116 protein-coding genes and 1 other annotated feature (2 of these 117 only partly in view) are annotated in these 115,343 nt (G+C 42.5%); of the genes, 7 read left to right on the top strand and 109 right to left on the bottom strand.

Annotation, left to right across the window (positions count from 1 at the left end):
• From fliI to fapR, 37 genes are all read right to left on the bottom strand, one after another.
• On the bottom strand, positions 1-1,297 hold the 5' portion of the coding sequence (gene fliI, locus AU377_RS12790; protein WP_067408152.1) for a flagellar protein export ATPase FliI. 35 nt of this gene lie to the left of the window's left edge; 1,297 of the gene's 1,332 nt are visible here — the first part of the coding sequence; it begins with the start codon at positions 1,295-1,297; the stop codon falls past the left edge of the window.
• Positions 1,294-2,064, bottom strand: coding sequence for a flagellar assembly protein FliH (fliH, locus tag AU377_RS12785; protein WP_067408151.1), 771 nt, complete (start codon positions 2,062-2,064; stop codon positions 1,294-1,296). The genes fliI and fliH overlap by 4 nt, the downstream gene beginning before the upstream one ends.
• Positions 2,057-3,070 carry a flagellar motor switch protein FliG gene (gene fliG, locus AU377_RS12780; RefSeq protein WP_067408150.1) on the bottom strand — a complete coding sequence of 338 codons (1,014 nt, stop codon included), beginning with the start codon at positions 3,068-3,070 and terminating at the stop codon, positions 2,057-2,059. The genes fliH and fliG overlap by 8 nt, the downstream gene beginning before the upstream one ends.
• Positions 3,071-3,085: 15 nt before the next feature.
• Entirely contained in the window at positions 3,086-4,672 is a 1,587-nt protein-coding gene (gene fliF / locus AU377_RS12775) for a flagellar basal-body MS-ring/collar protein FliF (protein WP_067408149.1), read from the bottom strand.
• A gap of 140 nt (positions 4,673-4,812) precedes the next feature.
• A complete protein-coding gene (locus AU377_RS15565; RefSeq protein WP_156450444.1) occupies positions 4,813-4,965 on the bottom strand; it encodes a hypothetical protein in 153 nt (50 codons plus the stop codon).
• A 51-nt stretch (positions 4,966-5,016) separates the two neighbouring features.
• Positions 5,017-5,325, bottom strand: a complete 309-nt coding sequence (gene fliE, locus AU377_RS12770; RefSeq protein ID WP_067408148.1) for a flagellar hook-basal body complex protein FliE — start codon at positions 5,323-5,325, stop codon at positions 5,017-5,019.
• Between the two features lie 19 nt (positions 5,326-5,344).
• On the bottom strand, positions 5,345-5,803 hold the full coding sequence (flgC, locus tag AU377_RS12765) for a flagellar basal body rod protein FlgC (protein WP_067408147.1): 459 nt from the start codon (positions 5,801-5,803) through the stop codon (positions 5,345-5,347).
• Complete coding sequence (flgB, locus tag AU377_RS12760; RefSeq protein ID WP_067408146.1) at positions 5,800-6,195, bottom strand: flagellar basal body rod protein FlgB; 396 nt, start codon at positions 6,193-6,195, stop codon at positions 5,800-5,802. Before flgB ends, flgC begins: the two co-directional genes overlap by 4 nt.
• 294 nt (positions 6,196-6,489) lie before the next feature.
• On the bottom strand, positions 6,490-7,266 hold the full coding sequence (gene codY / locus AU377_RS12755; RefSeq protein ID WP_067408145.1) for a GTP-sensing pleiotropic transcriptional regulator CodY: 777 nt from the start codon (positions 7,264-7,266) through the stop codon (positions 6,490-6,492).
• A gap of 96 nt (positions 7,267-7,362) precedes the next feature.
• A complete protein-coding gene (gene hslU, locus AU377_RS12750) occupies positions 7,363-8,763 on the bottom strand; it encodes an ATP-dependent protease ATPase subunit HslU (protein ID WP_067408144.1) in 1,401 nt (466 codons plus the stop codon).
• Positions 8,760-9,302 carry an ATP-dependent protease subunit HslV gene (hslV, locus tag AU377_RS12745; protein WP_067408143.1) on the bottom strand — a complete coding sequence of 181 codons (543 nt, stop codon included), beginning with the start codon at positions 9,300-9,302 and terminating at the stop codon, positions 8,760-8,762. The genes hslU and hslV overlap by 4 nt, the downstream gene beginning before the upstream one ends.
• A gap of 12 nt (positions 9,303-9,314) precedes the next feature.
• Positions 9,315-10,208 carry a tyrosine recombinase XerC gene (xerC, locus tag AU377_RS12740; protein WP_067408142.1) on the bottom strand — a complete coding sequence of 298 codons (894 nt, stop codon included), beginning with the start codon at positions 10,206-10,208 and terminating at the stop codon, positions 9,315-9,317.
• Positions 10,209-10,532: 324 nt separating this feature from the next.
• Positions 10,533-11,843 (bottom strand): FADH(2)-oxidizing methylenetetrahydrofolate--tRNA-(uracil(54)-C(5))-methyltransferase TrmFO, encoded by a 1,311-nt coding sequence (trmFO, locus tag AU377_RS12735; protein ID WP_067408141.1) that lies wholly within the window; start codon positions 11,841-11,843, stop codon positions 10,533-10,535.
• 317 nt (positions 11,844-12,160) lie between these two features.
• A complete protein-coding gene (gene topA, locus AU377_RS12730; protein WP_067408140.1) occupies positions 12,161-14,236 on the bottom strand; it encodes a type I DNA topoisomerase in 2,076 nt (691 codons plus the stop codon).
• Between the two features lie 193 nt (positions 14,237-14,429).
• Positions 14,430-15,317, bottom strand: a complete 888-nt coding sequence (dprA, locus tag AU377_RS12725) for a DNA-processing protein DprA (protein ID WP_067408139.1) — start codon at positions 15,315-15,317, stop codon at positions 14,430-14,432.
• Between the two features lie 66 nt (positions 15,318-15,383).
• On the bottom strand, positions 15,384-16,286 hold the full coding sequence (gene sucD / locus AU377_RS12720; protein ID WP_067408138.1) for a succinate--CoA ligase subunit alpha: 903 nt from the start codon (positions 16,284-16,286) through the stop codon (positions 15,384-15,386).
• Between the two features lie 18 nt (positions 16,287-16,304).
• The gene (sucC, locus tag AU377_RS12715) at positions 16,305-17,465 is read right to left on the bottom strand and encodes an ADP-forming succinate--CoA ligase subunit beta (protein ID WP_067408137.1); all 1,161 of its coding nucleotides are present in this window, start codon (positions 17,463-17,465) and stop codon (positions 16,305-16,307) included.
• 115 nt (positions 17,466-17,580) lie between these two features.
• Positions 17,581-17,886, bottom strand: coding sequence for an EscU/YscU/HrcU family type III secretion system export apparatus switch protein (locus tag AU377_RS12710; RefSeq protein WP_067408136.1), 306 nt, complete (start codon positions 17,884-17,886; stop codon positions 17,581-17,583).
• A complete protein-coding gene (locus tag AU377_RS12705; RefSeq protein ID WP_067408135.1) occupies positions 17,883-19,544 on the bottom strand; it encodes a hypothetical protein in 1,662 nt (553 codons plus the stop codon). Before AU377_RS12705 ends, AU377_RS12710 begins: the two co-directional genes overlap by 4 nt.
• 5 nt (positions 19,545-19,549) lie before the next feature.
• The gene (locus AU377_RS12700; RefSeq protein WP_067408134.1) at positions 19,550-20,320 is read right to left on the bottom strand and encodes a ribonuclease HII; all 771 of its coding nucleotides are present in this window, start codon (positions 20,318-20,320) and stop codon (positions 19,550-19,552) included.
• 78 nt (positions 20,321-20,398) lie between these two features.
• Complete coding sequence (gene ylqF, locus AU377_RS12695) at positions 20,399-21,280, bottom strand: ribosome biogenesis GTPase YlqF (protein ID WP_067408133.1); 882 nt, start codon at positions 21,278-21,280, stop codon at positions 20,399-20,401.
• A gap of 16 nt (positions 21,281-21,296) precedes the next feature.
• A complete protein-coding gene (lepB, locus tag AU377_RS12690) occupies positions 21,297-21,854 on the bottom strand; it encodes a signal peptidase I (RefSeq protein WP_067408132.1) in 558 nt (185 codons plus the stop codon).
• A gap of 111 nt (positions 21,855-21,965) precedes the next feature.
• Entirely contained in the window at positions 21,966-22,310 is a 345-nt protein-coding gene (gene rplS, locus AU377_RS12685; protein ID WP_067408131.1) for a 50S ribosomal protein L19, read from the bottom strand.
• A gap of 127 nt (positions 22,311-22,437) precedes the next feature.
• Positions 22,438-23,178: a tRNA (guanosine(37)-N1)-methyltransferase TrmD gene (gene trmD, locus AU377_RS12680; RefSeq protein WP_067408270.1), complete on the bottom strand. Its 741-nt coding sequence runs from the start codon at positions 23,176-23,178 to the stop codon at positions 22,438-22,440.
• Positions 23,178-23,693 (bottom strand): ribosome maturation factor RimM, encoded by a 516-nt coding sequence (rimM, locus tag AU377_RS12675; protein WP_067408130.1) that lies wholly within the window; start codon positions 23,691-23,693, stop codon positions 23,178-23,180. The genes trmD and rimM overlap by 1 nt, the downstream gene beginning before the upstream one ends.
• A 145-nt stretch (positions 23,694-23,838) precedes the next feature.
• Positions 23,839-24,072, bottom strand: coding sequence for a KH domain-containing protein (locus AU377_RS12670; protein ID WP_067408129.1), 234 nt, complete (start codon positions 24,070-24,072; stop codon positions 23,839-23,841).
• Between the two features lie 15 nt (positions 24,073-24,087).
• Positions 24,088-24,360, bottom strand: a complete 273-nt coding sequence (gene rpsP, locus AU377_RS12665) for a 30S ribosomal protein S16 (protein ID WP_067408128.1) — start codon at positions 24,358-24,360, stop codon at positions 24,088-24,090.
• Between the two features lie 228 nt (positions 24,361-24,588).
• Entirely contained in the window at positions 24,589-25,944 is a 1,356-nt protein-coding gene (gene ffh, locus AU377_RS12660) for a signal recognition particle protein (RefSeq protein WP_067408127.1), read from the bottom strand.
• Between the two features lie 15 nt (positions 25,945-25,959).
• A complete protein-coding gene (locus AU377_RS12655) occupies positions 25,960-26,292 on the bottom strand; it encodes a putative DNA-binding protein (RefSeq protein WP_172794067.1) in 333 nt (110 codons plus the stop codon).
• Between the two features lie 97 nt (positions 26,293-26,389).
• Positions 26,390-27,403, bottom strand: coding sequence for a signal recognition particle-docking protein FtsY (gene ftsY / locus AU377_RS12650; protein WP_067408125.1), 1,014 nt, complete (start codon positions 27,401-27,403; stop codon positions 26,390-26,392).
• A 16-nt stretch (positions 27,404-27,419) separates the two neighbouring features.
• Positions 27,420-30,977: a chromosome segregation protein SMC gene (gene smc, locus AU377_RS12645; RefSeq protein ID WP_067408124.1), complete on the bottom strand. Its 3,558-nt coding sequence runs from the start codon at positions 30,975-30,977 to the stop codon at positions 27,420-27,422.
• A gap of 3 nt (positions 30,978-30,980) precedes the next feature.
• On the bottom strand, positions 30,981-31,748 hold the full coding sequence (gene rnc, locus AU377_RS12640) for a ribonuclease III (protein WP_082732046.1): 768 nt from the start codon (positions 31,746-31,748) through the stop codon (positions 30,981-30,983).
• Between the two features lie 167 nt (positions 31,749-31,915).
• Positions 31,916-32,152 (bottom strand): acyl carrier protein, encoded by a 237-nt coding sequence (locus AU377_RS12635; protein WP_067408123.1) that lies wholly within the window; start codon positions 32,150-32,152, stop codon positions 31,916-31,918.
• Positions 32,153-32,319: 167 nt separating this feature from the next.
• A complete protein-coding gene (fabG, locus tag AU377_RS12630; RefSeq protein ID WP_067408122.1) occupies positions 32,320-33,066 on the bottom strand; it encodes a 3-oxoacyl-[acyl-carrier-protein] reductase in 747 nt (248 codons plus the stop codon).
• Positions 33,067-34,011: an ACP S-malonyltransferase gene (fabD, locus tag AU377_RS12625; protein WP_067408121.1), complete on the bottom strand. Its 945-nt coding sequence runs from the start codon at positions 34,009-34,011 to the stop codon at positions 33,067-33,069.
• Complete coding sequence (gene plsX / locus AU377_RS12620) at positions 34,008-35,000, bottom strand: phosphate acyltransferase PlsX (RefSeq protein WP_067408120.1); 993 nt, start codon at positions 34,998-35,000, stop codon at positions 34,008-34,010. Before plsX ends, fabD begins: the two co-directional genes overlap by 4 nt.
• Positions 34,997-35,581 (bottom strand): transcription factor FapR, encoded by a 585-nt coding sequence (fapR, locus tag AU377_RS12615; RefSeq protein WP_067408119.1) that lies wholly within the window; start codon positions 35,579-35,581, stop codon positions 34,997-34,999. The genes plsX and fapR overlap by 4 nt, the downstream gene beginning before the upstream one ends.
• Positions 35,582-36,716: 1,135 nt before the next feature.
• On the opposite strand from fapR, the gene AU377_RS12610 reads away from it, so the two are divergent.
• Positions 36,717-37,556, top strand: a complete 840-nt coding sequence (locus tag AU377_RS12610) for a carbonic anhydrase (RefSeq protein WP_067408118.1) — start codon at positions 36,717-36,719, stop codon at positions 37,554-37,556.
• Positions 37,557-37,633: 77 nt separating this feature from the next.
• On the opposite strand, the gene recG is transcribed toward AU377_RS12610, so the two are convergent.
• From recG to AU377_RS12585, 5 genes are all read right to left on the bottom strand, one after another.
• Positions 37,634-39,700: an ATP-dependent DNA helicase RecG gene (recG, locus tag AU377_RS12605; protein WP_253724487.1), complete on the bottom strand. Its 2,067-nt coding sequence runs from the start codon at positions 39,698-39,700 to the stop codon at positions 37,634-37,636.
• On the bottom strand, positions 39,663-40,568 hold the full coding sequence (gene sdaAA / locus AU377_RS12600; protein ID WP_067408116.1) for an L-serine ammonia-lyase, iron-sulfur-dependent, subunit alpha: 906 nt from the start codon (positions 40,566-40,568) through the stop codon (positions 39,663-39,665). The genes recG and sdaAA overlap by 38 nt, the downstream gene beginning before the upstream one ends.
• Positions 40,569-40,580: 12 nt before the next feature.
• Positions 40,581-41,243, bottom strand: a complete 663-nt coding sequence (sdaAB, locus tag AU377_RS12595; RefSeq protein ID WP_067408115.1) for an L-serine ammonia-lyase, iron-sulfur-dependent subunit beta — start codon at positions 41,241-41,243, stop codon at positions 40,581-40,583.
• Positions 41,244-41,415: 172 nt separating this feature from the next.
• Positions 41,416-43,077: a DAK2 domain-containing protein gene (locus AU377_RS12590; protein WP_067408114.1), complete on the bottom strand. Its 1,662-nt coding sequence runs from the start codon at positions 43,075-43,077 to the stop codon at positions 41,416-41,418.
• A gap of 19 nt (positions 43,078-43,096) precedes the next feature.
• The gene (locus AU377_RS12585; RefSeq protein ID WP_067408113.1) at positions 43,097-43,459 is read right to left on the bottom strand and encodes an Asp23/Gls24 family envelope stress response protein; all 363 of its coding nucleotides are present in this window, start codon (positions 43,457-43,459) and stop codon (positions 43,097-43,099) included.
• A gap of 218 nt (positions 43,460-43,677) precedes the next feature.
• Here AU377_RS12585 and rpmB point away from each other — a divergent pair, with 218 nt between their 5' ends.
• Positions 43,678-43,866: a 50S ribosomal protein L28 gene (gene rpmB, locus AU377_RS12580; RefSeq protein WP_060209036.1), complete on the top strand. Its 189-nt coding sequence runs from the start codon at positions 43,678-43,680 to the stop codon at positions 43,864-43,866.
• Positions 43,867-43,897: 31 nt separating this feature from the next.
• On the opposite strand, the gene spoVM is transcribed toward rpmB, so the two are convergent.
• From spoVM to gmk, 13 genes are all read right to left on the bottom strand, one after another.
• Positions 43,898-44,089, bottom strand: a complete 192-nt coding sequence (gene spoVM, locus AU377_RS15370) for a stage V sporulation protein SpoVM (protein WP_082732055.1) — start codon at positions 44,087-44,089, stop codon at positions 43,898-43,900.
• Positions 44,059-44,712, bottom strand: coding sequence for a thiamine diphosphokinase (locus AU377_RS12575; RefSeq protein ID WP_067408112.1), 654 nt, complete (start codon positions 44,710-44,712; stop codon positions 44,059-44,061). The genes spoVM and AU377_RS12575 overlap by 31 nt, the downstream gene beginning before the upstream one ends.
• Positions 44,709-45,377 (bottom strand): ribulose-phosphate 3-epimerase, encoded by a 669-nt coding sequence (gene rpe / locus AU377_RS12570; RefSeq protein WP_067408111.1) that lies wholly within the window; start codon positions 45,375-45,377, stop codon positions 44,709-44,711. Before rpe ends, AU377_RS12575 begins: the two co-directional genes overlap by 4 nt.
• Positions 45,370-46,263, bottom strand: a complete 894-nt coding sequence (rsgA, locus tag AU377_RS12565) for a ribosome small subunit-dependent GTPase A (protein ID WP_067408110.1) — start codon at positions 46,261-46,263, stop codon at positions 45,370-45,372. Before rsgA ends, rpe begins: the two co-directional genes overlap by 8 nt.
• 39 nt (positions 46,264-46,302) lie before the next feature.
• Positions 46,303-48,303 carry a Stk1 family PASTA domain-containing Ser/Thr kinase gene (pknB, locus tag AU377_RS12560; RefSeq protein ID WP_067408109.1) on the bottom strand — a complete coding sequence of 667 codons (2,001 nt, stop codon included), beginning with the start codon at positions 48,301-48,303 and terminating at the stop codon, positions 46,303-46,305.
• Positions 48,300-49,058, bottom strand: coding sequence for a Stp1/IreP family PP2C-type Ser/Thr phosphatase (locus AU377_RS12555; RefSeq protein WP_067408108.1), 759 nt, complete (start codon positions 49,056-49,058; stop codon positions 48,300-48,302). Before AU377_RS12555 ends, pknB begins: the two co-directional genes overlap by 4 nt.
• Positions 49,059-49,090: 32 nt before the next feature.
• Positions 49,091-50,449 (bottom strand): 16S rRNA (cytosine(967)-C(5))-methyltransferase RsmB, encoded by a 1,359-nt coding sequence (gene rsmB / locus AU377_RS12550; protein ID WP_067408107.1) that lies wholly within the window; start codon positions 50,447-50,449, stop codon positions 49,091-49,093.
• Entirely contained in the window at positions 50,442-51,386 is a 945-nt protein-coding gene (gene fmt / locus AU377_RS12545; RefSeq protein WP_067408106.1) for a methionyl-tRNA formyltransferase, read from the bottom strand. The genes rsmB and fmt overlap by 8 nt, the downstream gene beginning before the upstream one ends.
• Positions 51,383-51,901 (bottom strand): peptide deformylase, encoded by a 519-nt coding sequence (def, locus tag AU377_RS12540; protein ID WP_067408105.1) that lies wholly within the window; start codon positions 51,899-51,901, stop codon positions 51,383-51,385. Before def ends, fmt begins: the two co-directional genes overlap by 4 nt.
• Positions 51,902-51,929: 28 nt before the next feature.
• A complete protein-coding gene (gene priA, locus AU377_RS12535) occupies positions 51,930-54,341 on the bottom strand; it encodes a primosomal protein N' (RefSeq protein ID WP_067408104.1) in 2,412 nt (803 codons plus the stop codon).
• A complete protein-coding gene (gene coaBC, locus AU377_RS12530; RefSeq protein WP_067408103.1) occupies positions 54,331-55,545 on the bottom strand; it encodes a bifunctional phosphopantothenoylcysteine decarboxylase/phosphopantothenate--cysteine ligase CoaBC in 1,215 nt (404 codons plus the stop codon). Before coaBC ends, priA begins: the two co-directional genes overlap by 11 nt.
• 77 nt (positions 55,546-55,622) lie before the next feature.
• Positions 55,623-55,847 carry a DNA-directed RNA polymerase subunit omega gene (rpoZ, locus tag AU377_RS12525; RefSeq protein ID WP_067408102.1) on the bottom strand — a complete coding sequence of 75 codons (225 nt, stop codon included), beginning with the start codon at positions 55,845-55,847 and terminating at the stop codon, positions 55,623-55,625.
• Positions 55,848-55,851: 4 nt separating this feature from the next.
• Entirely contained in the window at positions 55,852-56,469 is a 618-nt protein-coding gene (gene gmk, locus AU377_RS12520; protein ID WP_067408101.1) for a guanylate kinase, read from the bottom strand.
• Between the two features lie 99 nt (positions 56,470-56,568).
• Here gmk and AU377_RS12515 point away from each other — a divergent pair, with 99 nt between their 5' ends.
• The gene (locus tag AU377_RS12515; protein ID WP_067408100.1) at positions 56,569-58,260 is read left to right on the top strand and encodes an NFACT family protein; all 1,692 of its coding nucleotides are present in this window, start codon (positions 56,569-56,571) and stop codon (positions 58,258-58,260) included.
• Positions 58,261-58,320: 60 nt separating this feature from the next.
• On the opposite strand, the gene AU377_RS12510 is transcribed toward AU377_RS12515, so the two are convergent.
• The 48 genes from AU377_RS12510 to AU377_RS12275 all read right to left on the bottom strand — a co-directional run bounded on the left by AU377_RS12510 (position 58,321) and on the right by AU377_RS12275 (position 107,358).
• Positions 58,321-59,811 (bottom strand): peptide MFS transporter, encoded by a 1,491-nt coding sequence (locus tag AU377_RS12510; protein WP_067408099.1) that lies wholly within the window; start codon positions 59,809-59,811, stop codon positions 58,321-58,323.
• Positions 59,812-60,076: 265 nt separating this feature from the next.
• Entirely contained in the window at positions 60,077-60,292 is a 216-nt protein-coding gene (locus AU377_RS12505) for a hypothetical protein (RefSeq protein WP_067408098.1), read from the bottom strand.
• Positions 60,293-60,433: 141 nt separating this feature from the next.
• Positions 60,434-61,066: an orotate phosphoribosyltransferase gene (pyrE, locus tag AU377_RS12500; RefSeq protein WP_067408097.1), complete on the bottom strand. Its 633-nt coding sequence runs from the start codon at positions 61,064-61,066 to the stop codon at positions 60,434-60,436.
• Complete coding sequence (gene pyrF, locus AU377_RS12495; protein WP_067408096.1) at positions 61,066-61,776, bottom strand: orotidine-5'-phosphate decarboxylase; 711 nt, start codon at positions 61,774-61,776, stop codon at positions 61,066-61,068. Before pyrF ends, pyrE begins: the two co-directional genes overlap by 1 nt.
• Positions 61,773-62,687, bottom strand: coding sequence for a dihydroorotate dehydrogenase (locus AU377_RS12490; RefSeq protein ID WP_067408095.1), 915 nt, complete (start codon positions 62,685-62,687; stop codon positions 61,773-61,775). The genes pyrF and AU377_RS12490 overlap by 4 nt, the downstream gene beginning before the upstream one ends.
• Entirely contained in the window at positions 62,684-63,460 is a 777-nt protein-coding gene (locus AU377_RS12485) for a dihydroorotate dehydrogenase electron transfer subunit (RefSeq protein WP_067408094.1), read from the bottom strand. The genes AU377_RS12490 and AU377_RS12485 overlap by 4 nt, the downstream gene beginning before the upstream one ends.
• On the bottom strand, positions 63,457-66,654 hold the full coding sequence (carB, locus tag AU377_RS12480) for a carbamoyl-phosphate synthase large subunit (protein ID WP_067408093.1): 3,198 nt from the start codon (positions 66,652-66,654) through the stop codon (positions 63,457-63,459). The genes AU377_RS12485 and carB overlap by 4 nt, the downstream gene beginning before the upstream one ends.
• On the bottom strand, positions 66,647-67,747 hold the full coding sequence (locus AU377_RS12475) for a carbamoyl phosphate synthase small subunit (RefSeq protein WP_067408092.1): 1,101 nt from the start codon (positions 67,745-67,747) through the stop codon (positions 66,647-66,649). Before AU377_RS12475 ends, carB begins: the two co-directional genes overlap by 8 nt.
• Entirely contained in the window at positions 67,748-69,022 is a 1,275-nt protein-coding gene (locus AU377_RS12470) for a dihydroorotase (RefSeq protein WP_067408091.1), read from the bottom strand.
• A 2-nt stretch (positions 69,023-69,024) separates the two neighbouring features.
• Positions 69,025-69,903: an aspartate carbamoyltransferase catalytic subunit gene (locus AU377_RS12465; RefSeq protein WP_067408090.1), complete on the bottom strand. Its 879-nt coding sequence runs from the start codon at positions 69,901-69,903 to the stop codon at positions 69,025-69,027.
• A gap of 337 nt (positions 69,904-70,240) precedes the next feature.
• On the bottom strand, positions 70,241-71,527 hold the full coding sequence (locus AU377_RS12460) for a solute carrier family 23 protein (protein WP_067408089.1): 1,287 nt from the start codon (positions 71,525-71,527) through the stop codon (positions 70,241-70,243).
• Positions 71,528-71,560: 33 nt separating this feature from the next.
• Complete coding sequence (gene pyrR / locus AU377_RS12455; RefSeq protein WP_067408088.1) at positions 71,561-72,103, bottom strand: bifunctional pyr operon transcriptional regulator/uracil phosphoribosyltransferase PyrR; 543 nt, start codon at positions 72,101-72,103, stop codon at positions 71,561-71,563.
• Positions 72,104-72,356: 253 nt separating this feature from the next.
• Entirely contained in the window at positions 72,357-73,277 is a 921-nt protein-coding gene (locus AU377_RS12450) for an RluA family pseudouridine synthase (RefSeq protein ID WP_067408087.1), read from the bottom strand.
• Positions 73,277-73,756, bottom strand: coding sequence for a signal peptidase II (lspA, locus tag AU377_RS12445; RefSeq protein ID WP_253724485.1), 480 nt, complete (start codon positions 73,754-73,756; stop codon positions 73,277-73,279). Before lspA ends, AU377_RS12450 begins: the two co-directional genes overlap by 1 nt.
• Before the next feature lie 181 nt (positions 73,757-73,937).
• Entirely contained in the window at positions 73,938-76,700 is a 2,763-nt protein-coding gene (gene ileS, locus AU377_RS12440; RefSeq protein WP_067408085.1) for an isoleucine--tRNA ligase, read from the bottom strand.
• A 90-nt stretch (positions 76,701-76,790) separates the two neighbouring features.
• Positions 76,791-77,007: a binding site (T-box leader), on the bottom strand.
• Between the two features lie 79 nt (positions 77,008-77,086).
• Positions 77,087-77,593 (bottom strand): DivIVA domain-containing protein, encoded by a 507-nt coding sequence (locus AU377_RS12435; protein WP_067408084.1) that lies wholly within the window; start codon positions 77,591-77,593, stop codon positions 77,087-77,089.
• An 87-nt stretch (positions 77,594-77,680) separates the two neighbouring features.
• A complete protein-coding gene (locus tag AU377_RS12430) occupies positions 77,681-78,457 on the bottom strand; it encodes an RNA-binding protein (protein ID WP_067408083.1) in 777 nt (258 codons plus the stop codon).
• 328 nt (positions 78,458-78,785) lie between these two features.
• A complete protein-coding gene (locus AU377_RS12425) occupies positions 78,786-79,076 on the bottom strand; it encodes a YggT family protein (protein WP_067408082.1) in 291 nt (96 codons plus the stop codon).
• 28 nt (positions 79,077-79,104) lie between these two features.
• Positions 79,105-79,545, bottom strand: a complete 441-nt coding sequence (locus AU377_RS12420; protein ID WP_067408081.1) for a cell division protein SepF — start codon at positions 79,543-79,545, stop codon at positions 79,105-79,107.
• A complete protein-coding gene (locus AU377_RS12415; protein ID WP_067408080.1) occupies positions 79,542-80,234 on the bottom strand; it encodes a YggS family pyridoxal phosphate-dependent enzyme in 693 nt (230 codons plus the stop codon). Before AU377_RS12415 ends, AU377_RS12420 begins: the two co-directional genes overlap by 4 nt.
• Positions 80,235-80,310: 76 nt before the next feature.
• Complete coding sequence (locus AU377_RS12410; protein ID WP_067408079.1) at positions 80,311-80,544, bottom strand: PRC-barrel domain-containing protein; 234 nt, start codon at positions 80,542-80,544, stop codon at positions 80,311-80,313.
• 78 nt (positions 80,545-80,622) lie between these two features.
• Positions 80,623-81,405 carry an RNA polymerase sporulation sigma factor SigG gene (gene sigG, locus AU377_RS12405; RefSeq protein ID WP_067408078.1) on the bottom strand — a complete coding sequence of 261 codons (783 nt, stop codon included), beginning with the start codon at positions 81,403-81,405 and terminating at the stop codon, positions 80,623-80,625.
• A 95-nt stretch (positions 81,406-81,500) separates the two neighbouring features.
• Positions 81,501-82,211, bottom strand: a complete 711-nt coding sequence (gene sigE / locus AU377_RS12400; RefSeq protein WP_082732044.1) for an RNA polymerase sporulation sigma factor SigE — start codon at positions 82,209-82,211, stop codon at positions 81,501-81,503.
• Positions 82,212-82,271: 60 nt separating this feature from the next.
• Entirely contained in the window at positions 82,272-83,126 is an 855-nt protein-coding gene (locus AU377_RS12395) for a sigma-E processing peptidase SpoIIGA (protein WP_067408077.1), read from the bottom strand.
• Between the two features lie 212 nt (positions 83,127-83,338).
• A complete protein-coding gene (locus AU377_RS15560; protein WP_156450442.1) occupies positions 83,339-84,073 on the bottom strand; it encodes a hypothetical protein in 735 nt (244 codons plus the stop codon).
• A gap of 113 nt (positions 84,074-84,186) precedes the next feature.
• Entirely contained in the window at positions 84,187-85,368 is a 1,182-nt protein-coding gene (gene ftsZ, locus AU377_RS12385; RefSeq protein ID WP_067408075.1) for a cell division protein FtsZ, read from the bottom strand.
• Between the two features lie 42 nt (positions 85,369-85,410).
• Positions 85,411-86,697, bottom strand: coding sequence for a cell division protein FtsA (gene ftsA, locus AU377_RS12380; RefSeq protein WP_067408074.1), 1,287 nt, complete (start codon positions 86,695-86,697; stop codon positions 85,411-85,413).
• A gap of 94 nt (positions 86,698-86,791) precedes the next feature.
• Positions 86,792-87,163, bottom strand: a complete 372-nt coding sequence (locus tag AU377_RS12375) for a small basic family protein (RefSeq protein WP_067408073.1) — start codon at positions 87,161-87,163, stop codon at positions 86,792-86,794.
• Positions 87,164-87,165: 2 nt separating this feature from the next.
• Complete coding sequence (locus AU377_RS12370) at positions 87,166-87,885, bottom strand: DUF881 domain-containing protein (RefSeq protein WP_067408072.1); 720 nt, start codon at positions 87,883-87,885, stop codon at positions 87,166-87,168.
• A gap of 31 nt (positions 87,886-87,916) precedes the next feature.
• Positions 87,917-88,627, bottom strand: a complete 711-nt coding sequence (locus AU377_RS12365) for a DUF881 domain-containing protein (protein ID WP_156450441.1) — start codon at positions 88,625-88,627, stop codon at positions 87,917-87,919.
• Positions 88,611-89,423 carry a cell division protein FtsQ/DivIB gene (locus AU377_RS12360; RefSeq protein ID WP_067408071.1) on the bottom strand — a complete coding sequence of 271 codons (813 nt, stop codon included), beginning with the start codon at positions 89,421-89,423 and terminating at the stop codon, positions 88,611-88,613. Before AU377_RS12360 ends, AU377_RS12365 begins: the two co-directional genes overlap by 17 nt.
• Before the next feature lie 14 nt (positions 89,424-89,437).
• Complete coding sequence (gene ftsW / locus AU377_RS12355) at positions 89,438-90,529, bottom strand: putative lipid II flippase FtsW (RefSeq protein ID WP_067408070.1); 1,092 nt, start codon at positions 90,527-90,529, stop codon at positions 89,438-89,440.
• 35 nt (positions 90,530-90,564) lie between these two features.
• Positions 90,565-91,914, bottom strand: a complete 1,350-nt coding sequence (gene murD / locus AU377_RS12350; protein WP_067408069.1) for a UDP-N-acetylmuramoyl-L-alanine--D-glutamate ligase — start codon at positions 91,912-91,914, stop codon at positions 90,565-90,567.
• Positions 91,915-92,886, bottom strand: coding sequence for a phospho-N-acetylmuramoyl-pentapeptide-transferase (mraY, locus tag AU377_RS12345; RefSeq protein ID WP_067408068.1), 972 nt, complete (start codon positions 92,884-92,886; stop codon positions 91,915-91,917). It abuts the gene before it with no gap.
• A 150-nt stretch (positions 92,887-93,036) separates the two neighbouring features.
• On the bottom strand, positions 93,037-94,950 hold the full coding sequence (locus tag AU377_RS12340) for a penicillin-binding transpeptidase domain-containing protein (protein WP_067408067.1): 1,914 nt from the start codon (positions 94,948-94,950) through the stop codon (positions 93,037-93,039).
• 60 nt (positions 94,951-95,010) lie between these two features.
• Positions 95,011-97,131: a penicillin-binding protein gene (locus AU377_RS12335; protein WP_253724482.1), complete on the bottom strand. Its 2,121-nt coding sequence runs from the start codon at positions 97,129-97,131 to the stop codon at positions 95,011-95,013.
• An 80-nt stretch (positions 97,132-97,211) separates the two neighbouring features.
• Entirely contained in the window at positions 97,212-97,586 is a 375-nt protein-coding gene (gene ftsL, locus AU377_RS12330) for a cell division protein FtsL (RefSeq protein WP_067408065.1), read from the bottom strand.
• Positions 97,587-97,600: 14 nt separating this feature from the next.
• Entirely contained in the window at positions 97,601-98,533 is a 933-nt protein-coding gene (gene rsmH / locus AU377_RS12325) for a 16S rRNA (cytosine(1402)-N(4))-methyltransferase RsmH (protein ID WP_067408064.1), read from the bottom strand.
• Between the two features lie 104 nt (positions 98,534-98,637).
• Entirely contained in the window at positions 98,638-99,069 is a 432-nt protein-coding gene (gene mraZ / locus AU377_RS12320) for a division/cell wall cluster transcriptional repressor MraZ (protein ID WP_067408063.1), read from the bottom strand.
• Positions 99,070-99,264: 195 nt separating this feature from the next.
• On the bottom strand, positions 99,265-100,884 hold the full coding sequence (gene bshC, locus AU377_RS12315; protein ID WP_067408062.1) for a bacillithiol biosynthesis cysteine-adding enzyme BshC: 1,620 nt from the start codon (positions 100,882-100,884) through the stop codon (positions 99,265-99,267).
• 90 nt (positions 100,885-100,974) lie between these two features.
• On the bottom strand, positions 100,975-101,364 hold the full coding sequence (locus AU377_RS12310; RefSeq protein ID WP_067408061.1) for a DUF3397 family protein: 390 nt from the start codon (positions 101,362-101,364) through the stop codon (positions 100,975-100,977).
• Positions 101,361-102,263: a ketopantoate reductase family protein gene (locus AU377_RS12305; RefSeq protein ID WP_067408060.1), complete on the bottom strand. Its 903-nt coding sequence runs from the start codon at positions 102,261-102,263 to the stop codon at positions 101,361-101,363. The genes AU377_RS12310 and AU377_RS12305 overlap by 4 nt, the downstream gene beginning before the upstream one ends.
• 67 nt (positions 102,264-102,330) lie before the next feature.
• Positions 102,331-103,869 (bottom strand): acyl-CoA carboxylase subunit beta, encoded by a 1,539-nt coding sequence (locus AU377_RS12300; RefSeq protein ID WP_067408266.1) that lies wholly within the window; start codon positions 103,867-103,869, stop codon positions 102,331-102,333.
• Between the two features lie 30 nt (positions 103,870-103,899).
• A complete protein-coding gene (locus AU377_RS12295; protein ID WP_067408059.1) occupies positions 103,900-104,115 on the bottom strand; it encodes a biotin/lipoyl-containing protein in 216 nt (71 codons plus the stop codon).
• On the bottom strand, positions 104,116-105,471 hold the full coding sequence (locus tag AU377_RS12290) for an acetyl/propionyl/methylcrotonyl-CoA carboxylase subunit alpha (protein WP_067408058.1): 1,356 nt from the start codon (positions 105,469-105,471) through the stop codon (positions 104,116-104,118).
• 156 nt (positions 105,472-105,627) lie between these two features.
• Entirely contained in the window at positions 105,628-106,386 is a 759-nt protein-coding gene (locus tag AU377_RS12285; RefSeq protein ID WP_067408057.1) for an enoyl-CoA hydratase/isomerase family protein, read from the bottom strand.
• 241 nt (positions 106,387-106,627) lie between these two features.
• Positions 106,628-106,801 carry a 50S ribosomal protein L32 gene (rpmF, locus tag AU377_RS12280; protein ID WP_067408056.1) on the bottom strand — a complete coding sequence of 58 codons (174 nt, stop codon included), beginning with the start codon at positions 106,799-106,801 and terminating at the stop codon, positions 106,628-106,630.
• 23 nt (positions 106,802-106,824) lie between these two features.
• The gene (locus tag AU377_RS12275) at positions 106,825-107,358 is read right to left on the bottom strand and encodes a DUF177 domain-containing protein (RefSeq protein ID WP_067408055.1); all 534 of its coding nucleotides are present in this window, start codon (positions 107,356-107,358) and stop codon (positions 106,825-106,827) included.
• A 116-nt stretch (positions 107,359-107,474) separates the two neighbouring features.
• On the opposite strand from AU377_RS12275, the gene AU377_RS12270 reads away from it, so the two are divergent.
• Positions 107,475-108,698 carry a nucleotidyltransferase gene (locus AU377_RS12270; protein WP_368664430.1) on the top strand — a complete coding sequence of 408 codons (1,224 nt, stop codon included), beginning with the start codon at positions 107,475-107,477 and terminating at the stop codon, positions 108,696-108,698.
• Here AU377_RS12270 and AU377_RS12265 read toward each other — a convergent pair whose 3' ends face one another.
• Positions 108,699-109,745: a SepM family pheromone-processing serine protease gene (locus AU377_RS12265; RefSeq protein ID WP_067408053.1), complete on the bottom strand. Its 1,047-nt coding sequence runs from the start codon at positions 109,743-109,745 to the stop codon at positions 108,699-108,701.
• A 192-nt stretch (positions 109,746-109,937) separates the two neighbouring features.
• Between AU377_RS12265 and AU377_RS12260 the strand changes: the two genes are divergently transcribed.
• The gene (locus tag AU377_RS12260) at positions 109,938-110,825 is read left to right on the top strand and encodes a hypothetical protein (protein WP_067408052.1); all 888 of its coding nucleotides are present in this window, start codon (positions 109,938-109,940) and stop codon (positions 110,823-110,825) included.
• Positions 110,826-110,874: 49 nt separating this feature from the next.
• Here the strand turns inward: AU377_RS12260 and coaD are convergent, their stop codons facing one another.
• The gene (gene coaD / locus AU377_RS12255; RefSeq protein ID WP_067408051.1) at positions 110,875-111,360 is read right to left on the bottom strand and encodes a pantetheine-phosphate adenylyltransferase; all 486 of its coding nucleotides are present in this window, start codon (positions 111,358-111,360) and stop codon (positions 110,875-110,877) included.
• Between the two features lie 20 nt (positions 111,361-111,380).
• Positions 111,381-111,929 carry a 16S rRNA (guanine(966)-N(2))-methyltransferase RsmD gene (gene rsmD, locus AU377_RS12250; RefSeq protein ID WP_067408050.1) on the bottom strand — a complete coding sequence of 183 codons (549 nt, stop codon included), beginning with the start codon at positions 111,927-111,929 and terminating at the stop codon, positions 111,381-111,383.
• A gap of 147 nt (positions 111,930-112,076) precedes the next feature.
• Between rsmD and AU377_RS12245 the strand changes: the two genes are divergently transcribed.
• Positions 112,077-112,469, top strand: a complete 393-nt coding sequence (locus tag AU377_RS12245) for a methylthioribose kinase (RefSeq protein WP_067408049.1) — start codon at positions 112,077-112,079, stop codon at positions 112,467-112,469.
• 25 nt (positions 112,470-112,494) lie between these two features.
• Here AU377_RS12245 and AU377_RS12240 read toward each other — a convergent pair whose 3' ends face one another.
• From AU377_RS12240 to AU377_RS12230, 3 genes are all read right to left on the bottom strand, one after another.
• The gene (locus AU377_RS12240; RefSeq protein WP_067408048.1) at positions 112,495-112,767 is read right to left on the bottom strand and encodes a YlbG family protein; all 273 of its coding nucleotides are present in this window, start codon (positions 112,765-112,767) and stop codon (positions 112,495-112,497) included.
• 157 nt (positions 112,768-112,924) lie between these two features.
• Positions 112,925-113,368 carry a YlbF family regulator gene (locus AU377_RS12235; protein WP_067408265.1) on the bottom strand — a complete coding sequence of 148 codons (444 nt, stop codon included), beginning with the start codon at positions 113,366-113,368 and terminating at the stop codon, positions 112,925-112,927.
• Between the two features lie 63 nt (positions 113,369-113,431).
• Positions 113,432-114,865 (bottom strand): UDP-N-acetylmuramoyl-L-alanyl-D-glutamate--2,6-diaminopimelate ligase, encoded by a 1,434-nt coding sequence (locus AU377_RS12230; protein WP_067408047.1) that lies wholly within the window; start codon positions 114,863-114,865, stop codon positions 113,432-113,434.
• Positions 114,866-114,977: 112 nt separating this feature from the next.
• On the opposite strand from AU377_RS12230, the gene AU377_RS12225 reads away from it, so the two are divergent.
• Positions 114,978-115,343, top strand: partial view of an aspartate kinase gene (locus tag AU377_RS12225; RefSeq protein WP_067408046.1) — the beginning only. It continues 366 nt past the right edge of the window; the window shows 366 of its 732 coding nt (coding positions 1-366); it begins with the start codon at positions 114,978-114,980; the stop codon falls past the right edge of the window.

Below are 115,343 nucleotides of genomic sequence, written 5' to 3'. Positions count from 1 at the left end.
ACTCTTCAATTGTTGCTTCCATTGACGCATTTTCATTGAAACTTTGTTTGAGAAAATGAACAATATGAGGTTCATAGTCGATGGCTTCGTCAATTTCAGGAGAAGTCCCCCGTTTGTAAGCACCGATCTGAATGAGGTCCTCTGATTTTTCGTATGTATAATACAATTCACGTAATCTCTCAGCTGCTTTTACATGGCTGCTATCCGCAATATGATTCATTAATCGACTTACACTTTTTAATACGTTGATAGCAGGATATTGTCCCTTATTTGCCAACGTGCGGTCAAGAACGATATGTCCATCCAATATACCTCGTACCGCATCAGCAATCGGCTCGTTCATATCATCTCCATCGACGAGAACCGTATAAAAAGCAGTAATGGTTCCCGCTTCACTAGTGCCCGTTCGTTCCAAAAGTCTTGGCAAAATTGAAAACACGGATGGGGTATATCCTCGTGTAGCGGGTGGTTCCCCAACCGCCAACCCGACTTCACGCTGTGCCATTGCCACACGTGTAACGGAATCCATCATGAGCATGACATTTAATCCTTTATCACGAAAATATTCTGCGATCGCAGTGGCGGTGAAAGCGCCTTTAATACGCATAAGTGCTGGTTGATCGGAAGTTGCTGCAACAACGATTGTTCGGCTCAAACCTTCTGGACCTAAGTCCCTTTCGATAAAGTCTCGAATTTCTCGACCCCGCTCACCGATTAACGCAATGACATTCAAATCGGCCGTTGTATTTCTTGCAATCATCCCAAGCAATGTACTTTTTCCAACACCTGAACCGGCAAAGATTCCAACCCGCTGTCCGGTCCCAACTGTCAGCATGCCGTCAATCGCCTTCACGCCAACCGACAGCTTTGCATCAATTGGCGGCCTTGTTAACGCATTAGGTGGTTCTTGCTCTGTTTGGATTGTCGTTAACCCCTTTGGTAACGGACTGTCATCGATTGGATTCCCCATCGCATCGAGAACTTTTCCAATGAGTGCTGAACCGATCTTTACTTCAAGCGGCTTACCAAGTCCTTCTACTAAACAACCGCTTGAAATCGTACGAAGTGTCGTATAAGGCATTAGTATGACAATTTCTTCCCGAAAGCCGACAACTTCTGCTTGAATCTTTGTATGTGCCGATCCGTTCGATTGAAGATGAATTTGACAAACATCTCCTATCGAACATTCCGGACCTTGCGATTCAATCATCAAACCGACAACTCGAACAACGCGGCCATACTTTTTATACGTTTTTAACGTAGGAATGACTGCCGCCAATTCCGCTGCTTTCTTCACCTCGAATCCCCACTCTCCAAAATCTCCACAAGTTTTTCCCGCAATTCATTTAACTGTTCATCGATACTAACCACAATTCGGCCATGATTCGTTTCGATATAACATTGTGTTGACTCAAAATCGTCGTTTGCAAAAATGAGAAACGGAATATCCGGCGGAAAAATGGCAGCAAGTTCCGAACGATTTTTAGAAACAAGCTCAAAATAATCAAGTGAAACGTATAGTTTAATTTCTTTCATTTCCCTTGCTTCTTTTAACGCCTGCTTTACAATCGATAAGTAAGTCGCCTCCTCCTGCTTTAGCGATTGCCCAATAATTCGCTCTGCCGACCGAATGGCAAGATCGAGGATGACGCGCTCTTGACTTTCTAAATAGGCTTCGGCATTATGATTCGATGTATTTGTTGCATCATTTACGCGTTGTATGGTCTCGGCCAAATCAGCCATTATTTTACCGCGGCCTTCCTCATAGCCAATTTGAAATCCTTCTTCATAAGCTTGCCGCTCGAGTGTCGCTTTTTCCTGTTGCCATGCATCTCGTAAGGCCCGAACATCTTCTGTTGCGATATGCCGCATTTGCTCAAGTTCAGCTTGTTCTTGTTCAATTGCAATTTTTGCTTCTTGTAATAACCGATCGCGTTCCTCATAAATAACCGTCATTGATATTTTTTCTTCGGGAAGATCTTGCGGCGAGAAAAGATTGCGTATAGCAATTTTTTTATTTCCTTGTTGCGGAATCGTATTTTCCGAGCGAAATACATTAGACAACTATGTCATCTCCCCCACCGCGGGCGATGATAATTTCTCCCGCATCTTCTAATCTGCGAATCGTACTAACAATCCGGCTTTGCGCTTCTTCAACATCACGTAAGCGAACCGGTCCCATAAATTCAAGCTCTTCTTTAAATGTTTCTGCCATGCGCTGGGACATATTACGGAATAATATATCCTTTACTTCTTCGCTTGACACTTTCATCGACAACATTAAGTCATCATTTTCGCACTCGCGGATAATCCGTTGAATAGAAAGATTATCCAGTGTCACGATATCCTCAAATACAAACATGCGTTTCCGAATTTCCTCTGCCAGCTCGGGATCTTGAATTTCAAGCGCATCTAAAATCGTTTTCTCAGTTGCGCGGTCCACTCCATTTAGCACATCTACAACCGCATCTACACCACCTGTGTCCGAAAAGTCCTGCGCCACTGTAGAAGACAGCTTTCTTTCAAGAACTGCTTCAATCTCGCTAATAACATCTGGAGACGTTGAATCCATTACAGCAATACGTCTCGCAATATCCGCTTGTTTTTCTTGCGGCAAGGAGGACAGAATGATCCCCGCTTGCTCGGGATCTAAATAGGATAAGATGAGGGCGATCGTCTGCGGATGCTCGTTTTGTATGAAATTTAATAGCTGAGCTGGATCAGCCCTTCTTGCAAAGTCAAAAGGACGTACTTGCAGAGAAGAAGTTAGCCGATTAATAATCGATTGGGCATGCTCTTTCCCAAGCGCTTTTTCTAATACAGTTTTAGCGTATCCAATGCCGCCTTGGGAAATATAATCTTGAGCCAATGCGATATTATGAAATTCCTCAATAACTTCTTCCTTTAGTGCAGATTCAACTTTTTTAACACTCGAAATCTCAAGCGTTAAGCGTTCAATTTCCTCTTCACTAAGATGCTTATAAACGGATGCGGATACATCCGGACCAAGAGATATAAGAAGAAGCGCTGCTTTTTGTTTTCCGGTTATTTCTTTTTCTCTTCTCACCAATTTCTCATCCCTCCGTCAATCATCAGAAATCCAAGAACGCAGCAGCTTGGCAAACTCCTCTGGCTTTTCCTTTGCTAACTTCTCTAATTGCTTTTTACGTAAACTTCCCTCAGTTTCATTTTCAGTATGAATATCATCTATTTCCGCCACTGGCGTGACAGTAGAGACAACTGGTTCTTCTACTTCTTCCGGCTGACGTTTCTTTTTCAGTAACAGGAACACAAGTGTGCCGATTAATAGAAGTAGAGCGGCTCCCACTGCATAGATCCACCAAGGAACTTTCGGAGCGGCAGCATCAAAGTCAAATGAGTTTCCACTAAATGGTTGAACGACAACGACTATTTTACTTTCTAATTCGGTATCAGATAATTCGCCTGCTGCTTCTTTGTCAATAGACGTACGGATAATCGTCGCAAGTATTCTTTCAACGTTTCTTTGGACATCTTGGGCAGAGAGATTCGTATTTTCTGCGGGAGAATCGACCATTACTTGGATGCCGATATCCCGAATCTTATAAGGACTTTCGACGATCTCTTTACGGATCCGATTCACTTCGTTATTGACTGTTTCTTCAATTCGTTCATAATCGCCGTTTGAAAACGTCCCATCCACATAGCTTGAATGATTATCGGTTACATCTTCCGCTTCAGGTATCCCTCCGGCCACGGCTCCATTTCCAGTGAACGTTTCGGTTAAACGCTGCACACTAAGCGCAATGCCTTCCATACTTTCTTCGTCAACTGGTTGAACGAGAGATTCTTCCCGATTCTCAAGCTTAAAGTCAATATCCGTCGTTACAGAAACGACGACCTTATCTTGGCCCATCATCGTTCCAAGCATCATTTGTACTTGCCGTTGCAAGTCTCTTTCAATCGTCTTCTTAACAGTCATTTGGTCCGCAATGCTTGGTCCATTCCCACTCGTTGTTGCTTTCAAGTCGTAATACTCGGAGTATTGGTTCATAATGATAATGTCATCCGTCGATAAATTCGGTAAGCTTTTTGAAACCAAATGATAGAGTGCATTAATTTGCGCTTCAGTGAACTGGTGCCCAGGATTCGTTTTCAACATAATCGCTGCACTTGCCTGTTCCTTCTGATCGGTTATAAAGACACCACCAGTCGGTAATGTGATCATAACCTTTGCATCTTTAACACCATCAATTCCTTTAATTAAATTTGCGAGCTCAGTTTGCATCGTCGCAAGTTTAAGCATTTGAAATTCATTATCAGTTGTTCCAAAACCGGCATTTTCCGAAAAAAACGAGTAGTCGATGAGTCCAGAATGCGGAAAACCTTCTGAAGCGAGCGAAACGAGCAAATCATCAACTTGCTCACGGGGCACAAGAATGGAAGTCCCCCCTGGAGCAATTTGATTGGGGACACCTTGGCTGTCCAGCTGCTCTTTGATTCGTCCAATTTCAGCTTGCGACACATCTGTATAAAGCGGCACAAATTCCGTTCGCGACAAAAAATACGTTAACAAGGCTGCAAATAATATAATGACCGCGGTTGAACCTATATATGTAATTTTTTGCTTCCGTGTTCGACTCACCCAAAATGCTTGACTGTCACTTTTGAGTTTCGTCAGTCTTTCATTCATTGTAATCCCCCGGTCAATTCATACTTCTTAATCAATTACGCCTCGGCGTAATTGCGTCGGGATTTTGAATTGCGCAAGCGCAATTAACTCCTTTCAAAATCCCTGACATCTAGTTGCAAGCGCCAGCCTCTCGGGTCGTTTCAGTCTTGCCAAAAAGGTGCAAAGTGCACACCTTTTGTGACAAGCCCTCCAACGCCTGTCGAGGCTTGACGGCGCTTTCCACTTTCAACACATCCGCCGGAGGCTTTTAACTTGAGTCGGCAGGGAGTTTGAATCCCCCGATTTAAAAACATTCCAGCATTCATCCCGCCATTTATGGAAGCGGAAACTTCTGCCGAATCAAGTTAAATTGGCATTCTACTAATTTCTTGATAGGCCTCTACAACCTTATTTCGTATCTCCATCGTTGCATTTAGTGCGATGGATGCTTTTTGAGCAGCAATCATCACCTCGTGCAGGTCTACATTTTTCCCTAGTGCAAGTTTCTCAGTCAACAAATCTGAGTGTTGCTGCTTCTCGTTCACTTCATTGAGTGCCTGCTTAAACATTTGACCAAAGTTTTGCCCGGCTTCGAATGAACTGTCACTCTTTTTACTAACGATTGGTGAAAGGTTTACAGCTGAGTGGCTTTGAAAAACGGATTGAATAGCCATTTATGATCTTCCCTTACAATTATTTTCCAATTTCAAGTGCTTTCATTAACATTGCTTTGTTCGCATTTAATACGGTAACGTTCGCCTCATACGATCGGGTTGCTGACATCAAACCGATCATTTCCCTTAGCGGGTCTACATTCGGCATGGATACATACCCTTCATCGTTCGCATCAGGATGTGCTGGATCGTAGACAATCTTAAAAGGCGTCTCGTGATCTTCATGGATCCGTGACACCGACACTCCTCGACCTGCATCTCCTCGATCTTTTCCAAGCGCTGAATGGAGCAGTGACGAGAATTGCCCTTCTCGCGGTTGAAGTGACACCATTTTACGGCGATAGGGTTGCCATTCGCCGTTAATATATTTCCCACGTGTCGTATCAATATTCGCCATATTTGATGAAATAACATCCATTCGCATGCGCTGAGCTGCCAAGGCAGATGCTGATGTATTTAAACTGTGAAAAATGGTCATCTGCTGCCTCCTTTCAGTACATTTTGTAGTGTATTAAATTTTCCATTGATGCGATCGACTAATGCATGATAGTAGATTTGATTGGTAGCTAGATCGGCTTGCTCTTTATCCATGTCAACACCGTTTCCATTCGATCTTGACTGGAAATTCGAATAAGTAAATACCCCCGAAGCAAACGACTGCGTTTTGAATGGGATATGTTTTTCGTGGGTGCGGTACGTCTGAATAGAAGAAGTTTGGGCGGAGCGTAATACTTCGTTAAAGTTAGTACTTTTCGCTTTATAATTTGGCGTGTCGACATTTGCAATATTTTGGGATATAGTTTTAGATTTTGTTGCAGCATAGTGTAGTCCCTGTTCAAGGACATTGATAGTATTTCCGTAAATATTCATCGTTATCACTCCGAACTTTCATTTCAATTCCATATTTATATTTTCTCTATGAAACAACTATACTATGTTATTATTGTATCGAAAATACTCGAATTTTGTCTATGTCATAAAATCGAATTTTTTCTTTGTCAAAATCGCTCTTTTTATAAGTTAAAGTCGCTTTTCTAAATAAAAAACAACAATTCAACGGAACTTTAGATCTATATCGACATTTTTTCAAGAGACCTATTTCCTGTATCAATGAAATCATAAAAAAACACCTCTTCCAAAGTGGAAGAAGTGCAATAGTCCAAGTTAAGATTTTTGTTTTTCAAGCTCTGGTAAGAACTTCGCATTCAATACTTTAATATACGTACCTTTCATACCAAGTGAACGAGATTCAATAACGCCGGCACTTTCAAGTTTACGAAGTGCGTTAACAATTACTGAACGAGTAATCCCTACGCGATCCGCAATTTTGGAAGCAACAAGCAAGCCTTCATTTCCATCAAGCTCTTTAAAGATGTGCTCAATCGCTTCGTGCTCACTATATGATAGTGAATTGATAGCCATTTGAACTACCGCCTTACTGCGCGCTTCCACTTCAATTTCATCAGCTTTTTCACGTAGAATTTCCATACCAACAACAGTAGCGCCATATTCCGCAAGAATTAAATCTTCTTCTTCAAATTCTTCTTTGAGTCTTGCCAAAACAAGTGTCCCAAGACGATCACCGCCGCCAATAATTGGGACAATTGTCGTTAAACCTTCTTTAAACAGTTCTGGATCCTCTTCAGGGAATACTGTGTATTCACTTGAAATATCGATATTTGATGATGTTTCGTTAATCTCAAAAAGTTTGTTTGTATACTCAAGTGGGAATTTACGTTCTTCGAACATTTTCTTCATACGCTCATTCTCAATTTGATGATGAATTTCTAGTCCGAGTAATTTCCCTTTTCTGCTCACGATAAAAGCGTTACATTCAATTACAGAGCTTAGTTTTTCAGCCATTTCTTTAAAGTTTACTGGTTTCCCTGCTGATTCTTGCAACATTGCATTTATTTCGCGTGTTTTTTTCAATAATGTCATTTCGATTGTTCCTCCCTATATTTAAAACAACTGTATAATGAATATTCTAAAGGTTTTTAATCGTTAAATAAAGTAAAATGCTGTCGTTTAATGTCATTAAAGGACAAAATGTGACAAATCTTTGTTTTTCGCGATGTTTTTTAGTTTTTCATCGACATAATTCGGCGTTATCTTAATTGTTGACGGACCAATATCGGCTGCTTCATAAGACAAGTCCTCAAGCAACTTCTCCATGATCGTATGAAGGCGTCTTGCCCCAATATTTTCGGTTTCATCATTCACATCGTAAGCAATCTCAGCAATTCTGCTAATGGCATCATCTGTAAATTCAACAGTGACATTTTCAGTTGCCAGAAGTTTCTCATATTGTCGAATTAAAGAGAAATCAGGTTCCTTTAAGATTCGTATAAAGTCACTTTTCGACAATTTTCCAAGCTCGACTCGAATTGGAAAGCGGCCTTGCAATTCTGGAATGATGTCAGAAGGCTTTGCCATATGAAATGCACCCGCAGCAATAAATAAAATAAAATCCGTTTTAACAGGTCCATACTTCGTCGAAACAGTCGACCCTTCCACAATTGGCAAAATATCGCGCTGCACGCCTTCCCTAGAAACGTCAATGGATGAACTCCCGCCATTGCGGCTTGCAATTTTATCAATCTCATCGATAAAAATCATGCCCGACTGTTCTGTCAGTTCCACTGCTTGCCTTGCAATTTCATCCTCATCGATTAGCTTATCCGCTTCTTCCGCTTCTAATACTTTTCGCGCATCTTTTACGCTCAGTTTTCTTTTTGCAGTTTTTCTCGGCATGAAAGAGGCAAAAGCATCTTGCATATTCGCACCCATTTGTTCCATCCCCGAGCCTTGCAGTGCATCATAAAGGGAAGGCTGTTGCGCAGATACTTCTACAACGACCATTTCTTCTTCCATTAATCCTGCCTTTAGCTTCGCTGCAACGTCTGAGCGTTTTCGTCTAACTTCAGATTCTTCCTCGTGGTTTCGATCTTCCGGCTCACTCTTTTGGCCAAAGAGCATTTCAAAAGGATTTTGCATCGTATTTTTCTTCTTTTTATCAGGGACCAATAATTCGATTAAACGTTCTTCCGCAAGTTTTGCCGCCTGGTCTTTGACAGCTTCTCTTTTTTCATCCCGTACAATACGTACACCGGCTTCAGTCAGATCACGGATCATCGATTCTACATCGCGCCCGACATAGCCAACCTCGGTGAACTTTGTTGCCTCTACCTTTGTAAAGGGTGCATTTACTAGTTTGGCAATTCTTCTAGCAATTTCTGTTTTTCCAACTCCGGTCGGCCCAATCATCATAATATTCTTTGGAATAATCTCGCTTTTCTCTTCATCAGACAATAGACTTCTTCTATACCTATTTCGGATCGCTACAGCAACAGCACGCTTTGCCTCTTCTTGACCGACAATATAACGGTCTAAGTGAGCGGTCAATTCCTTTGGTGTAAGTTCCTGTCTTTTTGTCATTCGAGTCCCTCCACAATAATCCGATCGTTTGTGTAAACACAAATTTCTGCAGCTGTTTCAAGAGCTGCTTGCGCGATTTCTTTGGCTGTGAGCGTTTCGCCACTATATTTCTTCAAGGCACGGCCAGCAGCAAGCGCATAATGACCACCAGAACCAATTGCTAAAATCCCATCATCTGGTTCAATGACCTCTCCCGTTCCGGATACAAGCAATAATTGTTCACTATCCATGACGAGCAACATCGCTTCAAGTTTCCTAAGCATCCGATCCCCACGCCATTCTCGCGCCATCTCTACAGCCGCACGCTGCAAGTTTCCGTTGTATTCAGTCAGCTTGCCTTCAAACAATTCAAATAATGTAAAGGCGTCCGCAACAGAGCCTGCGAAGCCCGCCAATACTTTACCGCCGAATATTTTACGAACCTTTCTTGCAGTATGCTTCATAACGACTGTATTCCCAACTGTCACTTGACCATCACCTGACATGGCACAAGATCCTTTATGGCGTATCGCGAAAATCGTTGTCGCATGTATCTCCATCGATTCATCCTCCTAAGCCCTTGGGTGGGTATTCATATACGTCTTTCGCAAATGTTCCTTCGTGATATGTGTATATACCTGTGTAGAAGACAGATGGCTGTGCCCAAGCAGTTCTTGGACTGATCTCAGATCCGCACCATTTGCCAATAAATGAGTTGCGAAAGAGTGACGGATCATATGTGGATATATTTTTGTATGAAGAGACGCAGCTTCTATCATCTTATTTAATATATGGCGAACGCCGCGATCTGTTAGTGGATTCCCACGTAAATTCACAAAAAGTCTATCATGTTCTTGTCCTTTCATAAGCAAAGGCCTACTTTGCGAGCGATAAGCATCTAACGCTTCCTGCGCAAAACTACCATAAGGAACATAGCGTTCTTTCCGTCCTTTCCCCATGACCAGTACAATGCCATGTGAATCATCAATATCCTGCAATTTAAGTCCGGTCAACTCACTAACGCGAATGCCCGTTGCGTAAAGAAGTTCGAGTATTGCACGATCTCGCAGCCCCTTCTTATCCGTACCTATTGATAAAAAAAGCTGCTCCAGTTCTTCCTTGTAAAAAAAATCCGGAAGACGCTCTTCCTGCTTTGGATGATGTAAGGAACGAAATGCGCTGTCCCCTATACTAAAACGTGAATTAGCAAATTTAAAGAAAGATCGAATAGATGATATTTTTCTTGAAATTGTTGACCTTGAAAGATCACGATCATAGAGCCTTGTTACATACAATCTAGCTGTAGGATAAGTAACCTCATTTAGATTATTTATCCCTTCCGCCTTAAGAAATAACAAAAATTCATCAATATCTTTTTCATATTCCGAAACCGTATAGGATGAAAAGTTTTTTTCTAAACGAATGTAAGAGAGATATTCATCACGAATAGTAGATATCGTAGACATTCCACTTCACCTCCAACAATGAAGCGTTATTCCCGCATATGCATCGTATGCCTATACTTAACATTGCCGATCATCTGCAATTAAAACCAATTTTCCCGAATTGGAAGACTAATTTGGTAATTCAAAAGTCGTCCACGATTCACTATACAACAAAAGGAAACGATACGGCAACTTTGAAAGGTCGGGAAGTCAGACCTCCCACGCTTAACAATTGGATTTGTCATAGTTTGTTCAAAAATTCACATTGAACCTTTATCAAGTCGTTCTTGCTTTATGAAAAGACATGAAAAAATCTGCAACGATTAGTTGCAGATTTTTTTCATCTTATTGTGAAATTTCGACCTTAAAATCATTTAAAGCATTAAGTGCACGTTCCGCATGCTTTTCAGCACGTTCAACTTTTGACTTGATGCGCTCCCCTAAATCTGGAAACAGGCCAAAGTTAATATTCATCGGTTGGAAGTTTTCAGGATCCGCTTCCGTAATATATCTTGCCAAGCTTCCTAATGCTGTTTCACTTGGAAATACGATCGGTTCTTTGCCAAGCGCTACATTCGCTGCGTTAATCCCTGCAATCAAGCCGGATCCAGCCGATTCAACATATCCTTCCACTCCAGTCATTTGACCGGCAAAAAAGACATTCGGATTGGCAGCTAGTTGATAAGTTGCCTGGAGAACCCGAGGCGAGTTAATAAAAGTATTTCGGTGCATTACGCCATATCGGACAATTTCAGCATTTTCAAGACCAGGGATCAGGCTTAACACTTCTTTTTGCGCGCCCCATTTCATATGCGTTTGAAATCCTACAATATTATATAATGTTCCAGCCGCATCATCTTGTCTAAGCTGGATAACCGCTTTATACCTTTTTCCTGTCTCCGGATGTTCTAAACCAACAGGCTTTAAGGCTCCGAATAATAAAGTTTTTTCGCCGCGTTGTGCCAATACTTCAATTGGCATGCAACCCTCAAAGTAAATTTCTTTTTCAAATTCCTTCAACGGTGCGACTTCTGCTTCAACAAGTGCTTTATAAAATTTTTCAAATTCCGCTTCATCCATTGGACAATTTAAGTAAGCGGCTTCACCTTTATCGTAGCGGGATTTCAAAAACACCTTATTCATGTCAATGGAATCTTTTTCAATAATTGGCGCTGCTGCATCGTAGAAATATAAATATTCTTCCCCCGTCATTTGGCGAACTTTTTCGGCCAATGCCGGGGATGTCAATGGACCCGTAGCAATAATGGTAATCCCTTCTGGAAGCTCAACAACTTCCTCATTGACTACTTCGATGAGCGGGTGATTGCGAATTTGTTCAGTGACGTTGCCGGCAAATTCATGGCGATCTACCGCCAAGGCACCCCCAGCGGGAACTGAACATGCGTCTGCCGATGTGATAATTAAAGAGTCGAACCGTCTCATCTCTTCTTTAATGATACCAACTGCATTTGTTAAATTATTTGCACGGAGTGAATTACTGCACACTAGTTCTGCAAACTTATCCGTATGGTGGGCTGGCGTTTGTTTGACGGGTCTCATTTCGTATAAGCGGACTTTCACGCCTCTTTGTGCAATTTGCCATGCAGCCTCGCTTCCTGCGAGTCCTGCACCTATTACGTTTACGACAGGTGTCATCCTGTCATCACCTTCTTCCTCTCGTTGTTTCTGCTGATTAGGCGGATTATGATGTCTAACTCCAGGCGGCAGATGCTCGGAGGCTCGCAGGATGCGAGTCAGTCAGCCGTTGCCGCAGGACGCGGCGAACTTAGGCCGACATCCTTAAGGCAGTCTTCCAACGCCTGTCGCATCTAGGCAGGCGCCCTACGCTTTTCTATTGTCCAGCTTCAGGCGCCAGATGCTCTGGTCATAAGTCAAAGCTGCTCTGTGGCAAAAACCGCCACCCCGCATCTTCGCCTTATGTCTGCCGCATCTAAGCGCCGCCTTCCGCTTTTCTATTGTTGTGGGTCTTCTTTATAATCACATTCTGTACATTGGATTTGAATGCCTTTTTTGAGTTTTTTCTCGACTAATGTACTTTCGCATTTCGGACATGGTCTTGCGACAGGCTTATCCCATGAGACGTATTCACATTCTGGATATCTGTCACAGCCGTAAAAAATCCGTTTTGTTTTGCTTTTACGTTCAACGACTTGCCCTTCTTTACAGGACGGACAAGTGACGCCGATTGGTTTAATAATCGCTTTTGTATTTCGGCAATCCGGGAAATTGGAACAGGCCATAAACTTTCCGTATCGTCCCATTTTAAATACCATGGGCGATCCACATTTATCACAATCTTCGCCGGCGGGTTCATCTTTTATTTCAATTTTTTCCATCTCTGCATCTGCTACTTGGACATGTTTTTCAAAATCACGGTAAAACTCATCGATGACTTCAACCCATTTGATCGAACCATGTTCCACACTGTCCAGTTCCTTTTCCATTTGGGCTGTAAACTCAACGTCAATAATATCTGGAAAATATTGATTAACAGCTTGATGGACAATTTCTCCTAGTTCTGTCGGGATGAATCTTTTCGCATCTAACGTAACATATCCACGCCTTTGAATCGTATCCAAAGTTGGGGCAAAGGTTGACGGTCGACCAATGCCAAGTTCTTCTAGCGTTCGCACTAAACGCGCTTCTGAATAACGCGGAGGCGGTTGTGTAAAGTGCTGTTTCGGATTAATGTTACTGTATTTCACACGTTCGCCTTCCTCAAGCGGTGGAAGAATTCGATCCTTTTCTTCCTCTTTATCATCAGTACCTTCAATATAAACTTTCATGAAGCCTTGAAACTTAACTTGTGATCCATTTGCCCTGAAACGAACATCATTATTTAGCAAATCTACCGAAACTGTGTCAAGAATAGCCGGTGCCATTTGACTGGCAACGAACCGCTCCCAAATAAGTTTATAAAGGCGCAGCTGATCACGTGACAAAATTTCCCTTAGAGATGAAGGCGAACGCATGACAGACGTCGGACGAACCGCTTCGTGTGCATCCTGGGTATTCGCCGATTCTTTTTTAACACCCTTGGAAGTCGATAAATAGTCTTTTCCATAGAAACTTTCGATATATGACTGCGCTTCCTCTTTCGCCGTATCGGAAATTCTCGTAGAATCTGTTCTCATATACGTAATGAGACCAACGCTTCCTTCTTTTCCTAAGTTAATACCTTCATACAGTTGCTGGGCAAGCATCATCGTCTTTTTCGCCCTAAAGTTAAGTTTACGTGCAGCCTCTTGTTGTAGCGATGACGTCGTAAAGGGAAGAGCTGGATTCCGTTTCCGTTCCTTCTTCACTACTTTCACAACTTCAAATTCATCGCCCTCGATCTGACTGAGGATTCCCTCAACTTGTTCTTTGTTTTCTAGCTTTATTTTTTTCTTGGCATTTCCATAAAAAACAGCTTCAAAATTTTTCTTACCTTTTTCAAATAAACTTTCAATACTCCAGTATTCTTCGGGAACGAAGTTTTTAATTTCATTTTCACGGTCAATAATGAGACGCAACGCAACAGACTGCACACGTCCAGCTGACAGTCCTTTCTTAACCTTCTTCCATAAAATCGGACTAATATTGTAACCGACTAACCGATCCAATATTCTTCGTGCCTGCTGTGCGTCCACTAAATCCATATCAATTGGACGTGGATTTTTAAATGAATCTTTAATCGCATCTTTTGTAATTTCGTTAAACACGACGCGGCACTTGGAATCAATATCGACCCCAAGCTGATGCGCTAAATGCCATGCAATCGCTTCCCCTTCTCTGTCGGGGTCAGCCGCGAGAAAGATTTTTTTGGACTTTTTGGCGTCCTTTTTCAGCTCTTGTAAAATGGGACCTTTCCCTCGAATGGTAATGTACTTTGGTTCGTAATTATTTTCAGTATCGACACCCATCTGACTGCGCGGTAGATCCCGCAAATGCCCAAGGGAAGCGCGAACTTTATATTTTTTCCCCAAATAACGCTCAATTGTTTTAGCCTTTGCAGGGGACTCCACTATTACTAAGTAATCTGCCATAGTTTATTTGCCTCCTCATAGAGGTTCAATATTTATTCCAGTGAAAGAGGATTGACTTTGATCGCTTTTTTCATTTCACTTTAACAATTTTCATAGTCCTCTTTTTTGAGCACGAACTCAAAAGAATATCTGTTGCAAAATGTATAACAGATTTCATTATATTGCAACCTTTAAAGTACGAGATGACATTCCTTCAATGAGAAAATGAAAGACTTTCAATGATTTGATAACCATTCCAAATCGGCTCTGCGCCTTCGTTAATCAGTTTATTGGGCCCTATTGAAAGCGGCGATAAAATAGAGCCCGGCACTGCGAAAATATCTTTTCCATGATCGAGCGCATGCTCAACTGTACTCATCGTTCCGCTTTTTTCGGCAGACTCTGTAATAACGACAGCATCCGACAAGCCGCTGATGATCCGATTACGCATTGGAAAAGTCCATTTTGCCGCTTGCATATAGGGAGGATATTCAGTCACTAATAGGTGATTTCTGCCAATTTCATCCGCTAAACGCTTATTTTGTTTAGGATATAGATGAAATAATCCATGACCTAACACTGCGATTGTCTTGCCCCCATAGTGCAAGGCAACCTCATGTGCCATTGTGTCGGCTCCTTTTGCAAGCCCCGACACAATTACAATCTGATGTTGTACAAGGGGCGGAATGATCAAAGACAATGCTTGTTTGGAATAACTTGTTGCTTGCCGAGAGCCAATGACAGCTATTTTATATGGATTCGTTAAAAGTGTACAATCTCCTTTTACATAAAGAACTGCAGGTGGATCGACAAGTGTTCGCAGTTGAACTGGATAATGGGAATGGGAAAACGGAATGGGGATGATCTCTTTTTGTGCATAAAGCCGATCATAGGGGATCTCAAAATGTTGATGTAAGTTACTTTTCAACAACAGTGCTTTCGTATAAGGAATCGCTAATAATTCCGATATTTGTGTTGTTGGTAACGTCGGTAGCCTTTCGAGTTCCGGGTCTTTCTCAAAAAGCTTTCTTAGTCGGCTCAAAGGAACGGGATACACATAGTGTAATGCTAATAGTCTTTTCTCAAATTCTGTCAGCTCCATAAATTGCTCCTTTTTTTAGATATAGTAAAAAGGACGCGACGGAAAGACCGCCGCATCTCTATTTTCTTAGTGTGTTTTACACTTTTCGTATAGACCTTCTTCTTTGATGACTTTAATTAATGTTTCACCGATAACGGATGGCGTGTCAGCAACTTCGATACCAGCAGCGTTAAGTGCCTTAATCTTTTCTGCCGCAGTTCCTTTACCGCCTGAAATGATGGCACCCGCGTGGCCCATACGTTTTCCTTCAGGTGCTGTTTGTCCGCCGATAAAGCCGACAACAGGCTTTGTCATGTTTTCTTTGATCCACTCGGCAGCTTCTTCTTCTGCTGTACCACCGATTTCACCAATCATGACAACTGCGTACGTTTCTGGGTCTTCATTGAATTCTTTTAGGACGTCAATAAAGTTTGTCCCATTAACAGGGTCTCCACCGATCCCAACAGCTGTCGTTTGACCGATGCCAGCTTGAGAAAGTTGGTGTACTGCTTCGTATGTTAATGTTCCGGAACGTGATACAACACCTACATGGCCTTTTGTATGAATGTATCCAGGCATAATGCCGATTTTACACTCATCAGAAGTAATAACACCCGGGCAGTTTGGTCCAACAAGACGTGTTTTCTTGCCTTCCATATAACGTTTAACTTTTACCATATCAAGAACCGGAATATGCTCTGTAATACAGATTGTCATATCAAGTTCAGCGTCGACCGCTTCCATAATCGCATCCGCAGCAAACGGAGCGGGTACGTAGATAACGGAGACATTAGCACCAGTAGCTTTTACTGCCTCTTCAACAGTATTGAAAACAGGTACGCCAGCAGCCTCTGTTCCACCTTTACCTGGCGTAACACCACCGACAATTTTCGTACCGTATTCTAACATTTCTTTTGTATGGAAAAGTGCTGTTGCACCTGTAATACCTTGTACGATTACTTTTGTATCTTTATTAATATAAATACTCATTGTTTATCCCTGCCTTTCTTAGCCTACGAGTTCAACAATTTTTTGTGCACCGTCTGCCATTGAATCGGCAGCAGTGATATTCAGTCCAGATTCATTTAATAAAGCTTTTCCTTTGTCCACATTTGTACCTTCTAGACGTACAACAAGTGGTACTTGAAGGCCGACTTCTTTCGCAGCAGCAATCACACCTTCTGCGATTACGTCACATTTCATAATGCCGCCGAAAATGTTAACGAAGATCCCTTTAACAGCCTCGTCAGATAAAATGATTTTGAATGCTTCCGTAACTTTCTCAGCAGTTGCACCGCCACCAACATCCAAGAAGTTTGCAGGCGAGCCGCCGTAATAGTTGATTGTATCCATCGTAGCCATCGCTAGACCTGCTCCATTTACCATGCAGCCGATGTTGCCGTCGAGGGAAATATAGCTTAGATCATATTTTGACGCTTCAATTTCCTTTGGATCTTCTTCGTCAAAGTCGCGAAGCTCTTGAATGTCCTTGTGACGGTATAGCGCATTTTCGTCGAAGTTGAATTTTGCATCCAATGCAAGAACATCATCATCGCCTGTTACAACTAGTGGATTAATCTCAACGATGGAAGCATCTTTGTCTACAAATACTTGGTAAAGTCCAAGCATGAATTTAGCCGCTTTGTTAACAAGATGATTTGGAATGTTCATGTTAAAAGCCATGCGGCGCGCTTGGAATCCTGTCAAGCCAACAACTGGGTCAATCACTTCTTTGAAGATTTTTTCCGGTGTTTCTTCCGCAACTTCCTCGATGTCCATGCCGCCCTCTTCAGAACCCATTAACGTAACACGGTCAGTTGCACGGTCAAGCACAAGGCCCAAATAGTATTCTTTCTTTATATCGGAACCTTCTTCGATCAGAAGACGCTTCACTTCTTTTCCTTCTGGTCCAGTTTGATGCGTAATGAGTGTTTTGCCTAGTAACTCTTTAGCATATGTACGTACTTCGTCAAGATTTTTAGCAATCTTAACCCCGCCCGCTTTTCCGCGTCCACCTGCATGAATTTGTGCCTTTACAACAATCACTTCTGTGCCGAGTTCTTTAGCCGCTTTTACTGCCTCATCAGGTGAGAATGCGACCGTACCGTTTGAAACAGCTACTCCATATTGTCTTAGGAGCTGCTTACCTTGATATTCATGGATATTCATCTTACATCCCCCTATCAAACTTGTGTAACTTTTACTTACTACCCTCACTATTGTAGTCAACTTGTCAAATAATGTCCATATTTGAATATCGTTTGATGACATTTTTCAGAAAAAGCTATAATTCTTGCAAACCTTTTTTCCTTTTTGTCCCATATTCTTGATCAATACGATAAATGTATGCAAAAACTTCTGAGACTGCGGCGTATAGCGGTTCAGGAATTGACTCATCTATATTCAGCTGTCCCAACAGTTCGACAAGGCTTGAATCTTCTTGAATAGGTATGTTATGTGCAGTCGCTTTTTCCAGGATCGTTTCTGCAATTTTACCTTGCCCTTTTGCGACAACTTTCGGTGCATCCGAAAGAGAGGGATCGTAGCTTAAAGCGACTGCTTTTTTTCGAGTGGACTTTTCACTGTTCATATGCGAATATCGACTCCTCGATTGCTAGATTTCCTTTGTAACAGTACTTCTTGTTCAACTTCTTTTTTATTCAAATAAGATTTAAAAAACACACCCGATAGCTTGTATCCATTATTTTTTAGTCCATCAGAAAGCATTGCTTCCAAATTGCCTCCAATGCTCTTTAATTGTTCCAAATCATTAAATATTGTAATAGAAACCACTCGATTTTGGATTTGCATATCAATTACGGTTTGTGCGATGAATGACAAGTTTAGATGAAAAAGAATTCGAGCATACGCTGGATCAATTTGGCCATCTTCTTTCATTCTTCCATTCCATTGCAAGGTTGCATCTATTTGCTGCCCAAAAATTTCAAGTGGCAATTGCATCACAAGCTGGTGCTGTACGCCATTTTCACCTGAATGCAGCAGGGAGCCATTTAAGCGCAGCACGACTGTTTCCGCCGCGTCGCGAACTGCCGATGTAAGGGATGGATTTTGTAGCAATGCAAGCAGCTGCGGCTTTAGCGAGCTTGCCAGGCGATCTATATGCGAATCTTCTTTTAATAACTCCGCCTCATAGTTAAGCCCCAACGAATGAATTAAGCTTCGGATTGCTTCTTTCATCGCTTGACTATCTATCGCAGATGCAACGATTGACTCCGCATTTTGACGCATCTTCCGAACAACTTCATCAGTCGACTGCTCTGCATGTTGATAAATCGCCTTAAGCATACCATTTTGCTCGGCAGGCTGTTGTCCTAAAAGCTTCAGCAAATTGTCTAGCGAGGAACGGTCAAAAGGCATCGAGATGACTTGTTCCACAGCCGTTTTAAAAACCATCGGGTGCTCTCCTGTATTGAACGTCGATTCCCCTAATACTTGCTGAACATTTTGCAAAGTTGTATGTTCCGGCACAAATTGAAAGTTTTTTAATAGCTGCAGCAGAGTGAAACGCTCCGATGACGTTCCCGCTCCCTTAAGTAAGGACTGTAGTACTTGACTCACTAAGACACCGCTTGCTGCCTGTGCAAAAGGCTTTGACAATTGGTTAAGCGAATTCAAAAGGTTCTCTTTTTCTGTTGTAGGCACATTTATATCAGATTCCAACAAATTTCTAAGCGGCTCAAAAACCTTATGCAATCCTTCTTTCATTTCCACACCGAGCAAGGCATGAAAGTGACGTTTCTCAAATGGCAAGTTAAGGACTGACATTTTTTGAATCGAGTTCAAACCTTCTTTTAACCGATTGTTTTCGATGCTTTTCATCAAACTTTCCGCCTTTATGAGTTCGTCACGCGATAGGGGTACTTGATTTTTTGTCATCCACGTAAGCAAGGACATCATTTCAGGTGTACCTTTCACTTTTAAGGCATCAATCAACACATGCGCCGCTGGCTTTTTCCCCTCGATAGCATGGATGGGGCCAGCGATTATTTTCAATCTTGTCTCTGGTTCGATGGCACTTACTTGAAAATAATATTGGTCACCATTTTTCATAGGAACTTCTAATTTTGCTATTAATTTTTGGGCACCTACTTGAACCGCTGCAAGCTGCCCTGGATAGAGCTGCCTAATCTGTCCAAAAAGCAGTTGCCCTTCTTTCAACACAATCGGTTTCACTAAATTTGTTTGCGCAGCAGCCGCTGTATTTTGGATCTGTGTTTGACGGATCATTGTTTTCACCTTTTCACACGCATTGACTTAATCGGCTCAAAGCTTGTGCGATGATGTTCGCAAGGACCATGTTCTTGGAGTGCTTGAAGATGTTCAGCAGTACCGTAACCGGCGTTCTTTTCAAATTGATATTGCGGAAAATCATTATGTATTTCTGTCATAATGGCATCCCTCGTCGTTTTGGCGAGAATAGAAGCTGCTGCGATTGCCAAGCTCTTTGCATCCCCTTTAATAATGGATTCCACTGGGCGGCTTACCTGTAAATTCATAGCATCAGCAAGAACCATATGAGGCCGGATGGCAAGACTTGTAACCGCTCGTTCCATTGAATCTTTTGTCGCTTTGTAAATCGATAGCTGGTCGATCACTTCAACGGGTTGAACGTGCACAGAATAAGCAATGGCAGCTTGTCGAATTTCCTGCGCGAGGCGATCACGTTCTATTTTAGAAACGGCTTTTGAATCATCTAAACCAACTAATGTAGGTGTGTCTGCTGGTAAAATGACAGCTGCGGTGACGACAGGTCCCGCCAACGGCCCTCTGCCAGCTTCATCGACACCTGCTACTAAAGCACCTTCAAATGGTGCATACGACGCGTCAAACGTTTTCTTCTCTGCATGCTCTTGTTCAACCTTCAATTTCTTGGTATATTGGCGTTGCCAGCGTGCAAGTGCCGATTGCACACCTTTCCTTCCATCACCGGCGAGTTCATCCATCCAAGATTCTGGTGCAATTGTTCGATTAAGCATTTCTGTAATCTCTTTAATTGTTTTCACTCAAATCTCCCTTTTTCTGCTTTATTCTTTCTATCGACAATATAATATTATTATCAACAAAAAAGCCGATCACCAAGATTACTCCCTGGCAAGATCGGCCGAATCATTTATAATTTCAGATGTAAAATCGAATGTCAGTTTTCCAAGATACTCACTTCGTATATCTCGAATGATAAGCTCTGCAACTTTGTCGAAATCGACTTCACCGCCAGATGTATAAACTTTTCGCAACTCACCAATTTGCGTAAAAAGTTCCAGTAAATCTTCACCAACAGCCGTAATCCCGTAGCGCTCCTTTAAGCGATCCGGATAATGCTTTTCAAGAAAGCGCAGCCCATAAACCGCCAGACCTTCCATATTCACAACTGTATCTTTAATCGCTCCGGTAAGTGCAAGCTTGTAGCCGACTTCTTGGTCCTCAAATTTTGGCCAAAGAATTCCTGGTGTATCAAGCAATTCAAGCTCTTTACCAAATTTAATCCATTGCTGCGCCTTGGTCACCCCTGGTTTATTGCCCGTTTTCGCGATATTTTTTCTTGCAAGCCGGTTAATTAAAGTCGATTTCCCGACATTGGGTATTCCAACAATCATTGCACGAATTGCTCCCGGACGAATGCCCCTTTTGCGCATTCTTTCGAGCTTCGGCTCCAAGATTTCCTTGGCAGCTTTCGTCACTGTTTGCAGCCCTTTTCCTTCGAATGAGTTAATGGCAACTGCCCGAATGCCTCGTTCTTCAAAATAGCGAATCCATCGCTTCGTTTCAGCTTCATCCGCCAAATCCATTTTATTTAAAATTAAAAGGCGTGGTTTTTGATGGACCACTTCATCAATCATTGGGTTTCTAGACGAAAGCGGAAGTCTCGCATCAATCAATTCGAAGACGATATCGACAAGCTTTAACTGCTCAGTTACTTCTCTTCTTGCTTTCGCCATATGCCCCGGAAACCATTGAATTGTCATACCGCTACCTTCTTTCTTATTTAACAATACCCATATCTTTAATCGGCCAAAAGACGATACTCGTACTGCCAATGATCTCTTCGATTGGAACAGCACCGATATGTCTAGAATCCTTGCTCTTACGACGATTATCTCCCATTACAAAGACATGCCCCTCCGGCACAGTTTTACTTTGAATTTTTTCCTCTAATGTAAAATCCTCTGTTAATGGGCCGTCTGTTATTTCAGCTTTGTATTGATCTAAATATGGCTCTGACTGCGGTTCTCCATTAATGTAGAGAATATCATCACGATACTCCACTTCATCCCCAGGAAGTCCGATTACCCGTTTAATATAATCCTTCTGCTCAGGCGCGTGGAAAACGACAATATCAAAACGATCGGGTTTACCAACTGTATAGCCAATTTTATTGACAATCATCCGATCGCCATTTTCCAATGTCGGCATCATCGACACGCCGTCCACAACAATTGGGGTAAAGAGAAATACACGAATAATTGCAGCAAGCCCAAAGGCTATTAAGAGCGCCTTCATCCATTCCCACGTTTCGTTTTTCTTCTTTTTTTCACTCATCCATTAAAGCCTCCCGCCTACTAGTGTTCCTATTGTACAGTTTATTCATTTCGGAGGCAAAAAGAAAGGGAGCCGATTTGATGGCTCCCTAGATTTTTGCTGTTATGACGCTTATCGGATTTCTTTAATACGTGCAGCTTTACCACGTAGACTACGTAGGTAGTATAGTTTCGCACGACGTACTTTACCGCGGCGTGTAACTTCAAGCTTTGCAATTTTTGGTGTGTGTACCGGGAACGTACGCTCAACGCCTACACCGTTAGAAATTTTACGAACAGTGAACGTTTCGCTAATTCCGCCGCCACGACGTTTAATAACGACACCTTCAAAAAGCTGAATACGCTCGCGCGTACCTTCAACAATTTTCACGTGCAAACGAACTGTGTCTCCCGCACGGAATGATGGGTGATCAGTACGAAGCTGATCTTTTGTAATTTCTGCAATAATGTTTTGCATTGTTGACCTCTCCTTATTCACAGATGCTCTTGCATTTCTTGTCTTGCAGCGGAACACCAGTCAGTATGCACTTCCCGTAGAAGTACATAGTAGATGGTACCATAATATGCAAGGCGGTGCAAGGCAATCATTCATTTTTTTCGTTCTTTTTTTGTTCAAGCAATTGGCGCTGATGTTCACTTAATGGAGCAGTTGCTAGCAGGTCCTTTCTCCGTTCAAGCGTCCGAAGAAGTGATTGTTCCTCACGCCATTTTTCAATCGCAGCGTGGTTGCCTGATAAGAGCACTTCCGGTACTTCCATTCCATTAAAATTGGCGGGGCGAGTGTATTGCGGATGTTCAAGTAATCCAGTTGAGAAAGAGTCGAGGACAGATGAATCTGCATTTCCAAGAACATTCGGCAGCAATCTAACAACACTATCGATGACGGCCATCGCAGCAATTTCGCCGCCCGTCAAAACAAAGTCGCCAATAGATAATTCATCCGTTACGAGATGTTGCCGAATTCGCTCATCATAGCCTTCATAATGACCGCAAATAAAAACGAGATGTTCTTCCTTTGAAAGTTCTTCTGCCTTCTTTTGTGTAAAGCGCTCGCCTTGTGGACACATCAAAATAACACGCGGCGGCTTTTCAAGACCTTCTGAAACGGCTTCTACCGCCGCAAAAAGGGGTTCGGGTTTAAGGACCATTCCGGCTCCTCCGCCGTATGGGTAGTCATCCACTTTACGATGCTTGTCCGCTGCAAAGTTTCTGAAATCTGTTACATGAAAAGAAACTGCCTCATTCGATTGCGCTTTTTTCATAATCGAAGAATGAAGGACACCTTCGAACATTTCTGGAAAAAGAGACAGGACATCGATCTTCATCATGAAAGCAGTCCTTCCATCGGCTCAATGACAATTCTCTTTTCCTCAACATCAATTTCTTTTACAACGTCTTCAATATAAGGAATATAAGATGGCTTTCCGATTTCTGGCGTTACCGTCCAGACATCATTGGCACCTGTTTCGAGAATTTCCGTGACAGTTCCCACTTCGGTACCGTCCGTCGTTATCACTTTGCAGCCAATGATTTCATGGTAATAATATTCTCCTTCATCCAGATTGCCTAGATCGTTTTCGGACACTTTCAAAATGCCATCTCGGTATTTTTCCACATCGTTAATATTTGGATGATTGTCAAATGTCAAGAGATCGAAATTTTTATGTCGACGGTGGCTGGCGACAGTTAAGAAGATCGGCGTTTTGCTGTTCGGCATAAATAACGCAAGCCTACTCCCCTCCGCGTAACGCTCTTCTGGGAAATCGGTTCTAGAGATGACTCGAACTTCTCCGCGAATACCATGCGTATTCACGATTTTTCCAACGTTGTACCATTGCATAATTTGACACATCCTTTTTTCTAACTCACTGTTTATAGATGATAGCGTTTAAGAAATCCTGTTTTCTTTTCTACGCATCCATTACCATATATAGGACGATTTAAACGTTACAAAAAAGGAAGGAACATAGGCTCCTTCCTTTTCATTAGTCCATAATATCAAGATAGACTTTTTTTCCGTGGTGACTGCCGGCTGCTGAATAAACAATAGTTCGAATCGCTTTTGCGACACGCCCCTTTTTCCCGATCACTTTCCCCATATCTTCGGGATTCACGGATAACTTATAGATGACACGGTAATCTTGTTCACCTTTTGTAACCCGAACATCCCCAGGATAATCGACTAATGGTTTAACGATCGTTTCAATCAGCTGCTTCATGTCAACCCCTCCTAATTACTTACCTTGTTTAGCGTTATGGAATTTCTCCATGATGCCTTGGTCAGAAAACAGGTTACGGACTGTATCAGATGGTTTTGCACCATTCTGAAGCCATTTGAGCGCTAGCTCTTCGTCGATTTTTACTTCCGCTGGTTTTGTAAGCGGGTTGTAAGTACCTACTGTTTCAATTTGACGGCCATCACGTGGTGAACGTGAGTCCGCAACTACAATACGATAGAAAGGAGATTTTTTAGCTCCCATACGTTTTAGACGAATTTTTACTGCCATTTTTTCTTGCACCTCCGAATAGTTTCACACAAGATAGTATGTTAACAAGCTTTCCTGTGTTTGTAAAGTGTTTTTTCTTAACACCTAAAAATTATTTTATTTTCACTCGATGTCTAGCTACAGCGGCCAGCTGCTCGGGTCGTTTCGGTCTTGCAGATAAAGGCAAAAAACGCCTTTATCTGCAAGCTCTCCAACGCCTGTCGCAGCTCCCCAGGCCGCTTCCGCTTTTCATTTAAAAAATTGATCAAATCCAGGCATTTTCATTTTCTTTTTGCCTTTTTGTTGCATATTTGTCATTTGTTTAATCATTTTTTTCATTTCGTCAAACTGTTTTAACAGTCGATTGACTTCTTGAATGGATGTCCCAGAGCCTTGTGCAATTCGTTTTCGGCGACTGGCATTAATCATTTCAGGTGTCGTTCGTTCAGCGGTTGTCATGGATTGAATAACCGCCTCAACACGCCCCATTTGACTTTCGTCAACTTTGGCGTTTTCGAGCCCTTTAATTTTATTCATCCCGGGCATCATCTTTAATATTTCATCAAGCGGACCCATTTTCTTCACTTGCTGCAGTTGATCTAAAAAGTCGTCAAGTGTAAAGGTTTGCGTTCGGAACTTTTGCTCTAGTTCCTTTGCTTTTTCTTCATCCACATTCGCTTGCGCCTTTTCGATTAACGTCATGACGTCACCCATGCCCAATATTCGAGAAGCCATGCGTTCTGGGTGGAATGGTTCTAGTGCGTCCATTTTTTCACCCATCCCGACAAATTTAATCGGCTTCCCTGTTACCGAACGAATGGATAACGCAGCACCACCACGGGTATCTCCATCCAATTTTGTCAGAACTACACCTGTGACGCCGACCGTTTCGTTAAAGTTTTTCGCTACGTTTACCGCATCTTGTCCAGTCATCGCATCGACAACGAGAAAGACTTCATCTGGGTTAGCCAGCTCACGAATATCCTTTAACTCTTGCATTAATTGCTCATCGACATGAAGACGACCTGCCGTGTCAATGATGACAACATCATTGTGGTCCGCCTCGGCTTTTTCAAGTGCTTGACGAACGATCTCAACCGGTGATACTTCCGTTCCGAGTTCAAATACAGGCATCGTTAGCTGTTTCCCTAATGTTTCTAACTGTTGAATTGCGGCCGGACGATAGACGTCAGCAGCAACAAGCAACGGATTTTTATTATGCCTTTTTCGAAGAACTGTTGCCAATTTCCCTGTTGTTGTCGTTTTACCCGCACCTTGCAGGCCGACCATCATAATGACAGTTGGTGCTTTTCTCGCAAATTGGATTGGATTTTGTTCTCCGCCCATTAAGTGCGTCAGTTCATCTTTAACAATTTTCACGACCTGCTGGCCAGGTGTTAAGCTTTTCATCACATCTTGACCAACGGATCGTTCACTTACTGTTTTCACAAATTCTTTTACAACTTTTAAGTTTACGTCCGCTTCGATTAACGCAAAGCGAACTTCACGCATCATCTCTTTAACGTCTGCTTCGCTAATTTTCCCCTTGCCCGTTATCTTTTGAAGCGTCCCTTGCAGGCGCTGGGCTAAACCTTCGAATGCCATCCAGGTGCCTCCTACTCAATCATGTTCTTTTAACGTATGTAACAGCGTCCGAATTTTGACCGACTGTTCGTCGGAATCGGACAGCAGCTGTTCGATACGGTCGACCACTTCAATTCGCTGTTGAAACTTTGAAAACAAATTTAGCTTGTTCTCATAGTCTTCGAGCATCGCTTCCGTTCTGCGAACATTGTCATAGACCGCTTGTCGCGATACACCAAATTCAGCAGCTATTTCTCCAAGTGAAAGATCATCTAAATAATACAATTGCATATAATGTCTTTGCTTTTCCGTCAATAACGACTGGTAGAAATCGAAGAGGAAGTTGACGCGTGTCGTTTTTTCAAGCACCATCCCGCCACCACTTCCCTAAGTAATCATCTTGTCCATCATAGTATGATGCCTTTAAACTGTCAAGTAAAAGTACTTGTCTTAGTGCAAGGTTGATTTATGCGTTTTCTGCTTCGGTTTCATTTTTCGCTTCGATTTCCAAACCTTCTGCGAATAAACCGTACACATATTTTTCAGGATCAAATGGCTGTAAATCATCCATTCCTTCCCCAAGCCCTACAAACTTGACCGGGATCTGCAATTTGCTTCGAATCGCAAGTACAATCCCGCCTTTTGCCGTCCCATCTAGCTTTGTTAAAACAATGCCCGTTACGTTCGTAGCCTCTTTAAACATTTCCGCTTGAACAAGTGCATTTTGACCCGTCGTCGCATCAAGTGCAAGTAGCACTTCATGCGGGGCTCCTGGGACTTCCCGACCGATGACGCGGTGTACTTTCTCTAACTCATTCATCAAGTTCACTTTGTTTTGCAGTCGACCGGCTGTATCACAAATCAGCACATCCACATTGCGGTTTTTCGCCGCCCGGATCGCATCATACATCACAGCTGCCGGGTCAGATCCCTCTGATTGACGAATAACTTCAACACCGACTCGTTCTCCCCAAACGACAAGCTGATCAATTGCCCCAGCACGGAATGTGTCACCAGCTGCCAACATAACCGTTTTTCCTTCTGCCTTTAAACGGGCAGCAAGCTTACCGATCGTCGTTGTTTTTCCGACTCCATTTACCCCGACCATTAATAAAACAGTAAGATCATTTTCCTGCATATTTAAACTGTTGTCGATCTCTTCTCCGGCCTTATAAATTTCCACTAACTTTTCAGAAATGACCGACTGAATACCTGCCGTATCTTTTATATTTTTCCGCTGCACTTCTAGCTTTAGCTCATCGACGAGCTCCATCACCGTTTCAAACCCAACATCCGCTTGCAGTAATAGCTCTTCTAATTCCTCGAAAAACTCCTCATCCACTTCGCGGAAGCGCGCAACAAGATCATTTACTTTAGAGGTAAATGAATCGCGTGTTTTTGTTAAACCTTCTTTAAATTTTTCTGTTACCGCTTCGTTGGTTCCTGTAATTTTTTCCTTTAACTTTCTAAAAAAAGACATAATTTTTTACTCCTTTTTACGTAATGGCTTCTTCTGTCACTTCAGACAGTTTTACAGAAATGAGCTTCGAAACGCCAGATTCCTGCATCGTTACACCGTAAAGTACGTCCGCCCCTTCCATCGTTCCTTTTCGATGAGTAATGACAATGAACTGTGTTTTCTCTGAAAACTTCTTCAAATACTTACTGTACCGTATGACATTCGCCTCGTCGAGTGCCGCCTCTACTTCATCTAAAATACAAAAGGGCACAGGCCTTATTCCAATGATCGAAAATAATAAAGAGATTGCAGTAAGTGCACGTTCACCGCCAGATAGAAGACTAAGTTTTTGTAATTTCTTGCCCGGTGGACGCGCAACAATCTCGACGCCTGTTTCTAATAATTGATCAGGGTGAGTGAGGATTAAATCAGCTTCCCCACCCCCAAACATCTCTTTGAAAACTTGACGGAAACGCTTTTGTGCGGCATTGAATGTAGTGGAGAAACGTATTTTCATTTCTTCATCCATTTCAAACATTGCATCCTCGAGCGTACTTTTCGCTTCCAGCAAGTCATTTCGTTGGGCAGTTAAAAAAGCATGGCGTGAATACACTTCTTCATATTCAACAATTGAGCCTGGGTTAATAGGACCAAGCGCCTCCAATTCCTCGCGAAGTTTTTGAACGTTTTCTCGTAACACTTGATCATTTCCCGGAGTAACCAATTCAGCGTCGGGAAACAAACCGTAGTCTGAAAGTAATTGTTCCGTAACGGCTTCGTATTTCACTTCCAGTCTAGAAGTAGCAACAGTGATTGTATTAAGCACATGAAGCACCGTTTCGGCTTTTCCCCTAAAATGACGAAGTTTTATGTTTTGTTCATCCAACGTTTTTTTCAAATCTTCCCTGCGAGCCCGTTTCGTATGAAGCGCTTGCTCAAATTCTTTCTTTTCAATGATTGCTTGTTCGATTTTAGCGGTAATTTCTTCGGTTGATAGTTCACTAACTTCTTCATGCCCAGTAAGAAATTGCATTTCGTCTTTGAGTGCTAGTAATTTATTGTTTGTTCGCTCCATCGCTTGCACAATTTGGTCGATCGACGATTTTTGATGTCCACGCTGCTCTCTTAGGACAGCAAGCCGTTCACGAAGCTCATTATAGCGACTCGTTAGGATCGCTTCTTCATTGCGCCAATCTAATAAGAGCCGTTCAAGCGTGTTCACCTTAGATTGAACATCTCCCAGTTCCTGTTTTACAGCTGCATGGCTGCTCTTCAGCTGTTGCATCTTGGCAAGCAACTCCGCGCCAGCGTTTTCTGTACCTCGTCTACCTAATTCGATAGATGTTATTTCCGATTGAACAGATCCAATGGCGATTTCTGTTTCACGAATACTGGACTGTGCCGAAGTTTTTTTCATTTGAAGATTTTCTACCAACGAACGGGCTTGTTCGGCTGTTTGCATAGCCCCTGCAACGAGTAGTTTCGACTCACCGATTTTTTGTGTTCCTGCTTCAATTGAAGCTGCCATACGACTCACTTGCGTTTTTAAATGCTCTAGCTCAGCTTTACGCGTAAAAACGGAAGCTTGCCCTTTAACGCCGCCCCCCGTTAAAGAACCACCTGCATTGACTACGTCCCCATCAATTGTAACAATTCGATATCGGTAGTTTAATGTTTTGGCAATGGCGGAAGCACCTTCTAATGTTTTGGCGACAATTGTATGTCCAAGTAAATTTTCCGCGATGATGACATAGGTTTTTTCGGTTTGAACGAGTTGATCCGCTGTGCCGATAAAATCAGGATGCCGCTCTACTGATTGGAGCACTGACGCCTGAATTTTACGCGACTTCATAATGTTTCTAGGTAAAAATGTAGCCCGGCCCGCATTTTTCATTTTCAAATAACCAATTGCTTTTCTTGCATCGTGATCTGTTTCTGTCACAATGTTTTGCATCGCGCCACCAAGGGCGGTTTCGACGGCTTTCACATATTGATTTTCCACAGAAATGAGTTCCGCAACAGCACCATCGATCCCTGTGAGTTTCCCAGATTGATTGGCAACGAGAACTTCCTTAACGCCTAAAAAGAACCCGGAATAATCCTTCTCCATACTTTCCAATGCGCGTAAGCGGCCGTTCATTTCATGTTGCTTATTCAGCGCTTGCTGCATGAGCGTTTGCTGAGAAGCCAAAGCTTCCTCCTGCTCGCGGAGTGCCTGTCCAGCAGAATGATAGGACTTTTCCGCATCCTTCATATTCCTCTGTAAGTCGGCTAAAACTTTCATCTTCTCTGCTTTTTCGGCTTGCAATTCTTCCAGCCGAGCTGTTAACAGACCCATTTGCTGCGCTATTTTTGCGGATGAGGTTTTTTCATTTTCAAGACGTTCTTCCATATGCTTGATCTCATTCCGCAGCGTAGCTTCCTCGTTCAAACGCTCAATATAAAGAGACTTCAAATCCTCAATTTCCTTTTCAGTTTCCGTCGCCGATCGTTTCAGTATTTGAGAAACATTCTCCAGCTCTTTATTCAACTTTTCGTATTCGTCTTTTGTCACTGCTTTTTCTCGGCGTGCCGCTTCAAGGTTTGAAGTGAGACGAGCTTGCTCTTCTTCCAAAGCGTTTTTTTCCACCCGTAAGCGCTCTAACTGCTTGTCGGCATTACGCCGCTTTTCTAATGATAGAAGACGTCTGCCTTCCCATTTTTCAGATTCCGCACTCGCATCGATAAGCTTTCTTTGCAAGGATTCCAATTGTTCATCAATAGATGTCAGTTCATTTGTTATTCGGGCCGCTTCCCCTTCAATTTGGCTAATGAAACCATCAAACTGACCTTTTTCGCGTTTCAATGTTTCTATTTTCGCTATTTTCCCCTTTAGTTCGTCTTGAAGCGCTCGCGCATCGTGATTGAGCAGTAAAACATCTGCCTCGCGCAATTCGTCTGATAAAACATGATGCCGTTTCGCCGCTTCCGCATGTTTTTGCAAAGGAACCATTCGCACATCAAGCTCTTTTAAAATGTCTTGTACGCGATCTAAATTATCAACCGTTTCGAATAATTTGTGTTCTGCCTTCCTTTTTCTCGTTTTATATTTCAAAACACCTGCCGCCTCGTCAAAGATGCTTCGACGATCTTCCGCACGGCTATTCAATATTTCATCGACACGCCCTTGCGAAATAATGGAGAACGCTTCTTTTCCGAGTCCTGAATCCATAAACACGTCATTAATATCTTTCAATCGACATTGCTGGCCATTTAACAAGAATGTACTTTCCCCGGACCGAAAAACCCGGCGGCTTACACTTATTTCGGTATAGTCAAGCGGAAACAACCCTTTACTATTATCAAGAATGAGCGTAACTTCCGCGAAGTTGAGCGGTTTTCGTGAATCGCTTCCTGCAAAGATGACATCTTCCATTTTCGAACCGCGAAGCGACTTGACAGATTGTTCTCCGAGCACCCAGCGAATCGCATCCGTAATATTACTTTTCCCACTACCATTCGGACCAACAACCGCCGTTACACCAGGTACAAAATCAATACCGATTCGTTCGGCAAAGGATTTGAATCCTATGATTTCAAGTCTTTTTAAAAACACGCTTTAAAACTCTCCTTCAGACTGTTGTCTGTTTAACTGTTGAATTGCATGACGGGCTGCATGCTGCTCTGCTTCTTTTTTTGATTTTCCAAGTCCTGTTCCAAGCTTTTGTCCATTCAAGGTAACAATGGTCATGAATTTTTTCGCATGCGCCGGTCCTTTTTCATCGATAATTTCATATACCAATTGACCGTTATTCGACTGTTGAACAATTTCTTGCAATCGACTTTTATAATCCATCACATGCGAAAAAGCACCGACACTAATCTTTGGAAAAACGATTTTTTCTAGAAACTGCGTGACACATTCCATTCCTTGGTCAATATAAAGGGCACCGATAAATGCTTCAAAAACGTCAGCTAATAATGCTGGACGCATACGCCCCCCTGTTTGCTCTTCCCCTTTCCCAAGCAAGATATAATGACCAAACTGTAGTTCATTTGAAAACTTAACGAGCGAAGGCTCACATACGATCGCAGCGCGGAGCTTTGTCAACTCACCTTCACTCATTGTCGGTTCAGTTGAATAAAGATAACGGGACACGCCTAATTCAAGAACAGCATCTCCTAAAAACTCGAGCCTTTCATTATCCGTGTAATTTTTTCTTCGATGCTCATTCACATATGATGAATGGGTGAATGCATTGTACAAAAGTGACTTGTTCTGAAAGTGAATATTTAATTTTTGCTGCAATTCCTCAAATTTCCTCCGTATACCGATCGGATGAGAGGATTGACTCGGTCTTTCTTGATAATTGCGTTTGTTATTCATGATCCAAATCTGCCTTTCACTGCTTAATGATTTTATTTTACCCTTTCCTTTGCCCTTCTGCAAAAGACATTACAAAAAAACGAAAGAGACGTTTCATACCTTCTAGTATAGGAAGGTTGAAAGCGTCTCAGTCGTAAATAATCATTAGCTTTCCTGCATATTACAAGTTAGCTAAGTTTAGATTCGATGAATGAAACTGCATCACCTACAGTTCCAATTTTTTCTGCATCATCATCAGAGATTTCAGTATCGAATTCATCTTCTAATTCCATAACGAGTTCTACAACGTCTAATGAATCTGCGCCGAGATCATCACGGAAAGAAGCTTCTAATTTCACTTCACTCTCATCGACGCCAAGGCGATCGACGATTACTTTTGTTACACGATCAAGTACTGTTGACAAAGTTGTCACCTCCCTTCAAAAATTGAAATGCGGAGGGTGGCGGTTAGCCGCGACAGGCGTTGGAGGGCTTGAGGATAAAGGCGCTTTTTGCCTTTATCAACAAGACCGAAACGACCCGAGCGGCTGCCACCCGGAGCTAGACATAGCGACGCAAAAGCTAATCCGCCTTACATCACCATTCCGCCATCAACATGAATCGTCTGCCCCGTAATATACGCTGCATCATCCGATAGCAAAAATAGGACAGTGCGCGCAACATCTTCTGGATTTCCGAGCTTCCCTAGTGGAATCGTTGCCAGCATTTGATTTTTAACGTCTTCATTCAACGCATCTGTCATATCTGTTGTAATAAAGCCCGGTGCAACAGCATTAACATTAATGTTCCGGGAGGCAAGTTCTTTTGCCGCCGTTTTCGTGAAACCAATGACGCCGGCTTTTGCTGCAACATAGTTTGCCTGTCCTGGGTTTCCAGACACACCGACAATCGATGCAACGTTGACAATTTTCCCTGAACGTTGGCGCATCATTTGACGGGTCACACCTTTCGTGCAAAGGAAAACACCTTTTAAGTTAATGTTAATAACATCATCCCACTCATCATCTTTCATTCGCATGAGCAAGTTGTCTTTTGTGATACCGGCATTATTCACTAGAAAGTCAATAGATCCAAACTTTTCGAGCGTTTGGTCCACCATATTTTTCACACTGTCTGCGTCCGCAACATTTGCCTGAATCGCGAATGCTTCTCCACCTGCATCTTGGATCATTTGAACAACTTCTTCGGCTTTGTCTTTACTGCCGCTGTAGTTCACCGCTACACGGGCACCTTCTTTTGCAAGATGAAGTGCAATTTCTCTCCCGATTCCGCGGGATGCCCCCGTTACAATTGCCGTCTTTCCTTCAAATCTACTCATTTACGACCACCCTTTCGAAGCTTCAATGACCGCTTGCAATGTTTCTTCGTCATAGACTGAAAGAACCGTTGCACTTCTATCAATTTTTTTAATGAGTCCGCTTAATACTTTCCCTGGACCACATTCTATGAAATGTGTGACGCCTAGGTCAAGCATTTTCCGGACGGACTCTTCCCAACGAACAGGGGAATAGAGCTGTTCAACGAGCAAGCTTTTAATTTCACTATGATCTTTTACTTTAGATGCATTAACGTTAGCGATGACTGGGATCGCTGCATCTTTCATGTCAATCTCGCTTAGCGCTCCGCTTAGCTTTTCAGCTGCCGGCTTCATTAAAGAAGAATGGAATGGACCGCTTACGTCTAGCGGAATTGCACGTTTCGCACCTGCTTCTTTCAACCGAACGCAAGCTTTCTCAACGCCTTCCTTCGTGCCAGATATAACAATTTGTCCTGGACAATTTAAGTTCGCCGGCTGCACTGGAAATCCTTCTGCTGTAATCGCATCTGTCACTTCTTTCAATGCTTCCCCGTCTAAGCCGAGAATTGCGGCCATAGCGCCTTCGCCTGCCGGTACTGCTTCATTCATAAATAAACCGCGCTGATGGACGACGGAAACGCCGTCTTCGAATGACATTACGCCAGAAGCAACGAGCGCTGTATATTCGCCGAGGCTATGACCAGCTGTAAAATCCGGCGTGATGCCCTCTTCTTTTAATCTTGCCGCTACAATGGAACCGACCGTCAGAAGAGCCGGCTGTGCATTGTAAGTAAGTGTCAGCTCTTCTTGCGGCCCCTCTAAAATTAAATTACTTAAAGAAAAGCCAAGCGCCTGGTCTGCTTGCGCGAGCATTTCTTTACTGCTTGCATGTGTTTCCGAAAACTCTTTCCCCATTCCGACCGACTGAGATCCTTGTCCCGGGAAAACGAATGCAATTTTCGTCATTGTGTATCCACCTTTCTCACTGTTTCACGAATCGTTCCGCATACATCGTATTGTACCATCGTACGCGCCTGACGAATGGCATTTAAAATGGCATTCGCATTGGAAGATCCATGCGCTTTAATAACTGGAGAATTAAGGCCAAATAAACCCGCTCCGCCATATTCTGTATAATCCATTTTGTTTTTAAGTCCTCGAAGCTCGTCTTTCACAAGAGCAGCTGATAGCTTGGACTTGAAAGAAGCGCTATACACTTCCTTGAGCATGGAGAAAAAGCTCATTGCGGTTCCTTCTATCGTTTTCAACACCATATTGCCCGTAAATCCATCCGTAACAACTACGTCCGCAACGCCGTTTAATAAATCGCGCGATTCGACATTGCCAATAAAATGAATCGGCGCTTGTGAAAGAAGTCCATAAGCTTCTTTCGTCAATTCATTTCCTTTTCCTTCTTCGGTTCCGATATTTAATAATCCTACTCGCGGATTCGTAATGCTGCGTACTTTTTCGGCATAAATGCTTCCCATTACAGCATATTGACTCAAATGGGATGGTTTCGCATCAGCATTTGCTCCTAAATCGAGCATGACAAAGCCAGTACCATCAACCGTCGGCAATGTCGGTGCGAGCGCAGGTCTTTCAATCCCTTCAATTCGCCCCACAATAAATAAACCAGCAGCCATTAGTGCGCCGGTGTTTCCAGCAGATACACAAGCATCTGCTTCGCCATTTTTAACAGCTTGTGCCATTTTAACCATCGATGCATCTTTTTTGCGCCGAATTGCCCGTACCGGCTCGTCGTCTGGTTGAATGACTTCCGTACAATGAATGACTTGCAGCCGTTCATGTTCTTTTAAATAAGGCGCCATCGCCTGTTCATCGCCATAAATATGTATATGTATATCATCAAATGCAGCTAAGCCTTCAAACACTCCAGCAAGGATTTCACCAGGCGCATGATCGCCGCCCATTCCATCAACCGCTATGATCATTTCGAATCCTCCTGCTTCCTTTCCGTCATCCGGTACATCGTAAACTCACCTGTAAAAACAGTTTCGTCATTGACTGTTGAAACAACCTCGACAATAGTTCGCTTGCCTGTCGATTGCTCTTCCTTCACTTCTGCACGTGCAATCACACGACTCCCTGCCTTCACAGGTTTCACAAAGTGAATATTGGACTTTACTGTCAAGGCAAGATCATCATTCATCACCGCAACAGCAAGTGAGTTCGCCTGAGCAAAAAGATGATGCCCGCGCGCAATGCCATTGCGCTGAAATACATGGTCTTCCGTTACATCCAAAAGCGAAATCGCTCTTTGGTCTAATTCAATATCAATAATATCTCCGATGACTTCATCAGATTGCAAAGATTTCACTTCTTCGTACATCGTCCGCGTTGCAACTGTTTTGAGCCGTTCCCGCAATTCGGGAATGCCGCACTCCAGCCGGTCTAATCGGATCGTTTGCACACTGACCGAAAAATGTTCAGCCAATTCTTCATCCGTCAAAAACGGATTTTGTTCAAGCAGCTCTCCCAGCAGCCGCTGCCGCTCCTTTTTAGGCACTCTCAATACGTTCACCTTCCGGATTAGCACTTGGTACTAGTAACAGTATATAAACTTAGAAAAAAGAAAGCAAGTACTGAAATGCGGAGACGACCGCTTAGACGCGACAGACATAAGATGATTTGGTGAAGCGGCGATTTTTGCCGCACAGCCAAAACAGCTTATGACCCGAGCGTCTGGGAGTCGGAGCTGAACAATATAGAAATGCGGAAATGCCTGTCCAGGGGCGACAGGCATAAGGCGAAGATGCGGCGTGGCGGCTTTTGCCACAGAGCAGCTTGGACTTATGACCCGAGCCCCTAGGCGTTGAAGCTGGACAATAGAAATGCGGAGACGACCGCTTAGACGCGACAGACATAAGATGATTTGGTGAAGCGGCGATTTTTGCCGCACAGCCAAAACAGCTTATGACCCGAGCGTCTGGGAGTCGGAGCTGGACAATATAGAAATGCTGTCGCGGCCTGGGTAGCCGCGACAGGCGTTGGAGGGCTTGAGGATAAAGGCGCTTTTTCCTTTATCAACAAGGCCGAAACGACCCGAGCGGCTGGCCGCTGAAGCTGGACAGTAGAAATGCGGAAATGCCTGTCCAGGGGCGACAGGCATAAGGCGAAGATGCGGCGTGGCGGCTTTTGCCACAGAGCAGCTTGGACTTATGGCCCGAGCCCCTAGGCGTTGAAGCTGGACAATAGAAATGCGTAGAAAACCGTTTAGACGCGACAGGCATAAGATGATAGCGGAAGGCAACCTAAGTTCGCCACGTCCTGCGGCAATGGTTGCATACCCGCATCCTGCGGGCACGAAGCGGCGCTTTTTGCCGCACAGCCAAAACAGCTTATGACCCAAGCGTCTGGGAGTCGGAGCTGAACAATAGAAATACTTAAGGTAACCTAAGTTTGCCACATCACTGAGATGACTTATGGTCCACGTCTTTAAAACACCTACCAAAATGCTATATAGACCTTAAGTAGCAAGTGATAACTCACATCTTCATCTATTCCTACTTAAAAGCGCATAGTACTTATTTGCTGTATTGTTAGAATTTAGGCCCTTTTACTAAATAACAACTTGTCTTTCTCTATTAATTTAGTAGTATATTCCATGTGCAATCGTACAGAACAAACAGGAAGGGGATTTGCAAAATATGAAAAAGAAAATTGGCTATCCATTTTTAGCCCTATCATTAAGCATTTTACTGGGGGCTTGTTCACAACAGACTTCGGAAACAACAGAAGAAAAAGTAGAAGTTAGTCTCACGGAAGAAAGCGAAAAAGCAGCGTCAACTATTACACCTGCACTGGAGTGGTCTTACGGTGAAGAAACGGGACCTGAACATTGGGGCGTATTGGATTCCGAATACTCCGCCTGTGTGAAAGGAAATGAACAATCTCCGATCAATATCGAATTTGCCCAAGTGAAAACGGGTGAAAAACTAGATAATGTCGAGATTCAATATAGTCCAACAAACTTTTCAATTGCTCATAACGGACATGCCATCCAGGCTAACCCTAAGACATCAAGCAACACTATTGTAGTCGAAGGAAAAGAATTTACGCTTGCCCAATTCCACTTCCATACACCAAGTGAGCACCAATTCAATGGTCAGAACTTGGATATGGAACTACATCTTGTACACCAAGATGCGGAGGGCAATCTGGCCGTCCTTGGTTTAATGATACAAGATGGAAAAGAAAACGAAGCATTGGCATCAGTTTGGGGTGTATTACCAGAAAGTGAAACAGAAAAAGATGTTGATATGAACGAACCGATCGATTTGCAAGCTTTACTCCCTGCAAATCAAACATCTTTCCATTATAACGGTTCCTTAACAACACCGCCTTGTGCAGAAGAAGTAAAATGGATTGTTTTCGAAGAGCCGATTGAAATGTCAACAGAACAAATTCAAGCCTATCAGCAAATTTTCCCTGATAACCATCGTCCTGTTCAACCTTTAAATGAACGCGAAATCATTGGAGTAAATTAAACAAGACACCATTCCTGACGCAGGGGATCTTTCAAAGAAAAAACTAAAAAACGGTAGTGACACCCGTCACTACCGCCTTAATCTAATCTCTCTATACTCATAGCCCCAGACGCTTCAAGCTCTTTTCGCAACTGTGCATATTCATGCCCTGTCCAAAATTCATCAGATGCTAGTAATCTTTCCGCATCGTTTCGAGCCGTCGCAAGTGCCCGGTAATCATGAACAGGATCAGCCATTTTAAATTCTGGCAAACCGCTTTGTTTCTTCCCAAAAAAGTCGCCGGCACCTCTTAGCTCCAAGTCTTTTTCAGCTAACACGAAGCCATCGTCCGTTTCCGTCATCGATTGCATACGCTCTTTTCCATCTTCTGATTTCGGATCAGCCAACAGTATACAGTATGATTGTTCGGCTCCACGGCCTACTCGCCCTCTTAATTGATGAAGCTGCGCGAGTCCGAAACGTGTGGCATCGTAAATAAGCATAAATGTCGCATTCGGTACGTTGACACCGACTTCAACAACAGTTGTCGAAACAAGCACTGCGGTTTCACCTTCACTGAACTCTCGCATAATTGCATCTTTCTCATCGCTTGGCAGCCGCCCATGCATGAGTCCGACTTTAAATCTGCCCTGAAAATACGTGGACAGCTGTGAATGAACATCGACCGCATTTTGGACGTCCAGTTTATCAGATTCTTCGATTAACGGACAAATGACATACGCTTGTCGTCCTGCCACAAGCTCTTTCTCCATCCGGCGTAGCACTGGATGAAGAGACTCTTCTTTTAACCAATACGTTTCGATTTTCTTTCGCCCCGCCGGCAATTCATCCAAAATGGAAACATCCATTTCACCAAACGCTGTGATTGCCAGCGTTCTTGGAATAGGCGTTGCTGTCATAAAGAGTACGTCTGGATTCATCCCTTTATCTCGCAAGACGCGCCGTTGCTCCACCCCGAAGCGGTGCTGCTCGTCTGTGATCATTAAGCCGGCATTATGAAATACGACGTCCGGCTGAATTAACGCATGTGTCCCGACAATTAAATCAATATCGCCAGACGCCAATCGTTCTAAAATACTTTTCCTTGCCTTGCCCTTTGTAGACCCCGCTAAAAATGCAACCGTCACCCCATGCGGTTCCAGCCAGTCGGCAAGTGTCGCGGCATGCTGTTCGGCAAGAATTTCTGTTGGTGCCATGAGCGCGCCTTGGAAGTCCGCAGTAATCGCAGCATAAAGCGCAATGGCTGCGACGACTGTTTTCCCGGAGCCTACATCTCCTTGCAGCAATCGGTTCATCCGCGCTGGACTTTTTAATTCGCTACATAATTCATTGACGACTCGTTTTTGCGCATTTGTTAAATCAAAAGGAAGTGACATGATAAATGCCTTTACTTTGTCCAAATCATACGCAATGGCGATCCCTTCGCTTGCATCTTTCCGCGCTTTTTTCATCCCTAGCATTTTCAGTTGAAATAACAGTAATTCCTCATACACAAATCTTCTCCGTGCATGCTTGACATCTTCAGGCTTTGTCGGAAAATGAACCATTTCCAGTGCATCACCTATTGCAGGAAGTTTATACTGCTCCCGCATATCTGCTGGAAGTGTTTCTATATGCTGATCGGCAACCATATCTAATGCGTTTCGCATAATGCGACGGAATGTTTTTTGTTGCATGACGCCTTTTAAACTATAAATCGGTTCAAAGTCGGCTTGTTCCGTTTTGGGTCCTTCTTTGAAGTTACTCACATTTATAACTTGTCGGCCACGATCCCATTTCCCCGTGATCGTCACAGTCATCCCAGGAGAGAGTCGATCTTTTAAATAATGCTGATTAAAAAAAACAGCTTTGACTAAATGCCTTCCGGCTAAAATACGAACCTGAAGGCGCGAGCGATTGCGTCCCATAAAAAGAACGGCAGGTTCGCTTTCGACTCTTCCTTCAATCGTCACCCGTTCGTTATGGGGCGTTTCGGCCAAATCTTTCAAACGGAAATCTTCATGGCGATAGGGAACCGTTAAGACTAAGTCTTGAATGGTTTCAATGCCAATCGATTCTAGCTTTTCACTTGCCGCTTTTCCAACACCTTTGATCGTTGTAATAGAATTAGTTAGTGCTGCCACTTCCGACTTTTTCCCTGCCAAAAATTTGCGCTTCTAACGCTTTTCCAGTCGGAGTTGCCGCCAAGCCGCCTTTCGCCGTTTCGCGCAATGCTGAAGGCATCGTTTGTCCAATTCGATGCATTGCCAGTATGACTTCATCTGTCGGAATACGGCTCACAACACCTGCAAGTGCCATATCCGCACCGACCAATGCTTTTGCGGCACCCATCGCATTCCGTTTCACGCACGGTACTTCTACGAGCCCTGCAACCGGGTCACAAACGAGGCCAAGCATATTTTTCATAACAATAGAGAATGCTTCCGCACTTTGCTGCGGAGTTCCGCCTGCCATTTCGACAATTGCTGCTGCCGCCATTGAAGCAGCCGATCCCGTTTCTGCTTGACAGCCGCCTGCTGCACCAGAAATCGAAGCATTATTCGCGACGACAAAGCCGAATGCGCCTGTCGTGAATAAGTAATTGACCATTTGCTCTCGCGTTGGATTTAATTTATTTTTCACGGCGAATAAAGTCCCCGGTACAATTCCCGCTGCACCCGCTGTCGGCGTTGCACAAATGAGCCCCATAGCCGCGTTTACTTCGTTTGTCGCAACCGCCTTACTTACTGCGTCCAAAATCAAGTCACCTGAAAGAGATTTCCCAGTCGCGATATAGTTTTGAAGGAGTACGGCATCGCCGCCCGTTAAACCAGAAGTAGAATGGACGCCTTGCAACCCTTTCTCAACCGCATCTTCCATGACATTCAAATTATTTTCCATTTGCGCAATGATTTCTTCTCGTGATCGCTTCGTCAGCAACACTTCTTGTTCAATCATAATTTCTGAAATTGGTTTATTTTGTGATTCAGCAAGCTCAACAAGCTCCTTCACAGTACCGAATAATACTTCCATTTATAGCCCTCCTTAGTCGGCAAGCGTTGACACTTGTGTCACATGAGGCAACGCTTCCAATTCTTGAATTAATGTATCGTCAATGACTTGATCAACTTCGATGACCATGAGCGCCATTTCACCTTTTGCTTTTCGATCTACTTCCATATGTGCGATATTCATTTGCTGTGCTGCAATTGCATTGGAAACGCTTGCAATCACTCCTGATCGGTCTTCGTGGACGACTAACAGTGCAGGATAATGCCCCGATAAGCGTAATGGGAAGCCATTCAGTTCTGTCACTTCCATCGTTCCTCCACCAATTGAAATGCCGACGAGTTCCATTTCATCTTTCTCATCACCAATGACGATGCGAGCTGTATTTGGATGCTCCATTTCTTCCTCTTCAGGAATAAACTCAAAAGTCATCCCAAGCTTTTCAGCATCTTCAAATGCCGTTTTAATACGTTCATCAAAAGTATCGTAATCAAGCAATCCTCCAATAATCGCTACATCTGTCCCATGCCCTTTATATGTTTCGGCAAATGAACCATATAAATAGATTTTTGCCCATTTTGGTTGTCTGCCATATAGTTTTCGGGCAACACGACCAATTCGTGCAGCGCCTGCTGTATGTGATGATGATGGACCGATCATAACGGGTCCGATGATTTCAAAAACGGATCTATATTTCAATGAAAATACCCCCTTTAGAAGCTATATCCATTTTCATTTTACAGGAATTTGGTCATAAAGACAAAATTGTTTTTTATACTTTGAATAATATCTTCGTAAAATTCGCAAAATGTCCCTCCAAATTAGTGAAAATTAAAAACGGTGCCCCGATCAATAGGGACACCGTTATGAATTATTCAACAGAGATAATATATGGATATAATGGTTGCTTGCCATTATATAGCTCAACTTCCATTTCTTCATACCGTTCTTCAATATAAACTGCAATTGTTGTTGCTTCTTCTTCAGTGACACCTTCACCGTAAATAATCGTCACGATTTCGTCGTCCTCATCAACTAGATTTGCAAGTAAATCTTTTGCTGTTTTCTCTAGTGACGGATTGGACACAACAATTTTACTTCCTGCAATGCCCATATAATCGTCTTTTTTAATAGTAACATCATCAATTGCCGTATCGCGAACCGCCGTCGTAATTTGGCCTGTTTTCACTTGGGAAGCTGCGAACTTCATCGACTCAGCATTTTTCTCAACAGCCGCTTCCGGATTGAAAGCTAAAATTGCTGCCAAACCTTCTGGTACAGACTTCGTTGGCACAACGGCTGCCTCAATACCAATGACTTCAGCTGCCTGCTCTGCTGCCATCACAATATTTTTATTGTTTGGTAAAATAATTACTCGCTCAGCACCAATCGCTTGGATCGCTTCTACAATATCTTCTGTAGACGGGTTCATCGTTTGACCACCCTCAATTACGTACGAAGCGCCCATGTTTTTCAACAATTTTGCAATGCCTGTCCCCATTGCAACCGTTACGATCGCATATGGAACTTTTTCTTGAACCATCATTTTTTGAGCGGAATGTTTTTCACCGACGATTTCGAGATGTTGTTCGCGCATATTTTCGATTTTGATTTTGATCAGCGAACCAAATTTTTGGCCGTAATTAAGTGCATCGCCAGGCTCTTCTGTATGAATATGCACTTTTGCAACTTCATCGTCTGAAATGACAAGCAAAGAATCACCAAATTCACTTAGTTGTTGACGGAATTCCGCTTCAACATATGGATTTTTTGTTATTTTCTCCGCTTCAAATTTCACCATGAATTCCGTGCAATAACCATATACAATATCTTCTGTATTCATGAAATCTTGCGCATGGCGATGATGTTCCGCATTGACGAGATCGCCCATTGATTGTGTCATCACACGCTCCGGCAATTCTTCGCCTTTTAGGCATGCCAAAAAGCCCTCGTATACATAAACGAGTCCTTGTCCACCACTATCAACGACGCCAACTTCCTTTAATACCGGCAACAAATCCGGTGTGCGTGCAAGTGAAGCTTTTGCTTCCCCTACAACCGCTTCCATTACTTCAATAACATCTTCTGTCGAAGCAGCTTTTTGAACAGCAACTTTGGCAGCATCTTTTGCGACGGTTAAAATCGTTCCTTCGACGGGTTTCATGACTGCTTGATAAGCCGTTTCAACTCCGTATTGGAGACCCGCAGCAAGCGTCACGCTAGTCATAGTTGCTTCCTGTTCAACAGCTTTTCCAAATCCACGGAACAGTTGGGATAAAATAACTCCCGAATTTCCACGAGCCCCCATTAACAAACCCTTTGATAATGCTTGGGCAGTTTGTCCAAGATGTGTTACTGCGTGTGCTTCCGTTTCCTTCGCACCAGACGTCATGGACAAATTCATATTTGTCCCTGTGTCTCCATCCGGAACAGGAAATACATTTAAAGAATCGACATAATCCGCGTTTTGAAAAAGATGATGAGCCCCCATCTTAATCATTTCCGCAAATTTCAAACCATCTATATACTTCATAGAAAGTATTTTCTCCCTTCTACAGGTTCGTCACACGGACTCCCTGGACAAAAATATTAATTGATTGTACAGTCATGCCGACCATCTTTTGCAAAGTATATTTTACTTTCGATTGGACTTGATAAGCAACCTCAGAAATTTTCACGCCATAACTGACGATAATATGAAGATCTATATGCATTTCTTCCCCGATCGTCCGCACGATCACGCCGCGAGCAAAGTTTTCTTTACGAAGAATTTCAGTCAGACCATCACGAATTTGATGTCTAGACGCCATTCCGACGATTCCATAACATTCAACCGCCGCTTCTCCGACGATCCGGGCGATCACGTCATTTGTGAGTTCAATTCCACCAAATTTGTTCTTCACTTCGATTGACATATTTTGTGCCCCCCTGCTTTGTTTTCGCTCCACCTATTGTACTATATTGGCGATGTGAATAAAAGAAAGGTCAATTTACTTTATGCACGTGTAAAGGAATTCACCTTGAAAGAGATGATAAAAAGGGTTGCAAGCTCGTATGACCTGTGATACATTATTATGGTATGCAAAAAGGAATTGTATCGCTAAAATCATCAATTCGCAAGGAGGTACTATAGATGGCTAAAGAATGTGTTATTACTGGACGCAAAGCTCGCACAGGCAACGCGCGTTCACACGCAATGAACGCCAACAGACGTACATGGGGTGCGAACCTTCAAAAAGTCCGTATTCTTGTAAATGGTAAACCTAAACGTGTTTGGGTTTCTGCTAGAGCGCTTAAATCAGGTAAAGTTCAACGCGTATAATCAACGAAAATAAAACGCCTTGCTGAATGGATCAGCTAGGCGTTTTTTCTTTCTTCCTTTTTTTGTTTCGATTACTGGCAGTGGCCGTTTTTGAATTATTATCTTTTTGAAAGGCAAACAAACACTTCCGTACAAAGCCGCTTACGAACTTTGGCATCGTAAATGTGTAAACGCGCAATTCCCCCGCTCCTTTCAGGAATCTGTACTTCTTACCATTAAGCATATGCCATCACGGAATGAGATAGTACAGACTTCAGCAACTGGTTCATTGCTTGTGAACATAGTGACACCCGTTTCAAGCGTTGCGTCAACCGTTTCATATTTAAATCCGGTCAATGTAAAACCTTTTACACTGGCTCCGAAAGGGTAAAACGAAATGTAAGGAAAACGGGCAACCGGTGAAATCCGACGAACCCCCGGCGTTAAGAGAGAAATTGTATTTGTCTGATTGCCAATCAAAAATTGAACGGCAGGATTCGCAATTTGATATCGATAAAGCAGATGAAGAGCCGATTGGAAATGATCCAATCGCCCTCCAGTAACGCCTGTTAAGACAACCTGTTCCGGTTCATAAGCTAGTGCCCGTCCTACGGCAAGCTCAATATCCGTTTCATCTTTCTCTGCACGATATCGGTCGACCTTTTGCACATTTTTTGCGATCATTTCGTAGTCTTCCGCTGAAATGGAGTCGAAATCACCCACTGCTTCTGTCGGCGTGATGCCGCGCTGTAATAAGTAAAGAGTTCCGCGATCAGCGCCGATAAACACCGTTTCTTTCTCTTCCCAAGTGCTGAAATCTATGATTTCAGACTCAGGTCCTCCCCCGCAAATAATGACTGATTTCATGGACGTATTGCCCCAATACCAGCCGCTTTAATTCGCTGCAGCGCTTCCGCACGGTCTGGCTCATTAAAGACAGCCGATCCTGCAACGAGAATGGTAGCCCCCGCTTCTACGCATGGAACGATCGTTTCTTCATTGACACCACCGTCAATTTCAATTTCAATCGGTAAATTCTTTTCTCGGATAATAGAAGATAATTGCTCCACCTTTGGAAGTACCGTATGAATGAACTTTTGTCCGCCGAATCCTGGATTAACCGTCATAAACAGTACCATATCCACTTCTTCCAATACGTGCAAAATCGTTTCAACAGGCGTATGTGGATTCAGTACAACACCCGATTTCACGCCGTATGACCGAATAAGCTGAAGCGTTCGATGCAAATGTCTGCATGCTTCCACATGCACCGTAATATAGTCAGCACCCGCTTTTGCAAATGCTGGGATATATGCATCTGGATTTTCAATCATTAAATGAACATCTAGCGGTAATGTTGTAACAGGGCGCAGTGCTTCCACGACGATTGGCCCCATCGTAATATTTGGAACGAAATGGCCATCCATAACATCGATATGGATGAGCTCCGCTCCCGCTGCTTCTACTTCTTTCACTTCTTCAGCAAGCTTTGAAAAATCTGCTGCTAAAATAGATGGTGCAATTTTAATCATTTCTATCATACCTCGGCTTTCGGTCAGTAATTTCTTGCATAAATTGAACATAATGATCGTAGCGGTGCTGCGGGATTTCTCCAGTTTCTACTTTCTCTTTCACCGCACACTTCGGCTCTTTCAAATGCAGGCAACCCCTAAATTTACAATACGGTGCCACCTCCGCCATATCTACAAAATAATGTGGCAGCTCTTCTTTTTCGATATGCTCAAAATCAAGGGAACTAAAACCCGGCGTGTCGGCAATGAGTCCACCGGCAACTTCCAGCAATTCCACATGCCTTGTCGTATGTCTGCCGCGCCCAAGTGCTTCTGAAATGGCTCCCGTTTTGAGATCTAAGATCGGTAATAGCGTATTCAGCAACGTTGATTTTCCAACACCCGATTGACCAGCTAACACGGTTGTTTTTCCTGCTACATAAGGTTGCAGGATTTGAGAAAGTCTTTCATCATCTATAAACGTTTGAAGCACTGTATAGCCCATACTTTCATAGTAAGAAGCATGCTCAACTATTTGTTTCAGTTCATCATCATTCGCTAAATCTTTTTTTGTCAAACAAATGACCGGTTCGATTCCAAAAGATTCGATAACGACGATGAACCGATCCAATAAATGGGTACTAAAATCAGGTTCAACCATCGAAAAAACTAACAATGCTTGATCCACATTGGCGATAGGCGGACGTACTAATTCATTTTTCCGCTTATGGACTTTTGTAATCGTTGCGTCATTTTCGCCGTCTCGCTCATAATCAACAAAATCTCCAACAAGGGGGCTAATGCCGCGGTTTCTAAAAACACCGCGGCCTTTGCATTGGATCAGTTCGCCGTCTTTTTCTACATAGTAAAAACCACTAATGGCCTTTCTAATTTGTCCTTCCAGCATCTTCAGCTCCTTTTTCTATTAGCACCTCACATGATTACTTTACTCGTCATCGTACGAGAATGTCTTCTCCTCGATCACCTCGTCGTCACGTTTCACTTGATAGGCGCCGCTCTGACCTTCTTCCAACTCGATCTGTATTTGTCTCTTCGTCGTTTCAGTAATCGTAAATTCCACAAACACATCTTTTATAGAATGTTTGCGATCTTGGATATAAATCCGAACCGTTTGCGGCGGCTTCGGTTGTTCAGTTTCGGTTCCAGTTTCAGCTTCATCTTCTTCGGTATCTGGTTGATTAGTTACTTCAGGTTCATACGGAATTATAATTGTACGAACGTGAAGTTTCACTGGTTTTTTAGGTGGACCTTTAGAAAAAATAACATCCACTAAAGAGCCTTTTTGCAGCGATGCGCCTTTTTCCGGCTGTTGGGAAATTACATGTCCTTCCTGAACGGTGGAAGAATGTTCTGATCCCGCATCTCTAATCGTAAACCCAGATGATTTTTCGTATTCCTTCAACTGATTTCGATCTAGTCCCCTTAAATCTCCAAGGGTGCGCATATCTTTTCCTTTACTAATCGTAAAAGCAATAACCGTTTCACTTGGAACCACTTCTTCACCGGGGGCTGGATCTTGCTTTAAAATTGTACCTGGATCTTCATCCGAAAATTCTTCAATCGGTTCATCAATTGAAAGAAAGTCATAGCCAGCAAGCAAATTGGCCACTTGTGTAAAGTCTCGTCCAACGTAGTCAGACATTGGAATCTTTTCTTTCCCCGTACTAATATAAAGGGTAATCGGTGTTCCAACATCTCTTTCCTTCCCAGCTTCTGGTACAGTTCGAATAACGTTCCCCGCTTCAATCTCTTCCGATGGCTGTTCGATGCTTCTCTCGATCACAAATCCTTCTTCAACTAGCGCATCAGACGCCTCCACTTCATTCATATTGCTAACATCGGGAATAATCGCCTGTTTTGGACGAAGTATTCCAGGGATGAATAGCAAGGCGGCAAGTAATGCGATGATCCCGATTGAAACACCTAGAAAAATCGGCCATTTTTTACGTTTCTTTTTTACAGGCTCAGCAGGTGTTGCCGGTTGAATCGGCTCCATTTTCTTTGTTACTTCATGGTCTTCTTCCCGAACGGCTTTTTCTTTAATGATTGGGATTACGCGCGTTTGATCGTCATCATAAGGAATGCCAAATTTTTCTTCCTGTGCTCGTTCCGGCTCAAGTACAGTGAGTAAATCTTCGTACATCTCATCGGCAGAGCGGTATCGATGGAGAGCATCTTTCGCTGTTGCTTTTAAAATAACGTTTTCCACACTTTGTGGAATTGACGGAAACTTTTCACGTATAGAAGGTGTTTCCTCTTGTAAATGTTTTAACGCGATGGCAACCGCAGTCTCCGCAGAAAATGGCAATTCTCCAGATAATAATTCATAAAAAACAATCCCTAATGAATAAATATCAGATTTTTTCGTCGCCATCCCGCCGCGCGCTTGTTCTGGTGATAAATAATGAACGGTACCTATGACAGAGTTTGTTTTTGTGTGGGAAGTTGCACTTAAAGCCATTGCAATCCCAAAATCCGTAATTTTCACATTTCCTTCCGCATCCATTAAGATGTTTTGCGGTTTAACATCCCGATGTACAATTCCATTGTGATGTGCGTTTGCAATCGCAGAGACAAGTTGGCGCATGATCGGTAATGCTTGTTCCGGCGACAATGGGCCATGTTCTAAAATATATTTCTTCAATGTCTGTCCTTCTACATATTCCATCACAAGATAATGAAGCTCTCCATCTTCCCCGACATCAAAAATGTTGACGATATTCGGATGTGTCAGGCTTGTTGCGGATAAAGCTTCTCTTAAAAACCTTCTTTTTAGTTCTTCCTCATTCGCGAATTCATAATTGAGCACTTTAATGGCAACATCGCGATCTAAAATGACGTCATGCGCTAAATATACTTTTGACATGCCGCCGTCTCCAATACTATGAAGCACCTCATAGCGCCCGCCAATTCTTCTTCCGATCATGGTTGCTTCACCTCCATGTCGTCTGGCCCAATCAAGATGACGGAAATATTATCTTCGCCACCCATCTTATTTGCCATTTGGACGAGCTGAACGACTTTTTCACGCAAAGTACCATCGGCGTGAATAATTTTGTGGATCGTTTGTTCATCTAATTTATTGCTTAATCCATCTGTGCAAAGAAGTAAAAAGGTATCTTCTGTTAGGTCAACCTCATACAAATCAGGGTCAATTCTTCTTTCCGAACCGACCGCTTTCATAATCCAGTTGCGCTGTGGGTGATTCGCTGCCTGCTCTTCCGTAATTTCTCCATTTTCCAAAAGGACATTGACATATGAATGATCTTTTGTGATTTGCTTAACATCTTTTTGGTTCAATTGATACACACGGCTGTCTCCGGCATGGACAATTTGACAGTCGCTGCCGCGGATCAATACGGCATCCAACGTCGTTCCCATTCCTTTGTATTGCTCGTCTGCCGATGCTTTATTAAAAAGGTATCGATTGACGTAAAAAACAGATTCTAAAAGCCATTCCTTCCAGTCTTCGTCTGTCTTTAACTGATCAAGTTGGATATTCATGAACTGCTCACCCATTAGACGAATCGTCATTCTGCTTGCATAATCACCTCCGCGATGGCCACCCATCCCATCGGCAATAACCGCAAGCAGTGTCCCATCAGGCAATGTATAGACGGCAGCTCCATCTTCGTTGACTGTTCTTTTTCTTCCTATATCTGTCAGAACTTCAAATCGCAACGTCTATCCCCTCTTTTCACTTACATTCCGGCTTAATGGGTTGCTTTTTTTCGTAAAGCTGCAACAAAAAAACCGTCACTTCCAAAATGTTGCGGCAGCACTTGTAGAAAATCATCTTCCATCGAAAGCTTCTCGTTCTCAATCAGATGTGGCAATGGAATTTTTTCCATATCGGAATGACGTTTTAAAAACTGTTCGACCATCCCTTTGTTTTCAGACACTTCCACCGTACAAGTGCTATAAATAATAATGCCGTCTGGTTTAATCAGCTGCTTAGCTGTTTCAAGAAGGGCCATTTGAATAGCAGCCAAGCTTTCCAAATCCGACTCGTTCTTATTGTATTTAATTTCCGGCTTTCGACGGATGACGCCAAGACCGCTGCAAGGGGCATCTAACAAAATCCGATCAAAGGTTTCAGGTCTGTATTGTTCAAGAAGGTCTCGGCTATCACCTGCATGGACTTCTATAGACTGTAAACCTAGACGTTCTGCATTGGACGTAATGAGCTTTAATTTATGAGGATGAAGGTCATGTGCATACACTTTCCCTTCATCGCCCATCGTCTCGGCAATATGTGTTGTTTTACCGCCAGGTGCAGCACACATATCCAGCACTTTCATGCCAGGCTTTGCATCTAAAGCAATCGCTGGCAGCATCGAGCTTTCATCTTGAATCGTTAGATAACCTTTTTCGTAAAGATCCGTCTTTGCTGGGTTCCCGTTCAATGAAAGAATACATTCCGGAACAACTTTTCCGCGGATCGCTTCAATCCCATCTGATTCAAGTAACGCAATCGCTTCTTCCGGCGTTGTTTTTGTTTGATTGACCCGAAGTGACATGGCTGGGGGATGATTGTTTTCGTGCGCCATTGCCCTTGCTTCGTCAGCCCCATATTGTTCCGTCCATCTTTTAATAAGCCACTCGGGATGGCTTGTTTCAATCGCAGTCTTTTGAATGCCTTCCGGAAGATCGTCTAAAGAACGAGTTCCATTTCGTAAAATGGCCCGCAATATGCCATTGACTGTAGGCGCAATTCGCTTATGCCCGCGTCTTTTCGCAATTTCAACCGCTTCGTGAACAACTGCATGCGGAGGAATTTTAGATAAGTAGACGATTTGATAAACGGATAATCTTAAAAGTTCCCGCACCCACTGATCTAATTTCCCTCGAACGTATGGCTCCAAATAATAGTCTAACGTCATACGATGCTGCAGCGTTCCATAAGTTAACTCGGTCAGTAACCCGCGATCCTTCTCCTCAATACGATACGTCTCGATTGTTCGATGAAGAAGCAAGTTGCTGTATGCTTGGCTTTGTTCTATTTCCATTAAAATAGACAGCGCCGCATCCCGAACATTGCCATTCCAAATCTTTTTGTTTCGTTTACTCATCAAAACGGTCTCCTTCATTCCACTTGGAACCAACGCCATTGATAAATATAGCTGCTTCCATCCGTTTTTTGCCGGCCGGTTGAAGATCAGTAATACCGATTGCGATATCGTCACCTGCCTTGACAATGATTCGATCCTTTTCGATTCCAATAATCGTACCTGGTTCTGCCTTTACAGTCGTTGGTACCTTTTCAGCCCACCATATTTTGACGTTCTGCCCTTGAAATACAGTATAAGCAACTGGCCACGGATGGAGACCACGGATTTGGTTGTAAACCTTCTCTCCCCCATTCATCCAGTCAATGCGCTCTTGTTCACGCGAGATATTGCGCGCGAATGTCACTTGTGATTCATCTTGCCCTATACGTTGATTCGTTCCAGCTATAATGGATGGAAGCGTTTCCTTCAATAATACCGTACCTGCTTTGGATAGTGTTTCAAACATCATGCCCGTATGATCTGTTTCCCCGATTGGAACAGTTACTTGTGATATCATATCTCCGGCATCTAATTTTTCTACCATATACATAATCGTGACACCCGTTTCTTTTTCGCCGTCCATAATCGCTTGATGGATCGGTGCACCTCCGCGGTATTTTGGCAATAAAGACGCATGTACATTAATGCATCCCAGCCTTGGTGCTTCGAGTAGCTCTTTTGGCAACAGCTGACCAAATGCTGCTGTCACAATTAGATCTGGCTGTAATGCGATGATTTCTTCTAGTTCACCAGAACCTTTTAATTTTTCAGGCTGTATGACATCAATTCCTAATCGGAGCGCCTCTTCTTTGACAGGCGGCGGCGTCAACACACGCTTACGTCCAACCGGCCGGTCTGGCTGCGTCACAACCGCAGCCACTGAATACCCCTCATCATGTAACATCGTTAAAACAGGCACTGAAAATTCAGGCGTTCCCATGAAGACTATTTTCGTCATAATTCTTCACCTTCCTTATCGATTGCTTCCGCTTCATCGTCCGCTTCTTCAAATTCCGAAGGATCGACAACGCGAATGATTTTTGAGTCGAATAGAACACCATTCAAATGATCGATTTCATGCAAAATCGCTCTTGCCTCATAATCTTCCGCTTCTAACTCATATAAAGAGCCGTCCCGTTCTTGCGCCTCGATCCGTACAAAAAATGGTCGCTCCACTTCTCCGTAAAGCCCCGGAAAGCTAAGACAGCCTTCCACCTCGATTTCCGAACCGCCAATTGCCGTGACAACGGGATTAACCATCTCAATGACATCTTGGCCTTCCCCTAAGTCTACAATCGCAACACGAACGTCTTCATTCACTTGGGGCGCTGCAAGTCCGATGCCATCTGCCGCAACCATCGTGTCATACATATCATCTAGTAACTTTGCAAGTTTGTTATCAAACTTTACGACCTCTTTACATTTCTTCGTTAAAATTGGTGCAGGATGTTTCACAATTTCTAAAATAGCCATTAAAAAAATTCCTCTTTTCTTCTGTCAATCAATAAATTGATGCCGGTTCAACATCTACCGTCATAAGCAGACCAGATTTGATCCAGTCCGTCCGATAATATTTAATCAGCTGTTGTAATGTTGAGATCAGCTTTGGTTCATTTTTGTATTTTATCAAACATTGGTAGCGATATCTATTGTTCATGCGGCCAATCGCTGCTGCTGTCGGACCGATAATAATCGTTTCTGGAGATAAATTCTCCCTTAAAAACTGGACACCTTTTGCCGCATAATCGGCCACTTTTAGTAAATCCTCATGTGTAAATTGAATGAGTGTTACAAAATAAAATGGCGGGTAGCCAAATCGCTTTCGCTGCATCATTTCAAGTTGGTAAAACGGTTCATATCGCTGTTCTTTCGACAGTTCAATTGCGTAATGTTCAGGCGTATATGTTTGAATATACACTTCTCCGGGCAATTCATGCCGGCCTGCCCGCCCGCTTACTTGTGTCATTAATTGAAACGTTTTTTCCGCGGCTCGAAAATCCGCTAAGTGAAGCGTCGTATCCGCTGCTAACACCCCAACAAGTGTAATATTCGGAAAGTCCAAGCCTTTTGCGATCATTTGCGTCCCTAGTAAAATATCTGCTTTCCCTTCACTAAATTCCTTTAGCAAACGTTCATGCGATCCTTTTTGCCTCGTTGTATCTACGTCCATTCGAAGGACACGCGCTTCGGGAAATAGCTTAGAAACTTCTTCCTGCACTTTTTGTGTCCCTGTTCCAAAAAAACGAATATGCTCGCTTTCACATTCCGGACAAGCGACCGGTACACGCTCTTCATGGCCACAATAATGACATTTTAATCGCTCATTTGCCCGGTGATAGGTAAGGGAAATATCACAATTTGGACATTGAACGGCAGTGCCGCAATCTCGACAAAGCACAAAGGAGGAAAATCCCCGTTTATTTAAAAACAAAACAATTTGCTCTCGCTTTTGTAGACGAACCCGTATCGCATCCGCAAGCTCAACTGAAAACATGGACCGATTACCGGTTTTGAGTTCTTCGCGCATGTCTACGACCGTAACGGATGGCAATTGTTGTTCTTTTGCACGGTGGGTTAGCGTTAAAAGCGTGTAGACATTTTTCGTTGCACGTGCATACGATTCAAGCGATGGTGTTGCACTGCCTAAAATAACTGGACAACGATAAAATTCCGCACGTTTGATCGCGACGTCTCTTGCATGGTATCTTGGCGTGTCTTCCTGTTTGTAAGTGGCTTCATGCTCTTCATCAAGAATTATGATACCGATGTTTTCGAATGGCGCAAATATAGCTGACCTTGCACCGACAACAACTTTCACTTCACCGCGGCTTATTTTTCGCCATTCATCATATTTCTCTCCGGAAGAAAGACCACTATGAAGCACTGCGACTTGGGATCCGAATCGTTCCTTGAAACGAGACGTCATCTGCGGTGTCAATGAAATTTCCGGGACGAGGACGATCGCTTCTTTTCCTTGTGCTAAGACGTGTTTAATAGCCCGCAAGTAAACTTCTGTCTTACCGCTGCCTGTCACACCATGCAAAAGAAACGTTTCTGGACGATGCTCCTCTGCACTCGCAATGATTTTTTCTAATGCAACTCGTTGTTCAGTCGTTAACTCAACCGGTATTGCCGTATCTTGAAGGCTGGGGGCATCCGGTTCACGATAAACTTCCGTTAACTCCTCGCGCCCTCCCTCTTTTTCAAGCACTGCTTTCAAGACTGCTGGACTAATGCTAGATTGTTCAAGCAGTTGTTTTCGAGGTATGGTTTGTCCCGTATATCCCTTCATCCATTCCAAAAGTTCAATTTGTTTTTTAGCATTGGGATGAATCGATGCAAGCAACTGATCTAATACATGCCGATCTGCAATATGAATAACAGGTTCTTTTTTTATGGCGGTTTGCTGCCCTACCTTCGTATCAATCGTTACAATGCCTTGTGTCTCGTACTGTTTTAACAGGTTTAATAAACTGGAGGAATTCGCTTCTTTTAATGGGACTCGCTTTCGACCCGTAAAGAATTGCAAGACTTGTTCATGTTCAATTTCTTCAGGCCGCTCGATGATGACATACTTCTCATATGTTGCCCGCATGGCAGCTGGCAGCATCACTTGTAAAGCATCGATTTCATAGGATAAGGTTTGTGTACTAAGCCAACGAGACAATTGAAGCAATTCTTCAGAAATTACTGGTTTCAGATCGACCAGCTCATCAATCGGCTTCAGTTTCTTTTCATCTAGCTCGCTTTCTTCTTTTAAGCTTGTCACATATCCGAGTACTTTCCTCGGTCCGAATGGCACTTTCACCCGAACGCCTTTATGGATGACCTGTACAAACCGTTCCGGAACAACATAGTCAAAAGGCCGATCGATCGGATAAGCCGCCACATCTACGATTACTTCAGCGATCATCTAAATGTTCACTTTCCTCTTCCAGGATCGTCTCTAATAATACTTTGGCCAATATTTTTTTAGGCATCGCAGAAAATGATTGATGCATACCGCGCCTTGATAATAATGTCACCACATTTGTATCTTTACCAAAACCTGCGTCTGGATCCGTCACATCATTGACAACGATAAAGTCTAGATTCTTACTTTCAAGTTTTCCGATTCCATAGTCGACAGCATCTTGAGTTTCAGCAGCAAACCCCACGAGCAACTGGTGTCTCTTCATTTTTCCAATTGTTTTCAAAATATCTGTTGTTCGCTCCATTTCGATGACTGCATCCCCAACTTGCTTTTTCATCTTTTGATCATGAATATTCTTTGGACGATAGTCCGCGACAGCTGCCGATTTGATCACGATGGAAGCACTGTCAAAATGGTTCGTCACGGCCTCAAACATTTCAGCCGCACTTTCCACATTGACAACTGTCACACCAGAGGGCTTTTCAAGTTCAACAGGACCTGAAATGAGAATGGTTTCCGCGCCAAGTGCTGCAGCAGCTTCTGCCATGGCATAGCCCATTTTGCCACTAGAAAAATTGGATACATATCGAACCGGATCGATTCGTTCCCGTGTAGGACCTGCCGTTACGATCACTTTTTTTCCAGTAAGCGGAAGTGTTTTAGATTGCGTAAATTTCTCCCTAACAAGATCTACAATCTTTTCGGGCTCTTCTAATCGGCCTTTTCCAACATATCCACATGCTAAAAAACCTTCTGATGGTTCGATGAATCGATAACCATCTCCATGCAATGTTGAAATATTGCGAATGACTGCCTTATTTTCATACATATGTACATTCATAGCGGGCGCAATCCATACTTCCGCAGTTGTCGCGAGCAATGTTGTCGTCGCCATATCATCCGCAATTCCATTTGCCAGCTTGCCAATCACATTTGCCGTTGCAGGCGCAACAATGACAAGATCCGCCCAATCCGCAAGATCAATATGCGAAATAACAGTGGAATCTTTTTCATCAAACGTATCAAAATAAACGTCATTCCGCGACATGACTTGAAACGAAAGCGGCGTCACAAATTTCATCGCTGACTCCGTCATCATTACTTTGACATGAGCACCTGCTTGCGTTAACTTGCTAACGAGTGCAACCGCCTTATAAACAGCGATGCCGCCGGTCACACACAAGAGTATTTTTTTGTCTAACATTCCAATCCGCACCCTTCCTATAAAATGACAAACTCCCAAAGAACATCACATTTCTAAGGGAGTATCGTCTATACTATTTAAATTTCGTCTTCGTAAATGACTGATTCGTCCCTGTGCTGTTTAGAGAGGACACCCGCTGCAACTTCTTCAAGCGCTTTTCCTACAGATTTTTTTGATGTGTACGAATCTAGAAGTGTTTTTCCTTCTTCTTGCATTTCACGCGCTCGCTTCGCTGCAAGCGTTACGAGCGTATATTTTGAATCAATTTTGCTCTTTAATGAATCGACGGATGGATATAACATGCGATCATTCTCCTTCTAACATCTGTAAATAGCGTTTTTCTACTCGTTCCCTGCGACAATGCTCAGCTGTTACAATGGCATTGATCTTTTCACAGGCGTTTAAAACTTCATCGTTTTCAACGACATAATCATATAAATTCATCATTTCCAATTCTTCACGTGCTTTCCCAATGCGCGACGCAATAATTTCACGATCTTCAGTTCCTCGTCCGATCAGTCGTTCTTCTAGATCGCTTAAACTCGGCGGTGCCAGAAAGATAAACAAACCATCTGGAACTTTTTTTCGTACTTGCGCTGCACCAACGACTTCGATTTCAAGAAAAACGTCCCGGCCAGCATCCAGCGTTTCATTCACATAATCGAGCGGCGTTCCATAATAATTCCCAACGTACTCCGCATATTCAAGTAGCTTTTCTTCGGCAATCAATTTTTCAAATTCTTCTCTTGTCTTGAAGAAATAGTCGCTGCCATCGACTTCTCCTTCCCTAGGACTTCTTGTCGTCATTGAAATGGAATACTCATAATTCGTATTCGGTTGTGTAAAGAGCTCTTTTCGAACCGTTCCTTTTCCTACACCGGAAGGTCCTGACAAAACGATTAAAAGCCCGCGTTTTTTATACATATAATCCCTCTTCTTATTTAGACTAATCTTTTCGTATTATACCATATTTCTCTCTTTGAATGCTAAGATGGGTACAAACGAATTGAAAGAGGAATCAACATGGCATTTGATGGATTATTTACAAAAGCGATGGCAGCTGAACTGCAAATTTTGAAAAATGGTCGAATCTCCAAAATTCACCAGCCAAATACGCAGGAAGTCGTCTTCATCGTTCGCGCTGCCGGAAAAAATCATAGGCTGCTCTTTTCCATTCACTCTTCTTTTTCGCGTGTACAAATAACAGATGAGACAATTGTAAATCCATCTGAGCCGCCGATGTTTTGCATGGTTTTGCGCAAACATTTAGAGGGCGGCATGATCACAGCGATTGAGCAAATGGAAGCGGATCGAATTATTGTGTTCGACATCAAAGGAAAAGATGAAATCGGGGACGATATTAGCCGAAAACTGTACATGGAAATTATGGGAAGACATAGTAATTTGTTGCTCGTCGATCCAGATCGGGAAATGATTATTGATAGTATGAAACACTTACCGCCTTCCGTAAACAGCTATCGAACCATTTTACCTGGTCAGCCATTCATTCCGGCACCCCCTCAGGATAAAATCGATCCGTTTCACATTACGGAAGAGCAATTTCGTACACTTTGGCAGTCGTTTGAAAAGGCAAATGATATCGTGCGGACATTTTCTAGTTTTTCTCCTGTGAACGCAGCAGAGTTACTCAATCGGTTACGAAAGACAACTGAACAAGAAGTCTTTCAAGTGTTCAATACATTTCTCGCCTCCTTTCAGGGAACATATACAGTGCCGAACATTGCAGAAGCCGGCGGTAAAATGATCTTTTCCGCAACATCTTTGACGTATGCCGACAAAATGATCGCACAATATGAATCATTGGGCCAGTTGCTTGATAAAGTTTATTTTGGCCGAGCAGAAAGAGAGCGGGTAAAATCGCAGGCGGCTGACTTAGAGAGATGGCTTGACAATGAAATTGCCAAGTTACAGTTGAAAATGAAAAAATTATCAAAAGAAAAAAAGGCGGCTGAAAATCTAGACATGTTTCAATTGTACGGCGAGCTCATTACGGCAAATAGCTATGCCTTACAAAAAGGAATGACGGAAGCAACAGTTGCCAATTATTATGATGAAGGTAAACTGATTGCCATTCCACTTGATGCTAGAAAAACACCGATTGAAAATGCACAGCGCTATTATTCACGTTATGCCAAAGCTAAAAATGCATTGGTCATGATTGCCGAACAGCTTGAAAAAGCGAAAGAAGACATTGCTTATTTTGAAATGATTAAACAACAAGTAATGCAAGCTTCTCCAGAAGACATCGAAGAAATACGTGAAGAACTAGCAGAGCTTGGCTTCTTAAAGGCACGCAAGCTGAAAAAGAAAAGCAAACCGAAAAAGCCGATGCCAGAAACGTATGAATCATCTGCCGGCTTAAACATTTCTGTTGGGAAAAACAACAAGCAAAATGATTATTTAACTTTTAAATTGGCAGCAAGAGATCATATTTGGTTCCACACAAAAGATATCCCAGGTTCACATGTAGTGATTCATGACGAGAATCCCGACGAAGAAACAATTCGTGAGGCTGCCATTCTCTCTGCTTATTTTAGCAAAGCTCGCGAGTCTTCTTCCGTTCCTGTCGACTATACAGCCATTCGGCATGTGAAAAAGCCTAGCGGTTCAAAACCAGGTTTTGTCATTTACTTTGAACAAAAAACGATTTTTGTCACACCTGACGAAGATGTCGTTATGAAATTAAAGAAATAGTTTTATACAAAAAGCTCCCTTATCTAAATGTTGCATGGAGATAAGGGAGCTTTTCTTATATTATCTGACGCCTTTCATATAACCTTGAATCATTGGTGAAATGAGGAAAAGAATAATTCCTAGCAAAATAGCAAGTCCGCCAATTATTCCAAAATACATCATTTCTGTATCCACTGAGTAGAATTTTACAATTTGAGCGTTTAATGCTTGTGCCGCCGCATTCGATAAAAACCAAAGGCTCATCGTCTGTGAAGAAAACGCTGCAGGTGCAAGTTTTGTCGTCGCAGATAAGCCAACTGGTGATAAACATAATTCTCCGATCATCACTATTAAAATACTTAGCACTAACCATAAAGGATTTACAAGTGTTTCTGTACCGCCCAAATAGCCCGGTAATAGGATAACGATGAACGAAAGTCCTGCAAACAACAATGCTAATGAAAACTTTTGCGGAATTGACGGTTGGCGGTCTCCCAGTTTAACCCACAACCACGCAGCTACAGGTGCTAATAACACAATGAACAATGCCGGCAATGACTGGAACCAAGCCGGTGAAATATCGAAACCGAAATAATGAAGCTGCGTTCGCTTATCGGCATAAAGTGCGAGAATGGTAGAACCTTGTTCGGCAATTGCCCAGAACATGACAGATGCTAAAAATAATGGGATATAAGCAAGAACACGAGAGCGTTCCACTTCTGTCGTTTTAGGGCTTTTATACATCACAATAAAGTAAGCAGTAGGAATAAGAAATCCTAACACGCCGACAAATGCAACAAACGTAGCAATTGTCAAAAACCCATTCATACTTGCGATCACGGCAAAAACAGTAAGCACAACCGCCACAACAACAAAGGTTGTAAACGTTTTCTTTCTCTCGGCAGTTGTTAGTGGATTCGGTACTTGCATACCTGCAAGCCCTAGATTTTTCTTTTTCGTTAAAACAAAAACGACCAATCCTAAAAACATTCCAACTGCCGCAATTCCGAACCCTAAATGGAAACTCGTTTTCATAACTTCCCCGACAATTAACGGTGATAGAAATGCCCCTAGGTTAATACCCATATAGAAAATACTAAATCCTGCGTCAAGACGATTATCATTTTCGGGATAAATTTCCCCGACAATGCTGGAAACGTTAGGCTTTAACAAACCTGTACCGATGACGATGAGTGCCATGGACGTAAAGAACATCGTAAGATTTCCTGGAATGGCAAGCGCAATATGACCAAGCATAATAAGAACTCCACCGTAAAAGATTGCCCTAGACATTCCAAAAACGCGATCCGCAAGCCAGCCACCGATAATTCCAGACATGTAAACTAGCGCCCCATAAATAGACATAATGGAAAGTGCTGTTTTTTCATCGATGCCGAGACCGCCTTTAGATACTTCGTAATACATGTAAAAGACGAGAATAGCTCTCATTCCATAGTAAGAAAAACGCTCCCAAAACTCTGTGAAAAAAAGCGTCATCAGGCCTTTGGGATGTCCAAAAAATCCTTTCTGGGGAATACTATCTACTATTTGCTGTTTGCTCAATTTGGACATATGAACTCTCCTTATCAAATTCTTTGAAGACATTAAGCGCTTTCAAAAAAACACTTAAAAAATTTCTTAAAATATGATTTTTCTATAAAACTGTTTTCTGAGAATTGTTTTTAAACTCTTAATGTCATAATCTACATTATATTATTTGAAGAAAAATTCAAGTGTTTTTTTAATATGAATATTTGGTATTTTCAATAAACTATTAAGGAGATCTAAATGGCCTGTAAAATAGACTTTACAATAGTCTTTACAATAGTCTTTCCATTTATTTATTCTTATCCCGAAAGTATTCTGACAATTGAATGACACGCACATTTTTTGTGTTTAATTCATGATAAATTTTCCGGCTATCCCAAAAGGAAATCGTACGGTCCCTTTCATTTCGGATTAACTCCTCTGCTTCTTCAATAGACTCAAGATGGACAAATCTTCGAATATAATGTTGTTCATCAAAAAAATATGTAATTTTAAATTCCCTCATAAGAATCCTCCTTACCCATTTCGGTGTTATATTCTACAAATGATCACTCAATTCATTATCACCTTTGTTTGGTCATTCATTCTAATAAAAAAGAATTGTCCCAAAAGTGAAGAGCTAGAAACTTCTGAGACAATCCCTTATTCACTGTAACAATCCCGCTTTCAATTTCCCATGCCATTCTAACAAATGGTGAATAGACTGATCCGAAATTGCGCCATTTTCTTTTGACACTTCTGTCAGCGCATTGAAATTGGTTAGACTTTTGTATGTTAACTGTGCCGTTGCAAACGCATCATCAGCACTTTGCAACTCGTATGTAAAGATGGAAACAATGCCGGTTACTTCAATTCCTTCTTCCCGCAGCGCCTTAGCGGCAGTTAAACTGCTGCCTCCCGTGGATATTAAATCTTCAATAATGACCGCTTTGTCGGCTTGATCAATTTTCCCTTCAATTTGACGGCTGCGACCGTGGCCTTTTGCTTTCGATCTAATATACACCATTGGCAAACCAAGAATATCCGCCACCCAAGCCGCATGCGGAATACCTGCTGTAGCTGTCCCGGCAATGACAGTCGTTTCCGGATAATAATTACGGATTAACGTTGCCAATCCTTCTGCGATTTTTTTTCGGCCAATCGGATCTGCCATCGTTAATCGGTTATCACAGTAGATTGGCGATTCGATGCCGGATGCCCACGTAAATGGCTTGTCCGGACTGAATGCGACCGCTCCCACGTCTAGTAAAACTTTTGCAATGTCTTTTGCTTGATCCATCATTCCATCCCCTTCCAACTCGCATTGATATGCTCATATGCCGCTTTCGGATCAACTGCACCCGTGATTGCACGACCAACGACAATATGCGTTGCACCTGCTATCCTCGCCTGCTCCGGCGTTGCAATTCGTATCTGATCGTGGCTACTTCCTTCCGGCAAACGAATCCCCGGAGTCACTTTATAAAAAGCCTTTCCACATTCCTTTTCAATGACAGATGCCTCATGCACTGAACAAACAACCCCGTCCAATCCCGCCTCTTTTGTTAACGTTGCATAATGGAAGACAGATTGCTCAAGCGTTGCGTCAATTAACTGTTCTTCACGCACTTGACGCTCATCCGTTGATGTGAGCTGCGTGACACCGATCAACGCTGGTCTTTCTTTTCCAGTTGGTGTTCCTTTATCCAACCCTTCAAGTGCCGCTTCCATCATTCTTTTTCCGCCTGCCGCATGAACGTTCACAAGATCGACCCCGAAACCTGCGAGCACTTCCATCGCAGATTTCACCGTATTTGGAATATCATGCAATTTTAAATCAAGAAATACGTCATACCCTTGCTCTTTTAAACGCGCAACGATTGAAGGCCCTTCTTGATAATAAAGCTGCATGCCCACTTTTACGCCGATATTCCCATTAAATGCTGTTAAAAATTGAAACGTTTTTTCTGCTGACTCAAAATCGAGTGCGATAATTGGCGATGTTTTCATAAGCGGTGACTCCTTCCAATCAATTCCGAAATATGATTAACTCCAAGTTCATCCAGCTTAGCCGGCAGCTGATCAATGATTGTCGGACAGACAAATGGATTGACAAAATTCGCCGTCCCGACAGCAACTGCGCTAGCGCCTGCTGACAGAAAATCGATGACGTCTGTTACTTCCGAAACGCCGCCCATCCCGATGATTGGAATGTTCACGGCCTTATACACTTCATATACCATACGAATCGCAACTGGTTTAACAGCTGGACCTGATAATCCACCTGTACCATTTGCGATGACAGGACGTCCTGTTTTCTCATCAAGCCGCATCCCAACGAGCGTATTAATCATTGTAATGCCATCTGCACCACCCGCTTCTACCGCTTTGGCAATTTCTGTCACATTGGTAACGTTTGGTGAGAGCTTTACATAGACAGGTACTTTGGAAACAGCTTTGACAGCAGACGTTAATTCTTTTGCAATTTCTGGATCTGTGCCAAAAGTTATGCCGCCCGCTTTTACATTTGGACAAGAAATATTCAATTCAAGTGCGTGAACATTTGGTGCAGTTGAAATTACTTTCGCGACTTCGACATAATCTTCTGTCTCAGTGCCTGCCACGTTCGCAATGATTGGCACATCGAACTGTTCAAGCCATGGCAGTTCGTTTTCCATGACACCTGTAAGTCCTGGATTTTGAAGTCCAATCGCATTCAACATGCCAGCTGGTGTTTCCGCAACACGTGGTGTTGGATTTCCAAACCTTGTTTCAAGTGTCGTTGCTTTAATCATAATTGCGCCTAATTTTGATAAGTCGTAGAGACGACCATACTCTTTTCCAAACCCAAAGCATCCAGAAGCCGGCATGATCGGATTTTTCAACTGTAAACCTGGCAATTCAATCGCTAATCGATTCATAATGCGACCACCCCCGCTGGAAATACCGGACCATCAGAACAAACTTTTACATAGTCTTTGCTGCTATTTTCCGTTGTTTGGCAAACGCAGGCGAAACATGCACCTATGCCGCATCCCATTCTCTCTTCGAATGATAAATAGCCTTTTTTGTTTGGATACATTTGCTGAACAGCCTGCAGCATCAGCATCGGTCCACAACTGAAATACATCGAAAAATTAGCGTCTACTGTTTGTAGTACATCTGTGACGAAACCGGCAGTCCCTCTCGTGCTGTCTACTGTCGCAATATACGTTTCACCAAGCTGCATAAATTGTTCCTCGTAAAAAACGACAGTCTCGGTTTGAAACCCTAAAACGTGAATGCATGTTACACCTTTAGCGGTTAGTTGTTTTGAAAGCTCGTATAATGGAGGTACACCAATTCCTCCTCCGACTAAAACAACTGTTTCTCCCGGCATGGCCTCGTCCACAGGAAACCCATTCCCAAGCGGCCCTAGCACATCTACCGTATCTCCTGAGCGTTTTTCGGAAAGAACCTTCGTCCCGCGACCTTCCGCCCGGTAAATGATCGTCATTTCTTTTGCAGCTTGATCGATCGCAGCGATGGAAATCGGACGTCTTAATAACGGCTCAAACGAGTCAGCTACACGGATGTGGACGAATTGGCCGGGGGAAGTAATTTCCCCGACCAAGTTTCCTGTCAATTTCATTTCAAAAATATCTTGTGCAATTTGTTGCTGCGATTGAACAACCATTCTGTCCTGAAGAATCATGCGCGCACCGCCTGTTTTGGCATTTGCTCAGTTAAAAACGTCATCGATTCGATCACACGGAGCATCGCATCGGCAGTATCAATAGAAGTTAAACATGGTACACCATTTTCAACGGACTCTCGGCGAATGCGGAAGCCGTCCCGTTCTGGTTGTTTTCCTTTGGTCAACGTATTAATGACGAGCTGTGCTTCCCCTTTTTGAATCACATCGATAAGAGTAGGTCCTTGGGAACCAATTTTATCAACAAGTTTTACTTGAATGCCTGCTTCTTTTAATACCTTTGCCGTTCCTTCTGTCGCCAAAATATGGTAGCCAATATTCGTAAAGCGTTTTGCCAAGCCAACAATTTCATCTTTATCTTTATCAGAAACCGTCATGAGGACTGATCCATACTCTTTGATTTCCATTCCAGCTGCAACGAGTCCTTTATAAAGTGCTTTTTCAAGTGTAATGTCTTTCCCCATCACTTCTCCAGTCGATTTCATCTCTGGACCAAGTGTAATATCCACTCGACGGAGCTTTGCAAAAGAGAATACAGGTACTTTTACATAAACACCCTCTTGAGCCGGCGCAAGACCACCTTCATAGCCTTGATCGATAATTGACTCGCCAAGAATTGCTTTTGTCGCCACATTTGCCATTGGAATGTTTGTGATTTTACTTAAAAATGGTACGGTACGGCTTGAACGCGGATTCACTTCAATGACATATACTTGTCCTTCTGAAATGACGAACTGGATATTCAACAACCCTTTAATATTCAACCCTCGCGCTAAGCGAGTTGTATAATCCGTAATCGTCTCAAGCATCGAAGCAGACAATTTTTGCGGCGGATAGACCGCAATAGAGTCCCCAGAGTGTACGCCTGCACGTTCGATATGCTCCATAACTCCTGGGATTAATACAGTTTCTCCGTCACTAATACCGTCAACTTCAATTTCAGTACCTGTTAAATATCGGTCGATCAGGACAGGGTGTTCCGGACTGGCGTCAACGGCATGCTCCATATAATGAAGCAATTCGTTCTCATGATAAACAATTTCCATCGCACGTCCACCTAGCACATAGGATGGTCTTACGAGCACTGGATAGCCAATTTCATCCGCAATGGCGACTGCTTCTGGAACCGATACCGCCGTTTTCCCAAGCGGTTGCGGGATGCCAATTTCACGCAAAGCACGCTCAAACTTGTCACGATTTTCTGCACGGTCCAGATCTTCCAGGGAAGTACCCAAAATTTTAACGCCTCTTGCTTCCAAGCCTGCCGCCAAGTTAATCGCCGTTTGACCGCCGAATTGAACGATGACTCCTTCTGGCTGCTCTAGGTCGATAATGTGCATAACATCTTCAATCGTTAACGGTTCAAAATAGAGCTTGTCCGAGATTGAGAAATCTGTCGAAACGGTTTCCGGGTTGTTGTTAATAATAATCGCTTCGTACCCAGCTTCTTGAATCGCCCAAACTGAGTGTACTGTTGCATAGTCGAACTCAACACCTTGACCAATTCGAATTGGACCAGAGCCTAGAACGATGACACTTTTCTTGTCAGTTTTGATCGACTCATTTTCTTCTTCGTATGTGCCGTAAAAATAAGGCGTTTCGGATTCGAACTCTCCAGCACACGTATCCACTTTTTTATAAACTGGAATGATTCCTTGCTCTTTGCGCCAGTCATAAACCGCACGTTCATTTGTCTCCCAAAGCTCTGCAATGGTGACGTCTGAAAAGCCCATTCGTTTTGCTTGTAATGCCGTTTCATATTCGAAAGGATTGTTTTTGACAACTTCTTCATACTGAACGATCTTTTCCAACTTACGAAGGAAGAACACGTCAATTTGACTCCATTCGTGAATTGCTTCTACTGATACACCTCTGCGTAAAGCTTCTCCGATAAAGAACAAACGCTCATCACCTGCGCGTTTAATTCTTTGCTGAATCCACTCGTCTGTCATCTCTGCGCCATTTTTCAATGACAAACCAAATTGACCTGTTTCAAGTGAACGAACTGCTTTTAAAATCGATTCTTCAAAGTTTCTTCCAATCGCCATCACTTCGCCGGTTGCTTTCATTTGCGTACCGAGATTTCGCTTCGCCGATTCAAATTTATCAAACGGCCAGCGCGGAATTTTTGTCACGATATAATCGAGTGTTGGCTCGAAGCAAGCGTACGTCGTGCCTGTTACAGGATTCATCATTTCATCGAGCGTCAAACCGACTGCAATTTTCGCTGCCAATTTCGCGATCGGGTAGCCAGTCGCTTTCGATGCAAGTGCAGATGAACGACTGACACGCGGGTTTACTTCGATAATATAATAATTGAAACTATGTGGATCGAGCGCAAGTTGCACATTACAGCCGCCTTCAATTTTTAATGCGCGAATAATTTTAAGGGAGACGTTTCGCAGCATTTGAAACTCACGATCTGTCAACGTCTGACTCGGCGCCGCTACGATCGAATCGCCTGTATGAATGCCGACTGCATCCACGTTTTCCATATTACAAACGACAATGGCATTATCGGCAGAGTCACGCATAACTTCATATTCAATCTCTTTAAAGCCAGCGATCGATTTTTCTAACAAACATTGCGTTACTGGGCTATACTTCAGCCCGCTCGTCACAATTTCCTCCAGCTCGCTGTCATTATGACAAATCCCGCCGCCTGTACCACCTAATGTAAAGGCCGGACGGACAATGACTGGATAACCGATTCGCTTTACAAAAGCATAGGCTTCTTCCAAGTTATGAACAATATCACTTTCAGGAACAGGCTCTCCCAATTCATTCATCAATGAACGGAACAAATCGCGGTCTTCTGCTTGATGGATCGCATCCAATTTCGTACCTAAAATTTCAATGTCAAGCTCATCTAAAATACCTGATTCATGTAACTCAATCGCCATATTTAATCCTGTTTGACCGCCAAGTGTCGGCAGTAGTGCATCTGGGCGTTCCTTTCGAATGATGCGGCTGACAAAATCTAATGTAATCGGCTCGATATACACTTTGTCTGCAATTTCTGTATCCGTCATAATCGTTGCTGGGTTAGAGTTAATGAGAATGACACGGTAACCTTCTTCTTTTAAAGACAAGCATGCTTGCGTTCCTGCATAATCAAATTCTGCTGCCTGTCCAATGACAATTGGACCGGAACCAATTACTAATATCGTTTCAATATCTTGACGTTTAGGCATGGGACTGCTCCTTTCGACTGCTCTTTTTCATAACAGTTACAAATTGATCAAATAAATGGTTGGCATCTTCCGGACCCGGAGAGGCTTCGGGATGGAATTGAACGGAAAACGCATTATATTCTGTACTTTCAAGCCCTTCAATGGAACCATCATTCAATGCTTTATGTGTAATCGTAAGTGGCGTTCCTTCTAAAGATGCTTCATCTACTGCATAGCCGTGACATTGTGCAGTTAACTCTGTTCTTCCCGTTCTTAGATCTTTAACAGGATGATTACCGCCAAAATGTCCATTTTTCATTTTGAATGTTCGGGCACCTAAAGCAAGTGCAAATAACTGATGCCCTAATCCAATTCCGAAAATCGGTGCTTTTCCAAGCAGCTGCTGAATTGTTTCAACTGCAACTTCCACATGTTCCGGATTGCCCGGTCCATTTGAAAGGACGATTCCATCAGGAAACAGTGAGAGAATGGCTTGTGCGGATGTATCGTATGGGACAACAATTACATCGCACCCGCGATTATTCAACTCTCGCAAAAGACCATTTTTCATACCATAATCGATTAGTACGACACGCTCTCCACGACCAGGACTTGGGTACGGTTTTTTCGTGGAAACTTGAGCAACGAGATTCGTTGGCAACTGGAGAGAGCGTAATTGCTCGATGGCAGTTGTCCCGTCAATCTCTTCACTCGCCGCTGTTAGCATTCCTTTTAATGATCCTTTTTCACGCAACAGCCTTGTGAGTTTTCTCGTATCGATGCCTTGGATTCCCGGAATTCCTTTCATCGTGAGCAGTTCACAAAGTGTCATGCCGCTACGGAAGTTTGAAGGCTCATCTTCCAGTTCACGTACGACAACACCGTTGATCGGTAATTCAATCGATTCGTAATCGTCCCGGTTAATACCGTAGTTGCCAATAAGGGGATATGTCATCACAATAATTTGTCCACAGCTTGACGGATTTGAAATCGTCTCTTGATAACCCGTCATTCCTGTTGTAAATACCGTTTCTCCTAAGGATGCTTCGTTTGATCCGAAAGCTGTTCCTTCAAATATCGAACCGTCTTCTAAAATGAGTAGTCGTTTTTTCATTTACTTTTCCTCCCAAACGATTTTTCCGCCATAAATCGTTGTGACCGGCCAACCAACACACATCCAGCCGTCAAACGGTGTATTCTTTCCTTTTGAAACGAACGATGTACGATCGATTTGTCTCTCTTTCTTTAAGTCGATTAAGACAAGATCCGCTTCTGCACCAACTTCAATCGATCCATACGGCAACCCAAATACTTCAGCAGGTTTTTTCGTCATCCAGTCAACGAGTTGCTTGAGTGTCCATTTTCCTTCTTTTACAAAATGCGTGTAAAGTAACGGAAAAGCTGTTTCAAGTCCGACGATGCCAAATGGCGCTTTTTGCATACCTGCCGCTTTTTCTTCTGCTGTATGCGGCGCATGATCTGTTGCGATCATATCAATCGTACCGTCTAACAGTCCTTCAATGAGCGCTTTCCGATCTTCTTCTCCTCGAAGCGGCGGATTCATCTTCCAATCGGCATCATCACTCGGAATATCATTTTCCGATAATAATAAATGATGCGGACTTACTTCTGCCGTTACACGGATACCCGCTCTTTTCCCATCTCGGATTGCTCGAACAGATTCTTTTGTACTAACGTGGCAAACATGGTAGTGTGCGCCAGCAGCTTCCGCTAGTAAAATGTCCCTTGCAATATGAACAGACTCGCAGATCGAAGGAATGCCTGGCAGTCCAAGCTCTTTGTTTTTCATTCCTTCATGCATCGCTCCGCCGTAAATGAGTGTATTGTCTTCACAATGTGCGACGATTGGCATGTCGATTTTCGCAGCATCTTGCATTGCCTCGTACATCATACCTGCTTCCTGAATACCAACTCCATCGTCCGTGAAAGCAAATGCGCCGTGTTCTTTTAGTTCTTCGAGATTCGTGCGTTCTTTTCCAGCTTCCCGAATTGTAATGGATGCGTATGGAAGGACGCGAATGAGTGCTTTTTCTTCGATCAATCTGTTAACATGTTCTATATTTTCTTTTGTATCTGGAACTGGTCGTGTATTCGGCATGGCACAAATTGTTGTATAACCGCCTTTCGCGGCCGCAAGTGTTCCACTTTCAATCGTTTCTTTATGTTCACCGCCTGGCTCCCTGAGATGGACATGAACATCGATGAAACCTGGGGATAATAATAATCCTTCCCCATTTATCAATTCCGCAGATCCTGTTGATAAGTCATTCCCAATTTCCGTGATTTTTCCACCAGTAATTTTAACGTCCGTCGTCACCAGTTCTCCATTTTCATTTAGCAATTGAACACCTTGAATGATTTTCTCCATTCTCAATTCCTCCCCGTTAAAATCGTTTCCAATACTGCCGCTCGTATAAAGACGCCATTTTCGATCTGTTGAAAGATTCTTGATTTTGGGCTTTCAATTAGGTAATCTGCAATTTCAACCCCTCGATTAAATGGAGCGGGATGCATAATAATTGTATGATCTTGTAATTGCTTTGCCCGTTCTTCTGTTAAGCCATATTGTGCGTGGTACGATTCTTTTGTGAAATAGACATCTCCCTCATGCCGCTCGTGCTGAACCCTCAGCAACATCACAACGTCACATTGTCCGATGACGTCATCCCACCGATTCACACAGTTAAACTCGCCCGCCCATTCTGCCGGAGAAAGAAAAATGACTTTTGCACCTAAATTTTTTAACGCATCTGCATTAGACCTTGCTACTCGACTATGCGCAATATCTCCAGCGATTAGGACTGTAAGCCCTTCAAAAGTACCAAACTCTTCTTTAATCGTGAATAGATCCAGCAAAGATTGTGTTGGGTGTTGACCTGATCCATCCCCCGCATTCACAATCGACAAATTCGTTCGTTCGATCAGTTGTTCGTAATAGCCATCTTCCGGATGCCGAATGACGAGCGTATCTACGCCGATCGCTTCCAACGTTTTCACCGTATCGTATAGAGTCTCTCCTTTCAAAGTGCTTGAAAACCCTGCTTCAAACGGGAGAACATCCATTCCTAACTTTCTTTCCGCCATTTCAAAACTCATTTTTGTACGAGTGCTTGGTTCGAAAAACAAATTACTTACGGTATATTTCCCGGGCAATTCACGGATGCCATCTTTTTTGAATGTATCTGCCCGATCAAGAAGTGCATGAATTTGCTCATTTGTTAGTTGCTTCATGGATACGAGATGCTTCACCTTGGAGATCCTCCTTTATGTATATCAATTACGCCTCGGCGTAATTGCGTCCAGATTTTGAATCGAGCAAGCTCGATTAACTCCTTTTAAAATCTGTGACATCCGCCGGAGGCTTATCTTTATTCAGCAGGCATTTGAACACCCGCTAAATGGGAGGCAACACTGCATCCATCCAACCAACTCCAGTGGTGGGGCTTCCGCTGAATAAAGATAAAAACCTTCCCGAATGTTCGGAAAGGTTCGTGTTGCTTGCCTCAAATGACTGTTCACATTTTATAGTGAACAGTTGGCAAACGAACCTTTCCCTGCCTCTCTGGACAGTCATTAAAAGGTCAATCTATTCTATTTTGTCATCCATTGCATTTTCTGTTTTACCTGGCAGCACCCAATTTAACAGCACGCCGACAATTGCGGATAAAGCCATGCCTTCGATTTGAAAAGTATCACTAAATCGAATGGTTGCACCGCCGATGCCGATGACGAGAATGACGGACGCAATGACCAAATTACGTTGTTGGCCAAAGTCGATTTTGTGGTCGACAAGCATTCGTAAACCCGATGATGCAATGATTCCAAAGAGGAGAATCGAAATCCCGCCAAGTACCGCTGTTGGAATAGTCGCGATCATCGCCATTGCCTTGCCGACAAATGAGAGGAGAATGGCGAAAACGGCTGCTCCCAAAATAACGTAGACACTGTAGACTCTCGTGATCGCCAGCACGCCAATATTTTCACCGTACGTCGTTTTTGGCGGTCCGCCAAGCATTCCACTGATGAACGTCCCTAATCCATCCCCAAGCAATGAACGATTCAAGCCTGGATTTTTTATGTAATCCCTGCCAACAATTCGTCCTAAGACAAGCTGGTGACCAATATGCTCCGAAATCGTAACAATTGCGATTGGCACCATGACGACTAACAATGTAGGTGTTACAACAAATTCATAATCAATTCCAGGAAGAAGCATTTCAGGTACTTCAAACCAGTTTGCTTCCCGGACTTTCGTAAAATCGAGAATTCCGATGAATGCAGAGTAAATATAACCTACGATAATGCCTACGAGCACTGGCATTAAACTAACAATTCCTTTAAAAAACATGATGCAGATTACGGCAGCGGCTAATGTAACGATTGCTGCTGAAAAGTGAAGTAAGTTATATTCACTTACACCGTCGACCGTAACCGTACTTGCCATACTGATTGCTGTTGGTGCAAGCGCCAGTCCGATGACGATAATCACTGGTGCCACGACAATTGGCGGTAAAGCTTTCATAATCCAGCGGTAGCCTGTTTTCCATATGACAAGTGAAACGATCGCATAGACGAGTGCTACAAAGAGACTCCCGATCATTGCACTACCAATGCCACCCGTTTGCGTTGCTACTTGAATCGGGATAATAAAGGCAAAGGATGATCCTAAGTAGGCTGGCACTTGAAATCGTGTGACAAGAATAAAAATGATTGTTGCAATTCCACTCGTTAAAAGGGCAATTGCTGGACTTAAGCCAACGAGCTGAGGAACTAAAATTGTTGCGCCGAACATCGCGAACATATGCTGCAAGCTTAAAATCACCCATCTGCTTGCTGTCGGTTTTTCATGTACATCTAACACGCCATTATTCATACCTAATACTTCCCCCGCGTCGTTTTGTTTTTATTATTTTAAGTGGATTGCGACGCTATCTTTGCCGTCCGTTTCTAGTACACTGACGACTACTTTCTCATCGCTTGAAGTTGGGATATTTTTCCCAATAAAGTCCGGTCGAATCGGCAGCTCCCGATGCCCTCGATCAACAAGTACGGCTAATTGAATTGCTGCTGGTCTACCTAGATCCATCACAGCATCCATGGCCGCTCTTACCGTTCTGCCTGTATACAGAACGTCGTCAACAAGAATGACATTTTTATCGGCCACATCATGCTGTATATCAACTTGCTGCACAAGCGGTTCATTGTTCTCATGCTTCACCATTAAATCATCCCGGTAAAGCGTAATGTCAAGCTCACCTTTTTTAATTGGCTTCCCTTCAATTTGTTCGATTCTTTCCGCCAATCGCTGCGCTAAAAAAGCTCCCCGCGTTTTAATGCCAACAAGAATACAAGCATCGATTCCTTTGTTGCGTTCGATAATCTCATGCGCTATACGTGTGATGGCCCTACCAATTGCCTGCTCATCAAGAATTTTTGCTTTTTCAGTCATACCGTTTGCTCCCCTTTCCATATTCCCATTTGAACAGCAATCCATACTTTTTTTATCGGTTGTTGGATTTTTCCATGAAGATAAAAAACCCTCCTGCCAAATTTAGGCAGGAGGGTATACTTGCAGAAAAATATGCACAGCTAAACTTGCGCGCAGCAGTTCTACTGTACTTTCCGTGCAACCTTCCCAGCCTCTCTGGACTGAATTTAAAGGTATCGCTATTCGATTTCTGTGTTCAGTATACTTTGTGCACTTACTGCTTGTCAACACCATTTTGTAAATCATTGATTAAATCCTGAAAATCTGAAGGCAGCGACGATGTAAACTCCATATATTCTCCCGTTGCCGGATGTTTAAATCCAAGCGTTCCGGCATGCAATACTTGCCCACCAAAATCAATTGTTTTTTTCGGACCATATTTTGGATCACCGACAAGTGGATGTCCAATATATTTCATATGCACCCGAATCTGATGCGTTCTTCCCGTCTCCAATCTACATTCCACCAATGTGTAATTGCCGAAACGTTCAAGCACCTTAAAATGCGTTACAGCATGCTTACCTAGATCGATCACAGTCATGCTTTGTCGGTCTTTCGGATCACGTCCGATCGGCGCATCGATTGTACCGTGATCATGTGGGATATGCCCATGCACAAGAGCTGTATACACACGGGTAACCGATTTTTCAACGAGTTGGTCAACAAGTGAAGTATGTGACTGATCGTTTTTCGCTACCATTAGCAGCCCAGATGTATCTTTATCAATTCGGTGAACGATCCCTGGACGTAAAACACCATTGATACCTGAAAGATCTTTACAATGATACATGAGTCCGTTTACGACTGTTCCAGTAGCATGACCAGGAGCGGGATGTACAACCATGCCGCGTGGTTTATTAACAACGAGTACGTCCCGATCTTCATACACAATCTCAAGATCTAAGTCTTCTGCAACTACATTTAACTCCTCTGGTTCAGGTTCTTCAATGGTCAGAAGATCACCGTTCTTCACTTTATAATTTGGTTTAACGGCCTCGCCATCTACTAGAACGAAACCGTCTTTCAACCACTGTTGAACTTGCGTGCGAGACCAGTCGGCATTCGATTCTGTTAAAAACTTATCGATCCGACTTCCCGCCTGTTCTTCCGTTACTTTAATTTCCACAACTTCCATTATGACACCTTTTTCTTATTCTTTTTTTCGTCTAGTAAAACGTGAATGATCATGAGAATGACTCCAAATGTTAAGGCTGCATCGGCAACATTAAATATCGGAAAGTCGTAATTGATAATGGGAATGAGGACATCTGCAAAGTCAACCACTTCTTTGCGCCAAAGCCGATCAATAAAGTTGCCAATTGCACCACCTAAAAGAAGCATCAAACTAACACTTAATAACGGATGATCTTTAGATTCTTTATGGAAAAAGTACAAAATCCCTATAATTACTATGACGGTTACGATATAGAATAACCACATTTGTCCTTGAAGCATTCCCCAAGCTGCACCTTTATTGCGATGGGAGAGCAACGCTAAATATGGATCCGCAATCACAACACGTTCTCCAAGCTCCATATTTTTTACAACGAGCCATTTTGTAAGCTGATCTACAATAATGACGCTGGCTGCCAATACATAATAAAGAAAAACCAAACTCAAAACCCCCATCCGCTGAATCAGTCAACATTTCAGTTATGATTCATTTTACCATAGGATTCGTTTTCAAATCGACTTTTAGTACTAAACAAAAGCGCAGAGCGCCGTCTAGCCCGGAGCCTGGATGATGAAAAAAAGCGACTGCAGCCGATCGGGCCAACTGCAGTCGCTTTCTCTATTATGCGTAGTAGGTTTCAACAACGTCTGCACAGCGTGCGCAAATGTCTGGTGATGCTTCAACAGTTCCCACTGTTTCAGAAATTGTCCAGCAGCGTTCGCATTTTTCTCCGTCGGCATGCTCGACTAATACAGTCGCAGCATCTAGCTTCAAAGCTTGTTCAGGGGCATTTGCTTCTAAACCTTCTTCGAATTTAGAAACAATGAAGAATTGTGCATAGTCCACATCATCTTTGGCAAAAACATCTTTGAATGTTTCAGGTACAAAAACAGTTACTTTTGCCTCAAGTGACTTCCCAATTACTTTACTATTTCGCGCTTCTTCAAGCGCTTTTAAGACATCATCCCGAATTTGCATAAGCGTTGCAAAACGATCACGCAATGCTTGTGCTTCTGCTCCAAACTCCTTTGCTTCAGGCATATCTGTCAACTGGACGCTATCTTCCTCAACATGTGCCATATAGCCCCACATTTCATCCGTCGTATGCGGTAGAATTGGCGTCAATAATTTTAGCAATGCGAGCAATGTTTCATACATGACTGTTTGCATTGCACGACGATGCGGATGATCCACACCTTCAATGTATACGACGTCTTTTGCAATATCTAAATAAAATGAGCTTAACTCACCCGTACAGAAATTATTAACAGCGTGGTAAACACCTGCAAACTCATAATTTTCGTATGACTCACGTACTTCTTGAATTAAATCTTGCAGCTTCACATAAACGTATCGGTCAACTGGACGCATGTCTGCGAATGGAACGCTGTCTGTTGCAGGATTAAAGTCAGACGTATTCCCGTGCAAGAAACGAAGCGTGTTTCGGATTTTCCGGTACACTTCAGATACTTGTTTGAAATTAGAATCTGATACACGCACATCTGCCGTGTAGTCTACAGATGATACCCATAAACGTAGAATATCAGCACCAAGCTGATTCATCACTTTCGCGGGCACAATCACGTTTCCAAGTGATTTACTCATTTTACGGCCTTCACCATCAAGTGTAAATCCATGGCTTAACAGTCCTTTGTAAGGTGCATGTCCATTGATCGCAACACTTGTTGTGAGAGAAGAGTTGAACCATCCACGGTATTGGTCGGAGCCCTCTAAGTAAAGATCTGCAGGATAGACAAGGTCATCACGTTCTACGAGCACACCTTGGTGAGTCGATCCGGAGTCAAACCAGACATCCATAATATCTGTCTCTTTTGTAAATTGGCCGTTCGGGCTTCCTTCATGTGTAAACCCTTCTGGCAATAGGTCATTGGCTTCTCTTTCAAACCAAATGTTCGAACCATGTTCACGGAATAGTTTCGACACATGTGCAATCGTCTCGTCCGTAATAATCGCCTCTCCATTTTCCGCATAAAATACCGGAATTGGAACGCCCCATACACGTTGACGTGAAATACACCAGTCCCCACGGTCACGAACCATATTATACAAACGTGTTTCTCCCCATGACGGCGTAAATTTCGTTTCTTTAATCGCATTCAGTAACTGCGGACGGAAAGATTCAATGGAGGCAAACCATTGAGCCGTTGCACGGTAAATGACGGGTTTCTTTGTCCGCCAGTCATGTGGGTAAGAGTGTGTAATAAAGGACAGCTTTTGAAGTGCTCCTACTTCTTCTAGTGCTTTTGTGACTGCTTTATTGGCATCTTCATAAAACAGGCCTTCAAAACCTGGTGCCTCTTCTGTCATGACACCTTTGTCATTAATTGGCGAAAGTGCATCGATCCCATACTCTTTACCAATATAGAAGTCATCTTCCCCGTGGCCGGGTGCCGTGTGAACACAGCCAGTACCTGCATCAGCTGTCACATGTTCCCCTAGCATGACAAGCGAATCGCGATCATAAATTGGATGTTTCGCAACAACGCGATCCAACTCAGAGCCTTGCAATTCACGTTCTACGGAATACGATTCCCAACCAATTTCTTCCGCTACAAATGCCAATAAGTCTTTAGCGATCAAGAATTTTTTACCATTTGCTTGGACAATGACATACGTGAATTCCGGATGCACCGAAATTCCCAAGTTTGCCGGAATTGTCCATGGAGTTGTCGTCCAAATCAGGAAGTGAACATCTTGTTCGACGACGCCTAACCCATCTTTCACAGGGAAAGCAACGTAAATCGATGGTGATTTTTTATCTTTATATTCAATTTCCGCTTCCGCAAGTGCAGATTCACTTGAAGGAGACCAAAAAACAGGCTTTAGCCCTTTGTAAATATAACCTTTTTTCGCCATCTCACCGAATACTTCAATTTGGCGAGCTTCGAAACCAGGCTTTAATGTAATGTATGGATTTTCCCAATCCCCACGTACACCAATCCGTTTGAATTGAGAGCGTTGGTTGTCGATTTGGCCAAATGCATAGTCTTCACACATTTTACGGAACTCTGCAATTGAATGCTCCTGCCGTTTTACGCCTTTATTAACAAGTGCCTGCTCGATTGGAAGCCCATGTGTATCCCACCCTGGGACATACGGTGCATGATAGCCTGTCATCGATTTATGGCGGACAATCATATCTTTCAGTACTTTGTTTAAAGCATGGCCCATATGAAGGTCTCCGTTTGCATAAGGAGGGCCATCATGTAAAACAAAAAATGGGCGGCCTTTCGTACGATCCTGTACTTTTTTGTAAATATCCATCTCATCCCATTTTTCTTGCATAAGCGGCTCTTTATTCGGTAAGTTTCCGCGCATCGGGAAATCTGTTTTTGGCATTAACAACGTATCTTTGTAATCCATCGAAATTCCTCCTTATTTAGTAAAAACTTGTCAAAAGCTCACAACCGAGCGATTTTTGGTAATAAAAAGCACAAAAAATCCCCGCCCCTAAAAAGGGACGAGGAATTACTCGCGTTACCACCCTACTTGCAGCACAAAAAATTGCTGCCACTCAGACACCATAACGGGGTGTTTCCGGGACTGCGTACAGTATTCCGCAATCCAGCTTCGGAGTGATTTTCGTTTCCAGTCCATTGACCAGGCTTCCACCGTTTCCTGGCTCGCTGTACATAGAGTTGGAAAGTACTCTCTCTTTCAACGCTTATCTAGAATATATGATCATAATTATATGTGTGAATAAAGACAAAAGTCAAGTTTCTGCTTGAAAAACAATGGCTCTACTTGAATTACTCTTCCTCCGCAGCAGCCTCAAGTTTTGCAGCATCGATTTCGTACGCCAATAAATGATCCCAATCATCGGCTTGAATTAAATCTAGCTGCGCTTCAATTAACATTCGGAAACGATTACGGAATACTTTTGATTGCTTTTTCAAATCTTCCGTTTCGATTGCAACTTTGCGTGCACGTGAAAGTGCTTCATTGACAATACGATCCGCATTTTTTTCCGCTTCTTTCACGATGAGCTTCGATTCCTTCAATGAGTTACGACGAACATCTTCCGCAGCCTCTTGAGCCGTCATAATTGACTTTTGCAACATTTCCTCGATCGAATTAAAATGAGAAATTTGCTCTTGCGACTGCTTCAAACTATTTTTAAGCAATTTATTTTCCTCTAAAACATTTTCATAATCCTTCATAATCTGCTCTAAAAACTCGTTGACTTCATCTTCGTCATAGCCGCGAAATCTAGAGCTAAATTCTTTATTGTGTATATCAAGTGGGGATAGCGCCATCGAATACCTCTCCTTCTAACCTATTCAGTACCTATTATACATAGAAAAACAACATTAATCAGCAGTTTTTATTGTTTGTCAGAAAAATCATTCTAACCTTCCAATTAGAAGACGAATTTTTTCTTTTTTCGTTCTTCCTTCTATAGCCATAATGTTAAAACGTCCTGCTCCTCGAACAGACAACAAGTCCGATTCCTGAAGTTCAAATGCCGGTTCATCTCTCGTCGTCCAGTTCACTTTTACATTTTCTCGTTGGATTAGCATCGTCGCTTTTTGACGTGAACTGTTTGTAATAGCCGCAACAATGACGTCTAGCCGTAAGGAACTAACGATATGTAATTCTTCAACCCACTCGTCACTGTACTGGATCCAATTTTCACTGTCACTTTCCATTTCAATAGCAACTTTTGCTTTTCCAATGGAATTGAAATTTGCGATTAAATAGTCATCCAATTCCGCTGCCACGGCAAATTGTACGATGTCTTGTTCGATTCGGATATCTCCAAATTTAGCACGGTCAATGCCAAGTGACATTAATGATCCTAAAACGTCTCGATGCTCAATCGTTAAAAATTTCGTCGCATATTTCACTTGAAATACTGTGAGTTGAAAATCCTCTTTTTCCGGAACAAAATAATTCGGGTAGATAAGCATACGCTGCCGCTCAGCATCTGAAAAGTTACCGTCCGCCTGCCACAGTAGTTCAGAGCCTCCAAGCATAGACTGTACGATAAACCGTTGACGCGGATCTAAAAATCCTGTTAATTTTGGCGCGTAACGATCCTCAACTTCCCGAATCCACCCGCTTACGGTTTCAATAAATGGTTGTTCATCTTTTCTAAAATGCTGTATTATCTTATCCATTCTCGCTGCTCCTTCAAAAGTAGTGGGGATAAATCAATTACGCCCTGGCGTAATTGCGTCCAGATTTTGAACCAGGGTCAACAGGAAGTTGGTTATGCAACCATTGCCGATCGAACAGCGAAGGGTTCGATTGGCCGTATTTCTGCGTACTTTGTGGAAATTAAGGCACTTTCCAGGACGCGGCGAACTTAAGTTGCCTTCCTTTTAATTCCTTTCAAAATCTGTGACATCCGCCGGAGGCTTTCTCTTTATTCATCGGGCGTTTTAACACCCGCTGAATAAAGAGAAAAATCCCCACATTTGTGAGGACACATACTGATTAGATCCCTTACATAAACACGGACGTCATAATCATTTTATAAACTTGAAAAACACCTTTGGATATTAAATTTAAAGCAAAGAACGCAACAATTGGTGAAATATCAATCACGCCAAGTGGCGGAATAAACTTCCTGAAAAAACTTAAATAAGGCTCTGTTATTCTTCCTAGCAGCTGTCCAATTTTTGTTTCGCGTGTGGAAGGAACCCATGACATAAAAATATAGATGATTAAAAGGATCGAATAAATTTGTATAAATCTAGCAATCCCTATATAGAGTAAAGTCAATATATCTGCCATAATACTGCGTACACCTCATTATCTATTCTTATCGCTCAAAGTAATCCGAAATCGATCCGGCCACTTCGACATTTTCAGGCACGCAAAGAAAAATATCCGTTCCAATGCGCTGGATATCTCCACCAAGTGCATAAACTGTACCACTTAAAAAATCAACGATACGAATCCCTTGATCTCGTTCAATTCGTTGTAAATTGACGACAACTGCACGTTTATTTTTTAAATGCTCCGAAATGTCTTGTGCTTCCGAGTAAACACGCGGTTCAGCTAGGACAACCTTAGAAGATTTTTGGAGGCTTTGCAAACTGACAACATTTCCTTGCGGCACACCTTCACCGATCGGTTGCTTACGAATCGGCTGTTTTTTCGGTTGAATGTGCCGCTTCTCTTCTCTTATCGGTTTTTCTACAATTTCTTCTTCAGTGTCATCTAAATAGAACCATTTTTCGAATTTACCTTTTAGGCTCATGTAGTTTCCCCGCTTTCTTTACCGACAAGAGCGGTGCCAATTCGTACGTGGGTTGCGCCCTCTTCGATTGCAATTTCATAGTCATTCGACATTCCCATTGACAATTGTGTACACGGTGCATGTTCCCATTGTTTTACTGAAATTTTGTCACGTAATTCTTTCATCTGACGGAAGAGCGTGCGAATATACTCCATATCATCTGTAAATGGTGCCATCGTCATTAATCCGATAACGTGAATTTTATCGTAAGCTGCAATTTCTTCAATGAAGCGTTCAAGCTCTTCCGGGTTTACACCTGATTTTGTTTCTTCCCCAGATACATTTACTTGTACAAAGCAATCGATAGGCTGATCTGCCCGCTTTTGAATTTCTTTTGCAAGGCTCATACGATCTAATGAGTGCAGGCAATGGATAGTATTGACCAAATCACGAACTTTTCTACTTTGCACATTACCAATAAAATGCCACTTCGCATCTTTTTGAATCGATTCCTGCTTCGCGAGCAGTCCTTCCGTACGATTTTCTCCTAAGTCCAAGATGCCAGCATTCATAACTTCGATGGCTCTTTCAGTGGAAACTTCTTTCGTTACGGCAATGACTGTAATATCCGATCTAGTCCGGCCTGATCGTTCACATGCATTTTGTATGTTTTGCTCGATTTGTTGTAGACGTTGCTCAATATTCGACATATTCATCACTACTTTTCATTAATCGTTCCTTCCATTGTACCAACGAAAGGGCTGTATATCAATAAAAAGTAGCTTTTTAACTTTCCTTGTCAACGAGGATAATATCCTTACCAATCGTTGTAACATTCCCTAATGGCACCTTTTTCTCTTGCCGATCTTTTGAAAATAAACTTCCTCCTTCCCCGCCCCCAATATGTAAGGCTTTAACCTTACCTGTTGAAATGTCAATTGTCGCATCTTGGATAAACCCCATAAAAGATCCTTTTTTTGCGTCGATTACTTCTTTTTTTTGAATATCTGAAAACCTCATAAACATCCCTCCTAAAAGAATATATGCGCAACCGACAGAAAAAACGCAGTGTACCAAGACACTGCGTTAAAAAATCACTTATTTTTGTTCCATTCCTTCTCGAATCGTCTGAATTGCACTTTTTTCAAGTCTTGAGATTTGCGCTTGAGATATACCCATTTCTTTTGCAATTTCTGTTTGCGTCTGACCTAGATAAAAGCGCTTAGCAAGTATTGATTGTTGCCGCTCATCCATCTCTGATACCGTTTCTTTTACCGAAACATACGTTAACCAGCGATCTTCAGACACGGTGCTGTCTTGAAGCTGATCCATCATAAAGACCGGATCCCCGCCTTCTCCGTTAATCGGCTCATGAAGCGACATCGGATCTTGGATAGCATCGAGTGCGAAAAGAATATCTTCCGCAGGTATGTCCGTTAGTTCAGCCAAGTCGGACATTTTGGGTTCTCTTTGGTGCTTGTTAATAAATTCTTCTTTCGCTCGAATCGCTTTGTATGCGATATCGCGCAATGACCTTGAAACACGGACAGAATGATGATCTCTCAAATGCCTTTTAATTTCTCCAATAATCATTGGAACAGCATAAGTTGAAAATCTGACATTATGTTTCAAATCAAAGTTATCAATTGACTTTAGCAGGCCAATACAGCCTACTTGAAATAGATCATCTGCCTGTTCGCCCCGATAGGCAAATCTTTGAACAAGGCTTAAGACAAGTCGCAAATTGCCAAATACGAGTTCTTCCCTTGCTGACTGATCGCCGCTTTGCAACCTTTTAAAAGTTTCTTTCATCACTTCGTTCGTGAGTAATGGCAATTCGGACGTATCGATTCCACAAATTTCAACTCTTGTACGTACCATTCGCTTTTCCTCCGCATTCTGTAGATGACTGTGAACTATAGTCTGTCCGCAGCTTGGCAGAATATGCGGTTTTTAAAATGTCCAATTTCAACCAATCAATGAATCGGCTGGTTTAAACGCTCTCTTAAATCCATAATAATTTTCTTTTCAAGACGGGAAATATAAGATTGAGAAATGCCCAGTAATTCCGCTACTTCTTTTTGCGTCATTTCAATCTGCCCGGTCAAACCGAATCGGCATTCCATAATATATCGCTCACGTTCATCCAATAGCGTGATGGCTTCGATCATATGCTGTCTTTCAATTTTCTTTTCAACATCATCAATGATAATATGTTCGTCTGTTCCTAAAATATCAGAAAGAAGTAATTCATTTCCATCCGCGTCTGAGTTAAGTGGTTCATCAAATGATATTTCGGATTTTGTTCGATTTGTTTTCCGAAGGTGCATTAAAATTTCATTTTCAATACATCGAGATGCATACGTCGCCAGTTTAATGTTTTTATCCACTTTAAAAGTTTCAATTGCTTTAATAAGTCCAATTGTACCGATACTAATCAAGTCTTCAATATGCGTGTTCGTATTATCGAAGCGGCGGGCAATATAAACGACGAGCCGTAAATTTTTTTCAATTAATGTGTCTCGTGCATTTAAGTCACCTTCCATGAAAGCACGAATGGCTTCCGTTTCTTCTTCACGAGTGAGTGGTTTCGGAAGCGATTCATGACCTCCGATATAGTATGTACCACTTCTCTTTTTAAAGAAACTTGCAATGAATGCGAATAAGTTTTTCATTTTTTGAATCATGAAAACTACCCCTTTCTTGTAATACTGTGCATAGGGACTCATTGGAATGATCTTGATCTTTTATTGAGGTAATGGATTTTTACCGAATCCGGTCATAGACTCAATCGCGGAAACGTGAAGGATTGCTTCTGCACCGTCTGGATAACGACGATCGTTTTCCGTTAGCACAATATAACCAGGTCGCAAAACAATACCATGTTCGAGTGTCCATTGTTCATACTTAAACCCAATCGCCCAAGACTTTCCTTGTACGGTCACTAAACGAATTAGCCGCATATTTTTTTGGTATTCTTCTGGGAAATCTGAAAGTGAAGCGGCTCCTTTTGGCGTCCAGTTCAGTAGAGGCTTTCGTAAATTTTCTGGTATAGATTTTTCGACTGCCTTTAGGGATACAAAATGAACAGGTGCTCCAGAAAGCGGTTCAGTACAACTGTTGCCCGAATCCACAAAGACATTCACTTGTACATTCGAGCCCCAAACACGGAGAATAGATGATGAGTGAAGTGAAGACAATTGCTGTGTAATACGTACATCCAGCCATTTCTTTTTCATGTAGTGAAGAGAAAGATACGCGATGATCGCGTACGTCAGAATGGTGACTGCGCTATTGAAAGTTTGGACACGAAATTGGAAAACTGTTAAAAGTCCCCCGGCAAAAACAGCACCGATGATGACCATCGTAGCCGACTTTCTCCAAGGCTCAAATGCTTTTCCAAAAGCGCATAACGTCATGCCAAAAAACGAGAGGATCAGGACAATGATTGAAGATTGAAAGATCGTGACGGGTATACTGCCCAAGAGAGCAGCAACGATTAATCGGCTTCGCGGAGCTTGGACATTTCCCACTTTGTTGGCAAATGAAAGGATTGCATAATTGAACAACATGTTGATCCCTATAATGAGTTCTGCATACATGGCTCAACCTCCTTGGAAACAAAGATAGCATGTTTGTTTTGAAATGTTTGTCAAAACAAGGGCAACTTCGAAAAAAACATTCGACAGGAAATGCCGTCACGAAGAACGGCATTTGCGAACAAAAGCGAAGCGTTGCGAGCACAAGATTTTGCCGTCACGAAGAACGGCATTTGCGAACAAAAGCGAAGCGTTGCGAGCACAAGATTTTGCCGTCACGAAGAACGGCTTTTGCGAACAAAAGCGAAGCGGTGTGAGCACAAGATTTTGCCGTCACGAAGAACGGCTTTTGCGAACAAAAGCGAAGCGTTGCGAGCACAAGATTTTGCCGTAACGAAGAACGGCTTTTGCGAACAAAAGCAAAGCGTTGTGAGCACAAAGATTTTGCCGTAACGAAGAACGGCTTTTGCGAACAAAAGCAAAGCGTTGTGAGCACAAAGATTTTGCCGTAACGAAGAACGGCTTTTGCGAACAAAAGCAAAGCGGTGTGAGCACAAAGATTTTGCCGTAACGAAGAACGGCTTTTGCGAACAAAAGCAAAGCGTTGTGAGCACAAAGATTTTGCCGTAACGAAGAACGGCTTTTGCGAACAAAAGCAAAGCGTTGTGAGCACAAAGATTTTGCCGTAACGAAGAACGGCTTTTGCGAACAAAAGCAAAGCGGTGTGAGCACAAAGATTTTGCCGTAACGAAGAACGGCTTTTGCGAACAAAAGCAAAGCGTTGTGAGCACAAAGATTTTGCCGTAACGAAGAACGGCTTTTGCGAACAAAAGCAAAGCGTTGTGAGCACAAAGATTTTGCCGTAACGAAGAACGGCTTTTGCGAACAAAAGCGAAGCGTTGCGAGCACAAGATTTTGCCGTAACGAAGAACGGCTTTTGCGAACAAAAGCGAAGCAGTGTGAACACAATAGCAAGTAAAAGAAACTGTTGGACACTTACCGGGATTCATTGGACACGCATCAAAGTTGACCGAAAACCTAATCTCCCACTATGCCAAAAAACGCAAAAAAAGCTTCCCGAATCATGCGCTAGCATATTCGAGAAGCTTTTATTTCAATTTACTTAGCGTCTGCGCTGTCTGTTGCGTAAAAATGTTGGAATATCCAGGCCGTCTTCCTGATGGCCTCCTTGCTGCTGGCGTGGCGCTTCCTGAGCATATTCTGGTGCCTCTTCGGTACGACGAGCGCGTATTGGTGCTTGTTGCTGTGCTGGCTGCTGTTCGCGCGCCGGCGGTTGTGGACGTGCTGCACCAAATCCAGCGTTTCTGCCGGGTCTAGAAGCTGTCAGCTGTTCTTCCGTAAACCCAGTCGCAATAACTGTTACAATGATTTCATCTTTCAAATTGTCATTGATAACAGATCCGAAGATCATATTTACATCTTCGTCAGATGCGGAAGCGACAATGTCCGCTGCTTCCTGCACTTCGAAAAGACTTAAGTTTGAACCGCCTGTAATATTCATCAAGACACCTTTTGCTCCGTCGATTGACGTTTCGAGCAATGGACTTGAAATTGCTTTTTTCGCAGCTTCGGCTGCTCGGTTTTCTCCTGTTGACATCCCGATCCCCATAAGCGCCGAGCCTTTGTTAGACATAATCGTTTTAACGTCCGCAAAGTCCAGGTTAATGAGTCCTGGCACCGCGATCAAGTCTGAGATACCTTGAACCCCTTGACGAAGAACGTTATCCGCTTCACGGAATGCTTCAAGCATTGGTGTATTTTTGTCAACAATTTCAAGAAGCTTGTCGTTCGGAATGACAATTAATGTGTCGACAGACTCTTTCATTGCCGTAATCCCGCCAATTGCTTGCGTTGAACGCTTGCGACCTTCAAATGTGAATGGTCTTGTGACAACACCAACTGTCAATGCGCCCAGTTCCTTTGCAATTTGTGCGATCACTGGTGCAGCACCTGTACCAGTACCGCCGCCCATTCCAGCAGTTACAAAAACCATATCGGCACCGCGAAGTGCTTCTTCAATTTGCTCTTTACTTTCTTCTGCTGCCTTTTTACCTATCTCAGGATTAGCACCTGCACCTAGTCCACGCGTTAGTTTCGCACCAATTTGCAGTTTAACCTCTGCACTCGATAGATTTAGTGCTTGTGCATCTGTATTTACAGCAATAAATTCTACGCCTTGTACTCCATGTTCAATCATTCTATTAACTGCATTATTTCCTCCACCGCCGACACCGATTACTTTGATCACTGCCAACGAATCGATATTCGTATCAAATTCCAGCATCTTCTCTCCTCCTAATCCATTTCAGGTCCATCTTCTGCTGTTCTATTCAAAAAAGTTATTGAATGTATTTTTAGCCCAGTTAATAATACCAGGTTTTTTTTCAGGTTTTCGTTCTTTCGGCTTTTTCATATCTTTTGATGAAGAAGGAACTGTTTCTTCAATCGGTGTAACCGTAGGCGCATCTGATGAATAGCCAAAATATTCATCTTGCATGTGCGCATAGCGGATGAGACCAACCGCAGTTGTATACATTGGTTCACGCACACCGATGTATTCTGGAGAATGAAGTCTCACTCTCGTTTTCAGCACATGTCTAGCCAGTTGAAGAATCCCGTCAATCTTTGTAATTCCACCTGTTAATACAATTCCTCCAGGCAAATCACGGATACCCATGCGATATAATTCCTCTAGGACAAGTTCGAATAATTCTTCCAATCGGACGCCAATGATTTCGGATATATATCGTTGACTATATTGATCTTTTGTATCAACCCCAACGACTGGCACTTCAAATAGTTCATCATCAGAAGCATCATCATAAAAGGCATGTCCATATTGGTGTTTAATTTTTCTTGCCTGTTCTGTAGGTGTTTTTAAAACGATTGATAAATCTTTAGAGATATGATCTCCTCCCACAGGCACTACTGCTGTGGCCATTAGCCGATTTTCACCAAAAATCGTAATCGTTGTTGAACCGCCGCCAATGTCAATATAGGCAGTTCCATGGTTTTTCTCGTCATCCGTTAAAGCAAATGTACCTGCTGCTAATGGTTGCAAGTAAATTTCACGAATATCGAGCCCCGCTCTCTCAACACAACGCAAAATATTATGAACAAGCGTTTTCGATGTTGTGATTAACGTACCGTCCATTTCTAGACGAACCCCAATCATTCCTCTAGGATCTTTAATTTCATCATAATCGTCTACTATGAATTGTTTTGGAATAATGTTTACAATTTCACGCTCAGGCGGAACCGACATGACTTGTGCAGATTTCATAACGCGATCCAAGTCATCGTCTGTAATCTCACGATTTTCAGAGTTGACTGCAACAACGCCTTTTACATCTTGCAAAACGACGCCCGTTGCCGGAATCCCAAGAATCACTTCCCGAATTTGCATGCCAATCATTCTCTCGGCTTGATCGACCGCTTTTCGAATCGATTGGACGGTAGCGTCTATGTCTATAATCGTTCCTTTTCGGACACCTTCTGATTGTACATTTCCAACGCCAATTACATGCAGCGTTTTTCCTTCCACTTCACCAATCAATACTTTGATCGATGAAGAACCTATATCAAGTGATACATATAATTCTGATTGGCTCACTAATTGGCACCTCCCAAAGCAACTCCTAAATCCCATTCTATTGTATTACAGCGACATTGTCTAAATAATTTCAACATATTCTATTGAATTCCTTTCAATCGGGAACATTTGTATTAGAAACCTTGTTTCGATCAGACCATTTTACTAGTATAATCCTTCTAATCACAGCTATATTCTGGAATAATCTGACCCCAAAAGCAAATACTGCCGCCAGATATAAATCGACACCTAAATGTACCCCTAAAAACGCTAGGGCGGCCGCTAAAGCGATATTAAAGAAGAATCCCGATACGAACACCTTATCATCGTAAACTTGCTGCAAGTGTGCACGAATTCCACCGAAAAGGGTGTCGAGAGCAGCAAGTACAGCAATTGACAAATAATTGCCGTATGCCTGCGGGATTTGAATATCGGATAAAAGACCGAGCGAAATCCCAAGTACAAGACCGAGCAAAGGTAACCACATCGTCATTCTCCTTTCGGCAATTCATGTAGAAACTCATTTGTAAAGTTTTCCGACCAACCGTTTATTTGAATATCCATAGATGGTTGTCCAATGTCAAAAATAAGATCATCCAAATAGAAATCGTCATGTAACGAAGAGCCAAGCAAATAATTATATAACTTTTCGCTATCTGCAAGCGTCGGTGAAATAACCTTCATCATAAATGGTGGTGTTGAAACATTCAATCCGTTTACTGTCGTTACCCCATTTATATCGCGAATAGCACTTAAAGTCGTAAATCGTTTACCATCGATTTCCAAAGTAATGCCTTTAAAACGATTGATCTCATTGACAAAGCGTGTCAATAAATCCGGTGAAATGCCCATAATTGGTAAACCAAGTGCTATACTTTCTGCCGATGGCTTTACTTCAATGACAATCCCCGCTCCTTCTATAGCGGTCATTCCAGCTTGTCGGTGAAGTTTTTCAACGGTTTCCAATAATGCCCGGCCCGTATTTTCATCATTCAAAGTGTTATATGTACGTAATGTCTTATCTAGTTCACGAATCTCCGATAGCAATTCGGAATGAAGCTTTTGTTCCGATGCAAGTTCCTGACGGATCGCCCAGATGTCTCTCGTGTCCCGCTTCTCCGGATTTTTCATCGAATTGTATTGGACGGCAATCATAAATCCGACGATTAGTAAAATGAGCGTAAATCGCCAATGTATTATTTTCTTCACCGTCCAATCTCCTTTCAATCAATGATTAGCATTAGCCTTCATTCCGCATGGCTGATAATCGAATTTCTTTTAACAGTTCTGTCGTTACAACAATATGATCTCTTAAAAGACTATCAATAACCCCGCCCTTTAAATGAAGCGCCGCTGAGAGAACTTCCATATCCCCAACTGCCTCAATAACAAATGGTGCGGGAAATGTTCTGCCATCTACCGTAATAACGGGTCCTGTACACTTGATGGATGAATAGGATGTAATTCGTTGTCCATTTATTGCAAGTCCTTGGGCTCCCGCAATACGCAGCTCATTAATGACGCGAAGAACATGGCTTTCATGAACAATATAATCATTTGGATTTTGTTCTATAGGATCATATTCCGCATCGCGAAGCGTCACTTTGACCCCTTGCCCTACTGCAGGAATGGCTCCTAATAACAATCGCAGATCTTTTGCTTCCTCAACGAGAACTTCATGGTCTTTCTCCTGCGTGGAAAAACTTTGTTCATATTCTCGAATTTCATTCTGTTTACTTGCAATTTCATCCGATAGTTCTTTATTTCTTTCTTGTTGACCGATCAATTCCTCACGATACTGTTGTTCGTGAAGAAAGGTACCCGATTCGAGATCAACGACATCATTATTTTTCCCTAATGTACGATACGAAAATGCAAGAATGAAACCAAGAACGAGAAAAACAATAGAAAAAAGAATGTTCCTTCCTTTTTTCCTATTCTGCTTCCCCATCGTCAACCATCTCACCTTCTTCAGCTTCAACCTCCGTCTCATTTTCGCCGCCATAGTAATTTCTGTAAGGGATGAAGTAAGTCCCTACCTCAATGTCGATAACCCCTTTTTCTAAGTCGTCCAACTGGGCAATCATTTCTGGATAGTAAGCCATTTTTTCTGCAAATGTCGAAATAATTGCATGAACTTCATATCCATCGTCCATATACGCAATTACACGGTCAGCACCGCCTTCCCGATCGACGTAAACAATTTCCGACAATAAATGGTAAATAGACTTGTCCAACTGCACAAGTTGCTTGATCATTCCCATCATCTCATCTTTTTGTAGAAAATTGTTGAGAATCGGTGCTTCTACCCCGGGAAACGTCTCCGCATGCGGAAATAACTCTCCATTTTCCACCACTAAACGGTATTGCCCTTCTTCTTCGACATAGGCTATGGTCGGCCACTCCGTAATCGTAATTTCAATATCGCGATACCATTTTCGTGAGACCTCCGCATGTTGAACACCTTTCAGTTTCTCCAGCTTTTTTTCCACGTCGCCTGTACGAACGCTCCAAAGCGATTTTCCAATGAGGATTTCACTTTCTTTCACATAAAAATCTGCATCATGCAACATGCCGCCGTTCACTTGAATTTTTTCAACTTTACTCAATGGAGATTGAAGATACAAAACGACAAGGAGAGCAAGTACGAACACAGTCAGCGTTAGTATAAATTTTTTATTTGTTTTCCTGCGGCGTTTTTCCCGCATGGATGGAATTCGCTCTTCGATATCAATGACCTTGCTCATAATTCCCCCTCCTGTCATCTCCATTTTTGATCAGTTGTGTAATGTAAAATAGTTCCAACTGCGATCCAAGTTGTGAGCAACGATGATCCTCCATAACTGATAAACGGTAACGTAACACCTGTAACAGGTAAAAGCCCGGATACAACGCCAACATTTAAAACCGTTTGAAAGATAATCATCGATCCCATACCAGCGACCATATAAAATTCACTTCTACCCTTCATACGGATCGCGATTCCAAAAGTTGCAACCATCAAAACAATAAAAACAAATAATATAAATGTCGCACCGATAAATCCTGTTTCTTCTGCAATGATCGAAAAGATAAAATCATTTTGCGGTTCGGGTAAATATAAATACTTTTGGCGACTATTGCCGTAACCATGCCCGAATAGCCCTCCCGGCGCAATCGCAAATAACGATTGAATACCCTGAAAGCCCTTTCCGAGCGGATCACTCCATGGGTCAACGTATGATTTAATACGATCCAAACGGTACGGAGCGGAAGCAATAAGCGCTATAAATGCTCCGACTCCGGATGCACCAAGAAACAAGAAAAACTTTAAAGGATAGCCTGCTATAAATAAAATGACGAACGCAGAAACAATCATAATCACAGCCGACCCCAAGTCAGGCTGTAACATGATCAGTGCCGCCGGTAAAAGGATGTATCCAAAATGACTTAGCTGAAAAACACTTTTCTTACGTGAACGATTGAAGCTGGATGCTAGTTTTCCAATGAGTGCAACTTTCACAAATTCTGCCGGCTGAATGCTAAACGGGCCAAATGCAATCCAACTTTGCGACCCATTTCGAACTGCCCCGATGCCTGGAATAAGTACAGCAACTAGCATTAAAATCGTAACATAGTAAACGACTGTCCAAATCTTCGGATTAGATGTCAAAGGGCTTTTCATCATCAGTAAAGCAATTCCCACAGACACCACCATATAAATTCCTTGTTTGACGATAAACGGAGACGAGTCAGCATAGTGAACTGCTCCCCAATAAGATCCCGCCGAATGCACAAAAACTAATCCAATGAACGACAACATAATGGCCGATCCAATAAAGGCAGCCTTTAACTTCCTTTCCAGTGACCGCATCCTTTCGCAAGTTTGCTAGTACCTGATTCGATGTCTTACAATGCCATTACTGCATTGATAAATTCATCACCACGGGCTTCAAAATTCGGATATTGATCCCAACTCGCACAAGCTGGTGAAAGTAAAACAATATCTCCTTCCGCCGTCAATGAATATGCTTTTCTCACAGCATCTTGCATACTTTCTACTTGTAAAACAGTTGAAATTCCGCATGAAGAAGCAAATTCAGCGAACTGATCTGCTGTTTCTCCAAGCGCCACAACCACTTTCACATTGTTCATGTAAGGACGTAACTCCTCAAATGACTGACCCCGATCCAAACCGCCCGCAATTAAGATTGTAGGTCTATTAAACGCGGCAAGAGCGCTTTTGGTTGCAAGTGTATTTGTTGCTTTGGAATCATTGTAAAACTTTCTTCCCATCAATTCCTTTACGAACTGCATGCGATGCCGAACACCTGTAAAAGAGCTTAGTACATTTTCAATTGCCTCATGGTCACAGCCTAGTAAAATAGCAGCTGCGGTTGCCGCCAAAATATTTTCTAAGTTATGGTCGCCAGGCAGTTTAATGATCGATCTGCTAATGAATGGACTTCCATTCCAATAGATTTGTGTTTCATCTGCCGAGATCCCCTCTTCTCTTCTGCCTTTTAAAGAGAATGGTATTTTTCTAGCTGCCATAGCATCGACGTAAGAAGTCAATTTTGGCTGATCCGCATTGTATATTAAATAATCTGTTTCAGTTTGATTGGCAGCAACTTTTGACTTCGCTGCCGCATAATCTTCTACTGTTCCATGATAGTCAAGATGCGCTTCATACAAATTCGTCCATATGGCAATTTTAGGTTTAAACTGCTCTGTCCCCATCAATTGGAACGAGGAGGCTTCAAGCACAATCGTATTTTCACTCGTCGCTTTTTTAGCTACAGCACAAGAAACTTTACCGATATTTCCGGCAATCAATGGCTTTTTCTTCCCGATATTCAACATGTGATAAAGTAATGTCGTCGTAGTTGTTTTACCATTTGAACCCGTAATCGCAATAATTGGCGCTTCGCTAATTTTATAGGTAAGCTCAATTTCAGTCCAAATCGGTATGTTTTTCCGCACGGCGTCTACAAGTACTGGATTATGATACGGAATTCCTGGGTTTTTCACAATCAGATCAAAGCCTTGTTCCAAAAGGTTGGAAGGGTGTCCTCCACAAATCACGTGAACACCCTTCTCCCCGAGTTCAGCTGCCTCTTTATTCCCTTCTTCAGGTGATGCATCATTGACTGTTACGTTCGCCCCTAAAGCGTGCAGCAATTTTGCTGCTGCAAAACCACTTTTTGCTAGGCCGAGAACGAGAATGTTTAAACCTTTAAATTGGTATACATTTTTCAATTACATCACCTCCAGAAGAATAGGTAGGATTGCTGCCAAAAATGCAATGCCCCAAAACACAATGACGATTTTCCATTCCGACCATCCTGAAAGCTCAAAATGATGGTGAATTGGACTCATCTTGAAAATCCGTTTCCCTGTTGTTTTAAAACTAATGACTTGAATAATCACTGATAGTGTCTCAACAACGTATACAATTCCGATGACGAGCAAAAGAAATTCTTGTTTGATCAGTACAGACAGCATTGCCAAAGCACCGCCAAGTGCTAGCGAGCCCGTATCCCCCATAAATACTTTTGCAGGTTTCACATTAAAGACCAAAAATCCTAGCATTGCACCCGTCACAACAAATGCAAACATTGCGATGTCATACTGACCATAGATGAGTGAGTGCACTCCAAATGCGGCAAAAGCAATTGAGGATGTACCTGCAACAAGCCCATCCAGACCATCCGATAAGTTGACGGCATTTGAAAATCCAACGAGCCAAAAAATAAGAAAGGCAACGTAAAAGACACCTAGCTCAATTGTATATTCCGTAAATGGAATGTGCACAGTTGTTTCAAATGGTCCAAGTTTTAACAAGAAAAATGCGGCAATCGCTACAATAATTTGCCCAATTAACTTTTGTAGAGATGTAAGACCCAAATTTCGCTTGAGTACAACGATGATAAAATCATCCAAAAATCCAATAATCCCAAATCCAACGAGTACAATTAGTAAAACAATCGTTTGCGTCGTAAGTACATCATATATGTACGAAAACGTAATCGTTGTCACAATGATTGAGCCAAGAAAAATGAGCCCCCCCATTGTTGGTGTTCCTGCTTTTTTCATATGGGCTTGCGGTCCTTCTTCACGGATACTTTGCCCAAATTTCATCCTTCTCAGCGTTGGGATAATGACAAGACCCAAAACCGCTGAAACAATAAACGCGACGGCAATAGCCATCAATGTCGTGACGAGTGTCATAATTTTTTCTCCTTCTACCTTTTAACAGCACCAATCATTTTCAATAACTCCTCCGCGTCCTTGCGCCTATACTTTGAAATGTACATCTCAAAATACGTGCAATTACAGAATCAAGTTAAAACTAGTGCATTTCAATATTATAATCCCCATCTACTCGGTATAGACGTGAATAACATCATCAATACTAATCAATGAATCGGGCGCAGGCAACTGATATTTTACCTGTTCGCCAGAACCATGCCATTCGATGCGGTATGTGTACAACTGCTTTCCAATTTTTCCTTTCGTCATACCCGTCAAATCAGGCACCCGATGGGTCTCTACATCTCCCCATCTATATTCTTTTTCAATTTGTCCTTGCCGTTTAGAAATGCCTGCTAACGGGGCAACTTCTTCTATAATCCGTCCGACGATTGGTGCTGCAATGACGCCTCCAAATTGCATAGAATTTTTTGGACTGTCTACCGCAACATAGACGAGCAGCTGTGGATCATCCGCCGGAGCAAATCCGATAAATGATACAATGTAATCACCATCTTTATAGGCACCATCTACTACTTTTTGTGCAGTCCCAGTTTTGCCTCCGACACGCAGTCCATCGACAAAAGCATTTCGGCCTGATCCATTGGCAACGACTGATTCCAATGCTTCTCGCACTTGCTTGGAGGCTTCCTCCCCAATAACCCGTCTTTTTTCATCGGGTTCAAAAGTTTGAATTGTCTCTCCTTTATCATTTAACAGCTCTTTTACAATGTAAGGGCGGTAAAGATGACCGCCGTTGATCGCTGCTGCGACTGCCTGCACTTGTTGAATCGGTGTCACCGAAATTCCTTGACCAAATGCTGTTGTCGCTTGTTCGACGGGACCAAAATTTTTTTCATTAAAAAGAATTCCTTTCGCCTCACCAGCAATTCCGGAACCGGTCGTCTCCCCAAAGCCAAAATCACGTATGTACTGATTTAGCTTATCCTTGCCTAATCGTTGACCCATTTCAACAAAGCCAGGGTTGCAAGAATTTTCAACGACCTCCGTGAAAGTTTGATCTTTATGACCTTCTCTTTTCCAGCAGCGCAATCTTGCATTTTCAACCATTACATAGCCCGGATCATAAAAACGCTCATTTTTCAAATCGACAAGCTTTTCTTCCAAGCTCGCAGCTAACGTTACAATTTTAAATGTAGAACCGGGTTCAAAGGTCATCCAAACCGGTAAATTCCGATTATAAATGCTCGAATCCACTTTTTTATAATCTGTAGGATGATAGGTTGGAGCAGACGCAAGCGACAGCAACTCTCCGGTCCTAGGATCCATAATAATTGCTAATGCTTGCGTAGCATCGTACTTTTCCATCGCTTGAAGCAATTCACGCTCTACAATTTCTTGCATCCGAACATCGATCGTTAATTTAACAGAAGCACCGTTTTTCCCGGTGTGAAAGCTGTCATCGACATGTGGCAGTGGAATTCCTTTTGCATCCGTATATAAACGGATTTTGTCGCCTGTTCCTTGAAGTATTTCATCATAAGCAAATTCAATACCTGCAAGTCCTTGCCCGTCATAGCCAGTAAACCCTAATAATCTGGAGAGCAATTCGCCCTTTGGGTAATGCCTGACAAAATCTACACCTGTGTACAAACCGTCTATTTTGAGTTGGGCAACCCGATCCGCTTGTTCTTTCGTAATATTTTTCCCTTCAGGCGCCAATTTAACCATATATGCTTTTTTGGACATCTTTTCTTCTAACTCGGAAGCTTTAATACCTAGAACTTCTGCAAGCGACCGAGCCGCACTTTTAATATCCTTATTTTGCGATGGCATAAAATAGAGCGTAGGGGCTAATCGATTGCCAACTACTAAATTATCATTACGATCGACAATATCACCACGGATGCCGCCGAATGGTATTTCCCTGTCCCAATTCGCTTCAGCACGGCCTTTATATAACTCATGCCGAATGATTTGGGCGTGAAATAATTTACCGATAACCGCCAAGATGAGTAGAACAAAAATAACAAACACTGCCCGCAATCTTTTTTTAGATTGCAGATTGATGTATGAGCGCAGTACAAATACACCCTCTTCTTTTTTCTACCAATTTATGAAACGCAGTGTATAGCTATTCGTTCAACCGCCAACTATGCTCTCAGCTTCGGTATTTTCTTCTTTCGGCGAATACAATTCGGAAGGCACTTGCAGTTGTATGACAACTGGCTCATGGAAGTCTAGCAACGCTCCTTTAGAAACGCTTTGGCTTGTGACGAAACCATCACCATTCAATCGTAATTCGAGTCCAGATAAATGTTTAAAAGAGCGTATCATCTTCTTGGACCATCCTGTGAAATCCGGTAAAGTTGTCATTCCATCTGTTTTTAATAAAATGAGGGAGCCAACTGTAAGTTTCGTATTTCCCGACGGATATTGACTTATGATCTTTCCGCCTTCACCAATCAGAATTGGGTTGAATCCGTCTTTCTGCAACTTTGCCATGACATCATCCGAATCTTTACTAGTATAATCTTCGATGACAGCAGTATCAACCGCTCCTTCACCATCAGGGACAATGTTTAAATATTTTAAACTGCTTTCCATAATGGGATTGAATAGTTTGGAAACCGACTCAGATCCAGATTGGCCATAATTCAGCTTCGGTTGTTGAACAATCGCATACGTAATGAGCTGAGGATCATCGGCTGGTGCCATTCCAAGGAATGAATATAAATAATTTCCGGTCCCCGATAAATACCCGCCCCCATTTGGCTTAGGGATTTCGGCGGTTCCAGTCTTTCCACCAACTGAATAGCCATTTAATGCAAATCTGCGGGCGGTTCCTTTTTCAGAAGTGACTGTTGACGCAAGAAGCTCCCTAACCATTTTTGCCGTTTCCGCGGAAATCGGCGTCCCATGTGCCTCGGGCTTTTCTTGCTGAATAACTTTCCCAGTATTTGGATCTATAATTTTATCAATCACATATGGTTTCATCATCACACCATTATTGGCAATGGCAGAAGCAGCTTGCACCATTTGAATCGGTGTCACCGTAGAACCTTGACCATATGCCGTTGTAATCCTTTCAATCGGGCGGGTATCAAGAATTTTCCCGCTCGCCTCATTCGGCAAATTAATTCCGGTCTTTTCCCCGAATCCAAATCGGCCAATATAGTCAATAAATGTTCCGTGACCCATTCTTTCTAGTAAATACGCCATCGAAACGTTAGAGGAACGCTGAAAACCTTCCAAATACGTAATCGTCCCCCACCCTGTTCTATTCACGTCCCGAATGGTGGCACCAGGCGCCTTATATTGGCCTGATTGATACCACGCATTAGAATCCCATTTTTTCTCTTCAACAGCTGCTGCAACAGTAAACATTTTCAGCGTTGAACCAGGTTCAATTGTCGTTTCAAGTGCTTCATTCAACCAGTTATCCGTAAGTCCTTCACGTGTGCCGGGATGAAAAGATGGACGTTGACTCACTGCTAAAATTTCCCCTGTTTTCGGATTTGCCACAATGACGAGCATTTTCTTCGGCGAATACTCTTTTTCGACACGGGTCATCGCTTCTTCGACAAAGTTCTGTATCGTTTTATCGATCGTTAATTGAATATCGTAACCGTCTTTGGCTGGAACAATCGCTTTTTCTGACTTGGATAAAATAACACCCCAACCGTCAGACTCAAATTCGACTTTGCCATCCTGCCCTGTCAATTCGTCATTATAGATCGCCTCAAGCCCCATTCTGCCGACCGTTGAAACGATGCCATCCTTCTGTTCTTCTCTCGTCGTAAATCCTACTAAATACGACGCAAATATCCCATTTGGATAGAATCGCTTCTTATCTTCTATTAACAGAATGCCAGGAAGTTTTTCGTCCCTCAATTTTAAAGCTGATTCATGGTTAATATCCCGTCCGGCTTTCCCAAACTCAACTTGCCATCTGTCAGCTTCTTTAAAAGATTTTAATCGGGATAAAATTTCTTCTTTCTCCATTGGAATATAATTGGACAGTACTTCGGCAGTTTTTTCAAAGTCTTGGACATGATGAGGCTTTTTGGCGCCTTTACTTGCGCTCTCACTTAATACCGCCACAAGACGATAGCTTAATGTATCGGATGCAATTAACTCGCCATTTCGATCGACAATTGTCCCTCGATCTGCTGTCAATACCGATTCTCTCGCATATTTTGCCTCAGCAAGTGCAGCCATCACCCGCCCTTCCGCCTGTCCAGTGACTTGAATAAACAACATTCTCCCTAACAACAGAAAAAAGAGCCCTCCAAACAGCAAAAACATCAGGAAGGCTCCCCATTGAAATCGAAACTTCTTTTTCATCGTCCAGGCACAACCTTCACGTTATTTTCGTTCAGATTCAAGCCGAGTTCTTTTGCTTTTTCCCATATACGTTCATATGTGGATTTTTCGCTCACTTGGATGGACAATTCCATATTCTGTTTTTTCACTTCGTTTATATCTTTAGTAATCATTTGTACTTCCCTGTTTGTTTCATTAATTTGTGCTTGCGTATGTAAGATCATCGTTGAGAAAAGGACTAATGCCGCCGAAAAAAGCATAAATAGGAACTTCTCACCGACTGAAAACAATTTTCTCTTTTTAGGACGAGTATGTGTTTGTTTACTGGGTATTGCTTGCTGTTCAACTTCTGGAACATATGCCGTCTGAAATTGTCTCTGTTCTAATGCCATCTCCTTTACCTCCTTTATTTTCTTTCGGCAATTCTTAACTTCGCGGATCGCGCCCGTTTATTATTTTCTATCTCTGTTTCACCTGGTGTGATCGGCTTTCTTGTGATCAACTTTAAAATCGGTTCCATGCCTTCTGGAATGACAGGTAAATTTGGTGGAAGTTCGGGGTATGAAGATGCTTCTTTAAAAATCGTTTTACAAAGCCGGTCCTCCAAAGAATGGAAAGTAATTACACTCATTCTTCCGCCTGGATTGAGCAAAGTAATTGCATCTGAAATGGAATCTTCGGCTGCTCCTAGCTCGTCATTCACTGCAATGCGAATCGCTTGAAATACTCTCTTTGCAGGATGTCCGCCTGTACGTCTTGCTGCAGCTGGAATGCCTGCCTTGATTAATTCCACAAGCTCTCCAGTCGTTTCAATTGGTTGTTGTTCTCTTGCTTGCTCTATTTTCCGCGCAATACTTTTAGAGAATTTTTCTTCCCCATAGCGAAAGAATATACGAACCAAATCTTCATATGACCAATGATTGACTACTTCGTAAGCAGTCAAAGACGCTTCTGTATTCATGCGCATATCAAGCGGCGCATCATGGTTGTAACTAAACCCGCGCTCCGGCGTATCTAATTGCGGAGAAGAGACACCCAAATCATAAAGAACCCCATCGACTGAAGATACCCCAAGCTTTGCCAACTCAGATTTTAAATGCCTAAAATTCGAGTGGACAAATGTCACTTTAGACAAATGGTCTTTTAATCGTTCTTTTGCCACTTCAATCGCCGTTAAATCTTGGTCAAAACAGATCAGTCGGCCTTCTGGTGACAGTTGCTCCACAATTTCTTTACTATGACCCGCCCCACCGAGCGTACAATCAACGTAAATACCGTCGTTTTTAATGTTTAAGCCTTCGACAGCTTCATGAAGCAATACAGTTGTATGGTTGAACAATTAAACCGCCCACTTTCAAAAATCTGATTCACCTTGGTGTTATTGTGTGTCAAATGACAAACTTCATTCCTGCGTTTGAAATCGCTTTACCTTCTTGTAAAGCTTTAAAAATCGAAATCAATGATGTTTTCTGCGATCTCATTAAATGATTGCTCGGACTCCTGATAGTAGTCCTCCCAAAGGGCTTTGGACCATATTTCGATCCGTCCGGAAACGCCAAGAATGACACAATCTTTTTCTACTTTCGCATAGTGTAAGAGTGAAGATGGAATATTGATCCGACCTTGTTTATCCAGTTCAACTTCAGTCGCTCCGGAGAAGAAAAACCGTGTAAAAGCACGGGCATCTTTTTTCGTAACAGGTAACGCCTTCAATTTTTCCTCTAGTCGCTTCCATTCTTCCATCGGATAGCCGAAGAGACAGTTGTCCAATCCACGGGTCAAAACAAAGCCATCTCCTAGATGTTCCCGAAATTTCGAGGGGACAATTAGGCGACCTTTTGTATCAACAGTATGCTGATATTCACCCATGAACATACTCTTCACCCCACTATATGAAATTAATGTACCACATCCCCCCACATTCCTCCACCCATTTCCGATCATTTTATGAATATCGTTTAAAATTGTGTAAATAGTACTTGTTTCATTGAGATTATTCGATTAAAAAATGAAAAAACACTTATGCAAATAGAAATACATTTGCATAAGTGTTTTATCTTTAGACGTTGCTCATAAATAAACAACTTTATGTGTTCCATCCATTTCAAAAGGCAGCCCCAACAAATCTTTGATCAATTCGGGACCGTAGTCATTTAAGTAAGCGTAAGGCGTATATATGCGCTCTTGCAGCGAGCCATTTGGATTCAATTCGCCTTCTAACAAATTATATGTACGAAAAACAGGATCGTACTTTAATAACGTCGCTTCTTCCGCTTTGTCTCTTAAATAATTCAGCTGATTTTTATGAACGGCGACGTTTTTCTGCAAAAGCTCGGTAGTCAAAAGCATTTTCTGCTGCTTAACAAGCTGCTGGAGTTTTTCATATTGTTCGATTAAAAGCTGTTCTGTTTCATCAACAAGCTGGTCTAATTGATCATTTCTTAACTCCCCAATTAGCTTTTCACGTTCATCTTTTATTTTCCCTAAAAGAACATCCTCCACCGTTAACGATTTTTCAGTCAGCACATGCTTCACTTGCGGTGTAACAAGCGTCATGGATATTCTAGGTGCAATGATCGGCATTTTCATATCTAAATGATGGAAGGCATCTTTTAATATTGCCCAATAAGCAATTTCTCCAGGCCCCCCGACAAACGCTAACACAGGAAATACCATTTCTTGCATAAGCGGCCTTGTCGCCACATTATTGCTTAATAGCCATGGCTTTCGTTCAGCTATTTGCAACAACTCTTCTCTCGTAAATCGGATCCCGGCGCTTTCATTAACAAAGTCTCCCTGCTCTCTCGTTAATAACACTCGGCCCGTTTCATGTATATAAAATAAGTGAGCAGCGTTTTCTGCTGATTGGATCGGCGCGTTAAATCCCTCTTGCACAAACTGTTCTTCTTTCTTCGCAATCAGGGTAGCAATCGGTTCTGCCTCATTGATCAATCGACAAAAATAATTACTTTCAAGTAAACGCAGCGGTTTAAAATTAGCGTCAATCAATAGTAAACCTTCCGACTGGAACAAATGATTCATTAATCGCACAAAAAAGTTTGTAAAAGTCTTCTCTTGCTCAACCGCATCTAACACTTCATGTAATAAGTTTTTTGTATGAGCTGTTTCTCCAAAATTGCCAAATATGCTTTTCACAAAAGAAGCCATTTGTACTTGATCATACACGGTATCTGATGCAGTCAGCTTCATAACATATCTCTCATAATATTGATTTTTAACGGCCCTGCCATTTGTTTCTGTGTAAACGTGGTTAATCTCATTCAAATCATGATCTTCCCCAGCAACCCAGAACACCGGTATTACTGGTACACCTAACTCTATTCGCTGTTTTCTAGCAAGGAGGATGACCGTAATAGCCTTATGTACGGAATACATAGGACCTGTTAAAACACCAGCCTGTTGACCGCCAATAACGACAACGCCGTTATCCGCCAGTTCATCGATATGCCGCTGTGCATGTGTCGAAATGCCAAATGGCGTCATAAAACGTTGGATCGTTTCGGCAAGCTGCTGTCTTTGAATTGTACGTTTTTCGAGCTCCTGCAACCTATTCACATAAGAATCGTCAGAATAAGGATAATCGAAAAATTTTTGTAGAAATTGTTGATCATTGTTATAAGATAGCATTACTTCGTTTTTTTCTTGTAATGCCAATGTTTCCAATTCCATTATTCCCTGCCCCTTTGCCCCTTAAAGTATGACACGAGTATAACACTTCACCCGGAGTGTTTGAAAAGCAAAAGCTCATCCTCAAGCTAATCAAGTAACATATTCCATTACTTTCAATACGATTCCAACTAACAAAAGCATGCTGTAAGCAGCGCATAAAATAAGAAAATATAACCGCCATGCCCTTTTTAGCAGTCGGAATAGATGAAATTCTTTCTTTCGAATCCTTTCTAAGATGATCATCATAATTGCGATCACAATCGCAATCATGATGATATAAATGCCAACCCCTTCATCGAAAATGAGCCAAACTGCAATATATACAGCTAAAAATAAAAAAGGCGTCGTCAAATCCGCAGCTTGACCTATTACCACAGCCGGCGCCTTTCCTCTCTTTCTCATAATGAGTAAAAATAGAACTGTCACCAAAAACGGGAAGAAAATCAGCGTTCCCAAAATAATTGAGATGACCGAATTCATAAACTCTCCCCTTTCTGATTGATCGCATACAGCATTTGTTCAAATGTCTGCAAAATCGGCAGCTGCTTTCCTTGATCATTTGCCCTTTCAATGACGGCAGACACGATTGTGTCAATTTCCATTTGGCGCCCTGCCAATCGATCAACTAACATCGAAGATTGGTTTCTTGCCGTGTTGCGACAAACCGCCACGACATCCTCATAGGAAAGGTCTGATGCCATTTTAGGAAACGCACCTATTAGCTCTTCGTATAAGTTTTGGAAAAGGGTTAAGCAGTATGGATTTTCGATCAGGTCGCCATTTTCAACACCCAAAATGGCTGTCAATGGATTGATCATACAATTGATCAATACTTTACGCATTAAGATCCGCTCTGCGTTTTCTTTAAAGAGTATCGGAAACTGGGCTGACGCCGCTTGTCCAATAAGAGTGAATAACTGATCATTTCCTTTTTCAGCAGCTATTGCAATCATTCCAACACCATTATGGGAAACTGTCCAATCATTCATCCTTTTTGCACCATGTTCAACAGTCGCAAACGCAACATGACACAACCCAGTTTCTCGTATTAAGGGCACATGACCAATACCGTTTTGCAAAAATAATATGGGATTCTTGTTATTTACTTTTCCCATTGATTTTAGCAAGCTTTGCAGGTGGGCATATTTCACAGCAACGATCCATAATGCCGAGGCGGGCAGTTTTGACAGTTCTGTAGATGCGTCTGCCGGAACAATAGTTTCTGAATGATCCTGGTTCACACGGCATACTCCATTTTCTCGAATAAGCCTCGCCTGCTCTTCCCTGCGGACATAAAAAGTCACGTGAAAGCCCGCTTCAGATAAATAGGACCCTACCAATAGCCCAATCGATCCCGCCCCCGCAATAACAATGTCCATCCCAGATCCATCCTTCCTCCTAATGGAAAAGGCCTCCCTCTTAAATAAGGCGGCCTTTTTTCTTTCATTATACAGGATAGACAGGATGTTTTCTTGGTGGTAATGGAACTTCTTTTGTTGAATAGAGACGAATTCGATCAGCAAGAACTTTTCTTAAGTCGGAAGGTTTTACAATTTCATCGATAATAAGCTCCGAAGCCAACTTATAAATATCGATTTCCTCTTTATACTCTCGATGTTTTTCCTGCACAAAGGCAATTCGTTCTTTCGGATCTTCAATCGCTTCAATTTTATTGGAATAGACTGCGTTGACTGCAGCTTCCGGTCCCATAACAGCAATTTGTGCGGTCGGCAGGGCAATGCATACATCCGGCTCAAATGCCGGGCCTGCCATCGCATATAGTCCTGCTCCATATGCTTTTCTTACAATGACTGAAATCTTTGGGACAGTAGCAGAACTCATCGCCATAATGAGCTTTGCCCCATGGCGTATAATTCCAGCCCGTTCCACTTTCGTACCAATCATAAATCCTGGCACATCTGCAAGGAATAAAAGCGGGATAGAAAAGGCATCACATAAATTGATAAACTTTGTCATTTTATCAGCAGAGTCAACGAAAAGCACTCCACCTTTTACCTTCGGCTGATTGGCAATGATTCCAACGGACTGTCCTTCAATCCGAGCCAATCCCGTAATTACTTCAGACGCAAAAAGTTTTTTGATTTCAAAAAAACTGCCTTCATCAATCAGTCCGTCAATTGCTTCGTACATATCAAATGGAGCATTTTGATTTTCAGGAATAATCGCTTCCAAACTTCTTCCCGCTTTTGCCGGGAGCGTTTCAGTTATTTGCGGTTTTTCCGTATAGTTGGCCGGGAAATAACTTAAGTAGCGTCGCGCCTCTATGATTGCCTGCTCCTCGCTTTCTGCTAGCACATCTCCGCAGCCACTTACTGAACAATGCATCCGCGCACCGCCCATTTCCTCAAGCGTTACTTTTTCGCCAATTACTTTTTCCGCCATCCGCGGTGAACCTAAATACATGGAGGCGTTCCCCTCGACCATGATGACGATATCGCAAAACGCCGGGATATAGGCACCACCCGCCGCAGACGGGCCAAAAAGTAAACAAATCTGCGGGATCAATCCTGAAAGCTTCACCTGGTTATGAAAAATTCTCCCCGCCCCCCTGCGGTTCGGAAACATATCCAATTGGTCAGTTATGCGCGCACCTGCTGAATCGACTAGGTAGAGCATTGGCACACGTTGTTTCTCCGCAATTTCTTGAATACGAATAATTTTTTCAACGGTACGCGCCCCCCAAGACCCTGCTTTGACCGTTGAATCATTCGCCATCACACAGACTGTTTGGCCATTCACTTTCCCCATAGCCGTCACGACGCCATCCGCTGGTAAATCTTCAGCTTCACAATTCGCAAATCGGCCGTCTTCTGTATATTCTCCTTCATCAAATAGCAACTTCAAACGATCTCTTACAAATAACTTTTTTTGCTCTTTTAACTTTTCATGGTATTTTGAGTGTCCGCCAGCAAATATATTGGACAATTTCTTGTCTAGTTTTTCATTATAGTTTGTCACACCCATTCCCCTTCCGTCCATTCTCCCCGTCTTCCCTTACGATTCAATTGTCAGCAGCGTATCTTCTTCATTGACGAAATCGCCAACTTGGACATTGATTGCGGAAACTTTTCCAGCAATGTCTGCCTCAATAGGAATTTCCATTTTCATCGATTCAAGCACTAATACGACTTGCCCTACGGACACTTCTTCCCCAACCGCCACATTGACTGTAAAAACTGTTCCTGCCATCGTTGATTTCACTGCCGCCATTTATATTTCCCCCTTCGCCGTTAACTGAAAATGATTTAATACGTTCGTTGTATACTTTCCTGAAATGAATTCATCTGTTTGAATGAATTGATTAAAAAATGGGACATTCGTTTTAATCCCTTCTACTTTTACATTTGTCAGGAATTCCCGCGATTTGTCAATCGCCTCTTCCCTTGTTGAAGCATAGACAATTACCTTCGCGATCAATGGATCATAAAAAGGAGTGACTCTTCCTCCTTCGACGTAGCCCGAATCGATCCGCACATCATCTAACTGCCCCCAGTCCAATCGTTGAATGATGCCCGGAGAAGGTAAAAACTTCACTGGATCTTCGGCGTAAATACGGTATTCAATCGCATGACCGTTGACCCCCATCTTCGACTGATCTGATTCAGGCAACTGATTTCCTTTCGCGACTTCAATTTGCCATTCTACTAAATCATACCCCATCACTTTTTCAGTAACGGGATGCTCAACTTGTAATCTTGTATTCATTTCTAAGAAGTAAAACTCATCATTTTCATCTACGATAAATTCAACAGTTCCTGCATTTTTGTAGTTGACGGCTTTCGCGGCCCGCACCGCCGCTTCATGCAGACGTCCGCGCACATCGTCCGCTAAGCGTGGTGATGGCGCTTCTTCAATCACTTTCTGATTACGTCTTTGAACGGAGCAATTCCGCTCGTGTAAATGAACAATATTCCCATAATGATCACCAAAGATCTGTACTTCAATATGTCGAGCGTCCGCAATAAACTTTTCAAGGAAGACGACATCATCACCGAAATAAGCTTTCGCCCTCGCTTTAACAGAATTAAAATGTTGACTGAGCGCTTGTTCATTTTCACAGCGCACCATGCCAATGCCACCTCCACCCGCGCTCGCTTTTAACATGAGCGGGTAGCCAATTGACGGGGCGCTTTGAAGTGCTTCTTCCAAAGTGCCGACCCCTTTATCTGTTCCCGGAATAACAGGCACCCCAGCCTGTTGCATCGTCACGCGTGAACCGATCTTATCCCCCATTTTTTCGATCGTCGCTGCATCTGGCCCGATAAATCGAATACCTGCCTTTTCTATCTTCCTCACAAAGTCAGCTTTTTCGGATAGTAAACCATAGCCAGGGTGAATTGCATCAGCGCCGGTTTGGACTGCAAGCTGCACAATGTCATCCGCCTTCAAGTATGATTCTTTTACAGGTGCATTCCCAAGTAAAAATGCTTCATCAGCTTCCTTGACGAATGGCATGTCACGGTCTGCTTCCGAATAAACGGCAACTGTTGCAATGCCAAGCCTTTTACACGTTTTTATAATTCTAAGAGCGATTTCCCCCCGGTTCGCAATTAGGATCTTTTTCAGAACAATCCCCCCTCAAAACGAATGAATGTGAACATCGTGCTCCTTTTAGTTTATACGATACTTGTAAACGTTTTCAACCTTTGACTGAAAAATTAATCTTTTCAATAGATTTCTATAACAATCAGCGAGTGACTGTCATCGATTCCCTAAAACACCTCATTTTCCGGATAAAAATAGATCGACTGCATCGTGATGGGCTTTGCTTTCCCATAGTAGTGAGCATTGCCTTGCTTCTTCCAGCATGCGATCACGCATGAAGTCAGCCGTCCACTTTCGTAAAGCGATCGTTTTATAGGCACGGTGAACAGATGGATGAATCTTCACCATTTTTGCAAGAAACTGCTCCAAACCTTCATTTGCATCACCTTCAAAAATTTCAGTTGCCCAGCCAACTTCCAATAATTGTTCGGCATTTAATACCTCAGCCTCTGAAAGCATACGAAAAACACGATCATGTTTTCCATCTTTTTCAAAAAGAAGCGTTGCGCCGCCCCAGCCAGTTGTAATGGCTAGTGTCCCTTGCACGAATCCCGCTTTTACTGTTGAAGAGACAATCCGATAATCGCATGCGATGGCAATTTCACAGCCGCCCCCTACCGCTGCGCCGTTAACAAGGGCAATGACAGGCATCGGTAAAGTAGCTAGACGGTAAAGTAAGCCTGCCATTTTACTTAACATCGGGACCGCTTCGTCGGCCGTTCGCAAACGATGAAATTCGGATAAGTCTCCTCCTGAACAAAATGCCCGATCCCCTGCACCCGTAATGACCGTATAGGCGATCGATGGATTGTTTTCAACTTGTTCTAAAAAACGTTCTAGACCTTCCATCACTTCCCCATTAATGGCATTGCGCACTTCCGGACGATCGATGGTAAACTTTGCAACATCATTTTCAATTTGAATTCGATAAGCCATATCCATTCCACCTTAATCATTAACTTTTATTCAGTGTAACTAAAATAATTTCAAGTTTCAGCAAATATGAACAACTGCATCTCATCAATATATACAAATGAGCGCTAAAATACCGATAAATTTCATGGCACCACTCACTTAGTACGGGTCACTGATATTTCTAAACGCAAAAAGGCTATCATGAGCCATGGTCTCATGATAGCCTTTTAAGAGCTAGTACTCTTCGTGTAAGCGAAACGTATTATTCGCCTGCAACGTCTTTTCCTTTGTAATGACCGCAAGATTTGCACACGCGGTGAGCCAATTTCATTTCTCCACAGTTATCGCAAGTTGTCATACCTGGAACTTGTAGCTTGAAATGTGTACGGCGTTTGTCTCTTGCTGTTTTGGATGTTCTTCTTTTTGGTACAGCCATTGAAGGCACCTCCTTATAATCGCCTATTTGTCCTCAGTTTCAAAAAACTTTGCTAATCCGGCAAGTCGAGGATCGATTTTCGTTTCCTGTTCTTTCCGTAACTTGGCATAGTATTCTTCATCAGTTGCATACGACCAGCCTTTTCCCGTTGCCTTCTTTAGATCATCAGCGTTTTCACTAAAAACCTGAAGCGGCACTTCAAGGAGAATCAGCTCCTCAAAAACGGGCGTCGGATCAATGACGTCACCGACAACCGGATGAATTTCATCATCTGTTGCAAGTGTATCTTCATCCCAACTAAACTGTTCATCCGATTCAATTGAAAAAGGAAATTCTACATCTTCCCAAGTGCGAGAACAAGGTAAAATCATTGTTCCTTCCAATTTGAATCGACACGATATTTTTTTTGATCCAATCGTGCAGCTTCCGGTAACATGGACAGGCTTAATTTCCCGGATTTCCGGATTCCGTTTTTTGACGGCTTCAAGGTTGACCGATTCGTCAAACGGCATCGCACCTTGTCTGTATCTTTGCAATTGATGGATCGACCATTTCATGTCTATCACCTCAAGACAACACTGTAAATTATATAATGCGGTAAAAAGGATGTCAAGATAATTTCTTGTCAGTTGTACGCCTTGGACATTATACTAAAACTAATTGTATCAAAGGAGTGACGGTATTGAAAGCAACTGGAATTGTCGTGGAATATAATCCATTTCATAATGGGCATTTGCACCATGTGAAGGAAGCAAAGCGAACGACCGGTGCCGATGTGATCATTGCCATAATGAGCGGCAATTTTCTTCAGCGGGGAGAACCCGCATTGGTCGATAAATGGACACGAACCCGTATGGCGATCCATCATGGGGTAGATCTCATCTTTGAACTTCCTTATGCTTTCGCGACGGCAAATGCACCCGTGTTCGCAAAGGGAGCGATTGAATTATTAGATGCCCTCTGCTGTGATGCATTTTGCTTCGGCAGCGAAAATGGGCAAGTTGCGCCTTTTGAAAACAGTCTTCGTCTCATCGAAGAAACGAGCGAGCGATACGAACAGTCTATCAAAGAAGCTGTTCAAAATGGGATGAGTTATCCAAAAGCTTTAAATGAAGCTTACCATACGATCTTAAATGCAGCGAATGTCGAAGCGCAAACGGTTGTAGATTTGAAGCTGCCCAATAATATTTTAGGCTTTCACTATATGCAGGCAGCGCAAACAATAAATACAAAAATGAGTGCTGCAACAATTCCCCGAAAGACCGCCCAGTACCACGATACGCCAATCGTTGGGAATCGTATCGCAAGTGCGACAGGCATTAGAAAAGTTTTATTTGAATCTGAACAGTTAGATGAAGTAACAGATTTCCTCCCTCAAAAGACAGTGGAAATGCTCTTCAACTGGCAAAGCGAGGGTAAATCTTTCGGGAGCTGGGATGCTTTTTACCCTTTACTTCGTTACACCATATTACGATCCAAGCCAGAACAACTTGCCCAAATTGCAGATGTCACGGAAGGTATTGAAAATCGAATTTACCGTGCAGCTATTCGCCATGAAACTTTCGAAAGCTTTATGAATGAAGTAAAATCAAAACGTTACACGTGGACAAGAATTCAACGTATGCTTACCCATATTTTCACTGGATTTACGTATAGTATGCGCAAAAACAGTGAAAAACCCGCCTATTTACGACTTTTAGGCATGACACCTAAAGGCCGGTCTTATTTAAATGAAACTAAAAAAGAGTTAAAGCTGCCCATTATTAGCAGGGCTGCCGCTTTTTCGGATCCCTCTTTTACTTTTGATACCCAAGCTGCCGATCTTTATATGCTTGGGATTGGCGAAGCGAATAAAGTGGGTATGGATTATCAAATGCACCCAGTTATCCTTCAATAATTACTTTTCTTGTAATGCTTCCAAATAAGCTATGGCATCGTCAACCGTCACAACCGGCACAATTTTCATCTTTGTGCCGATTTTTTCTGCCATTTCAACTGCTTCCTCGTAGTTGGTCTTAATGCCTGGATTTGCTTGGCGCACTTCTTCGGGTAAATCATCTGCAGGTGCAAAGAAAATTTCCATACCTTTTCGATCCGCTGCAACAACTTTGAAATCTGCTCCCCCGATCCGGCCGACTGTTCCATCCTCGTACATTTCACCAGTACCAGTGACTTTATATCCTTTTGTTAAATCTTCGTCAAGCAACTGATTCATGATTTCTAACGTGAACATCAAACCTGCTGACGGACCGCCAATCTCAGATGTATCAAATTGCACTTCCGGATCTGTTTTCACGGTACGGTCTTCTTCAAATTGAATGCCGAGCCCGACGCGGCCATCGCTTTCTGGAATTTCCGCTAAAATAATTTCTACGTCAAGCTTCTGATCATTTCGCTCAACCGTAAGCGTTAATTCGTCTCCTAATTTTCTATCGGCAATCGCGTGATAAAACTGACCAGATTCTGTAAGTTCGGCTCCATCGACCGCGTGAATCAGATCGCCAACTTCCAAGCGCCCATCAGATGCGCCTCCGCTAACAATTCCAGATATAAATACACCATTAAAACCAATATCAACCGGAAGTCCAACTTTTGAATACGCGACTGTAAGCGCATTAAACTGGGAATCGGACATTAACCTTTTCTGCCTAATATTGTATTCCTTATCGTTTTCTCCTACCCTTCTTACTTTGTGCACGGGCAATATGTTTTGATAATCCGACAATTTTGCAACTGAATATAAAAAAGGGGTTGCTTTAGCGACCGAAATCGTTAATAAACTAAATATTCCTTGATCGTCCTTATCTCCGCCAATGACTTGAACCAATGGAGACAATTCATACGCTCCCCCTGGCTTTGTAATATAGGCATCAAGTGGATAAGCGAATAATAAGACGAGCAGGACGATTATTACGCCTAGTAGTCCAAGTCTTTTTTTTCTCAATATACAATACCTCCGTTAATAGCCTGTACTTTCATAACATATATATTAGTAAATCCAGTGATTTTTTCCTTCCATTTTTAGTTTCAGATCAATCATCTCTCCTTCCAACTATCCTTTGTTCATCGGTTGGAACGTGAAAGGAGTGTCGTGTATGGACCTTGTTTGTGATTACTACATACATGCTTATGTTGAATGGTAAACATTTCAATTATTTGGGCGCTTATTATTTTATTTATTTTGTATCCTGGCATCGCACATGATGGAGCGGAAACGGGAGCGTACCTGTTTATCAATGCGCTGCTTCCATACTTGCTCCCATACATTATTTTGACACAATGGTTATTGAAAATGCCAACCTCGCAAAAAAGGGAAAGAAAATGGAAAAAGTATTTAAAAGCGTATGTTCTAGGCTCTTTTGGAGGGTTTCCAGTTGGTGCCGTAACTGTTACACAAATGATGAAAAATGGGGAGTTGACAAGGAAACAAAGCAGTCTCCTTCTAGCTGCTTGCCATGCACCAGGACCAATGTTCATCATCGGTTTTATCGGAACCGAACTATTTAATAGCACAAGCGCCGGTTGGAAATTATTAATTGCGATTCATTTAGCAAACATCTTATTTTTCCTTATTACGCTGCTATTTCTTTTTACAAGTAATGACTCTGGGCCTACAGATGTAAAATTGGAGCCCGCTAAGAAAAGTATGCCGCTATTAGATGCGCTAAAAGAGAGTTCTTCGGTCATTGTTCTTGTTGCAACAACGGTCATTTTTTTTTCATCGCTTGGGAATGTTCTAACAACCGTTGCAACTTCTGCATTTTCATTTGACATGGGGATCACAAAGACAATTACCTTAGCCATTTTTGAAATGACTTCTGGCGTCCAATCTGCAACTGATCATTTTTCAAGCTTTTTTATTTATCCTTATCTCATCGCAGCAATCGTATCGTTAAATGGTCTTAGTATTCATATGCAAGTGTTTGTGATCGCCAAATCTGCCAATATTTCTATTATGCCCTATATTTTCGGGCGCATGTGGAGCATTGCTCTCGTTCCGTTACTATTGTATTTTATTTATTAACTAAAATAATAATGGTTATGATGAAGTGTTCCATTCATCATAACCATTATTATTTTTTATTGAACTTTGCTATCAATGCATCCTCTACTACTTTGGGGACAAGTGATGAAATTTCACCGCCATATTTCGCAACTTCTTTGACGATACTTGAGCTTAAGAAGGAATATTGGTTGTTTGTCATGATGAAGAACGTTTCAATTTCTTCATCAAGCACCCGGTTCATCGATGTAATTTGCATTTCGTATTCAAAATCGGATACTGCCCGTAACCCTCGAACGATTGCCGAAGCATCGATTTTTTTCGCATAATCGACGAGAAGCCCCGAAGATGATTCCACTTTAACATTTTCGAATTGAGACGTTACTTCCTCGATCAGCGCAACCCGCTCTTCCACTGTAAATAACGGGTTCTTTGAAGAATTGATCATTACTGCCACTCTCACATCTCCGAAGATTTTGGAGGCCCTTTTAATAATGTCAAGATGTCCATTCGTCAACGGATCAAACGTACCTGGCACAACAACAATTTTAGACAATCGATACCCCTCATTTCCCTTTATCTCCGATAAATAGATATCGCACTATTCCCATAAATCGAATTCTTTGTTTTTTCAAATAACCCAAATGAATCTGCTAACTCCAGATGTTTTTCGTGCTCGCAAACAATGATTGCATGTTCCGTTAATATTCCCGCCTCAACAAAATCCTGTGCTAATTGATAAAATTTTACTTCGGCGTACGGCGGGTCAATAAATAATAAATCTACTTGAACATTCAATCGCTGTAAAATTTGTACAGCGTTTCTTGCATCCGTACGATGAATATGTACTTGATCAGTAAAGCGGCATTTTTCTGCATTCATTCCAATAATTGAACAGGCTTTTGCATTTTTTTCAAATACGTACGCATCATCTGCCCCTCTTGACAAAGCCTCTAAAGATAATGATCCACTGCCGCCAAAAAGTTCCACGACAGTCCCACCGTCGAAGTAGGGTCCAATCATATTGAAAACAGATTCTTTCACTTTGTCAGACGTCGGGCGCGTATTTGTTCCGGGCAATGATTTTAAGGGTATGCCTCTCCTAGAACCAGCAACGACTCTCATCGATTCACCACCTTTAGTGTCATTAATTACACCTACTTATTATTATAGAAGGAATGAAGAAACAATTTATGATATGATCTAGGTTGTCTCGATAGACAAATACCCAATTCACCTACTTATACTGTAAAAGAAAGGAAGTATTTCCATATGCTTCATCAACGTTTCATCGAACTTGGCGAAGGCTACGGCGACGTTTACGAATTATGCGAACTAATGAAAACAAATGCAGCCCGGCTTCATCATGCATTTATTTTCGCCGCTCCAGTAACAAATGGACATGCTCTAACGCTTGCCGCTGCCTTTAAACCGGCAACCGTAAGTAATTTTATGCCGATCTATGTCTGTCGTGAAGGCATCATTCAAACAGACGATATAAAATCAAAAAGAAGACGATTATTCGAAGAAGCAGCCGAGCAATTGGGCACGACTCCTATTTACATCGAACTAAAAAACTCTTCAGAATTCTCTGATCGAGAACTTTTTTATCAATACGTAACCGGAATCCTTCGTCTAAATCACTTATTGCCGCCGCTCCAGTAATGGAACGCGGCTACTTTAAAGTGAATCAAAGACCTGTTTTGTAATCATATTCTTTTGCTTTATCTGGTTTTGCATTTTCATATTCTGTTTTCACAAATGGTCGATACGACGGTAATACTTTTTTCACAGATGGAAGCCGCTCAATTTTTTGCATCGTAATGTCTACATCTTCCTGGTTGCAATAAAGGACAATGTACTTCATTCTGCGGGATATATAGTGCACGTGACCGTATTTACGAAATGATTTTGCTTGTTTTAAATGATGAAGATAAATAATAATTCCTTGTCGATCAACCATTGCATTCCCCTCTTTTCCTACCACATACAATACCACATGAGCGAAATGACCTGCAACCACGTATAGCCAAACTTCTGTCATTATGGAATTCATGAAGCAAAAAGAAAAGGTTACATAGCATGTCATAAAAGACAGGCATGCAACCTTTTTTGAATTACTAGGCCGAACAGGAACAACTTCCGCCCGAACCGCATCCACTGCCACAGGAAGAACTTGAGAAAAATGAATTGCCCGTAGGTACTTTTACTGAATCCGATACAGATTTTCCGATTAGCAGGCTAATTTCATCAAAAAGTTCTTGTAAATCATTTTCTGCTAATCTTAACGCTGCAACTTTCTCGTTGAGATCAAGTTCTCTTTTTTGTACGCGAATGTTTTTCATGACAGTCTGGTAATCCGGGTGATACCTTCCGAATCGCTGTACTTCTTCATAACGTTCTTTCATAGTAGTAAACGTACGGATATGATTAGTCAATTCTTTATTCGAATAGACAGTGTTATATGATTGACGATATTCCGCCGCAGCTTCTGACAACAGCAACATATCGGTTAACTCTTCTGCTTTTTCAATGATGGTAATCCATTCATCGGTCATCATTATACAGTGATCCCTCCCATCACTTTCTATCATAACAGATTGAATGGTTGGGATGCACCTTTCCATTTATCCCTTATTTAAATCTTTAATGTCAATATATGTTTTTTCCGTCAATGCCTGCTTTGCTTCGTCAAAATCAGAAAACGGAAAAATTCCTTCTGCAGTATGCTGTGTTTTTTCATGCCCCTTCCCTGCAATCAGCACAATATCTCCCGGCGCTGCACTAAAAATCGCTTGTCGAATGGCATTCTTCCGATTGGGTACAACTTCAATCGCAGAGCAATCACCACCAAATCCAACTAAAATATCAGCAATAATTGCTGAAGGATCCTCATTTCTTGGATTATCTGAAGTTACGAATACATTTGAAGAATAATACACAGCCAGTTCGCCCATTTCTTTGCGTTTCCCTTTATCTCGCTCCCCGCCGCAGCCAAAAACTGTAATAAGCTTCCCATAACAAACACCACATAACGTTTGAAGTACAGCCTGAAGTGCATCCGGCGTATGTGCATAGTCAATATAAACAGTGACCCCGTCGCGCTCTAAACGCTGTAAACGTCCTTCTGGAAGCCTTAACGATGCTATATGTGGAATAAGCTCTTCAATTCGATAGCCAAGCAAAATGAGTGCACTCATCGCCGCAAATAAGTTCAAACGATTATAATAACCCGGAAAAGGAATGTTTAAATTTGGTGCTATTTTGTCGGCAATCTTATGCTCACCAAAATAGGTAATCGGAACTGTGGCACCTTCTATCATTTGCATGCATAACGGATCTTCCTCATTCACAATCATTGTATTGACCATTGAAATCAGCTGCTTTTTCGCCTCAATATACGCTTGTTTTCCCCCATGCTCTTCGTAATGATCGAGCCCAATGTTTAATAGAATCCCAATATCTAGGTCACATGCATCTAATCGACCAGAAGCAAGCCCTATAGATGATGCTTCCAAAATGATATGGCTCACACCGCGCTGCTCACATGTTGCGAGTAAAGGATGTAAAAACTCCGCTGGCAATGACGTCATCTCGGGGATATCCGCTTCCACCTTCACGCCATCAATCCAGCAGCCTGTCGTGCCAATTACAGCTGCTTGAATCCCTAATTTTTGAAGCAACTGTCCAATAAGATGCGTGACAGTTGTTTTACCATTCGTCCCTGTTACAGCGATCATTGTTAACCGTTTGGAAGGATTATTGGCAAATTGCGCACTGGCATATGCAAGAAATTTTTGGCAGTTCGGCACTTGAATGATTGGAACATTTATGGAATCCACTTGCAATGTAGCACGATCGACGACGATTGCCACTGCCCCATTTTCAATCGCTTCCTTTATATGTTCCAAACCATCCATTCGTCCCCCTTTTCTTGCAACAAAGATAAAGCCTTCTTGCACCCTGGAAGAGCATTCTGACACTCCATTCACATTAATCCTAAACTCTCCCCCGAAAACTGTACAAGGCCAATCTTTCAAGAGCTCAGGTAAAAATAACATCTCTTTCCCCCTTCCCGAACATTTTAACTTCTGACGAATATATTGAGAGCGAAACATACTTTATCGTATGAAAAAAATGCGTTAAACGTCACGAAGAAAGTTGGGAATCCGTATGATCATCCAAAAGTTTGGTGGTGTCGCCATGGGCGATGAACAAACAAGATTGAAATGCATAGCCCATATTAAAGATGGACTAGACAAGTATGGAGTTGTCGTAGTTGTCGTTTCTGCAATTGGACGATACGGCAATCCTTACTCAACCGATAGCCTCTTACGTGTTACGGATGCTTTTTCCTATTCAAAAGAAGCAAGTGACCTTGCCGCTTCTTGCGGAGAACTGATTGCGGCAGCAGTCCTTTCGGCGGAACTGAAAAGGGAAGGCGTTTCAAATACCGTTCTTCACGGATATAAAACAGGTATTTTAGTAGAAGGAGAATTTGGGGATGGAACAATCGACCGAATTGATCCGACAGCAATA

This window comes from Sporosarcina sp. HYO08 (assembly GCF_001563475.1).
In the GTDB taxonomy this organism is placed as follows: Bacteria; Bacillota; Bacilli; order Bacillales_A; family Planococcaceae; genus Sporosarcina.
Note: the sequence above shows the minus strand (reverse complement) of the source record. Positions and strands in the feature narration are given on the sequence as shown.

Bases quoted from the DNA above. Each gene is read 5' to 3' on its own strand.
- ffh (WP_067408127.1), bottom strand. From the start codon at position 25,944: ATGGCATTCGAAGGTTTAGCCCAGCGCCTGCAAGGGACGCTTCAAAAG.
- AU377_RS12230 (WP_067408047.1), bottom strand. From the start codon at position 114,865: ATGTTATTTTTACCTGAGCTCTTGAAAGATTGGCCTTGTACAGTTTTC.
- ftsZ (WP_067408075.1), bottom strand. From the start codon at position 85,368: ATGCTGGAATTTGATACGAATATCGATTCGTTGGCAGTGATCAAAGTA.
- AU377_RS12575 (WP_067408112.1), bottom strand. From the start codon at position 44,712: ATGAAATCAGTCATTATTTGCGGGGGAGGACCTGAGTCTGAAATCATA.
- sucC (WP_067408137.1), bottom strand. From the start codon at position 17,465: ATGAATATCCATGAATATCAAGGTAAGCAGCTCCTAAGACAATATGGA.
- AU377_RS12240 (WP_067408048.1), bottom strand. From the start codon at position 112,767: ATGGTTGATCGACAAGGAATTATTATTTATCTTCATCATTTAAAACAA.
- rpmB (WP_060209036.1), top strand. From the start codon at position 43,678: ATGGCTAAAGAATGTGTTATTACTGGACGCAAAGCTCGCACAGGCAAC.
- pknB (WP_067408109.1), bottom strand. From the start codon at position 48,303: ATGATCGGAAGAAGAATTGGCGGGCGCTATGAGGTGCTTCATAGTATT.
- rpsP (WP_067408128.1), bottom strand. From the start codon at position 24,360: ATGGCAGTAAAAATTCGTCTAAAACGTATGGGAGCTAAAAAATCTCCT.
- sucD (WP_067408138.1), bottom strand. From the start codon at position 16,286: ATGAGTATTTATATTAATAAAGATACAAAAGTAATCGTACAAGGTATT.
- AU377_RS15565 (WP_156450444.1), bottom strand. From the start codon at position 4,965: ATGTTTTTAAATCGGGGGATTCAAACTCCCTGCCGACTCAAGTTAAAA.
- AU377_RS12425 (WP_067408082.1), bottom strand. From the start codon at position 79,076: ATGGCAGATATATTGACTTTACTCTATATAGGGATTGCTAGATTTATA.
- hslU (WP_067408144.1), bottom strand. From the start codon at position 8,763: ATGACAAAAAGACAGGAACTTACACCAAAGGAATTGACCGCTCACTTA.
- ylqF (WP_067408133.1), bottom strand. From the start codon at position 21,280: ATGACAATTCAATGGTTTCCGGGGCATATGGCGAAAGCAAGAAGAGAA.
- AU377_RS12260 (WP_067408052.1), top strand. From the start codon at position 109,938: ATGGTAAACATTTCAATTATTTGGGCGCTTATTATTTTATTTATTTTG.
- sigE (WP_082732044.1), bottom strand. From the start codon at position 82,211: ATGATTCAAAAAATGAAAAACTTATTCGCATTCATTGCAAGTTTCTTT.
- AU377_RS12275 (WP_067408055.1), bottom strand. From the start codon at position 107,358: ATGAAATGGTCGATCCATCAATTGCAAAGATACAGACAAGGTGCGATG.
- coaBC (WP_067408103.1), bottom strand. From the start codon at position 55,545: ATGTTAGACAAAAAAATACTCTTGTGTGTGACCGGCGGCATCGCTGTT.
- AU377_RS12310 (WP_067408061.1), bottom strand. From the start codon at position 101,364: ATGAATTCGGTCATCTCAATTATTTTGGGAACGCTGATTTTCTTCCCG.
- fabG (WP_067408122.1), bottom strand. From the start codon at position 33,066: ATGAGTAGATTTGAAGGAAAGACGGCAATTGTAACGGGGGCATCCCGC.
- bshC (WP_067408062.1), bottom strand. From the start codon at position 100,884: ATGGAATTGGAAACATTGGCATTACAAGAAAAAAACGAAGTAATGCTA.
- rsmD (WP_067408050.1), bottom strand. From the start codon at position 111,929: ATGAGAGTCGTTGCTGGTTCTAGGAGAGGCATACCCTTAAAATCATTG.
- carB (WP_067408093.1), bottom strand. From the start codon at position 66,654: ATGCCTAAACGTCAAGATATTGAAACGATATTAGTAATTGGTTCCGGT.
- dprA (WP_067408139.1), bottom strand. From the start codon at position 15,317: ATGGAGCTGACAGAATTTGAGAAAAGACTATTAGCATTACACTATGTG.
- AU377_RS12300 (WP_067408266.1), bottom strand. From the start codon at position 103,869: ATGGGTGTGACAAACTATAATGAAAAACTAGACAAGAAATTGTCCAAT.
- AU377_RS12335 (WP_253724482.1), bottom strand. From the start codon at position 97,131: ATGTTGTTTATTCAAGTCACTGGACAGGCGGAAGGGCGGGTGATGGCT.
- ftsW (WP_067408070.1), bottom strand. From the start codon at position 90,529: ATGCGGTCACTGGAAAGGAAGTTAAAGGCTGCCTTTATTGGATCGGCC.
- pyrF (WP_067408096.1), bottom strand. From the start codon at position 61,776: ATGAAAACATCGCCAATTATCGCACTCGATTTTGAGTCAGCAGAAAAA.
- AU377_RS12415 (WP_067408080.1), bottom strand. From the start codon at position 80,234: ATGTCGAATATTGAGCAACGTCTACAACAAATCGAGCAAAACATACAA.
- lepB (WP_067408132.1), bottom strand. From the start codon at position 21,854: ATGAGTGAAAAAAAGAAGAAAAACGAAACGTGGGAATGGATGAAGGCG.
- AU377_RS12245 (WP_067408049.1), top strand. From the start codon at position 112,077: ATGCTTCATCAACGTTTCATCGAACTTGGCGAAGGCTACGGCGACGTT.
- AU377_RS12710 (WP_067408136.1), bottom strand. From the start codon at position 17,886: ATGAACAGTGAAAAGTCCACTCGAAAAAAAGCAGTCGCTTTAAGCTAC.
- AU377_RS12610 (WP_067408118.1), top strand. From the start codon at position 36,717: ATGAAAAAGAAAATTGGCTATCCATTTTTAGCCCTATCATTAAGCATT.
- AU377_RS12470 (WP_067408091.1), bottom strand. From the start codon at position 69,022: ATGGAGAAAATCATTCAAGGTGTTCAATTGCTAAATGAAAATGGAGAA.
- rplS (WP_067408131.1), bottom strand. From the start codon at position 22,310: ATGCAAAACATTATTGCAGAAATTACAAAAGATCAGCTTCGTACTGAT.
- AU377_RS12305 (WP_067408060.1), bottom strand. From the start codon at position 102,263: ATGGACATTGTTATTGCGGGGGCGGGATCGATTGGGCTATTGGTAGGG.
- flgB (WP_067408146.1), bottom strand. From the start codon at position 6,195: ATGAATATTTACGGAAATACTATCAATGTCCTTGAACAGGGACTACAC.
- AU377_RS12420 (WP_067408081.1), bottom strand. From the start codon at position 79,545: ATGAGCCTAAAAGGTAAATTCGAAAAATGGTTCTATTTAGATGACACT.
- AU377_RS12375 (WP_067408073.1), bottom strand. From the start codon at position 87,163: ATGTGGTTACCTTTGCTCGGTCTTGTACTTGGGATTTCGCTCGGTCTT.
- AU377_RS12430 (WP_067408083.1), bottom strand. From the start codon at position 78,457: ATGGATAAGATAATACAGCATTTTAGAAAAGATGAACAACCATTTATT.
- AU377_RS12475 (WP_067408092.1), bottom strand. From the start codon at position 67,747: ATGAAAAAACGACTACTCATTTTAGAAGACGGTTCGATATTTGAAGGA.
- fliF (WP_067408149.1), bottom strand. From the start codon at position 4,672: ATGAATGAAAGACTGACGAAACTCAAAAGTGACAGTCAAGCATTTTGG.
- fabD (WP_067408121.1), bottom strand. From the start codon at position 34,011: ATGACGAAAATTGCATTCGTTTTCCCGGGACAAGGATCTCAGTCGGTC.
- rpe (WP_067408111.1), bottom strand. From the start codon at position 45,377: ATGATTAAAATTGCACCATCTATTTTAGCAGCAGATTTTTCAAAGCTT.
- sdaAA (WP_067408116.1), bottom strand. From the start codon at position 40,568: ATGGAAGTATTATTCGGTACTGTGAAGGAGCTTGTTGAGCTTGCTGAA.
- flgC (WP_067408147.1), bottom strand. From the start codon at position 5,803: ATGACCATTTTTCACAGTTTAAATACATCAGCATCTGCCTTGGCAGCT.
- plsX (WP_067408120.1), bottom strand. From the start codon at position 35,000: ATGATCATAGCGGTTGATGGAATGGGCGGCGATCATGCGCCTGGTGAA.
- sigG (WP_067408078.1), bottom strand. From the start codon at position 81,405: ATGGTACGTACAAGAGTTGAAATTTGTGGAATCGATACGTCCGAATTG.
- topA (WP_067408140.1), bottom strand. From the start codon at position 14,236: ATGGCAGATTACTTAGTAATAGTGGAGTCCCCTGCAAAGGCTAAAACA.
- AU377_RS12365 (WP_156450441.1), bottom strand. From the start codon at position 88,627: ATGGGGAAGCAGAATAGGAAAAAAGGAAGGAACATTCTTTTTTCTATT.
- pyrR (WP_067408088.1), bottom strand. From the start codon at position 72,103: ATGACTGAAAAAGCAAAAATTCTTGATGAGCAGGCAATTGGTAGGGCC.
- trmD (WP_067408270.1), bottom strand. From the start codon at position 23,178: ATGAAGATCGATGTCCTGTCTCTTTTTCCAGAAATGTTCGAAGGTGTC.
- rsmB (WP_067408107.1), bottom strand. From the start codon at position 50,449: ATGAGTAAACGAAACAAAAAGATTTGGAATGGCAATGTTCGGGATGCG.
- priA (WP_067408104.1), bottom strand. From the start codon at position 54,341: ATGATCGCTGAAGTAATCGTAGATGTGGCGGCTTATCCGATCGATCGG.
- mraY (WP_067408068.1), bottom strand. From the start codon at position 92,886: ATGACACTCGTCACGACATTGATGGCTATTGCCGTCGCGTTTATTGTT.
- AU377_RS12505 (WP_067408098.1), bottom strand. From the start codon at position 60,292: ATGAGGGAATTTAAAATTACATATTTTTTTGATGAACAACATTATATT.
- rsgA (WP_067408110.1), bottom strand. From the start codon at position 46,263: ATGCTGGAAGGACAAATTAGAAAGGCCATTAGTGGTTTTTACTATGTA.
- AU377_RS12395 (WP_067408077.1), bottom strand. From the start codon at position 83,126: ATGTATGCAGAACTCATTATAGGGATCAACATGTTGTTCAATTATGCA.
- AU377_RS12295 (WP_067408059.1), bottom strand. From the start codon at position 104,115: ATGGCGGCAGTGAAATCAACGATGGCAGGAACAGTTTTTACAGTCAAT.
- AU377_RS12450 (WP_067408087.1), bottom strand. From the start codon at position 73,277: ATGGAAGTTGTGGAAATTAAAGTAACGGAAGAACAGGCGGGAAGTCGG.
- AU377_RS12460 (WP_067408089.1), bottom strand. From the start codon at position 71,527: ATGAATAATGGCGTGTTAGATGTACATGAAAAACCGACAGCAAGCAGA.
- AU377_RS12585 (WP_067408113.1), bottom strand. From the start codon at position 43,459: ATGTCAATCGAAGTGAAGAACAAATTTGGTGGAATTGAACTCACAAAT.
- hslV (WP_067408143.1), bottom strand. From the start codon at position 9,302: ATGGAGATACATGCGACAACGATTTTCGCGATACGCCATAAAGGATCT.
- fmt (WP_067408106.1), bottom strand. From the start codon at position 51,386: ATGACGAAAATAGTCTTCATGGGAACGCCTGAATTTTCAGTGCCTGTT.
- rpmF (WP_067408056.1), bottom strand. From the start codon at position 106,801: ATGGCTGTACCAAAAAGAAGAACATCCAAAACAGCAAGAGACAAACGC.
- rimM (WP_067408130.1), bottom strand. From the start codon at position 23,693: ATGCAATGGTACAACGTTGGAAAAATCGTGAATACGCATGGTATTCGC.
- AU377_RS12285 (WP_067408057.1), bottom strand. From the start codon at position 106,386: ATGGCTTATCGAATTCAAATTGAAAATGATGTTGCAAAGTTTACCATC.
- AU377_RS12670 (WP_067408129.1), bottom strand. From the start codon at position 24,072: ATGAAGCAGCTGATTGAAACGATCGTTAAACCATTAGTCGATTATCCT.
- AU377_RS12410 (WP_067408079.1), bottom strand. From the start codon at position 80,544: ATGAGGTTTTCAGATATTCAAAAAAAAGAAGTAATCGACGCAAAAAAA.
- gmk (WP_067408101.1), bottom strand. From the start codon at position 56,469: ATGTATAAAAAACGCGGGCTTTTAATCGTTTTGTCAGGACCTTCCGGT.
- AU377_RS12705 (WP_067408135.1), bottom strand. From the start codon at position 19,544: ATGATCCGTCAAACACAGATCCAAAATACAGCGGCTGCTGCGCAAACA.
- rnc (WP_082732046.1), bottom strand. From the start codon at position 31,748: ATGAATAACAAACGCAATTATCAAGAAAGACCGAGTCAATCCTCTCAT.
- AU377_RS12360 (WP_067408071.1), bottom strand. From the start codon at position 89,423: ATGAGCAAGGTCATTGATATCGAAGAGCGAATTCCATCCATGCGGGAA.
- rpoZ (WP_067408102.1), bottom strand. From the start codon at position 55,847: ATGTTATATCCATCCGTCGATTCATTAAAGAGCAAAATTGATTCAAAA.
- def (WP_067408105.1), bottom strand. From the start codon at position 51,901: ATGGCTATTTTAGAAATTGTGAAACATCCTGCACCAATTTTAACGAAG.
- AU377_RS12490 (WP_067408095.1), bottom strand. From the start codon at position 62,687: ATGAATCGATTAGCGATTGAATTGCCAGGTTTACAGTTGAAAAATCCG.
- AU377_RS12510 (WP_067408099.1), bottom strand. From the start codon at position 59,811: ATGTCCAAATTGAGCAAACAGCAAATAGTAGATAGTATTCCCCAGAAA.
- AU377_RS15560 (WP_156450442.1), bottom strand. From the start codon at position 84,073: ATGAATCCCGGTAAGTGTCCAACAGTTTCTTTTACTTGCTATTGTGTT.
- codY (WP_067408145.1), bottom strand. From the start codon at position 7,266: ATGACATTATTGAAAAAAACACGCGAAATAAATGCAATGTTGCAAGAA.
- AU377_RS12590 (WP_067408114.1), bottom strand. From the start codon at position 43,077: ATGAAGTATATAGATGGTTTGAAATTTGCGGAAATGATTAAGATGGGG.
- AU377_RS12435 (WP_067408084.1), bottom strand. From the start codon at position 77,593: ATGGCGCTATCCCCACTTGATATACACAATAAAGAATTTAGCTCTAGA.
- ftsY (WP_067408125.1), bottom strand. From the start codon at position 27,403: ATGTCTTTTTTTAGAAAGTTAAAGGAAAAAATTACAGGAACCAACGAA.
- trmFO (WP_067408141.1), bottom strand. From the start codon at position 11,843: ATGACACCTGTCGTAAACGTAATAGGTGCAGGACTCGCAGGAAGCGAG.
- fliE (WP_067408148.1), bottom strand. From the start codon at position 5,325: ATGGCTATTCAATCCGTTTTTCAAAGCCACTCAGCTGTAAACCTTTCA.
- spoVM (WP_082732055.1), bottom strand. From the start codon at position 44,089: ATGCTTAATGGTAAGAAGTACAGATTCCTGAAAGGAGCGGGGGAATTG.
- AU377_RS12515 (WP_067408100.1), top strand. From the start codon at position 56,569: ATGGCATTTGATGGATTATTTACAAAAGCGATGGCAGCTGAACTGCAA.
- AU377_RS12485 (WP_067408094.1), bottom strand. From the start codon at position 63,460: ATGATTCTTCAGGACAGAATGGTTGTTCAATCGCAGCAACAAATTGCA.
- pyrE (WP_067408097.1), bottom strand. From the start codon at position 61,066: ATGGATCAAGCAAAAGACATTGCAAAAGTTTTACTAGACGTGGGAGCG.
- ftsL (WP_067408065.1), bottom strand. From the start codon at position 97,586: ATGGCATTAGAACAGAGACAATTTCAGACGGCATATGTTCCAGAAGTT.
- mraZ (WP_067408063.1), bottom strand. From the start codon at position 99,069: ATGTTCATGGGTGAATATCAGCATACTGTTGATACAAAAGGTCGCCTA.
- xerC (WP_067408142.1), bottom strand. From the start codon at position 10,208: ATGTCTACGATATCTACTATTCGTGATGAATATCTCTCTTACATTCGT.
- ileS (WP_067408085.1), bottom strand. From the start codon at position 76,700: ATGGATTACAAAGATACGTTGTTAATGCCAAAAACAGATTTCCCGATG.